Here is a 113,420-nt window from a genome sequence, read left to right on the forward strand (position 1 = left end):
CACTTCGGGCGATTTCGGCGCCAGCCCCGCCGCCTTGCGCAGCAGCGCCGTGGCACGCTTGACGTCGCCTTGCTGCAGGACGATCCAGCCCAGGGTGTCGAGCACGGCGGGATTATCGGGCGCCAGCTTGAACGCCTGCTCGGCCGTCGCTTGCGCGCGCGGATCTTTTTCCTGCTGATAGGCCCAGGCCAGGTCGTTCAGTGCCATCACATTGTTGCCGTCCTTGCCCGCGATGTACTGCAGGTGATCGATGGCGCCGCGGTATTGTCTGGCGGCCAGCATCGCGCCGGCCAGGTAGGTGCGCGTGCCCAGGTCTTCCGGGTGTTCCTTCAGCCATGCCGCCATGCGCGCCTCGGCTTCGCGCGCCTGTCCCGACGCCAGCAGGGCGCGGTACAGCTGCAGCTGCATGGGACCGATCTTGCTGATCTCGAAAGCACGCTCGTACAGCTTGACGGCTTGCTGCGGCAGTTTCTGTTCCATCAGCACGTCGCCCTCGAGCTTGTAGCCGGCCGCCAGCTTCGGGTGCTGTTCCTGCACCTGGCGCGCCACGGCCAGGGCCTCGCGCTGGCGATTCAGGCTCAGCAGCATGACCACTTCGATCACGCGCGCTTCCAGCAGGTTCGGGTCTAGTGCCTGCGCCCGCTTGACGGCCAGCAACGCCTGATGATGGTCGCCCAGCGTCATGTGCAGGCTGGCGATGCGCATCTGCAAGGGCGCCGAGCCGCTCTGGATGCTGGCCAGTTTGTTGTAGCTGTCGAGCGCCGCCTGCGCCTGGCCGGCGCCGTATTCCACCTGGGCGCGCAGGGCCAGGGCATCGGCGTCGCCCGGATGGCCCGTCTGCAGGGTGCGCGCCAGTTGCAGCGCCTTGTCGGGCGCGCCCGTTTTCAGGTAGAAGTTACTTAATAGCAGGGCTGGCGCGACGGCGTCGGGATTGTCGCGCTGGGCCCGTTCGAGCCAGCGCCGCGCCTCGTCCGTCTGGCCCTGCGAGGCGGCCAGCTTGGCCAGGGCGGCGCACAGGTCCGCATTTTTCGGCGCCTTTGCCAGTGCCCGCTCGAAACGCTGGCGCGCCTGCTCCGGTTTTTTCTCGGCCAGGTCGATCTGCGCCAGATTCTCCAGGGCGGGAACGTACACGGGGTTCATCGTCAGCGCCTGCTCGAAGCTGGCGCGCGCGGCCCGCACGTCGCGCAAGGCCAGGTAGACGCCGCCTTTCAGGTTCAACAGCAGGGGATTCGTGCCTTTCTGCTGTTGCTCCATCATCTGGACGCTGGCCAGGGCCTTGTCGTTCTGCTTGTTGCGCAGCAAGGTCATCACCAGCATGGTGCCCGCCTGCGGCGTGCTCTTGTCGAGCATGCTGGCGCGTTCCAGTTCATTGATGGCGCGGCTGTTCTCGCCCTGGCCCAGGCGGCTGATGCCCAGCGCCGTATGCAGCTTGGCCGTGTCCGGCGCCAGGGTGCTGGCCTTTTCGAAATACGCCGTCGCCTTGTCGTATTCGCGCGCGCGCAAGTGGGCTTCGCCGGCCATCGACAGCAATTCCACGTCTTCGGGGTAGGCGGCCAGCATGGGCAGCAGCAAGGCCAGGGCCGCATCGCTCTTGTTGCGCATCAATTCGATCGAGGCCATCATCTTGATCGCATACAAATGCCTGGGATACACGGCCAGGAAGCGCTGCAGATAGCTTTCCGCCAGTTGCGGCGAGCCGAGCGCCAGCTGCACGGCGCCGGCCAGCAGGATGGTCGGCATGTGGTCGGGCGCCACCTTGAGCACCAGTTGCAAGGCTTGCAAGGCCGCCTTGTTCTTGCCCTGGCGAAAATCGAGCAGCGCCTGGGCTTGCAACAGGCCCAGGCTGTTGGGCGCCGTCTTGCGGGCCGAGGCCAGTTGGGCCGCCGCTTCCGCGTAGCGGTTTTCCGCGATATCGAGGTTGGCCAGGTCGATATGCGCCTGGGTATTGTCCGGCTTGATCTTGAGGATCTGCATGTAGGCGAGCCGCGCCCCGGCACTCTTGCCTTGCAGGCGCAGCAGGTCGCCCTGCAGGCGCAAGGCGCGTCGAGGCTGGCGGGCGCGCTTTTCAGGGCTTGCGCCAGCAGCAGCTCGGTCGCCGCCACCTGCTGCTCCAGCGCCGCCAGGCGGGCCAGGCCCAGCAGGGCCTCGACCTGGCCCGGATGGGCTTCCAGCAGGCGCGTAAACAGGGCGCGCGCCTCGTCCTGGCGCCCCAGGGCCAGCAAGGCGTCGCCGCGCAGGCCCAGCACGTTTGCGGGCTGGGCCGCATCGTCGGGGATCTCGGCCAGTACCTTGTCGAACTGGCCCAGCATCAGCCAGGCCTTGGCCAGCAGCGGCATCACTTGCTGCGCCGACAGGCCCAGCGACTTTGCCCTGCGCAATTCTTTTTCGGCCGACAGCGATTCGCCCGTGTCGATATAGATGCTGCCCAGCACAAGCGCGCCGCCGCATTGTCCGGTTCCTTTTGCAGCAGGTTCTTCAACTGGATGATGGCGGCCCGCGCCTCGCCCTTCTGGCGGTACTGCTGCGCGTCGGCCAGCAGGGAGGCGCTGCTTTGCGTGCCGTTGCAAGCCGTCAGCAAGGGCAGCAGCAGGGTGCAGCACAGCGCGGCGGCAGGCAAGCCAGGAAAAGGGCGGGACAGGGAACGGGCCATGGAAGTCTCCGGTAGCGGCGTGCATGAGGGATGGGCATGGCCTAGCTTAAAAAGATGGCTGCCGCTCTCCTTGATTGCGCTCAACAAGCCGCCGATTCGCCCCGCGCCCGGCCGCCGTAGCCCTGCGTTCCTTGTTCCTGCTCAAGAATGGCCGGTCCGGCAACCGTAGAATTTCCTGGACGGCGTTGCTCAGGCCGCAACCATTGGGAGCACAGGCATATGGACAGCAAGGTGGATGGCAAGGCGGATGTGGTGGCGGTGGTGGGACTCGGCTATGTGGGCTTGCAGCTGGCCGTGGCGTTCGGCATGCGCCAGCGCACGATAGGCTTTGACTTGTCGGCACGCAAGGTGGAAAGTTACCGGCGCCATGTCGATCCCACGGGCGAGGTAAGCACGGAACAGCTGCGCGCGGCGCAATGGCTGAGCGTCGGCTGCGATCCGGCCGAACTGCAACTGGCCGATTTCATCGTCGTGGCCGTGCCCACGCCCGTCGACAGCGCGCACAATCCCGATTTCTCCGCCCTGGCCGGCGCCAGCGCGGCCGTCGGCCGCCACATGCGGCGCGGCGCCATCGTCATCTACGAGTCGACCGTGTATCCGGGCGCCACCGAAGAAATCTGCATCCCCATCCTGGAACAGCATTCGGGCCTGCGCTGGAAGGAGGATTTTCACGTGGGCTTTTCGCCCGAGCGCATCAACCCAGGCGACAGGGACCACACCCTGCACAGCATCCGCAAGGTGGTCTCGGGCGACGACGCGGCCACCCTGGAAAAGGTGGCGGCCCTGTACGAAGGCGTGGTCGAGGCCGGCGTGCACCGGGCGTCGAGCATCAAGGTGGCGGAGGCGGCCAAGGTCATCGAAAACACGCAGCGCGACCTGAACATCGCGCTGATGAACGAGCTGGCCATCATCTTCGACCGCATCGGCATCGACACCCTGGAAGTGCTGCAGGCGGCGGGCACGAAATGGAATTTTTTGCCGTTCCGCCCCGGCCTCGTGGGCGGCCACTGCATCGGCGTCGACCCGTATTATTTGACGCACAAGGCGGAAATGCTGGGCTACCACCCGCACGTGATCCTGGCCGGGCGCCGCATCAATGACGGCATGGCCAAGTTCGTGGCGGAAAAGACCATCAAGGAAATGGTGCGCGCCGGCTTCAAGCTGAAGGGGGCGCACGTCAACGTGCTGGGCCTGACCTTCAAGGAAAACTGCCCGGACTTGCGCAACTCGAAAGTGGTCGACATGATCCACGAACTGCAATCGTACGGCGTGCAGGTGCACGTGCACGACCCCGTCGCCGATGGCCGCGAAGCGCTGGAAGAGTACGGTTTAACCTTGGAAAGCTGGGAACAGCTGCCGCAGGCCGAGGCCATCATCAGCGCCGTCTCGCACCAGGCCTTGCTGGCCCGCCCGCTGGCCGACTTCCAGGCCAAGGTGCTGGAAAACGGCTGTTTCATCGACATCAAGTCGCATTTCGACCCCCGTCCGCTCGAGGATGGCGGCTTGCACGTGTGGCGGCTGTGATGGCGGCCGATACCTCGCATCCGGCTGCCGGCGCCAGCGCCTGCGCCCAGGCCTGCGCGCAGCTGGCGCAAACGCCGCGCCGCTGGCTGGTGACGGGCGTGGCCGGCTTCATCGGCTCGCACCTGCTGGAAACCTTGCTGAACCTGGGCCAGGAAGTGCGCGGCCTCGATAATTTCATGACGGGCCACCGCCACAACCTGGAGCAGGTGCGCGCCAGCGTGGGGGAATCGGCGTGGCGGCGCTTCACCTTCATCGAAGGCGACATCCGCGACCCGCAGGCCTGCGCGCGCGCCTGCGGCGGGACTGCGGCTGGCGTTGTCAATGTTGCCGATGTTGCCAATGTTGCCTATACCAGTGCCGATGGCGCTGCCGCCGGCAGCGGCAGCCTCGGCGCGGGCGCGGCTGCCGCTCCGGGCGGGCCCGGCGCCATCGATTATGTGCTGCATCAGGCGGCGCTCGGTTCCGTCTCGCGCTCGCTGGAAGATCCGCTGCTGTGCCACGCCGTCAATGTCAGCGGCTTCCTGAACATGCTGGCCGCCTCGCGCGACGCGGGCGTGCGGCGCTTCGTGTATGCCGCGTCAAGCGCCACGTATGGCGACCATCCGGCCTTGCCGAAAGTGGAACAGCACATCGGCGCGCCCCTGTCGCCATATGCCTTGAGCAAATATGTCAACGAACTGTATGCGCAGGTGTACGCGCGCTGCTACGCCACGCAGACGGTGGGCTTGCGCTATTTCAATGTCTTCGGTCCGCCAGGACCCGCTGGGCGCCTACGCGGCCGTCATTCCCCGCTGGATCGCCGCCATGCTGGACGGCCAGGCCGTGCACATCCATGGCGACGGCGCCACCAGCCGCGACTTCTGCTTCGTGCACAACGCCGTGCAAGCGAATATCCTCGCCGCCACGCGCGCCGACCCGGCAGCCGTCAACCAAGTCTACAACGTGGCCGTCAACGCCCGCACCAGCCTGACCCAATTGCACGCCACGATGCAGCAGATGCTGCTGGCCGCCCGACCGCAGCACGTGCCGCAGGCACCCCTGTATGGCGAGTTTCGCGCCGGCGACGTGCGCCATTCGCAGGCGGACATCGCCAAGGCGTCCCGCTTGCTGGGCTATGTGCCCACGCACGACCTGGCGCAAGGCTTGCGGCAGACCATTGCCTGGTATGTGGCAAACGCCCGAACATAGGTCGCCCCGATGTGACATAGCTAGGCAAAGTGTGTATGCGATGGCAATGGGCTGAACGAAGGTTATTGGTGGGCCTTTCGTCTATATCTATTAAGTCATGATCGTTGCGTGGACATTGGAGGGAAGGGAGCGTATTCGGTTCCCCTATCTACTTTGATGTGGATTTTGCATCCGCTGAGTGATCGCTCGATCAACTAAAGCCTGGACTGTTGAGTTAATATTTATCATTCGAATAGCCTGCATAAACTTCATTGGGCCTAAGCTAACAAATAACTTCCCAAAAACCTCATCGGCAAAGCTGCTTGAAACTACAGCGATTCCATTAAAGTCAACGACAATGGTTTGACCAGGGCATGCATTTATAATGTTTTCCAGTTTTGTAAATACTGGGCGCCCAGCCGGCCTAGATCTGTATGATATCGACTGCTCATTTAAGTTGAATGGAATCGAGGTTAGATCCTCTTTTTCATACTTTAGTTCGATGTAGTCAACAGGATTGTGTATTCTTCCTTCTATTGCAAGTGCACGCTCCAAAAGTGCAGGCTCGGAAAAATCAATGATTGCATCTACACTAGTGCCATTAAAAGGAACAGATTCATTTCTTGCTGTAACTACACCATCAACTGATCTTAATAAAAAACCATTTCCTGCATTTAACGAAAAACGCCCATTGCTCACTCTGCAAATTTCTAATGTGCCGTAAAGGCCATTGCCTTGAAAATCACTTGCATTTCTAGTGACGCCAGATTTCACTGCTTGCATTAATGCATCAGCGTCAGACTGTATTTCTGGCTTGGCTTGCCGAAGCGTCGCGGGCACCCCAATTCCAGCGTCGGCAATTGTAAACTCGACTTTATTTGCCGTCCTATCAAAAACATTTATTTGAAGAATTCCACCAATACATGATTGGCTATGGTTTATTACATTATCTGAAATTTCATTTAATGCCCATTCTACTGCGGCGAAGGTTGATCGATTTAAATTTGGGACTACCTCTAGTATTTTTTCCAATATATCATTAAGAAGTTCTTCTTGCTCTTCATGCGTTTTGTATTGCACGGCAGGATATTGTCTATTAAGTGTATTTCTACGAGGCGCATCAAATTGACGTGGGCACATAAAGTTTGCCCATCCTGCGTTTATGAATACACGTCTAACTCTATCATCGCTAGGAAGTATCACTGAAAAATCAATTCTATTGTGTCTTAAAGATAGAATGTGGGCGCATAAAGGCACCATTGCACTAGTTTGAGCATTCGAACACCTTGTAAAATCAAGTGAAATCTCTGTGTAACCACGAATATTAACTGTTTCGTGGAGTACGGCATATACCCTTCGAAGATCTTGGAGTGATATGGCTCCATCAAAGGTTATTCTGTCTCGTTCTCGTCCAATTGTTAGTGTAAGCGCCATTATTGAATTCTATGTTAAGTGTTAATTGGTGCATCAAATTAAAGATAGGTTAAATAATTTCTGAAAATTATTCCAATGTCATGAAAGTATTAAGGATTTTACAGGTGTAAAATCTTTGAATAGTCACACATTCTCACGTCTATTGCCAAGAAAATCCTACGTGATATAGGTGTGGGTGTCGATTGGTTGTTGGAGCTACATAAATTCCAAGCTCCCGACATAGAGCGTAAGCTGCACGATTGCTGCAATGTTATTTTCATGGAGCAGAAGTCTGCATGTCTGTTGAGTTCCCTGCTGAGAATCTTTATATTTTTAACGCCTTAAACTTTGCTATTTTCTTTGCATTATTGCAACTGGCATTCAATGGCGGCGCTCCACAGTACCTACAACCATTTGCCGTATCATCGGCCATTGCCCATAAAGGCAATGTAGCTAAGGTTTTGGAGGTCGGGCATGTATCAAGCGCACGGCTTTTACATGCTGCCGGGTTCTATATGGGAGGGTGGTGCGGCTGAGGCAGCGGGTGCAAAAGCAGCAGGCGGTTCCGATCAGCCGTCGGTCTTGCTGTGCAAAACCCGGGGCGTGCCCCTGAAATCGGCCGTATGCAGGGTGACGGGACGGCGCCAGATGCGGGCGATGTACGCCAGCACCTGTTCGGCCCGCTCCAGGTCGAGGCCGCGCCCATCGCGCTGGTGATCGTGGCGCAGCACCAGGCTGCCGTCGTCGTTGAGCAGGGTGACGGCGATGCATGGCGCGCCATAGTTGTATTTGGGCGCCAGGATGGCTTCGCGGATGGCCCGCAAGTCGCGGCTGGCCAGCCGGGTTTCGCCATCGCGGCGGCTCTCATGCACGAACAGGCCCAGGCGGTCGGCCAGTTCCCCGTCCAGATAATTGCGTATGAAACTGAAGTCGTCGTCGTCGCGGCAAATCTGGCGCGCCCGCGCCAATCCTTCGCGCTCGATGATGTGTTCCCACATGCAAAAGCCCAGATGATAGGGATTGACGGCCAGCGCCTGCTGATGCTCGCCCGCGTAAGGGCGCACTACGTCGGAATGCGACTTGAGGGCGGACAGGTACAGCGCCGGCGGCAGGAAGTCGGCTTCGCGCAGCAGCCGCGCATGCCAGTATGAGGCCCAGCCTTCGTTCATGATCTGGCAGGCGTACACGGGATAAAAATAGAACGACTCTTCGCGCACGGCCAGGAAAATGTCGCGCTCCCAGTCGGCCAGTTCCGGCCCGTGTTGTGCGATGAACCACAGCAAGTCGTACTCGGCTTGCGGCGGCACGAGGGGGCGCTGTGTCACGCGCGCGCGTGCCGCCTCGTGCGCCGCCAGCGCGGCCGCTTCGCCCGGCAGGCGCCGGTAGCGTCGGGCAAAGGGACCGTCCGCGCCGATGCCGTCCTGCTTGTCCGCCACGCCGGCTGGCGCGGAAAGCGCGGATGGTACGGCGTATGGCGGGCGGTGCAGCTCGGCGTGGATGTCCACATGCTGCTCCAGCGCCAGTGCCGCGTCGAGCACGGCTTCCACCTGCTCTTGGCCGTGGCGTTGCAGCGCCATTTCCAGACGCCGCGCCCGCGCCGCGCTTTGTTCCAGGATGCGCTGGCCCGCCATGGCGCCGAAGCGCAGGAACAGGCTGTTCCGGCTGGCAAAGTCGGCGTGGCCGAGCACGTGCGCCGTGACGAGGGTGTTTTCGGCCAGGGAATTGTGTTCGGCCATGTAGGCATGGCAAGGGTCGCCGGGGAACATGACTTCAAACATATGCGAGTTGCCCATCTTTTGATGGACGAGCTGGTGGATGTAGCGCACGCCGAACGACCAGTGGCGCATGCGCACGGGCAAGCCATAGATGGCGATCTCGTTCATGAAATTATCTGGCACCAGCTCGAACTCGACGGGGGCAAATCCCAGGCCCAGCTCGCGCGCCAGCGTTTCGATGCGCGCCGCGTAGCCGGCCAGCCCGGCCGTGTCTGCCGCGTCGCCATGGCGGTGAACGTCATGCCGCGTCATGCCGCGTCCTCCGTGTTGGCCGCCTCGTGCAGGAAAAAGGTGCGGATGGCTACCCACACATCGTCGGCTTTGCTGAGGATGCTGCTGTGCAAGGGCAAGCCCCGGCGTTCCTGCTCGGCGCACAAGCCGTGCATTTCCGTTTCCAGGCTGCGCGGCACGCCGGGCACGGTTTCCACATAGCCCATATAGTTGAGCATGGCGGCCAGTTCGCCCAAGGCCAGGCTGGCCGCCGCCCGGTCTTCGCTGAAATTTTCGCCATCGGAAGCATAGAACAGGTAGGCGTTGTAGCGGCCCGGCGCATAGTGCTCTTTCAGCAAGTCGCGGCTCAGAAGAAACGCCGTGGACGCCATGGTGCCGCCCATGCCATTGACCCGGAAGAACTCGGCTTCGGAAAACTCCCAGGCCCGTGTCGTATGGGCGATAAAGCGCGTTTCCACGCGTGCATACCTGCGGCGCAAGCCTTGCAGGGCAAAGAAAAAGAACGATTTTGCCAGCTTGCGCTCGGCCTGCGCCATGCTGGCCGATACGTCGAGCACGAAAAACACGACGGCATTCGCGCTGGGCCGGGGCTGCTGCAGCACTTGGCGGTAGCGCAAGTCCTCATTGGTGAAGGGCACGGGCTGCGCTTGCAGGGCGCGCCGCTTGATGGCTTCCTTGACGGTGCGCCGCCGGTCCAGGCGCGAACGGGCACCGTGCCGGTCCAGGCCGCTGCGCACCAGCCGCACTTCGTCGATGGCGCCCAGGTGGCGCGGCTTGAGGTGCGGCAGTTCGAAGGTGTCCCACAGCCAGTCGAGGATGTCGTCGATGGGGAATTCCAGCAGCAGGCGCACGGCGCCCTCGCCATCGCCGCCTTCGCCTTGCGTTCCGCTGCCGTCCGTGGCGGCGGGATGCGCCGGGCGCAGGATGTCGCCGGGCTGGCCGTCGCCCTGGCCAGCGCCCACGCTGTTGCGCGCGGGCGCCAGGCGGAAACGCGCGTGTTCGAGCAGGCGCATGGGCACTTGCACCGTGCGCTGCTGCGGCCCGCCGATCAGGTCGGGCGTGGCGATCAATTCGGGCAAGTGCGCCTGCACGGCTTCGCGCACTTTCTGGTTGTGGCGCAGCCAGTCGCGCGCGCCGCGCGAGAACAGCGCGTACCAGGGCCGGGGGCCAGGGCAGGCGCGGCCTCCGCCTGCGATGGCGCGCCGGCGGGGCGTGCCGGAGCGCCATCCCGGTTGCCGCTGCCTGGCGTGGTCGTGGCGGACATGGCTATTCCTGTGCCAGCAAGGTGGTCACGTAGTTGAGCGCTTCGCGCGCGCTGTGGGCGTCATAGCCGTATTCGTCGACCAGGCGCTGCTCGACGGCGGAAATCCTGGCCCGCACGTCGTCATCGGGGCGCTTGGCCGAGCCGACCAGGCGCAGCACGTCGCGCCGCTGCTCGAACAGATATTGCTGGATGGCATCGTGCAATTGCGCATGGCTGCCCAGGCCAAACGCTTCGCCCCGCTTGAAGGCGCTCATGGCCTTGCGCACCACTTCTTGGCGGAACGATTGCTTGCCCGAGTCGCTGATGTGGATTTTTTCTTCCACGGCGCGCAGGAAGCGCTCGTCGGGACGGCGCTCTTCGCTGGTGATGGGGTCGCGGATCTGGCGGTTGTCGAGCATGGCTTCGACTTCATCGAGATATTTGTTCAGCAAGTCTTGCGCTTCCTGCTCGAATGACACAAACAAGGCCTTGTGCACATCGGCCTTGACCCAGCGGTTATAGAAATCCTTGCGCGTGAGCACCAGGTAATCGACCCACTTGCGCTTGCGCCGCGGCTCGATGCGCGCATCGTTTTCGATGCCGTCCTTCAGGGCCAGCAGCACGTCCATGGTGGACAGGCTGTTGCGCTGGGCGGAAATGATGGCGTGCGACAGGGCGTTGATGACGAAACGGGGCGACACGCCCGACAGGCCCTCGTCGGGCGCCTTGTCGCGCTCGCGCATGCGGCGGATGTCGGCAGGCTGCAAGTCGTCCACGTCTTCGTTGGCGTAGATGCGCAGTTTCTTGACCAGTTCGGCTTCCTTGTCGTCGCCTTCGGGCAGGCGGCTGAGGATGGCAAACACGGCCGCCGCATGCAGAACGTGCGGATCGAGGTGCACGCGCGCGAAAGGCGGGCGCGGCCGCCAGGATCAGTTTGCGGTAGATGCGGGCTTCTTCGCGGTAATTGAGCGTGTACGGCACTTGCACGATGACCATGCGGTCGAGCAGCGCCTCGTTTTCGCTTTCTTGCAGGAATTTGCGAAATTCGGCCAGGTTCGTGTGCGCGAGGATGGTTTCGTCGAGGTAAATCAGGGGAAAGCGCGACACCTTGACATTCTTTTCCTGCGTCAAGGTCAGCAGCAGGTAGAGGAATTCCCGCTTGACCTTGAGGATTTCGATCATTTCCAGCATGCCGCGGCTGGCCGCATACACGGCGCCCGACCACGACCAGGCGCGCGGATCGCCTTCGTCGCCGTACTGCGCCACTTTCGACAGGTCGACGGAACCGACGAGGTCGGCCAGGTCGGCCGTCGTGGGATCATGCGGCGCATACGTGCCGATGCCGCAGCGGCCCGCCTCGGACAGGTGGATGCGCTCGACGGGCATGCGCAGGAAGTCGCCCCCGTACTGCTCTTCCAGGCGGGCGCGGCAGTGGGGGCACAATTCGCCATGCAGCTCGGCATCATAGCTGGCGCGAAAGTCGGCGCGCATGCTATGCGGCACCAGGTGCAGCGGCGATTCGTGCACGGGACAGCCGGCGATGCCGTACAGCGCGCCTTCGCTGCTGTGGCTGTATTCTTCCAGCCCCCGTTTGAGCAGGATCACCATGGTCGACTTGCCGCCCGACGGGGGACCCAGCAACAGCAGCATGCGCCGGCCCACTTCCGAGCCGGCGGCGGCCGCCTTGAAATAGGCGGCCACGCGGTCGATGGCTTCGTCGATGCCGAACAGTTCGTCGTCGAACAGGCGGCAGCGGAAGCGCCCGCTGTCATCGGTCTGGCCATTCCAGCGCATCATGTCCCACAGGTACTGGTGCGCGCTGCGCGTCAGCAGGGCCGCGCGGCCGGGCAGGATTTGCTCGATGAAGTCGGCAAAACTGCCGCGCCAGGGGCTGATGCGGTGTTTTTCTGCCCAGGCCGCCATGCCGTGCATGAAACCCGCATGCTGGCCAGCGCCAGCGGCCTGTTCGGCGCCGTCGCCCGCAGGCGCGTCGTCGTGGCTTGTCATCCCTGGACTCGTCATTGTTTCCCCATCCATACCGTTGCTGCCGTGACGCAGGCCCAGTTCCAGCCTGCCAGCCAAGTATACGGCGCGGCCACTGTCCACACGCCTGATCTGGCTCAACCTTGACGAGGGAACTATTTTTTTCCTCGCTGCCCCCATTAAGAAAGGGCAGCCATGCGCCAGTGCAGTTCAATCCAGATCAATACCGGCTGGCGCGGCCCGTCCACACTGGTGGCTTGCGGCGACCCACGAGGAGAATACGATGACAGGCATTGAGAACGGTTTCAGCGCCCCGCCGGGCAGCAGCGGCAGGGGCCAAAGCGCGGACGATGAAGAGGCCGTCGGCCAGTTTGCCGTCCCCGGCGAAGACGACAATATGATCGAGAGCGCCTCCGTCGCGGAGGTGCCCGACGCCCTGAGCGGCGTCAGCATGGAATTGCTGGAAATCAAGCGCAGCATCGAGGACGGCATGCGCCAGGGTATTTCACAGGCGGGCGGCGTGCGCGCGGCCGATGCCTTCAGCGACGGCGGCAATATCCAGGGCGTGTCCATCGGCCTGGGCGAGGGCGCCAGCGACAGCTCGTCCGGCGAGCCGGGCTTGCCTGCCTTGACCCTGTACGTGGCCGAACCCACCTCCGTCGACCGCGCCAAGGCGGCCATCGTGGGCGCCATGGGCGTGCGCGCCGTGGCCAGCGACAAGGTGCCCGTCAACATCGTCGTCACGGGCGTGATCGATGCGCAGCCGCACCGTTTCCGCCTGCGCCCGGCACCGGGCGGCGTGTCGGTCGGGCATTTCCGCATCACGGCCGGCACCATCGGCTGCCTGGCCGTGGGGCGCAGCGCGCCGCGCGACGGGCGCCTGATGATACTGAGCAATAATCACGTGCTGGCCAATTCCAACGGCGGCGTGTTCAACGATTGCATCGTGCAGCCCGGTCCCATCGACGGCGGCCGTTGCCCGCAAGACCAGGTGGCCGTGCTCGAACGCTTCGTGCCCATCAATTTCAGCGGCGGCGTCAATTATGTCGATTGCGCCACCGGCTGGGCCTGGCCAGACCGCGTGCGGCCCGAACTGGTCTACCTGAGCGGCGGCGTGCCCGCGTACTTCCGCATCAGCAATGCGCTGGTGGCGCCCGCGCTGGGCATGCTGGTCGGCAAGTCCGGCCGCACGACGCAATTGACGCAGGGCCGCATCACGGGCCTGGGCGCCACCATCAACGTCAATTACGGCAGCGGCAGGATCGCGCTGTTCCAGGACCAGATCGCCATCACGGGCCTGAGCGGGGCCTTCAGCGCGGGCGGCGATTCCGGCTCCTCCATCTGGACCTGGAACCAACAGCGCAATCCCGTCGGCCTGCTGTTTGCTGGCGGCAACAACATCACGTTTGCCAACCAGATGCGGCGCGTGGTGGTGGCGCTCGACATCAATTTATACACTTGAGTACGCCAACAGGCAGCGGTGCGGCCCCGCCGCGGCGCCTTGCCCAAGGCGGCTTTTTGTACGATGATGATCTTGTCAGGGGGCAGGAGTCGCGCATGATTGCGTCCGGCGAAGGGCGCCGCAGCACCGGGTGGCCGGGTGTATCATGGAGTGGATCAGGAGGGTGTGTCATGTCAAACAGTAAATTCGCACAATCGCCATATGCCGTCTTCGAGGACGCCGCCATGCCGTATTTGCCGGATGAGGCTCTTGCCCATGCCCCGCCGCCTGGCCGCCTGGAAGCGGCAAGGCGGCGCAACGAGCGGGCGCTGATGGCCATCGACGGCGTGGAAGGCGTCAGCCTGGGGCAGACGGCCGTGGGCGGGGAAGCCCTCGTCGTGTATCTGCGCGACTCGTCCGTCAAGCGGCGCGTGCCGTTGCAGGTCGACGGTTATCCCGTGGAAACGAGCATCACGGGCCAGATCGATATCCAGCGCTGGTATAGGCAGGCGGGCCGGGCGGCTGGCCTGCCTGCCGCCAGGTACTGCGGTGGAAAGCCTGTTGCCAGGCCTTCCATGCCGTCTTGCAGCCTGCCTTCGATCAGCCTGCCTTATTTGCTCAGGCGGCCTATCGCTTCGGCCACGCCCGCGCCATACGCGGGGTCGCACAGGGTGCAGTTGCCGATGTGGCGTTGCTTGACCTGCTCCGAGGCGCCCGAGATGGCGCGCGCCGTGTTATCGAACAAGGCTTGCTGCTGTGCCGGCGTCATCAGGCGGAACAGGGCGCGCGGCTGCGAATAGTAATCCTCGTCGACCCTGTGGTTCCAGTGGTCGGCCGCGCCCTCGATACTCAGCGGCGGCTCGCGGAAATCGGGCTGCTCGGCCCATTCCTGCGCGCTGTTCGGTTCATAGCCCAGGGTTCCCCCCTGGTTGCCGTCGACGCGCATCTGGCCGTCGCGGTGGTAGCTGTGGAACGGGCATTTCGGCGCGTTGACGGGAATGTGGCTGTGGTTGACGCCAAGGCGGTAGCGCTGCGCGTCGCCATACGAGAACAAGCGGCCCTGCAGCATCTTGTCCGGCGAAAAGCTGATGCCGGGCACGACGTTGGCCGGATTGAAGGCCGATTGTTCCACTTCCGCGAAATGGTTGTCGGCATTGCGGTTCAGTTCCAGCACGCCCACTTCGATCAGCGGGTAGTCGCCGTGCGGCCACACTTTCGACAGGTCGAAGGGATTGATGTGGTAGGTTCCCGCCTCTTTTTCCGGCATGATCTGCACGTACAGGGTCCAGCGGGGGAAATCCTTGTTTTCGATGCTGTCATACAGGTCGCGGTGCGAACTTTCGCGGTCCTTGCCCACCAGTTCCTCGGCCTCGGCATCCGTCAGGTTTTGTATCCCTTGCTGGGTTTTGAAGGTGAACTTGACCCAGAAACGCTCGTTTTGCGCATTCAGGAAGCTGAAGGTATGGCTGCCGAAGCCATGCATGTGGCGGAAGCTGCGCGGCAAGCCACGGTCGCTCATCACCACCGTTACCTGGTGCAGCGCTTCCGGCAGCGAGGTCCAGAAGTCCCAGTTGCTGTTGGCGCTGCGCAAGCCCGTGCGCGGGTCGCGCTTGATGGCGTGGTTCAGATCGGGGAATTTCAGCGGGTCGCGCATGAAAAACACGGGCGTATTGTTGCCGACCAGGTCCCAGTTGCCTTCTTCCGTATAAAACTTCAGGGCAAAGCCGCGGATGTCGCGTTCCGCATCGGCCGCGCCCCGTTCGCCGGCCACCGTGGAAAAGCGCGCGAACATCGGCGTTTGCTTGCCCACTGCGCCAAAGATTTTCGCCCGCGTGTAGCGCGTGATGTCGTGCGTGACGGTAAACGTGCCGTGCGCGCCCGATCCCTTGGCATGCATGCGGCGCTCGGGGATGACTTCGCGGTCGAAGTGGGCCAGCTTTTCCAGGAACCATACATCTTGCAGCAGGGCAGGGCCGCGCGGGCCGGCCGTCTGGATGTTCTGGTTGTCGACGACAGGCGCGCCAAAGGCGGTGGTCAGCTTTTTCATTGGACTCTTTCTTTATAGGGAGGTCAACGGACGAGCCAGGGCCTACCCAAACACTGGCTGGGCTGAGCGCATGTAACGTGCTCACCGAGGCTGGTCCAGAGTAACAAATTTCTAAAAAGCAAATTCAGTGTAATGCATTTTCGGGGCGCGCTGCTGCCCCGCCGTCTCCGGAGAGGCGGCTGGTTCATCATAGCCCGTCGGCAATGTCTAGCCCAACACGATTGACCTGGCGCAAAGGATGGCGTGATTTTTCCGCGTGTCAGCGGTAGTTGGCCCAATTGGCCCGCAGCCAGGTCAGCACGGCGCCATGGCCGCGTATGTCGGCCGGCAAGTGGCGCTGGATCAGGCGTTCGCATTTCAGGGCCGTGGCCAGGCTGCCGCCCGACCAGCTGTTGCAGCTGTACAGCACTTCATACCATTCGTGGCGGTTCAGCAAGACGCTGTCGGGGATGGCGCGTTGCGCCGGGTCATCGCCAGCCGCCGGGCCGTCCGGGTAGCTGAACTGCAAGTCGCTCTTTTTCATGGGGCCCAACCGGTGATCTGCCATGCTTGCCTCGCGATGAGATTGCGCACGGACACCTGTGCGTGCCAGGCAAGCTTATGCCACTGGCAAGCATTCCATTCAGCAATATGAGCCGGTCTTGATCTGGCTTAAAACTTGTTCCAGTTATTGTGCCGGTGCTCCGTCGCTTCCTTCATCAGGTGGCCCGCGCGCAGCGCGTCGTCCGCCTGCACCGTCATGGCCAGTTCCTGGAGCGCGGGCGGGTATTCGTGGTGGGCCGCCTCTTCCAGCAATTCACGGCCCTTGGCCAGGTTGCGCGGCACGCCGCGGCCTTCGCGGTAGGCGTTGTACAGCAGGAACATGGCGTGCGGATTGCCCAGTTCGCTGGACTTGGCCAGCCAGCGGGCCGCCTCCGCCTGGTCTTGCGGCACGCCTTCGCCGTTGGCCGCCAGCAAGCCCAGCATCAGGGCCGCCTTCGCATGGCCTTGCTGCGCCGCCTGGCTGTACCACAGCCAGGCCTGGTCCGGCGTGGCCGCGCGCAACATCTGGCCCAGCTCGAACGCCGCTTCCGTGTCGCCGGCGCGGGCCGCCTGTTCGAACAGGCTCAATGCCTCGGCGCGGCGTTCCGCGCGGGGCTGGTAAATCAGCGCCAGTTCGCGCTCGGCGACGGGCATGTCCTTGCCGGCCCAGCTGCGCACCTTGCGCTCGGCCTGGCGGTCGCCCGCCTGGCGCGCATGCATGGCGACGGCTTCGATTTCCGCCGCCGTGGGCGGTGGCGACGCCTGGCAGGCGGCCAGGGCGGTTGCCAGCACGAGGGCGGGGAGGGAAAGCGCTTGTTTCATCTGCATCACCTTCAATGTTGAGGGGCCGGAACTGCGGCAGTCCCGGCCCGTGGACCTTATTTGCTCAGGTCGATGCCGTACTTGGCAAAGCCGCTGGCGTCGAGCCCGCCTTCGGACGCCACGTTGGCGATGCCGCTGCTCTGCGCCAATGCCAGGTGGCCCGGCGCCGAGCGCAGGATCACGGGGCCGGCCGTGGCCGTCTTGACGAAGCTCCAGCTGCGCGCGCTGCCATTCGCCGCCAGGGTCACCTTGCCGCCCTTGGTGCTCAGCGAGGCCAGGTAGTTGCTGACCACGGCCTGGTTCGCGTCGGGCGACTTGATGATGGTCTTGCTGCCATCGATGCCCGGCACGGCGCCGCCGCCGCCGGCGCGGTAGTCGTTGGTGGCGACGATGAAATCATCGCCGTCGGCGACCGGTGCGCCCTTGTACGTGAGGTTGACGATGCGGCTGCCGACCTTTTTCGTCACGTCGATCTGGTACGTCAGCGCATTGTTTTCGGCGTAGAACACGTCATAGTTATAGATCGTGCCATACGACGGCACCAGGTCTTGCTCGGCAGTAATGGCCGGGTCGATCTGGTTGAATTGCCTGGCCGACGTTTCCAGCCACGCTTTCAAGTCCGCGCCCTTGATTTTGACGGCTTGCAGGTTGTTATTGCTATATAAATACAAATCGCCCGGATTGCGCACTTGCAAGCCGACCGGCGCGGCAGGCGAGGCGCCGGATGCCACGTCCGTGAAGTCCGACGGCCCGTTGCGGCCCGCCTTGAACGGCGCGCTGCACGAGATCACGGGAATGTTCTTGTAGCTGGACAAGGTCGCATCCGTGCTGGTGGCGATGAAATTCTTCACGTAGTCGAGCTGCGCCTGGTTCACCAGCTGGATGGCGCTGACGTCGCCCACCAGCGCAAAATAGGCGGACATCTCGAAATCCGTGCTGATGCCCAGCGGCTGCTTGGCATAGGCGATGGTGGCCGCGTGTTCGGTGGCCACCAGCGGCGCGATGGCCGGGTCGGCTTTCACGAGCGTCTTGCCATCCGTGTACTTGAAACCGCGCGATTCCACCGTCGTCTTGGCCGGCTGCACCACCCATTTCCCGCCCTGGTACGCCATCGTCAGCTTGATGATGCCCAAGCGGCGGCCCCAGCTTTGCGCCATGACGGTCGGCACGCCGTTGACAAAACCGTTGACGGCGTCGATCTTGGCGCTGGCCGGGAAGGCGGCAAACGAGGCGTCCAGCGCGGCTGCGCCTTCTTCCTTGCCTTTCGGGAAGATCAAGTGCGAGTGGCCGATCATCAGCGCGTCGATGCCCGTGCTGGTCAGATGATAGCTGCCGTTTTCCATCTTCGGGCTGTAGGTGCTCGTGTCCAGGCCGCCATGCGACAGAGCCACGACGAGGTCGGCGCCCTTGCTGCGCAATTCCGGCACGTATTGTTTCGCCGCTTCCTGCACGCCCGTCACGCTGACTTTGCCGGCGAGCACTTTTTGATCCCATTCGAGGATTTGCGGCGGCACAAAGCTCAGCACGCCCACATTGATCTTGACCGTCAGCTTGCTGCCATCGGGCGCCGTGGCGGCGAAATCGCGCGGCAGCACGGTATAGGGCTGAAAGATGGGCTTGCCGGTGGCTACGCCGACGACATTGCTCAGCACGGAAGGGAAGGCGGGCGCGCCGCAGGTGCCCGTCGGCTTGGCCACGCCGGGAATGCCGAAATCCGTGTTGGTGATCTGGCTCAGGTAACCGAGGCCATAGTTGAATTCATGGTTGCCCATGCCGCCCGCATCGTATTTCAGCGCATTCATGGCCTTGTGCACGGCCAAGGTGCTGCTGCAAGGCACGGGCGCGGCCACGGCCTGCAGGTCGGCAAGTAACGTGCCCTGGATGACGTCGCCATCGTCGAGCAGCACATTGTTCGGGTTTTCCGCGCGCGCCGCCTGGATCAGGGTGGACGTGCGCTCCAGGCCCAGACTCGTGTCTTCGGCCAGCGCGTAATAGTTGTAGCTCAAGACGTTCGAGTGGATATCGGTGGTTTCCAGCAATGCCACGGTGACCGTCGTGCCTTCGGGAATGGCCGGCGCCGCCGGCGTATTCGAACTGCCGTTGCAACCGACGAGACCCGCACTTGCCAGCGCCGCCAGCATGACCCAATTTGTTTTCATTACTGCCCTCGGAAAGATTCAAAGGACGCGACTGTAACGCCGCCATATGACGCGGCGATGACAGCCGTGCAGGGCGCATGGATGCAGGCGCCGCGCAGGTGGCAGCGGCCATGCCGCAGCGGCGCGCTCCAACTTCTGCGCGCGCCTGCTGCCGAGAGTTCACTCTCACAAAGTACGGCAAGTCATTGATTTTATGCATGAATATGTGAGGAGGATTGCTCGTCGCGGCACCGCTGCGAACAGCGGCAAGGCCGAGCGTGTGGCAGGGCAGGCAAAGATTGCCACACAAATGCAACTGAGCTGCATTATAATTAAAACGCAATTAACTTGCATTTAGTATGAGGCCGTCCATCGCCTCCCTCAATCGACTCCATCCGAAGGAACCCCATGCCCCAGCGCAAACTCCCCGTCACCGTCCTGTCCGGCTTTCTCGGCGCCGGCAAGACCACCTTGCTCAACCATATACTGCGCAACCGCGAAGGCAAGCGCGTGGCCGTCATCGTCAACGACATGAGCGAAGTCAACATCGACGCCGCGCTGGTGAAAGACAGCGCCGAAGCGGCCGGTGCAGCCCTGTCGCGCACGGAAGAAAAACTCGTGGAAATGTCGAACGGCTGCATCTGCTGCACCCTGCGCGATGATTTGCTGCAGGAAGTGCGGCGCCTGGCCTTGGAGGACCGCTTCGATTATCTGCTGATCGAATCGACGGGCGTGGGCGAGCCGATGCCCGTGGCCGCCACCTTCGACTTCGAGGACGAGCACGGCGACAGCCTGAACGACGTGGCGCGCATCGACTGCATGGTCACCGTCGTCGACTGCGCCAACCTGCTGGCGGATTTCCATAGCGAAGACAGCCTGGAGCAGCGGGGAGAAACGGCGGGCGAGGGCGACGACCGCCAACTGGCCAACTTGCTCACGGAACAGATCGAGTTTGCCAATGTCATCGTCCTCAACAAGGTCGACATGGTCGATGCGGCCGAGCGCCTGCGCGTGCTGGCCGTGTTAAAAGCCCTGAACCCGGGCGCGCGCATCATCGAAACCAACCAGTCCATCGTGCCGCTCGACGCCATCCTGGGCACGAACTTGTTCGACCTGGAGCAGGCGGCCGCCATGCCGGGCTGGGCCCAGGAGCTGGCGGGCAGTCATGCGCCGGAAACGGAAACGTATGGCATCGCCAGCTTCGTCTACCGGGCGAAGGAACCGTTCCACGCGCAGCGCCTGCACGACTATATTTCGCAACCGATACCGGGCGTGGTGCGCAGCAAGGGATACTTTTGGCTGGCCAGCCGCCCCGAGTGGGTGGCCAGCCTGTCCGGCGCGGGCAAGCTGATGAATATCGAACCCGTGGGCCTGTGGTGGGCGGCCGTGCCGCAGGAACGCTGGCCCACGGATGCGGCCTCGCTGGCGGAAGTCAAGGCGGGCTGGAGCGAAACGTATGGCGACCGCTACCAGGAGCTCGTCTTCATCGGCCAGGACATGGACCAGGCCGCCATCGAGGCGGACTTGAAGAAATGTCAACTTAACTATACGGAAACGCGCCAGGGCATGGCCGCCTGGCGCCAGCTGCCCGACCCGTTTCCACTATGGCAACGGATGGAAGAACTTGAAGATCAAGCTTGAACAGGAACGCGCCATGACAGAATTGATCCCCGTCACCATCATCACGGGTTTTCTCGGCAGCGGGAAAACGACCTTGCTCAAGCGCATATTGCAGGGCGATCACGGCGTGCGCATCGCCGTGATCGAAAATGAATTCGCCGCCGAAAGCATCGACCACGGCTTGCTGGTGCAGGACAGCGGCGAGCAGATCGTGGAAATGAACAATGGCTGCATCTGCTGCAGCGTGCGGGGCGACCTGATCCGCATCCTGGGCGAATTGCACGCCAGGCGCGCGGCGGGAAGCATCGCATTCGACCACGTCATCATCGAAACGACGGGCCTGGCCGCGCCGGTCCCGTGGCGCAAACCTTTTTTGCGGAGCCGTCCGTCAGCGAGTGCTACATGCTGGACGCCATTTTGACGGTGGTCGATGCGCGCCATGCGCAGCAGCAATTGACGGCACACCAGGAAGCGCAGGAGCAGGTGGGCTTTGCCGACCGCATCCTGCTGTCGAAGACGGACCTCGTCAGCAAGGATGAGCTGGCCGCGCTGCGCCAGCGCCTGGCCGCCATCAACGGCCGCGCCAGCATACAGAAAGTGCGCTTCGGCAATGTACCGCTGCGCGACATCCTGAACATCCGCGGCTTCAACCTGAACGCCATCGTCGAGCTGGAGCCGGATTTCCTCGGGGAACTGGGCCACCGCCATGGCGACGGCGTGCAATCGTTCGTCTACCACCAGGCCCAGCCCCTCGATCTGCTGCAGGTGGAAAACTTTCTTGATGCCGTGGTGCAACTATTCGGCAGCCAGCTGATGCGCTACAAAGGCATTTTATATGTTGCCGACCTGCCATGCCGCGCCGTGTTCCAGGGCGTGCACATGCTGATGGGCTCGGAACTGGGCGCGCCTTGGCGCGACGGGGAAGCGCGCGCCAGCAAGATCATTTTTATCGGCCGCGACTTGCCGCAGGATATGCTGACACGGGGCCTGGACCGCTGCGTGGCCAAGGTGGCGGCATGAGCGTGGAAGCGGGCTTGGCCATTCTCGCCATCCGCGTGCGTGCATGGAGAAAGGGCGTGGGTATAATGGGAAAAAACTCCCGAGTCCTCCCATGCCCGCACCCGATATCGTCATCCGCCTGTTGACGCCAGCCGACACCGCCGCCTTTCGCGCGCTGCGCCTGCGCGCCATCCTTGACTCGCCCAGCTCGTTTTCCTCGTCGCGCGAGGATGAACTGGCGCGCACGCCGGAAGAACATGCGCAGCGCATCGCCGGCGGCCCCCTGCACAGGGCTTTCGGCGCCTTCGATGGCGAACGCCTGGTCGGCTTTGCCGGCTTGCGGCGCGAACCCTTGCGCCAGCTGTGGCACAAGGCCGTGCTGTGGGGCGTGTTCGTCGATGCGCCTCAGCGGGGCCGTGGTGTGGCGCGGCGGCTCGTCAACGCCTGCATCGAACAGGCCGAGACGGACCCTGCCGTCATGCAGGTGCACCTGAGCGTGAATGCGGAAAACAATGCCGCCTTGCGGCTGTATGAATCGCTGGGATTTATCGCGTATGGGACGGAACCGCGCTCGATGCGCGTGGGCGAGCTGTTTTACGACGAGCATCACCTGGCGTTGCTGCTCAAGTGATACCTTCAGGTGATGTCTTTTTGAAAATTACTTGCAGCGCGGGCACAGGCCCTTGATCAGGTAATCGACTTCGCCGCCGCTGAAGCCTTCCGGCAAGAGCACGGGCGGCGGCAGCTTGACTTCATTGAAGCAGGTGACGTTGGCGCACTTGGTGCACTGGAAATGCGCATGTTCGTGCGCCTGATGGCCGGCACCGGCGCTGAAGCGCTGAAGCGCACACACCTGGTCGGCGCCCGCGATGCGGTGCACGAGTTCATTTTCCGTCAGCCATTCCAGCACCCGGTACAGGGTGACGGAATCGATATCGCTGTCCTGCGACAGCGCTTGCTGGATTTCATGGTGGGTCAGCGAACGGCTTTGCGCCATTAAAAAGTCGAGCACCTTCACGCGCGTCTTGGTGACGCGGGCGTTGGTGTTGCGGATCAGCGATTCGGCGTGCGGTGTAGAAGATGATGTCAACATGATAAGCCTGCTTGCGGGGGATCGGCTGGCGGCGTCATCGCCGTGCCCGTTGCCACCCTCTGGGCCATATCTTAGCATGTGTGCCCCTGTGCATGAAGCCGCGTTATGCTTCGAACGTCCAATCCGGCATGCCGGCGCCGCTGGCATGCCCGGGGCAGAGGGCAGTGCCGGCGGAGCGGGCCATGGCTCAGGGCATCGAACACTCGGCCTTGGCCATGCCGGCGATCCACGCGCTCAACATGGCGTTCGCTTCCGCGTGATTGGCGGCGCGTCCGATCACCGGCATCACCGATTCCGAATCCGTATGGCTGGTGCGGTACAGCAAGATGGAGGTTTCAGGCGAGCCCGGCACGATATCGTACTGATAAGGCAGTCCCGGGCCGCCATAGGCCAGCGGCTTCTTGCAGATGCCGCGCTTGATCGAGTCGATCAGCGGATTGGCTGTCTGGTTGAATCCAAGCAATAGTCCGCTTTGCTGGGCCTGGCCAGTGGTGGAATGACAGTGCGCGCAGTTTGCCTCCAGGTAGCCTTTGGCGCGGGCGTCCAGCGTTTGCGAGGCATCGCTCCAATCGGCCGCCTTGGGCGCGGCTGCGGCGCTGATATAGCCGCTCAGCATGCCAAGGTCGTTGAGATTGTCGAGCTGGTTCTTTGCCCCCGTGCCATACACATAAGTCTTGTTCAGATGATGTGCCTTGGTGCCTATCGGCAGCAGCTCGCCGCCGCCAGCCGAGGTGGTGGCGTGGCATTGCTGGCATTGCTGAGCGCTCGGTACTTGATAGCTGATTTTCTGGTGCGATCCATTGTCGCTGACCAGCTCCACGCGTTTGACGTCGCCGCCGATTTTCAGCGATGCGTCTTTCTGGTCGTCATCCCACACATAGGGCAGGCCCAGCCAGCGGCCATCGGCCTGCTTGACCAGCAGGCGGGTTTCGACCAGATGGTTCTTGCTCAAGTCGATGGAATTGCCCTGCACGGTTTGATGGCTGACTGCCTGGGCGCCGATGTAGCCGGCATCGCTGCCTGTCGCCTTCGGGTAATAGAAAGTTTTGACGATGACCGCGCCATTCGGAAAAACAAAGGGGTCGGCGCCATTGCCGTTATAGCTGATCTTGCCGCCCTTGGGGAGATAGATGGCGCGCAACTTGCTGGAGTAATCGGAAAACAGGGGGCTGTTCAAATCATACGCCACGGTAGCGGCATTGAGCCGCATCAACTTGCCATCGCTCTGCACCAAATTCCAGCTCGATAATTTGTCCGGTGCGGTGGTGCGTTCAAACAGCTTCACCTCGGCGGCAAAGCTGTCGCCGTCGGCGGTCTTGCCGCCGCCGCAGGCGCTGAGCAAGCTCATGGCGAGCATGAGGGGGAAAAGTGCGGCAAAAAAGGTCAATCTGGTCTTCATATCATGGACTCCTGGCGAGCAAGGATTGGATGGCGGGCACGCTGCGCCCTGTGGCGCGGGCACGCGCGGCCGCCCCGGTTTGCTTACTTAATGATCGGAAAGGCTGGAATGGCTGGCAGCGTCAATTCACAGTGCATGCGCGGCGCGAAAGGAAAGGCTGGCTGTAACAGCTCGGCGGGGATGCCCGCAATCGCTTCCGGCGGTGTTTCTCCGGCCGCGACCGACGCGCCCAGCTTCAGCCCGATCAGGTTGATATCCAGCGTCTCATAGGAAATCACGCCGTCGATGACGGGCGTATCGAGCGAGGTATTGTTCTTGATGCAAATGCGGCTGTCATCGCTGGCCACGCCACCGATGCCCAGGCCGCCCATGCCGGGCAAGGGGATCAGGCCGCTGCTTTTTGCCGGATCGAGTATGCCGTCCCAGACGCCGTACGGCAGCAGCGCCGGCAAGCCGCTCGACGCCAGCTGCGCGAACAGGCCATCGACCAGGGGTTTGAGCTCCGTCTTGAAGGCGCCGTCCGGCGCATGGCCCGATAGCGAGATGGTATTGCCGTAGGCATACAGGCCATGGATGAAGGGATTGTAGTCCGGGTCGTTGATGGCGAAACCGGTCGCCTGATAGCTGAGAGCCAGTATGCTGGTGGTCTTATGGTTCCTGATGACGTTATTCTTGATCTCGGTATTGTCCGCCGCCAGCACCATGATGCCGGTGCCGACCGGCACCGAGGTGACAAAGCCCGTGGCATTGTCGGCGACGGGCGTATTGTTGTCGTGGATATTGTTGTTTTGTATCAAAACCCCGTAACCTTTTTTGAAGCGATAGGTGCCGGGCAGGGAGAACACCAGCACGCCGCCCGTGTTGTCATGCAAATCATTGTTCTCCACGATGGCATTGAGCGAGTTTTCGATCTCCACGCCGGCCACGTTCAAATACACTTCATTGTTGCTGACGCGGATATTTTGCGATTGGCCGACATAGATGCCCGCATCTTCCGAGCCGATCACCTTGCTGTTTTTGACGATGATATTGTCGGAATTGACGGGATACAGGCCATACGCCATTTTGGACGTTTTGGTCGGATCGGTGGTCCACTCGGCGCGCAAGCCATCCATGGTGACATTGCTCGACGCTGAGACAAACACGGCATTGCCGGCCGCATCTTCCACCGCGAAATTTTTCAGCGTGATGGTCTTGACATTGCTGACCTGCAAGCCGTTGCGGCTGCTGGCGTCCTTGAAGGACAAAATGGTATCGCTCGCCGGATTGCTGCCGCTGCCCTTGCCGATAATCGTCACGCCGCTGGTGTTCATGATCAGGGGGCGGTCAAAGTGAAATTTGCCGGCCGGCAGCATGACGGTGGAGCCTTCCCTGAGACGAAACAGCAGATTGCTCATGTCGCTGTCATTCATTTGCGCCGCCGTGACGACGACGTCCAGTGCCGGCGGCGCCACGGCCTCGGCAACGGGTTCGCTGGAACTGCCGCCGCAACTGCCCAGCAGGAGCATGGTGCTTGCGTATGCAATGGTTAGACAGCGCTTGAGGCGCGGTAGTTTGTTCATGCTGTGTCTCCCTTGTTGTATGGTGATTTTTATCTTTTTATCCATATTTATGCGATGATTATAGTTCTGCCCTTGTATTTCATTAGTGACAGAAATGGCCTAAATATGTGCATTTCATGCCAAATTTCGGGAGATAAAATGTTGCATTGCATTATTTAATGAGCCACCGGAGCGCGACCATTTCGGTGGGGCTGGCGACCGATCTGCTGCAAGGACTCGATCCCGGTTCGGACCTGGTCAGGACCGTGCTGGCGCGCGCCAAGATCGCGCCCGAATCTCGATATTGCACTGCATCGTTTCGTCCGTTATTTCCGCTTGCTGCTCGATGACATGGGCTTCGATGTCACGCACGACGATCGGCTGACCCGCATTGCCCTGATTGAATATGTGCCGCCACAAGGGGAGCGGGTGCTCGTCCACGAGCTGATGCTGAAACTGGTGCATGGCCTCGCTTCCTGGATGATAGGGCGCGAGATACCGCTGGCGCGGGCCGATTTTGCGTTTCCCCGGCCGGCGCGGGTGGCGGAATACGTATATTTATTTCCTGGCCCCATATATTTCGAGCAAGCCCAGACCGCGCTGTACATCGGCTCCGGGTATCTGGGCGCGCCATTGCGCCAGGACAAGAGTGCGCTCAACCAGTTCTTGCGCAATGCGCCCGCCGATTGGCTATACGTGCCATTCAATGACAAGATCCTCACGCACCGGCTGCGCGACTACCTGGCTTCCCGCCTGGCCGATGTGATGACGATAGGTTCTTGTGCGAAGGCGCTGCATTTTTCCGTGCGCACGTTGTCGCGCCGGCTGGCGGAAGAAGGCAGCTCGTTCCAGACGGTAAAGGATGAGTTACGGCGCGACATGGCGATTTTGCAGCTGATCAAGAGCGATTTGACGATCGCGGCCATAGGGCAGAGCCTGGGCTTCGATGATCCCACCACGTTCAGCCGGGCATTCAAACTATGGACCGGCAGCGCCCCGGGGGTGTACCGCCGTCTCGGGGGCAGCGAAAAGTGCCATTGAACGGCCCGGCTCAGGGCTTGAACGTCCAGTAGCGGCCCGCCACCGTATCGACGGGGTCGAGAAAGCGCTGGTCGGCGCGCGCATTGTTGCGTATCAAATAAAACATGTCGGACAGGGCCGAGCGCTTTTCCGCAAAGTACGCGTGTTTCATGAAGCTCGTGTCGACCCCGGTGGCGTCGATGGTTTCCACGCCGGCCACGATCAGCATGCCGGCGCCGCTGTCGCCCGCGCGCGGGTAGCCGTGCACGGCTTTCGAGGCGGCCAGGGCCAGGTCTTGCGACGAGGCATATAAAGTGACGGGATTGCGCGCGCGGGCCAGTTGCGGCGCGAGATCGTGCCTGAAGATGGCGGCGTCGATGTCGGGCGCGGAGAGGATGATTTCCGTGATCTTTTGCGCCAGCTGCGGCTGCGCCGCCAGCAGGTCGGCCACGGCCCGCGCCAGGCCCCGGTTGCCCATGCTGTGGCCCACCAGATACACTTGCGCCGCCTCCGTGCTGGCGAGAAAGTCGGCCAGGAAGGCCGTGAGGTGGGGCGTGCTCCACTCGATATTGTTTTCATCGATGGTGTAGGCGGCCAGGTCGCCGCGCGACGGCCAGCTGTAGAACACGGGCGCGCCGTCGAAACCCAGGTCGTAGGCCATCTGCCCCGTGCGCCGCGCCGCATCCTCGAAACTCACGTTGTAGCCGTGCACGAAGACAAAGGCGCTCTTGCCGGCCGAGGCGCGGATCTGCGTTTTTAATGCTGCAAAGAAGTTGTCGCGGTCTTGCACGTCGGCGGACACAGCAGCACCACGTGCTTGGCCGGGTCGTCGCGAAATTCCAGCCGCCACAGCGACGGCGATTCCAGCTGGCCCATGCGGTGGTCGCGGGGGATGCTGATGTCGCAGCTGCCATAGCTGAGCGGGCCATCGCTGCCGCCATTGCCCCCCGTCATGCTGCGTTCGCCGCTGAAGCGCTGCGCCGGCGGCTTGCCCACGTCGCGCTGGCGATCCGTGGCGAAATACACTTTGACCACGGCATAGTTCGACACGACGGTGCTTTTATCGGCCGGGGCGGGCGCGGTTGCCACCTCTGGCAACGGGGAGGGCGGGCGCTGCAGCGCATCGAGCAAGCCTTGCGCGGCAAACAGGGTTTCCATGTCGTCCGGCACTTTCGCCGTGGACAGGGCAGCCGACAGGGCCAGTTGCAGCTGGGTATTGCCTGGTTCGGCCTCCAGCGCGCCGATGGCGGCCAGGATGGCGGCCGCGCCGTCGAACTTGGCGATGGCCAGCCTCAGGCGTTGATAGTGGCTGGCGACGGCTTCCGGCGCGTGGCCGGGCGCGCCATGTTCGATGGCCGCGACGACGGCGGAAGTGATCAAGTCCATGCGCCACCTGCCTCTCTGATCAATATGAATTAAATATCAACTCATATTGCCATAAAAGCACGCGGAAAGCGACTTGTCCAGCACTGCGCGCAACTGGTGCGCGACAGATCAATGTTGCTTGTCGTCGCTGAACTGCTGCGCCAAGGATTGCAGGGGCGCCACCGTCAGGCCGCCGCGGCTCACGTGCCCGGGGATGGCCACGCGCACGGGCTTGCTTTGCATGCTGGTGGACGACAGCACGTTCGCCGTGGTTTCCGGCGCCGCATTCCACACGGGATCGGCGATGCCTTCGAACACCTGCTTCAATTGCTCGCCCCAGGTGTCGCGGATCATGCGGAAATACTGGTTCTTTTCATCGATGGCGACGAAGCGCGTGACGGCCAGGCTGCCCGTCTCGTAGACGAGCAAGTCCAGGCAAGCCGACGGAAATGTTCGAGCGCAGGGTCGAATCCATGGAGATCAGCGCGCACTTGGCCGCCTCGTCGAGGCTGGTCGTCGGGTTGACGACGCGATCGATGATGGGCTTGCCATATTTCGCTTCGCCGATCTGGAAATACGTGTTTTCATCGTGCGATTCGATGAAGTTGCCGGCCGAATAGACCTGGAACAGCCGGCAGCGCTCGGCGCCTATCTGGCCGCCCACGATGATGCTGACGTTGAAGTCGATGCCGCAGTCGGCCAGGGCCTTCGCTTCGCGCTGGTGCACGGCGCGCACGGCGTCGCCCACGATGCGCGCCGCGTCATACATGCTGGCCACGTTCCAGATGCTGCGCCCGTCCGCATCGACGTGGTCTGAAACGAGCTGGCGGATGGCTTGCGAAATCGACAAGTTGCCGGCCGTCATCAGCACCAGCATGCGGTCGCCCGGGTTTTCGAACACGCTCATCTTGCGGAAGGTGCCCACCTGGTCCACGCCGGCATTCGTGCGGGAGTCGGACAGGAAGACCAGGCCTTCATTCAGGCGCATGCCTATGCAGTATGTCATTGTCGTAAATCAAATCAAAAGGGGGAACATTCTACACCAGCCGGGGCTGGACGATCCGCCGCAAGCCTCGCCCAGCCTCATTCCTGCCCATTTACACGGGCGCGATCTGCACGTCCACGTGCAAGGTTTCCGTGCCGCCGCCCTGGCGCACGCCGCGCACGGGCGCGGCCGAATCGTAGTCGCGCCCGATGGCCAGACGGCAATACGCATCCGTCATCAGCCGCGCATGCGTGACGTCGATGCTGACCCAGCCCGCGAAATCCGTGTCTTCCGTCCACGCGTCGACCCAGGCGTGGCTGGCTGCGTGGCCCGTCGTGCCCGGATCGATGTAGCCGGACACATAGCGGGCCGGGATGCCCCAGGCGTGGCAGCAGGCGAGGAACAGATGCGCGTGGTCCTGGCACACGCCGCGCCCCAGGGCCAGGGCGTCGCCGGCCGTGGTGGTGACCATGGTGGCGCCGCTTTCATACGCCACCTTGCCGACGATGTGCTCGGCCAGGCGCAGCAGATGGCCCGTGCCGGCCGTCACGCGGCGGTCCGGCAGGCTGGCGGCCGCCAGCTCCACGATGGCGGGATTGGCCTGGGTCAGCGGCGTCGGCATGGTAAACAGCAGCGGCGACAGGGTATCGACCAGGTTCAGCCGTCCCTTGTGCGGGTAGATGGTTTCCACCACGCCCTGGGCGACCAGGCTCAGCGACTGGTGGCTGCCATTGATCGTCAGCATGTGCGACAGATTGCCGTAGGCATCCGTGTAGGCGTGGCACTGGCCCGGCGTCGTGATTTGCCAGGACAGTGCCCGCTGCTGCGGCTCGACGCGCGGCGTCAGGTGCAACTGCTGTATCGTGTAGGCCAGCGGCGCACTGTAGGCGTAGCGGGTTTCGTGGCGGATGGTGAGCTGCATTAGGCCGCCAGGGGAACGAGGAAGTCGCGGCTGACCCGGTTGCCCAGGTCATAGATGTTTTCCAGAAACTCCGTCAGGGTATGGTGCAATCCGGCCTTCATGATGTCGTCGATATGGCCGAATTTCAGCTCCGCATGCAGCTTGCCGGCAAACCGTTCCGTATCGGCCGACACGTCGTTGCGGATATGTTTCAGATTTTCCACCACGTCATCCATGCAGGCAAGGAGCGACCTGGGCATGTCGCCGCGCAGCATCAGCAGTTCCGCCACCCGTGCCGGCGTGATGACGTCGCGGTAGACCTTGCGGTAGATCTCGAAGCCGGAAACGGAGCGCAGCAGGGCCGCCCAGTAGTAAAAATCGCGCTGGGCGACGTCTTTCGACGTGTCGCGCGCACCGTGGAACTTCACGTCGAGGATGCGCGCCGTGTTGTCGGCCCGCTCCAGGAAGGTGCCCAGGCGGATGAAGTGGACGGCTTCGTCCTTGAGCATGGTGCCCAATGTCACGCCGCGCGACAGGTGCGAGCGGTACTTGACCCATTCGAAGAAGGCGCTGGGATCCGTTTCCAGCAGATTGCTTTTCAAGCGCTTCTGCACGTCGAGCCAGGTGGCGTTCTGGATTTCCCACACTTCCGTCGTCAGGGTGCCCCGCACGGCGCGGGCGTTTTCGCGCGCGCCCGTCAGGCAGGCGAGGATCGACGACGGGTTGTTCGGGTCGCGCACCATGAAATCGAGCACGTCGCGCGTATGGAAGCGGCCATATTTGTGGTCGTACGCGCTTTGCAGCTCGGAAATACCCAGGGTGGCGCGCCAGCCTTGCTCCGCGTCCTGCCCGGACTGGGGCAGCATGGACGTCTGCATGTTGACGTCGAGCATGCGCGCCGTATTTTCCGCCCGCTCCGTGTAGCGGGCCATCCAGAACAAATGATCGGCAGTGCGGCTCAGCATGTTTTTTCTCCTGCAAAAGCTGCTTTTTCTTCTGATAATGTGGCTTCCAGTACCCAGGTATCCTTGGTGCCGCCCCCTTGCGAGGAATTGACCACCAGCGAGCCTTCACCGAGCGCCACGCGGGTCAGGCCACCGGGCACCATGGAAATCGTCTTGCCTGACAGCACGAACGGACGCAGGTCGATGTGGCGGGGCGCGATGCCGGCCTCGACATACGTGGGGCAGGCGGACAGGGCCAGGGTCGGCTGGGCGATATAGCCGCCCGGATTGGCCAGCAGGCGCTGGCGGAAGTCCTCGATCTGCGCGGCGCTCGACGCGGGCCCCACCAGCATGCCGTAGCCGCCCGCGCCATGCACTTCCTTGACAACGAGCTTCGCCAGGTTCGCCAGCACATAGGATAAATCGGCGCTCTTGCGGCACTGGTAGGTGGGCACGTTGTTCAAAATCGGCTCCTGCGACAGGTAAAACTTGATCATGTCGGGCACGAACGGATAGATCGACTTGTCGTCAGCCACGCCCGTGCCGATGGCGTTCGCCAGGGTGACTCTTCCCGCGCGATACACGGACAGCAGGCCCGGAACGCCCAGCGAGGAATCGGAGCGGAAAGCCAGCGGGTCGAGGAAATCGTCGTCGACCCTGCGGTAGATGACGTCCACGCGCTTGGGTCCGCGCGTGGTGCGCATGTAAACAGAGTTGTCGTTGACAAACAAATCCTTGCCCTCGACCAGTTCCACCCCCATTTGCTGGGCCAGGAAGGCGTGCTCGAAGTAGGCGGAGTTGTACATGCCCGGCGTCATGACGACGACCGTGGGGTCATCGATGCCCATCGGTGCGACGGAGCGCAGGTTGTCGAGCAGCATGTCCGGGTAATGGTCGACTGGGGCGATGCGGTTGCGGGCGAACAGTTCCGGGAACAGCCGCATCATCATCTTGCGGTCTTCCAGCATGTAGGACACGCCGGAGGGCACCCTTAAATTGTCTTCCAGTACATAGAATTCGCCCTGGCCCGCGCGCACGATGTCGACGCCGGCGATGTGGGCGTAAATGTCGGAAGCGACGGCGATGCCCTGCATTTCCGGGCGGTACTGGGCATTCTTGTAGATTTGCTCGGCGGGAATGATGCCTGCCTTGATGATGTTTTGCTCATGATAAATATCATGGATGAACATGTTCAAGGCTTGCACGCGCTGCACCAGGCCCGTCTGCATCTGCGCCCATTCGGCGGCGGGAATGATGCGGGGAATGGTGTCGAATGGAATCAGGCGTTCCGTGCCGGCATCGTCGCCGTAGACGGCAAACGTGATGCCGACGCGGCGGAACGTCAGGTCGGCTTCGGCCCGCTTGCGGGCGATGGTTTCCGGGGATTGCTGCGCCAGCCAGTTGTCGAATTCACGATAGTGTTCGCGTACCTTGCCGTCCGTCCCCACGTCATCTGCAGTCATTTCATTGAAAAAATTTGCCATGTTGTGATGTCCCTTGAGCCGTGTCTGTGTATAGCTCAGCAGGAAACGTGCCAACAGTGCGGACGGGAACAGGTGTAAAGATGACCACTTTTGTGGCGTCGCGCCAGCCTTTGCACCGTTTTGGTGCGCTAGCTGTCACTGTTGGGGACGCCAACTGGCGGGACGAACGGGCGGCAATCGACGGGCACGTCGAAGATGAAGCTGGTGCCCGTTTCCGGCGCGCTGTCGACGGCGATGCTGCCGCCGTGGCTTTCGGCCACGTTCTGCACGAAGGGCAGGCCGATGCCCCAGCCGGGTGCGGCGCTGTCGTTTTCGCGGCGCAGGTAGTCGAAGATGCGTTCCGCCTGGGCCGGCGCGATGGCGTGGCCGCCGTTGTGGACGGTGATGATCAGGCGTTCGTGGCACGCTTCCACGTGCACCTTGACGGGCGCGTCGTCGCCGTACTTGATGGCATTGCCGAGCAGGTTTTCCAGTGCGCGCCGCAGCGAGTTCTCGCACCACCAGCCGGTGACGGCTTGCCCGCTGACCTGGCATTTGCCGGGCCGCTGCAGGTTGACCTGGCCGGCCACGGCATGAACCAGGGGCAGCACGTCGAACTGGCTCAGGGCCAGCGGCAACCGCTGGCCCTGGTGGTAGCTGAGAGTGTCGAGCAATTCCTCGATCATGCTGTCGAGCCGTTTGCTGTGCTCGGCAATCTTGCGTGCCAGCAATACCACGCGTTCCGGCTCCGCTGGCCGCAGCAGCAGCTGGGCGCTGGTGCTGATCACGGCCAGCGGGTTGCGCATGTCGTGCGACAGGCCGGCCGCGATGCGGCGCCGGAAGCCTTCATGCATGCTGGTAAATTCGCGTATCGATTCGCGGATGCCCGAGTCGATCGACTCGTTGAGCACCTGCCAATCCTTGCGGCGCAAGGTGATATGGGCATCGTGGGCGGCGGCGGCGAAGCAGTCGCGGAAGATCTGGTATTCCTGGATCACCTGTTCCGGCCCGTAATTGGTCATGCGCGCCCGTTCATTGCCATGCACGGCGGGCACGTTGCTGTTGCTGGCCGCATTGTCGCGCGGATGGCCCGGCGTGAGGGCTTCGGCCAGGTTGTCGAAAAAGGCGGGCAGGGTATTGATGAGTATGGGCGTGAGCAAGCGGTCGGCGCCGCGCACCTTGGCGCGCACGCGCTGTTCCCAGGCGTTGAGGACGGCGTCGCGCATGGCAAAGATGCGCTGCGCGCGCTGCAGTGGCTGGCGCGCGCGAGCCTGGCGACCCGCATGATGATCCGTGGCAATATTCACCTGGACTCCCGGACAGGAATGACTATGCTCATCATAGTATGCGCCTGATTCGCCGCCAGGAAAACGCCTTATTGACCAGTATCGGCCTGCCGCAAGGCCGCATACAGGCGGGAAAGCGAGGCTGACCACTCGGCCAGGGAAAAGTTCTGTGGGTCGTCATGACCGTTCGCAAAGCCCGTATCGAGCACGGCGTGGAAGGCGGGGATCAGCCACGTGCCCTTGCGCACGCTGGCGGCGATGTAGAGCAGGGCCAGCCGCTCGTATTGGGCGGGCGTAAAGCCGGGATCGGGCGCCAGGCCGTCGTTGCCCTTGCCGCCGCCAGGCACGGAGTGGCGCGGTTGCACCAGTTCCACGTGCAGGAACAGGCCCGTCAGCGAAGGCTTGTCCTTTTCCAGCTTGCTGGCATAGCCGGCCGTGCCGAAGTCGCGCACGGCCAGGGAATCGCCGAGGCGGTTCACGTAGACGTGGCCTTTCGGACCGCCGCCCAGGGCCGGATTGCGCAGCGTAAAGTTGTTGAAATCCCAGCTGGCGTCGTTGATGTGCTCGGGAATGGTTTCTAGCAAGAAATTCGGGTAGCTGGTGTCGTGGATGACGAAATAGCGGGCCATCGGTGCCGCCAGCCGGCCCACGGCGCGCGACAGCGGTGCATCGACGGCGCCGCCCGCGTCCGCTTCGCTGATCGATTGCCGCGCCAGCCAGGCGCGCAGCCGGGCCGGGGCGACGTCCGTGCGCTGGCCGATGTGCTCGGCAAGAAAGTCCGGCAGCGGCGCGCTGTCGCCCAGCCGCGCATACAGTTTGACGGGACGCAACAAACACGTGGCTTGCGTCCGCGCATCGCCCTTGAAGCCGCTTTTCCAGGCGGCGTAGGGACAGGCGGCTTGCTTTTGGGCAGCGGCTGGCAGGGACAGGCAAAGCAAAAGCAGCAGGGCAGGGAGTCGTTTCATGCCGCATTGTCGCCGAAGCGCGGCTTGCGGCACAGGCGCGCACACATAAAAAAAGCTGCCCGAAGGCAGCTTTTCGTCGCGCGACAGGCGCGCGGTCTTTAAAACGCCACGCTGGCCGACACCACCACGGTGCGCGGCGCGGCCAGCACCAGCGAGCCGATATTGAAGGACGACACGGCCGACGACCAGTAATTGCGGTCCGTCACGTTGTCCACGCGGGCGCGCAAGGTCACGTCACGGCCCGCCACTTGCGTCAGGTAGCGCGCGCCGATGTCGAGGCGGGTCCACGATGGCAGTTGCCTGCTGTTGGCCAGGTCCGCGTATTGCGTCGAGGTGTAGATGGTGCGGGCGTTCAGGGTCAGGCCCGGCGCGCCGGGCACGTCCCATTCGCCGCCAACGCTCATCTGCGTTTCCGGTGCGCCGATGGGTTTCTTGCCATTGTTGGCGGCCACGCCGGTATTGCTGAGCTTTGCATCGAGCCAGGTCAAGCCGCCCAGCAGGCGCACGCCCTGCATCGGCGTGCCGAAGATCGACAATTCCAGGCCGCGGTTGCGCTGTTCGCCATCAAGTTCGGCCCGCTTGCCGACCACGGCCAGCAAAGGCTTGCTTGTCGTGAACAGGGCGGCGCTCATGCCCAGTTTGCCGCCGTCATACTTGACGCCGATTTCCTTCTGCTTCGATTTATACGGCGCAAACACCTCGCCCATGTTGTCGACATTGAGCTGCTGGCCGTTTTCCACGTAGGTTCCCGTGGCCGCCGGTCCCTTGACCAGCGCCTCGATGTAGTTGGCGTACAGCGACACGTCCTTGCTGGCCTTGAAGACGATGCCAGCCACGGGCGTCGTGGCGCTCTCGTCATAGGCCTTGCCTTGCGGCGCCGAGGTGTTGTAGTCGTAACCGGCATCCTTGATCTGCTGGCGGCGCAAACCCACGGTCAGCAGCAGCTGGTCGTCGAGGAAGGCCATGGTGTCGGCCAGGGCGTAGCTGTTGAGGATGGTTTTCTGGGTGATGCGCGGGTCGCTCATGATGCCGCCCGCGTATGGCGTCGGCGGCGCGGTCACGTCGACCGGTGCGTAAATGTTGGTGGCAAACTTGTCGCCGATCGCATACGCGTTCTTCGCTTCATTCCAGTGCCCGGACCAGCTGGCCACCAGGGTGTGCTTGACGGCGCCCGTAACGAGCTTGCCGCGAATGCCCAGTTCGCCCGTGCGGATTTCCTGCTTGCGCGCATTGTCGAAGCGTGACACCTCGGCGTCGCCATTGATCGAAGTCAACGTCGGCTCGGCCAGGCTGTTGGCCTCCCTGGTCGAGCGGGAGCCAAATGCGGCCCAGGCCACGACATCCTTGGCCAGATCCACTTCGGCGCGCGCCGTGCCGAACACGTCATGCTCCTTCGAATAGCTCCACGGCTGGGCAAAGTTCTTCGACGCATCGGGTGCGGATGGCAGCACGGCCACGCTGCCAATGCCGACGGACGGGCGCGGCGATGTCAGGTCGAAATTCTGGTAGCCGGCATCGGCCGACAGGCGGTAGCCGCGGCCGCGATAGTCGAGGCCGACGGAAAACATGCCCACGTCGTGGTCTTCGCGCTGGATGCCGGTCTCGCCCTGGCGCTTGGCGGCATTTACGCGCACGCCGAATTCCTGCTGCTCGCCAAAGCGGCGCGCCACGTCGATGGCCGCATAGGCGTGGCCGCCCGATTCCACGCCCAGCGTCAGTTCCGTCAGCGGCGCGTTGCCGGCGCGCTTGGGCATCAGGTTGATGGCGCCGCCGATGCCGCTGCCGCCCGGCGCCGCGCCGTTCAGGAAGGCGCTGGCGCCACGGAACACTTCCACTCTTTCCAGTAGTTCCGGCGAGACATATTGGCGGGGCAGGACGCCGTACAGGCCGTTGTACGCGACGTCATCGGAATCGAGGGCGAAGCCGCGGATCACATACACTTCCTGGAAATTGCCGTAGCCGCGCGACATGCGCACGGCCGGATCGCTTTGCAGCAAGTCGCCCCGCGCTGCGCGCTTGCTGGTCGGCAATGAATTGCTGCGTGTAACTGGTGCTGCCGAACGGCGAGTCCATCATGTCCACGGCACCGAGGATGCCCATGCGCCCGCCGCGCGCCACCTGGCCGCCCGCGTAGGCTTTCGACAAGCCTTCCGCCGAGGCGTCGGCCGAGGCGCTCACGACCACGGTCGGCATGGTTTGCGCGTCTTGCGCATGGGCGGCGGCGCTGGCCAGCAGGAAGGCGGCCAGGGCGAACGGGGTAGGGACGAGGCGGAAGGTGCGCATGGAGTTATCCGGATATTAATGAGAATGATTATCATTATATTCCAGTGAGGCGCCGCGCGTGGGAAAGTGTGAGAAAGCGGCAAAAAAAGTCGCCATCCGTGCCACACCGGGCGCCTAAAAGTGCCGGAATCTGGCGGGAAAAGGCGCGCCAGACGATACCTTGTGGATTTATTAATGACTACGGTCAAGTTTCGCTAAAATAGGCCATCGCGCCCGGCGCCCACAGGAAACCGCATGCCATTGCACCGCCAACTACCGTCCGCCTCCCTGCGCCTGCGCATACGGGGCGGCTTGAGCCTGAAAGGCGCGGCCGTCGCGCTGATCCTGGCCATGCACGTGCTGGGCCTGTATTTCCTGCTGCTGCCGGCGCGGCAATTGAAGCAATACACGGAAGTGGCGTTCATGACTTTGCTGCCGCCCCGGCCGCAGACGCAGGCGCCGCCGATGGCCTTGCCGCTGCCCATGCCGGCTCCCGTGCCGCGCGCGCGCAGCAGTGCGCCGCCGGCCGCGCCTCCCGCCATCCTCGCACCACCGGCCGTGGCTGCGGAAAGCATCACCGTGCCCGCCGAAGACTTGCCCGCCGCGCCGGCCGGCGCCGGCGCGACTTGCGCACGCGCGCCCGGCTGGCCGCTGGCGCCGCCGACAAGGCCTTGCGCGGCGAACTGAAACAAGACAAACCCTGGCTGGCCGCTGCCGACCTGAAAAGTGAAAGCGCCTTCCAGAAGCTGGTCGCCTCCGCCTGGCGCGGCGGCCCCGTCATCCGCGTGGAAGAATACCTGACGGCCGATGGCCGGCCCGCCACGCGCGTCGTCAGCGCCGGCGGTGCCACCTGCTATGGAATGGCCGAAAATCCTGGCTCCGGCGCCGACCCGTTCAAGACGGGGGGCAAGGTCAAGCGCGTGCCTTGCCCGGGCTAAAGTTTCCAAGCGGTACACGGTTTTCACGGTAATTACGGGCGCTCAGCCCCGGCTGGTTCCCAACTATGCTAAGTTGCGTCTGCAAATCTTGTCGACACGACCCAGGACGCCCATGCCACCCGAACTCCTCATCCTCGCCCCCAGTCCCTCGGCTGCCGTCAACGCGCAGCTGGAACAGCAATACACGTGCCACCACGCCTGGCAGGTGCCGGCGGACGAGCGCCACGCCTGGCTGGCCGAACGGGCACCCGGCATCCGCGCCGTCGTCACCACGGGCGCGCTGGGCTTGAACGCTGCCGACATGGCCTTGCTGCCGAAGCTGGAAATCGTCGCCGTCAATGGCGTGGGCCTCGACGGCGTGGCGCTCGACCAGGCCCGCGAACGGGGCATCGCCGTCACCACCACGCCGAACGTCCTGACGGATGACGTGGCCGACCTGGCGCTGGCCTTGCTGCTGGCCAGCGCGCGGCACGTCGTGGCGCTCGACCGCTTCGTGCGCGACGGCGGCTGGGGACGCCGCGAAGCCATCGCCCCAGCGTCCAGCCTGCGCGGCAAGACGGCCGGCATCTTCGGCTTCGGCCAGATCGGGCAAGCCATCGCGCTGCGCCTGGCCGCCTTCGGCGTCAACGTCCGCTACTTTCAGCCGCGCGCCATTCCCTGCGCGAGCGCGCCACGCGCCGCATCGCTGCTGGCCCTGGCGCAGGAAAGCGATTACCTGATCGTTTGCGCGCCGGGCTCGCCGGCCACGCGCAAGATCGTCGACCGCACGGTGCTCGACGCGCTCGGTCCGCAAGGCACCCTGATCAACATCGCCCGTGGCGCCCTGATCGACGAAGAGGCCCTGATCGCCGCCTTGCGGGAGGGCCGCCTGGGCGCGGCCGGCCTCGACGTGTTTGCCGACGAGCCGCGCGTACCAAACGCCCTGCGCGCCTTGCCGAACGTGGTGCTCACGCCCCACGTGGGCAGCCTGACCGTGGAAACGCGCCATGCGATGGGGCAACTGGTCGTCGATAACCTGGCCGCCCACTTCGCCGGCTTGCCGCTGCGCACGCCCGTGCCCTGACGCTGCCGCCGCGTCAAGGCCGCACTACCCAGCGCACGTCGTCGAGCGACAGCAGCAGTTGCTCGGGCGCGCCGTCCGTAAAGAAATTCAGACGGAAATCCATGGCCGCGCCGCCATCCGTGGTCGGCTGCTGCGTGTCATACCATTGCTGCACCTGGGCCACCAGCGCCATGGGCGCGGCGGGCGGCTGGGCCGCATCGATGGGCGCCAGCACGGCCGGCAGCAGGCTGACCGGCAGCGAGGTGCGGGGAAAGCCCGCCACGGCCGGCATCACGCTGTAGGAATAACAGCCATCCATGGCGATGCGCACGCTGCCCGAGGCGCCCGTGAAGAGGGCGTTGAAGAAGCCCCTCATGTAGGCCGCCACGTCGCTGCCGCCCACCGGTGCGACTTGCCGCAAATCATAGCCCTGCCAGCTCAGGCGCGGCAGGATGGGGTCGCTGAACTTGACGACCGGCGTCTGGTACAGGAAGGCGGGCATGGTCGACACCTGGGTCTGGCTGGGCGGGCACAGGTAGCGGTTGCGCTGCACGTACAGCGAGGCCTGGGCATTCTGGTACACCATCACGTTCAGCCCCGGCATGCGCACCTCGCGGCCGGTATTGGCCAGCGCGGCGGCAAACGACAGGTCGGGCGTGTCGGCGGCGATGGCCGCGTAGCGGTAGGCCAGCAGCGCATCGGGCGGCGTGGGCGTGGCCGGCGTGGCCCGGTACTGCTGCGCATCGATGCCGAGCACGGGCACGGGCACGCTGACGGCGCCGTTGCTCAGGGTGCCGGCCTGCGGGTCGTAGGTGGCGGGCGCGCCGCCGACGGTGACATTGAGCAGCGCATACCAGGCGTCGCCGTCGTGGTCTTCCAGGCGCGCGTCGAATTCCACGGCCACGCTGGCCTCGCCTTGCGCCGCCGCCAGCCGCGCCGCGCCGAAATGCTCGCCATAGCTGGCCGCCACCTGGGTCACCAGCTGCTGGAAGGCGGTGGTGGCCAATGTTGCCTTGGGGATACTATCGGCCGTGTCCTGCTTGCCGTCGAGGGGCGCGAGGAACGCGTCGAGGTCGGCCGAGATGAGCGGATAGTTGCTGACGAAGGCGGCCAGCGCCGTGAACAGGTCGGGACCGGCCGCCGCGGACAGCCTGGTCGCCTGCGGCGGCACGTTGAGCACGATGCTGACGTGCACGGCATCCTGCGCCGCCTGGCGATAGGTATAGCTGAAGCCGTAATCCCACTGGGCCAGCTGGGCCGGCTGCAAGCCATCGGCGGCCAGGCGCAGGCGGCCGGCCTGCGGCGCGGCGGACGCGGTGGCCGTTTGCCGGTTGACCGTGGGCGGCACGGGCAGGGCGCGGTTCAGCACGGGGATGTATTGTGTGCCATTGCCCAGCGGCACCTCGAACGGACCGGTGATGAACAGCAGCCACTGGGTTTGCGCGTAGTTTTCGATGCCGGGCACGAATTGCTGGTCGAATTCCATGTGCGTGATCTGATAGCGCAAGTCCAGCGGCACATAGGCCTGGCCTTCGACATTCTTCGAGATGAAGTTGAATGACAGCCGGCTCTGCTCCGGCACTGCCGCGCCCAGCAAAGGCAGCCGGGTCGGGAACAAGGTGTAGTTCTGGTTGTCGCCGCCGTCGGCTGCGCCCGCGCCGGCGGGCTGGCCGTACAGCGCGGGCGGCCCGGCCGCGTAGATGCCGTCCGCGCCCGTGACCTGGTCCACGCCGTACACCACCACGGCGCCGGCGGCAAAGGCCGGCCCCAGGGTGGTCAGCAGCTGCTGCCGCATGGTGGCGGCCGCGCTGGCGCGCGTCGCTTCGTCCGCCGCGCTGCTGCTGAGCACGGGGCTGACCGTGGCGCTGATGGCGTCGGCCAGCGTCTGCTTCGCCTTGAGTACGAGGCCCAGCTGGCCGCTCTGCAGCGGATCGGCGATGCCGTTGAGGCGATCGAGGATGTAGGCGGGCGGCGCATAGGTTGCCGAGAGGAACTTGTCGACGGCGTCGAGACAGCTTTGTAGCCACAGGTTCAGGTCGACGCTGTTGAACGTCAGCGCATGCGGCGCATTGCCTGGATAGGCGTCGATGCTGACCGTGCGGCTTTCCAGCGAGTTGGCGACGGGCAGCGGCGCGTAGTAGAGCTGGCTTGCTGGCCCAGGCGGAAATGGATGCCCTGGCCCGGCGTGTCGCTGAAACGCACGGCGAACAATTGCTGCGTCTGCTGGCCGGCGCTGCCCACGCGCGTCAGTCCCGCGCCCGCGCGCATCGACCATTGCGGCGTCTTCAGGCACGCTTCGAGCGCCTTGGCAAACGTGGTGTAGCTGGAAGCGCCGCCATCCGTGTCGGCCTGCGGCAGCACGGCGCTGACCACGCTGGCGCCGTCCGGCAGGGCCGCCAGCACGGGATCGAGCAAGATGGCCTGGCGCGTCAGCACCAGTGCCACGTCGAGCGCGATGCGGTTGGCGCCGGCCAGTTGCGCCAGCGGCACCGGCACCGACAGCGTGGCGGCGGGCGCCGTGGCGCTGCCGCCGCCGGCCAGGGCCTGCAGGTAAATGGCGCAGGCGGCGGCGAAGTCGCGCACCTGCCGCGCTTGGGCCTCGCCCAGCGGTTGCAGCGGCGTGGCCAGCAGGGAGTTGCTGAGCGAGATGCTCACCGCATTGCCGCTCAGTCCGGGCACGCCCAGGCCCGTATAGTCCTGGTGCAGCTGGAAGTACAGGCGCTGGTAGGTGGGCAAGTCTTGCATCGCATCGGCGGGCGTGGCGTAGGCCAGGCCATCCATGCGCAAGGTCAGCAGCAGCGCGGGCGCCCCGCCCGCATCCGTGCCATACAGGTAGCTGGCCTGGACTTTCGGCCAGGCGGACAGGCCCAGCAGGCGATCCGTGTAGCGCAGCGGGGCGGGGGCCTGGTCCAGCGCGCCCGTGTAGCCGGCCGGCGGCGCCTCGAACGGCGTGACGGTGGTGTTGCCGAACAGGTCTTGCCAGCGCAGGGCCAGCGACGCATGGCCGCCCACGCCCAGGTAGGGATTGTCGGCGGCGGGCGGCAGGCCGGCCGGCGGATTGGCCGGCGCCGCATTGAGCGTGGCGAACGGCCGTCCCTGGCTGTCGTTGCCCAGGTAGCCCAGCGCCTGGCGGTAGTCGTAATCGGCCAGGGCCGCGGCCGCATAGCGCCGGCGGTGCGCTTCGCCGGCGTCGCCGCCGTCGCCGTCGCCGTCGTTCGCATGGTCCTGCGGTCCGAAGGGCAGGCTGTAGGGACTGGGCAGGAAATACGGGTTGGCGCCCAGGCCGGCCGACAGCGTGTTGTACAGCGCGGACAGGGTCGCTTGCGCATAGTGCCGCCGTTGCTGCGGCGTGGGATCGGGCGGCAGCACGGGCACGCCGTCGTTGGGGCGCTCGAGCTGGAACGACAGGTTGCCAGGCGCCAAGGTCGCTTGCGCATCAAGGGCCAGGCTGTCGACGTCGAGCACGGCGCCATCGGCGTACAGGCCTTCGGTGGCGGCCGCGCCCATGGCCAGGGCATCCACCGACAGGCCATAGTAGGCGGCCAGGGCGGCGAAGGTATTGCCGGGACCGTCAGAGGCGGCGGGCACGCGATAGACGAGCGGCGGAATGCGCATGGTTGCGCCCAGCGCCACCGTCACGCCGGGATTGTAGGCGGCGATCTGCGCCGCGCTCAGCGGCGTGGCGCCGGCCGAGTAATACGCGGCCAGCCGCTCCAGCGCTTGCGCGGGCGCGGCCATGTCTTGCTGGTTCAGCTGGTGCAGGATGCCGGCCACGGGCACGCTGGCGCCGGCGCGCAGCGGCCGCGCGGCGTTTTGCTGCGCCAGTTGCCCCACGCCCATGCCGTACGTGGCGGCCAGGGCGGCCAGGGTGCTCGTGGCGGCGCGGGCCAGAGGCTGGGTCCTGGCCGGCTTGCTCTGCGATTCGAACACCAGCACGTCCTGCTGCGGATCGATCGCCTGCGTCGTCAGCAGGGCGTTGACGAAGTTCGGCACGGTGCCGGCGGCGCCGGCCTGGCGCGCCAGCGGCACCACCAGGGTCAGCGTGGCCGTGCCCGTGGCGTCGAAGACGGAGGGCGGCAGGCCGGCGCCCGACACCATGTCCTCGAAATACAGATAGTAGCCGCCGCCGCGCACCACCGATTGCTCCCACAGCAGCTTGATGAATTGCGAGGGGCTGTTGGCTATGCCGCGCGGCAAGGCCGTCCCCGCCGCGTCCAGCAGCATGCGGCTGGCCGGCGGATGGCTTTCCGTGGACAGATTGGTTTGCGTCAGGAAGCACAGGTAGTCGGCATCGGCCTGGCCCGTCAGCGCCACCTGGTCGCTGCCGCCTTCGCTGTACAGCAGGAACAGGCCGGCCACCAGGGTTTCGCCCACGGCGGCCATGCCGCTCAGCAAGTATTGCAGGCGCTGGGCATCGGCGGCCGACGGTCCCACCAGCTCGTAGACGTGGGCCAGGGTGGCCGCGCTGGCCAGCGCGGTGCCGCTGGCGTCGTTGGTAGCCACGGTGGCGGCCGGCATGCGCGTGATCTGGAAGTCCACGCGCGTGGCGTAGGCATAGCCGCTCACGTCCTGGAATACCGTGCTGCTGCTGTTGGGCGGCGTGTTGCCGATGCGGGGACGATAGGCGGGCATCAGGGCCAGCATGTCCGCGTATTGCGCCTCGGTGTACAGCGCCTGCAGCGTGTCCTGGCGCTGGGCGATGCTGGCCAGCATGGCGTCGGGCAATTGCCACAGATACGGCGCCGGCGTGGCCTGGCTGGCGGCGGCGCGCGCCCCCATAGCGTCGCCCGACGTCACGGCCGTCAGGCGCGCCAGGTCGGCGGTGATCCAGGCGGCGTAGCCAGCCGCAGGGAACTGCCGTGGCTGCAAGGAAGCCAGCGGCAGGATCTGCAGCCCTGGCGACGGCGCGAAGCTGCCCGCCTGCGCATACGCCAGCACGCCCGACAGCAAGCCATAGGCGGCGTCCAGGTCGATGGGCAGGCTGGTGCCGGGCGCGCCGGCGAAGGTGATGAAATCGAGGGCGACGCCATGCGACATGGCATTGCGCCCCAGGCCGATGCGGTAGCCGCCGGCGGCGCTGGCGGGCGTGGGGAATTGCTGGCCCGTCAGCTGGTACAGCGCGTAGTCGGTCTGCGTCTTGCTATACAGGAAGGACGGCGACAGGCTCAGGCCCGGCGCCACGGGCAGGCGCAAGCCATAGGTGACGAAGCGCGCGACCTGGCCGGCGGCCTGGGCCACGGCGCCGCTGGCCTGCACGCCGCTCCACAGCTGCTCCAGCGGCAAGGCGTCGAGGCGGGCGATGGCCAGCCGGCCCGGGGCCGCGGCGAACAGATTGGCGACGCCGGCATTGTCGCGCCCCAGCGTGGCGACCGTGGCGGCAAAGCGGCTGGCGATGCCGGCCAGGGTATCGCCGGCAACGGAAGCATAGGCCAGCGGCGGCACGGCGAGAATGGCCGTCGGCAGCAGCAGGTCGGCGCGCGCATACAGCGACGCCTGCTGCGCCAGGGCGGCCAGCGGCACGCCCAGCGCGGCGGCGATGGCGCCGAAGCTGTCGCCGGGCGCGGTGACGTGGCTGACGGCGCCGGCGCCGAAGTCGAAGACCAGCGTGACGCCCGTGCGCAGCGCGCGCGGCGCCGCATTCGCGCCGATCAGCTGGGCCGCGGTGGTTTGCCAGCGCCCGCCGGCGCCGGCCGGATCCGTGTAGCGGGCGGCGATGGCCGCCAGCGTATCGCCGGCCTGGATCACGGCGGACAGGCCGCCGACCTGCAGCGGCAGCGCGCCGTTCAGCGGATACGCGGCATTCGGCAGCGACACGTCGTCCGCGTCGATGGCGTTGCCGGCCCCGTTGAAGGCGGCGACGATGCCGGCGATGCTGTCGCCCGGCTGCAGCGCATAGCTGTAATTGTCGAAGGCATCGATGGCCGATTGCAGCAGCGCGCGGCCGATCAGGCTGAAGACGTCGACGAAGATGAAGGCCGCCATCGATTCGGGCTCAGCGTCATCCTGCGCCAGCAGCGCGGGCCTGGCGGGCGCCTTGCCCACCCTGGCGGCCACCTGGCGCAGCACGCCGGCCACCGTGCTGCGGTACTGCTCCGTCGCCGTCGCGTAGGTTTCGAGGTCGATCGCTTGCGTGCCGGCGGCGCCTTGCGGGTCGGGCACGTCCAGCCGCAGCCCGTCGAACAGGGGGAATAGCGTGGCGCCGTCCATATTGGCGCCCGGCGCGCTGATGTTCACGGTGAAGCTGTCGGCGAGGAAGTGCAGCAGGTCGCCCATGCCGAATGGCTGCATGGCGGGGTCGGCCAGCACCTGGATGCCCGCCACCAGCTGCGCCAGCGTGACGCTGGCGGCCGCGGCGGCAGCCAGGTCCAGCGCCGCGCCGTCGACCGGCGCCGCCGGCTGCAAGGCGTCGAGCAGCCACGGGAAATACGCGGTGCACAGCAGGTCGAACGAGGTCGTGCCCGTTCCCGCGCCGCCGGCGGCCGGGTCCGGCGCATCCATGGCGAACAGGCAGACGAACGCGCCTTGCTGCGCGCTACTGGCCGTGGCGCCCTGCGGCGCCAGCACCGTGAATTGCGGCGCCGTCACCAGTTGCAGCACCGGCTTGGCACCGGTGCGCAGCACGCGGCGCGGCTGGCGGCGCGGCCCGGCGCGCAGCATGGCGGCCTGCAGTTCCATCGGCAAGGTGCGCGCGCGGCCGCGCGCCAGGCTGTCCAGGCGCAGCGCGCCGCCGCCGTCCCACGGGGCGCGGCTGTCGCTGCCGATGCGGAATTGCGCGCTGACGGTGGCGGAAAAGCCCACGGAAATGGTGAAGCTGAAGATGCCCAGGTCGATCTTGACGCGCAGGCTGATGCGCACCGAGGCCGTCACGGACAGGGGGATGGCGCGGTAGGATTCGTAGCCGATCTGCACCGACACGGTGATATTGACGAGCAGCGAAGCGCTGATGATCTTCAAATCCACTTCGCCGTACAGCATGCCGATCACGCCGAACGTGCCCGTCAGCTTGAAGTAGCTGCTTTCCTGGACGCTGCCGGACGCGCCGGCGTTGGCCAGCGCGACGGCGTTGGCGCGGTCGTATGGATGGTAGGTGGCGATCACGCCTTCGATGATGCCGAACACGGTCAGCGCGAAGCCCGCTTTCAGCGGCCCCTTGACGAAGTTGTAGCCCAGGCCCAGCTGCAGGCCCAGGCCGAAGACGATGACGGGATTGAAATACCCGAGCTCGGTTTTCGGCACCTGCGTCGCCGTCGCGCTCGACAGTTTGCCGAAATACACGCCGCCCGAGCCCATCACCGGCACGCCGTAGACGATGGCGCTGAAGCTGAACGAGCGCGTAAAGTCCATATTGTAGGGAAAACCGATGTCGATCAGGAAATCGCCATTCGTGTATATCTTGATGCCGATCATCGGCAGCACCACGCTGACGGCGCCGAAGTTCAGGTTGCGTATGCTGTCGGGGAAGGTGAAGTCGATCTGGAACAGGCCCACGTCGTCGCTGATCTTCTTGTACAGGATATCGACCACCAGGCCGGCCAGGCCGCCCATCTTGGGGCTGCCCAGGGTCAGGCGCAGGCCGTACAGGTTGGGATCGTTGAAGACGATCTGCACGTCGACGGCCCACACGCCGGCGGTCTGCAGCACGCCGAAATGCGCGGCGATCAGCCAGTTGCTGTCCGGCTGGTAGTACGGCTGGCCCGGCACGCCGCTGCCCGGATTGACGGGATTGTTCTTGCCCGTGGTAGGCGGCACGCCGGCCAGCGCGTCGATGACGGCCTTGGTCGAGCTGAAGTCGGTCGCGCCGTTGATGGCCACGCGCTGGCCCAGCATCAGCAGGAAGACCTTGAAATAGCTGGAACCGGCGCCCGGCACGCTGGGCATCTCTTCCACGTCCTGGCCCTTGGCCGGGTCCAGCAAGTCGCCCATGCTGCCTTTGAGTAATGGCGGCACCGTGGCGTCCAGCGCCAGGGTCACCTTGCCGTCCGTATTGCGCTTGAAGACGATGCTGCGGATGACGATGAACCCGAGGTTGAGCGGTGAACTGAGCGTGTAGGTGGCGCTGAGGCGGTTCTTTTCGCCGCTTTTCAGCGACACGTTGATGGACAGGCCGTCCAGCGTGACCTGGTTCAGCAAGTCCCACGGCGACGGCAGCACGAAATACGGATCGCCCAGCGTGCGCACGAGCGCCTGGATCAGGCTGCCCAGCGACCAGCCCGCCAGGGTGAAGCTGAGCATCTCGTTGCCGCTGGTATAGGTTGCCGTGAAGCCTTCCCAGCTCACGTACAGCGTGTGGTTCGGCCCCTTGTCCGTCGGCTGGAACGCATAGCCGAAGCCCAGTTTCAGATTGATGGCGGTATAAATCCAGACGGCATCGGCCTTGCCCGAGAATTGCTGCGCGGCCGGCTTGGCGCCGTCATACTGCACCGACAGCGTGGCTTTCTGCAAGCCGATCTCTTGCTGGCCGAGCAGGAACAGCCAGGTGAAGGTGGTGTCGACCGTGTAGCTGGTGGCCAGGTCCGTGCTGGGCTTGCCGCTGGGAATGACCGCTTCGATGGCGAACGCGGAAATCTTCAGGTTGCCCGGCAAGAAGATGGGGAAATCATAGATGCCGCCGGCGGCAAAGAATTGCTTGATCATCTCGCCCACGTCGAGCTCCTGCGCGAGCGAGGCGGAGAGGGTCCAGCGGGGCGGCGTTTCCTGGCTGCTGTAGGCCACGCTGACGGCCGCCTGCAGGCTGGCGCCCACGCCCAGCAAGCCGGAAATGGAACCGGCCCAGGCCGTGCCGGCGCCCGCCTTGCCGGCCTCGACAAGGGCCAGCGCGCCTTCCTGCTTGTCCGCGGCCACCGTGGCGCTGATGCCCGACAGGCTGATCTGGCCTTCCGAAATGCTCAGGATGGGCGCGCCGCCCACCGTCAGGAAGGACAGGCTGATGGCGTAGTCGCTGGAAAACGCGAAGGACTGGGCCGCGCCGTCTATGCTCAGCACGATATTCGACACCTCGGCCTGGATGCTGTCGGGCAGGCTGACGAGGCCGTTCGAGACGACGGACAGGAAGTCCGACAGCGTGGCCTTGCCGGGAAAGCTGGCCTGGAACAGCTGCGCCGAGTTGAACTGCACCTCGAATTCGCCGCCCGGCGTGCCGTCAAGGTTGCGAAATACCGTGGGCAACAGCGTGAAGGTGGTGCCGAACAGGTATTCGTAGCGCGACTTGCCGCTGGCCTTGCTCGCCAGCGGCTGGTACGCCGTCCAGTCGAGGAAGAACGAGGTGACGGTAAAGCTCAGCTCCGGCGTGGGCGCCGGGATGGGTTGCCAGCTCAGATCGCGCACGCTGCGCAGCTGCAGCGTGACCTGGTCCACGGTGGGCGCCGCCTTGGGCGGGATGCTGCCGCTGATCGTCATGCCGCCGAGGCCGAACGACGTCAGGAACTCCTGCAGCACGGCCGGGGTGGCGCGGAAATAGCTGGCGCCCCCGCCAATCAGGCTGATGGCGGCGCCGGGACTGAGGGGCGGCCCGTCGCTGCCCGCTTCCAGGCTGACCGTGTAGTTGCCGTCGCCGTCGGCGTTCGATGGCTGCAGCAGCAGCGACAGCGTGTAGTCGGTGGCGCCCGCGCCTTCCACGCTGAGCGTGGCCATCAGGGCCAGCGTGGCGGCCTGGTCGCCGTCGGCCGCTTCCTCGTCGGCCAGTTCGCCTTCGCCGCGCAGCAGCAGCTGCATGCCGCCGTCGAGCAGCAGGGCGTCGGGCGGCGGCGCATCGACGGGCGGCGGGATCGTCACGGTCAGGCTGGGCGCGGCCACGCGCAGGTAGCCGGCGAACGTGCAGTCGAGCTCGCTGAGCGTGGCCGACAGCACGCCGCTGGGCATCAGGCCGCCCAGTTCGAACGTCTTGCCGTCGTACAACGCCATGTCCAGGTAGCCGCCGATCTGCAGCTTGCCCGGCGGCGCCGCCAGGTCGGAAAACAGTTCCAGAAACGGCGTCACGAAGGCGGGCAGGGCCACACTGGCGCTGAGGTTCTGCTTGGCGCCGCCCGTGACGGACAGCGCGCCGCCGCCCCATGGATAGACGCCGTCGGCGCTGGAAAACACCAGCAACGCGCCCGACAGCGGCAACTCGCTGAACGGCCAGCCGCCCATGAAGGGAAAGCTGCTGTCCCAGTTCCAGTCGGCGGGACTGGCGGCCGCCTGCACCACCAGCACGGCCGCGTCATCCCCGTCGTCATCCCCGTTGTCGCCCGGCGTACGCGCGGCGGCAGGCTGGGTGGAAAACACCAGCGTGGCCGGGGTTTGCAGCAGGCCGCCGATGAAGGGCAGGCTCGCCTTGCTGACCGTAAACACGCCGTCGCTGACGGCGCCCACGTCGGCTGGCGCGCAGCTGATCAGGAACTGCGCCGCGTCGATCTGGAATGCCTGGCCGATGATGGCGTCGAATTTTTCGGGCGGCGCGACGTCCGGGTCGGCCAGGCCCGCTTCCAGGAAGGCGGCATCGAGGGCGAACGGGCCGCCGCTGGCGGCGTTGACGATGGCTTGCTGCAGGTTTTCCAGCGCGGTATCGGTGGTGGCCATACGAACTTGCTCCTTGAATCAGTCGTGATGTCCGGGGCGGACGCTCGCACCCGCCCGGACGCTCTGTCTACAGCACGGCAAACAGCGCCAGGTGGTCGCTGGTGCTGCGCAGGTAGCCGTAATTGGCCCAGCCGTTCAGCGTGCGCGCCTCGCCCACGGCATACACGGCCGCCGGCGATTGCGGCCAGGCTATGCCGGCAGGCAAGTTCGTAAATTGCGCGGGCAGGGGGCGCGTGCCGGTGGGCACGCCAGGGGGCATGGCGCCCGCCAGCGCGAACGGCGTGCCCGAGACGGGATTCATCACCGTGAACTGGTAGTTATTCGCCGGCACCAGCGGGTTGACGAGCATATTGTCGATCGAGAAAAAGTTGCTCACCATATCGCTGCCGATGTAGTTATAGCCCGGATACGGCGACGCCAGCAGCGGGCCGCCGCCCGTATTGTCGGACCACAGGAAGCGCGATTGCTGCGTCAGCTGCTGCTTGGTGCGCTTGGGGCGGATGTGCGTGGCCAGGTAGCCCTGATACGCGTCCAGCGTCAGGTTGGCGGCCGCCGGCATGACGGGCGGCGGGTCCAGCAGCGGTATGTAGTTGATCGCGCGCAACTGGTCGTAGGCCGTGGTTCGTCCCCCGGCCGCGGGCGGTTGCGCGTAGATGGCGTTCAGGTTGAAGTCGCCGCAGATCAGCTTGATTTCATTGTGCGGCGCGCCGGCGGGCGCCGCCGCCACGTCGAGCACGCCGCGCAACAGGATATTGATGAAATTGGTGGCGCCGCCGTGGTTGGGCGGCGCATGCACGGCAAACAGGGTCAGGTTGCGCGTGATCGCGTTGGCCTGGTTGGTTTCCACGAAACTGACCATGAAGGGCTGGCGCAAGCCGTTGAAATTGACCAGGCCGCCAGCGATGGGCGGCGTGGCTGGCGCCAGCGCGGGCGCGAAGGCGATGCGCGCCGCCGCCATGCCCTCGGCCAGGCCGCCGTTGTACTGCGCGCCGGCCGGGATGGTGCGCGCCGGCTGGCCCGGCGGGTTGAGCAAATCCTGGATGTTGGACGCGCCGGCGCCCCCGGCCGGGTAGGCGGCGGGCACGGCGCCGGCCGCCACGGCCGACACGCCGCCGCCCGTCCACACGTTCGGCCCCGTGAAATAGCGCCGCACTTCCGTCGGCGTGCCAACCGTGCCCGATATGCCGCGGTACAGCACGGCGACCGATTCCGTGCGCCCGCCCGTGCCCACTTTCAGCGGCGGCACCATGCGCCAGGCAGCGCGGTTGGGGTCGGCGACGTCGTTGCGCAGCTGTTGCAGCAGGAAGATCGCGCCCTGCAGGCCGCCCGTATCGGGCGCCAGGTCGCCGGCGCCGGCCGCGCTGGCCGATACCTCGATCAGGACGAAGATATCGGGCTGCGTTGCGCGCAGGATGGTCAGGATGTGGTTGCAGCGCTGCTGCGCGGCCACGGCCGGCAGATTGCCGCCGCAGCGGCCGCCTTCGCCATAGCGGGGCCGCTTGCGGCTGGGATTGTTGACCTTGTTGATGCCGAAGTTCTCGATATTCCAGTACACGACGTTGGTCATGCTGCGCTCCCCAATGAGATGGCGGGCAATGCCAGCGCGGACAGTTCCGGCTCTTGCCGGGCGGCCGCATCGGCGATGTACGCGGCATACCAGCCCAGGCTGCCCGTATTCTTCGGGTCGCCAAACAGGAAGAACTGGATGTTCGCGTCGGGCGGCAGCTTGGCGATGCCGAGGAACTTGATGGCGATATTGTCGAGCCGCAGGCAATAATAGTAGGAGTCGCCATCGGGCACTTTTTGCCGCATCAGCCCGATATTGTCGATGGCCAGCTTGAAGATGCCTTGCAGGCTGATCAGCCTGGCGCCCGGCGCCGCCCCCGGCAGCGACAGGCCGACGAAGACGGCTTGCTCGTCGTCGCCGGCCGTGCTGGCGGGCGACCAGGCCAGCAGCAGGGTCGAATGGAAGCCGGCGGCCGAGACGAGCGCGCCCGGCCCGCCCATGGTGACGTCGTACACGACGCCGTGCCAGGGCCCGCCAAGCGTGCCCAGGTTCAGCGCCGTGCTGACGGGCAGGAAGCCGAAAATCGGCCGGCTTTTGCCCGTCGGCGGCGGCGATAAAGCCCGACAGTTCCAGGCCGAAGCCCCTGAACAGGCTGTCCGGCCTGGCCTGGCTGGCGTCGAGGTCGTAGGCCAGGCTGGCCGTCACCTCGTCGAAGCGCACGGCCGACGGCGTCGTCTGCGGATAGCGCATGTCGATCACCAGGTTGGAAAAGGCCAGGCCTTCGCCATCCGGCGGCAGGTCCGGCGCCAGCGCGCCGAACGACAGCAGGTCCAGCGCGGCGCCCGTGCGGTCGTCCAGGCTGGCGAAATCCAGCGTGCCCCACACGGAAAAACGGTTCAGCACGGTCGCGCCCGCGTCCGTGGTGCCCAGGCAGTTGAACTGGATGCGCTGGAACGCCACGTGGCGCAGCAGGTTGCTGTCGAGGCTGAATATCGACGGCGTGGCTTGCTCGAAGATGTAGATGCCGGTGCCATTCTGGTCGATATAGCTGCCGTCGAGGACCACGCCGTTGTTCGGCATCGCATTGCCGCCGAAGGTGGTGGCCGTCACGCGCGAGCCGAGCAGGCCGTTGACGGCCAGCTGCACGTAGCTCTTGAAGGTCTTGATGGCGGCATTGTCGAACAGCACCTGCAATTGCAGCACGCGGAACGCATAGTTGTCGGTGTCGGGCAGGGCGATCGGCGTATCGGGCGGCAAGCCGTTGCGCTGGCCGGCGGCGAAGGCCGGGTCCTGGTAGTCGACCAGGCCGAAGGTGCTGGAATTGCCGTCGAGGGTGATGCTGCCGTCGCCATGCACCGTCACGCGGCTGGCCGTGAAGCCGAAATGGTGGGCGACGAAGCGCGTCAGGTCGAGGCCGGCCGCGATGCCCTGCAGGCCAGCCGGCAGGCTGGACGGATCCAGGTCCGCCTGCAGCACCAGCACGCCCGTCCAGGCGGGATCGCTGACCAGTTCCAGGAAATGCTGGTACGGCGATTCGGGCTTGTCCGCCGCCAGCACCTCGGCCGCTTCGATGAGGTCCTGCAGCCACTGCGACAACCCCGTGTAGGCGATGCCCTGGACGCCGGGGCCGGCGCCGGCGGCCAGCGAAAAATCGGGCGCGCCCGACCAGGCGTTCGGATTGGCGACGCGGTCCCTGACACTGCCGCTGCAATACTTGAGCAGCATCACGTTGCGGTAGGACGTGGGCGTCACGCCGACGCCCACCTGGGCTTGCATGGTCCAGCCCGCGATGCCGACGGTATTGTCGAAGCGCGCGCCGCCGTCCGACAGGTGGGCCGCGTTGACGGCCACCAGGAACAGCTGGTTGGTCTGCAAGGCGTCCTGCAAGGTGGCGTCCGGGAAGCGGAAGCCGAACGGCAAGACCTGGCCGCCGGCGCCCAGGGTCTGGCCCAGGGTCACTGACAGGAAGGCGTCCTGGTCCTGCGCCTGGCTGGACACGGTGGCGACGGCGCCCTGCGGCGTGGTGCGGTAGTGCGGCGCTTCCGCCACAGCCTCGCCGGCGGCCAGCCCGCGCACGCGGCGGCTGGCGGCCGCGCGCGCGCGCCAGGTGGCGCCGGCGCCGCCGGAAATGACGGCCTTGCGCGTGGCGGCCACGATGCTGCTTTCAAAGCTCGACAGCAGGGCGGCGTCGATATCCAGCGGGCCGCCGCTGACGGCGCCGCCATACGGCAGCAGGGGAAAGGCGTGCGCGGCGCCCTGCGGCACGGGCAGCGCGGGCGGGGTCGAGGCGAGCACGGTATCGGCGGCCACGGCGCGCAGCAAGGCGGCCGCCCGGGCGGCCGGCGGCAGGCCGTACATGGGACTGCCCGCCGGCTCCGCATGGTATTGCGGCATGGCCGCGCTGCCCTTGAGCACGCTGGCCCAGCAACTGAGGTAATCGGCCGTCAGCGGCGTGGCCACGTTGCCGGAATCGGGCAAGTCCAGGGTCGCGGCCTGGAACGGGAAGACGGGCGCGAAGGCGGGCAAGGCGGGCACGAACAGCAGGCTGTCATTCTCCGGCGCGGTGCCGTCATAGGTGGTCATGCTCAGCTGTTCCGAGCCGAAGATGCCGCATAACAAGTTTATCTGCGTCCCCGCCGCCTGGCCGCTGGCGCTCAGGCCGAAGCGCCCGGCCGGCGTCACCAGGGCCTTGCTGGTCGCGGGCGCAGACGGTGAGCGCGCGGCGCAGCCAAAGGCGAGGGCGCCCGACTGCAGGCCGATCACGGGCGGCTGCCCGCTGGCTGCGCCCAGCGGCAGCAAGGCCGTCGCATGGCCCAGCGCCGTGCGGTAGGTGGACGGCAAGGCGGGCTGGCCGGCCGGCAGCAAGCCGCAGCGCAATACGCCTTCCAGCCTGGCCTGGGCGGACAGCTTCTGATTGTAGGGGTCGAGCGGGTCGACCGTGCCGACCCAGGCCAGGCTGGCGGGCAGCGCGGCGGGCGCGCTCAGCGCCGGGTAGAACAGCTGCTGCAGCTGGCCGCTGGCCGTGTCGCGCGCGCTCAGGGGGAAGCCGACGGCCAGGCCGCTTGGGCCGAAGGTGACGGCAGGGTTGACTGTGGCCGTAAACGTCAGGCAGCCCGCATTCGCGCCCTCCAGTGGCACGAAAGTGCGGATCGTATTGCCGCTGCCCGTGACGCGTATGCCGATGTCGCCGGCGTTGCGCTGGAAGGCCAGGGCCGGCGGCGTCGCCAGCGGCGCGGACAGCCGCAGGCTGCCGTTGGCGGCGTCGATGGACAGGCCGACGCCGGACAGCACGTTGAACAGCAGGTCCTGTCCCAGCCGGAAATTGACGTTGGTGCTGGTGGCAAAGCCCTTGGTCAGCGGGTTATAGCTGTAGCTGCAGCCGTAGTTCTTGAAGGGATCGGCCGGCGCCGCATCGGCGTCGCGCAGCCACAGCAGCGCGTTCAGGTTCAGTCCCGGTGCCGACGACTGCTGGTCGATATACGCGGCGAGGGCGGCGATGAAGGGGCCGGGCGCCGCGTCCAGCGCCGCCGGACGGGCGCTGGCAAACACGTAGCTGCCCATGCGCTGCGGCGACAGGCTGTCGGCATAGCTGATGCTTTCCGGGGGCGTGGCCGGCGGCGCGACGGGCGGCAGCAAATAGCCGGCCCAGGCATGGCCCGCCTGCGGCGGCGCTTCATACAGGCTGACCTTGCTGGCGGAATCGGTGGCGACGAAGCTGAAACCCATGACAACCTCCACTCAAGACGCGACTCGGGCTGCGATGCGGCGGCATGGCGCGCCGCGCGGCATCGCAATCGTTTACAACGGGTGGGCCCGGAAAGGGCGTCGGATGGCCAGGCTGGCTGCCTGGGTGCGGTGGCGGGCGGCCATCCAGGGCGCCCGCCCGCAGGCGGACGCGGAACTGCCGCTTACTGCGAGTTGGAGGTAAAGGTGGCCAGCACGAAGCCCGTGTAGGTGTACACGGTGCCGCTGTCGACGATGTCGCCGGAGAGCAGCACGTTATACAGCCCCGTGCTTTGCGGCGAGTAGGTGACCGTCAGGCCGGCTTTCCACGTGACGACGCCATTGCCCGTGTCGCTGGCCAGCTTGGCCGTGGTGAAACCGGTGCTGACGCTGGGATTCCAGTACGTGGTGCGGCCCTGGAACTGGAAGGCGATGCCGGTCTGGTTGTTGCTGTCGCTGCTGGCGATGGACAGCGCGAGGCTGTTCGGCGTGGTGTTGGTGGTGACGCTTTGGCCGGCGGCCAGCGTATGGTTGGTGACTTCGACGCGAGGTAAGTTAGACATGACATTCTCCATGAGGTGATATCGGCCTGCACTTGCGGTGGGCGCCCCGTGGCCGACAGGTTCGGGGCAGTTGGGTAAGTCGGTGGAAAACGGTATTGCAACGGCTTTGCGACCATGCCATAAAAATATGGCCGGACAATACGCAATTTCAAATAAAGACAAGACATTTGATATTCATCAATCCGCAATGGATGAATATATTTCTTATTTACTTATTCAAAAAAATAGTTTCCGGCTATTCGGAATATAAGCATGCCGGTTGATGCGCATCACGAGTAGCGATTCTATGCTTATTTTTTTGCGCGATTCTCTCAAATTGTCGCAAAGGCAAGAATCATGCGGCATCCGGTCGCGGCGGCAGGCAAGCCGGGGCCAAGCCGGCAGGGAATGGAATTGAATATAAACGGTTTATTGATTTAAATAGAGGGCATGCGGGGATTTACTGCGCATTTGTCGACCGTTTATGGCGCGGTTGGCGCGGGCAGGGCCGGACAGCGCTCAAAAACGGCCACCACCTTGCCAGTCAGCGTGTACTGCGTGCCGTCATCGAGGATGGGGCCATCGATGAGGATTTGATATTGCTGCGGACCGAGCGCCTGGAAACGCAGAGTCAGACCTTTCTGGAACGTCACGATGGTATCGCCGCGGTCGGCGTCCAGCTGCAGCAGGATGGTCGCCGTCGACAATAAAACCGTCCAGTACGCGGTGCCGTTGGCGCGCAGCGCCACCAGGGTGTTGTCATTGATATCGTTGCTGGCCGTGGCGACGGCGTCGCTGTTGACCGTCAGCGCCATGTTTTTGCGGCGCGCGGCATGCGGGGGCCGGTTCGGCCAGCTGGCGCGCCAGCGCCGGGGCGTCGCCACCGAGCGATAGCAGCAGCACGGCAGCCAGCCAGGGGCCGCGCCAATTCAGCTGATACATGGTGGAGGTGGTGTCCCGCGCATGCGGCCCATCGTAGCGAAATTCTGGCGGAAGAGCAAACGCATGGCGGCCGCGGCGCGTCGCCACTGCCGCCATCCCCATCTGCTATCATCGTGCCGTTTTGGCCGCGCCGCGGGCGCCGGCCCGGTATTTATGCAAGGAAAAAAATGAATAATCGCATTTCCCTGCTGCGCCAGCGCGGCGCGCAGGACAGCGGCAAGGTGGGCATGATCGAGCTGTTCTTCGACCTCGTGTTCGTGTTTGCGGTAACGCAACTGTCGCATGGCTTGCTGGCGCACCTGAGCGCCATGGGCTGGCTGCAGACGGGCCTGCTGCTGATGGCCGTCTGGTGGGTGTGGATTTTTACCTCGTGGATCACCAACTGGCTCGACCCCGAGCGCATTCCCGTACGCATCAGCCTGTTTGCGCTGATGCTGGGCGGCCTGATCATGTCGGCCTCGATTCCCGAAGCGTTCGGCACACGGGGCCTCGGTTTCGCGCTCGCCTATGTCGCCATGCAGGTGGGCCGGCCCCTGTTCGCCTGGTGGGCCGTGCGCCATGAAGAACTGTCGCGCCGCCGCAATTTCCAGCGCATCAGCCTGTGGGCCGTGTTGTCCGGCATCTTCTGGATCGCCGGCGGCATCGCCACGCCCGAACAGCGCATCTTCTGGTGGGGCGCGGCCCTGGCAATCGACCTGGCCGGCCCCTGGATGCGCTTCGGCGTGCCGGGCCTGGGCAGTTCGTCGACGGCCGACTGGGATGTCGATGGCAGCCACATGGCCGAACGCTGCGGCCTGTTCGTCATCATCGCCCTCGGCGAATCCTTGCTGGTAACGGGCGCGACCTTCGCGGGCCTGGAATGGACGGCCGGCAACTGGCTCGGTTTCTTGGCGGCACTGGCCGGCAGCATCGCCATGTGGTGGATTTATTTCGATACGGGCGCCGAGGCGGGCCACCACCGCATCGCCCACTCGAAGGACCCGGGCCGCATCGCGCGCAAGGCTTACACGTATATCCACGTGCTGATCGTGGGCGGCGTGATCGTTTCCGCCGTGGCCGATGAACTGGCGCTCGTGCATCCGGACGAAGCGAGCTTCGCCGGCATCAGCGCCTTGCTGGGCGGCCCGATCCTGTATCTGCTGGGCAATGCACTGTTCAAATGGGTCAGCAGCGAGCGCGCCGCGCCGCCGCTGTCGCATCTGCTGGGCATCCTGATCATCCTGGCGCTGATCCCGATGGCGTATGGACGGCTGTATTCGCCGTTGATCCTCGCCTGCATCACCAGCTGCGTCCTGGTCCTGGTGGCCGTGTGGGAACATATGGCGCTGCGCCGTCCGCCGCCGGAGATTGATCCTTGACGTTTGCCTGACCTTAGCCGGGCGGTGTAATGCCGTCCGGATCGCTGCGCGCATCGAGCTGCAGCTGCAAAAACGCCAGGTCCAGCCAGGTGCCGAACTTGGTGCCCACCTGGCGCATCAATCCCACTTCCTCGAAACCCAGCTGCTTGTGCAGGGCGATCGAACCGGCATTGCCCGCCTCGATGCCCGCCACCATCACGTGCTTGCCCAGGCCGCGCGCCCGCGCAATCAATTCCCCCATCAAGGCCTTGCCCACGCCGGCGCCACGGCGGTCGGCGCGCACATACACGGAATGCTCGACCGTGTGGCGGAAACCCTCGAACGGGCGCCAGTCGCCGAACGAGGCGTAGCCAGAGACCGTTCCTTCCGCATCGATGGCGACGAGCACGGGATAGCCGGCCCGCTGGCGGTCGGCCAGCCAGGCGGCGCGGTTGGCCGCATCGACCGTCCGTTCATTCCAGATGGCCAGGGTGTTGCTGACGGCATCGTTGTAGATGCCGTGATGGCCTCGATATCGCCCGCGTGGGCATCGCGTATGTGCATATTGCTCTCCTTGCTGGTCGTCTACTATAATGGACAAATCATAGATTGCCGCCCATTTCTTGTCCAATAAAATCAAATAGATGTCTACTAAACCAGACGAATTAAACCAGCGCATCGGCGCCAGGGTGCGCACCGAGCGGGAAAGCCTGGGCTGGTCGCTGACGCAGCTGGCGGCCCGTTCGGGCGTGTCGCGCGCGATGGTGCACAAGGTGGAGCGCGGCGATTGCAGCCCCACGGCCACCTTGCTGGCGCGCTTGTCGGGCGCCTTTGGCCTCAGCATGTCCGAACTGATCGCCCGCGCCGAGATGCGCGAGGGACGCTTGCTGCGCCAGGCAGAGCAGCCCGTGTGGGTGGACCCGCAGAGCGGTTATGTGCGGCGCCACGTGTCGCCGGCGTCCGGCATGCCGCTCGACCTCGTGCATATTACCTTGCCGCCCGGCGCCGTGGTGGCCATGCCGGCCGCCGCCTATGTGGCGCGGCGCCAGCTGATCTGGACGCTGACCGGCAGCCTCGTCTTCCTCGAAGGGGACACGCGCCACGTGCTGGACGAGGGCGACTGTCTGGAACTGGGGCCTCCGGCCGACTGCGTGTTCCGCAATGAAACGGCCGCCGCTTGCACCTACGCCGTGGCGGTATTGAAGAACTGAGGCTAAGCCAGCGCTACAGCGCGCAACTGGGCGATGAAGGCGCGCGCGGCGGGCGCCTGTTCGTGGCGGCGGAAGGCCACGGCGATTTCCGAGCTGATCTGCGGCCCTTGCAGCTCGCGGAACACCACGCCAGGCAATTGCACGCTGGCCATCACGGAATGGGGCACGATGGCGCAGCCCACGCCCAGCGACACTTCCGTCAGCACGGCCACCAGGCTGCCAGGGCGCGACACCACCTGCGCCGCAAAGCCGCCGCGCCGGCTCACCTCCAATGTGCCCAATTCCTGTTCCGGCACGATGAAGGCCTGCTGCGCCAGCGCGGCTGGCGCAGCTATTTCCGCCACTTCCAGCCGGGCCAGCGGGCTGTCGGCCTGCACGGCCAGCACGAAGCGGTCGCGCAGCAAGACCACGCTGTCCAGTCCGTCCGGCAGGTGCAGGGGCGGGCGCACGAAAGCCAGGTCGACGCGGCCCTGGTCCAGCAAGCCGGGCAGGGCATCCATCGCGTATTCGCGCGCACTGATGTGGATGCCGGGGTGGCTGGCGCGAAAGCGGGCAAACTGGTCCTGCAGCACGCCCGAGTATGCGGCCGAGGCCACGTAGCCGATTTCCAGGCGTCCCAGCTCACCCCGTCCCGCCCGGCGCGCCACTTCCTGCGCCTGCGCCAGCTGCCCCAGCGCGCGCGCCGCTTCCAGCACGAACAATTCGCCGGCGGCCGTCAGGGACACGGCGCGCTTGCTGCGCTGGAACAGCCGTGTGCCCAGCAAGTGTTCTGTTTCCTGCACCTGCTTGGTCAGCGCGGGCGGCGAGATGCCGAGTTCCGCCGCCGCCCGCGCGAAATGCAGGCTGTGCGCGACGGCCAGCACGCAGCGGAAGTGCCGCAATTCCATGTCTTTGTCTGTATTCACCATGAGTAAATTATAAGGCGCTTGTCTTATAACAGAAAATAATACAATCCTGCTTAAAATACAGGCATGAAAAATACCAACTGGACCCTCTATACGTGCTCGGGCGTGTGCGCGCTGATCATGCTCGACACCAACGTCGTCGCCGTCTCGCTGCCGTCCATCGCCCGCTCGCTGAACGCCAGCTTCGTCGACGTGGAATGGGTGGTCAGCGCCTACATGCTGGCGTTCGCCTCGTTTTTGTTGCCCGCCGGCAGCATCGCCGACCGCCTGGGACGGCGCAAGGTGATGCTGTCTGGCCTGGCCGTGTTCGCGCTGGCCTCGCTGCTGTGCGGCCTGGCATGGACGCCGTTCGTGCTCAACGTGGCGCGCGCCGTCAAGGGCCTCGGCGCCGCGCTGCTGCTGACCTCCGCGCTGGCCGTCATCGGCCACACCTTCCATACGGAAAAGGAGCGGGCGCGCGCCTGGTCCGTGTGGGGCGCGGCCATGGGCGTGGCCATGACGGTGGCGCCACTGCTCGGTGGCCTGGTCACGAGCGCCATCAACTGGCGCTGGATTTTCTACCTGAACCTGCCCGTCGTCGCCATTTTGATGTGGCTGGTGGGCAAGCACGTGGACGAGTCGAAGGACGCGTCCAACGCCAGTTTTGATCCATTGGGCGCGCTGCTGTTCTCCGCCGGCCTGTTCTGCATCATCTGGGGCTTGATCGACGCCAGCGTGGCGGGCTGGTCCAGCCGTGCCACCATGCTGCGCTTTGCGGCCGGCGCCGCGCTGCTGGCCGTCTTCGTGCTGGTGGAACGGCGCCAGCGCGCACCGATGGTCGATTTGAGCCTGTTTGGGAGGCGCGTGTTCGTCGGCGCCGTGCTGGGCATGTTCGGCTACGCCATCGCCGCGCAAGTGATGATGACGTTTTTGCCGCTGTACCTGCAGAACGGCTTCGGCTTTTCCGCCGTGCTGGCCGGCTGCGCCATGCTGCCGTTCGCCGTCGCCATGGTGGTGTTCTCAAGGCTGGCGCCGCGCGCCATGCGGGTGCTGGACGACCGCGGCATATTAGTGACGGGCTTGCTGATCGTCGCCGTGGGCAACGTCGCCACGGCCCTGGCCGCCGCCAGCCTGTCGTACGGGCTGGTGGCGGCCGGCATGGTCGTCACGGGCGCGGGGGCGGGATTGCTCAACGGCACGACGCAAAAGGCCATCCTCGCCTGCATTCCCCGCGAGCGCACGGGCATGGGCTCCGGCATCAGCACCACCACGCGCTTCGTCGGCATCGTGCTGGCCGTGGGCGCGCTGGGGGCCGTGCTGGCCATGCGCACGGCCGCTTCGTTCGAGCAACTGGCGTGGCTGCACGGCTTGAAGGCGTCGCCCGAGATGATCGGGCGCATCGTGGCAGGCAACGCGGCCGACGCCTTCGGCCAGCTGCCGCCCGCACTGCAAGCCGTGGCGCAGGAAGCGGCCCGCCACGCCTTCATCGACGGCTTTGCCAGCGTGCTGTACCTGGCTGGCGGGCTGGCGGCCGTGGTGGCGGCGCTGGTGTTCGTGCTGGCGCGGCCGCTGGAAAAAGTGTAACTCTTCAGTAATATGCGCGTGCGCCGCCCGCACTTGTAATATGATGCCATCGAGCAATACATGGCAATCATATAACACGATCAATCAAGAGCGCCGAACAGAACCGTAGCGAGCGGCAGTGAGTTGTGGCTGAGAAGCGGAGCTGTGCGAATGCACAGTGAGCATCGGAAGCCGCAAATCGCGACGCGCAGTAGGTTATGTTCGGTGCGGAGAATCGCATGCGCAGAAAACGCATTATCATCACGAGCGTGCTGGTCGCCGTCATCGGCGTGGCCGCGCCCCTGAGCCTGGCCTTCTATCTGTCGTCCGTGCGCGCCGAGCAGGGCGAGCAGGAACGCCTGCGCCTGCTGGCCGGCTACGCGCTCGAGCGCGCCCACCGTTCCATCGCCTCGGCCAGCGCCGCCCTGCGCAGCGCCGATGCGCTGGACCTGGCGCCGTGCTCGGAGGCGCATATCCAGCAATTGCGCCGCATCACCATCACCACGCGCAGCATCGACGATATCGGCTACGTGGAAAACGGTTTGCTCAAATGCACGTCCACGGGCATCGAAGAGGCGCGCATCGCCGTCACGCCCGCCGACTTCACGCTGGCCAACGGCATGGGCATCGATTTCAACCTGCGCCCCGTCGTCAGCGGCGGCAAGCGCATGGTGGGACTGTCCCACCGCGCCTATAAAGTGCTGATCGATCCCGTGCGCTTTTCCGACGTCATCGTCGACAGCGACATCCAGATGGCCATGGCCATCGGCAAGGAAGGCGTGCTCGACACCTTGCACCATCCCGATCCCGCGCTGGTGCAAAGCTTGCTCGCCGGGCTGCCGGCGAACGTAGACGCCGCGCACGACGGCCACATCCATGCGATGCTGTACCGCGATGGCTTGACGGCCGTCATGATCGAGCCGCGCAGCAAGCTCAACGACAGGCTGCGGCGCGAACAGCTGCTGCTCCTGCCCATGGGTTTGTTGATGGCCGCCTTTATCGTCGGCATCGTCGTGTGGCTGTCGCGCCGCCGGCTGTCGCTGCGCGGCGAACTGGAAACGGCAGTCGAACGGCGCGAATTCTTTGTCCATTATCAACCGATTATTGCGCTCGACACGGGCGTGTGCGTGGGCGCCGAGGCGTTGATACGCTGGCGCCGTCCCGACGGCAGCATGATACGGCCCGACCTGTTCATCCCCGTGGCCGAGGAAAGCGACCTCATCCTGCCCATCACGGACCAGGTGATCGCCTGCGTCATTGCCGACATGCGCGCCGCGCTGCTGGCCGACCGCGAACTGCACATCGCCATCAACCTGTGCGCCAGCGATATCGAAACGGGCAGGGTGCTCGACGTGCTCGAGCGCGCCCTGGACGGCACCGGCATCGAGGCGCAGCAAATCTGGCTGGAAGCGACGGAACGGGGCTTCATCAACGTGGAAGCGGCGCGCGCCACCATCGACAAGGCCAGGGCGCGGGGCCATGCGGTGGCCATCGACGACTTCGGCACCGGCTATTCCAGCCTGTCCAGCCTGCAAAACCTGCCGCTCGACGCCCTGAAAATCGACAAATCCTTCGTCGACACCATCGGCACGGACGCGGCCACCAGCAGCGTCACGCCGCACATCATCGCCATGGCCCGCACCCTGAACATGCTGATCGTGGCCGAAGGCATCGAAACGCGGCAGCAGGCCGATTATTTGCTGGAACGCAAGGTGGAATTCGGCCAGGGCTGGCTGTTTGCGAAAGCGCTGCCGGCCTTGGACTTCCTCGCCTTTTACGCAACCCGCCGCCTGCCATCGTCCACATGAAACAGCCGCGCTTTCCCTATCCATTGCAGCCGCTGCGCGTGCCGGGCGGCTGGCACCTCACCGTCAACACCCTGTTCGAGGTGGATCCCGGTGCCGATACCATGCAGTGGTTCAGCAGCGCATTGTTGCTGTGGGGTCATTGCCGCGACAGCGGCTACTGCTTCAATTCGCATTTCGAGCCGGAAGACGATCCGCAGGGCGAGTTCGTGCTGGAAATGGCCAAGGTGGCATACGACCGCCATGGCAAGATCGTCCCCGGCAGCGACGTCTTTCTGGGCGAATTCCGCACGCGCAGCAAGGCGGAATTTGTCGCCCGGGTCGAGCAATTCATGCAAGACCCGGGCGCTTGAGTTTTACTGCTTGCGCGGCAAGACGGCGTCCTGCCCGCCTTGCGTGAGCACGGCGCCGGCAATCTTGCCGGCCGGGTCGCGCGTAAACGCCAGGTCGGCCTCGATGGCGCGGAAGAAGAAAGCATCTTTTGCGCTGGCAAACAGGGGCGCCGAGCCGACGCCCGACCCGGCCGCTTCCAGGCCATGCTTGCCCAACGACACCGTCAACGTGAAATCCTCGCCCAGCGCATACTCGCCCACGTATTCGGCCAATGCTGCGCGCGGCAGCTCGATGGCCGCTTGCGGCTTTTTCAGCGGCGGCAAGGGCGTACCGGGCAGCAAGGCGGACAAGCCCAGCGCGTCGATGGTGCGCGCCGTGTTCGTCAACACCACCACGCCCCGCTTGCCGTCCGTCGTAAATGCCGCGTAGCTGGTGTAGCCGCCCGTCTGGCCGCTGTGCCAGGCGTAGCTTTGTCCCTGTCGCTGCTCCAGCAGCCAGGACAGGCCGATTTTCGTGTCGTCGCCAGACGCCACCGGACGCTGCGGCTGGATCGCCAGCGCATACGGGCGCAGCGGCTTGAACATGTACGCTTGCAGGTAGGCAACCATGTCGCGCGCGCTCGAATACACGCCGCCGGCCGGCGCCACCACGTTCAAATCCCAGGCGGGTGTCGGCTCCCCCGACAGCAAATGGCCGGGCGCCAGGCGCGCCAGCATGCCGTGCGAGGGCGTGTTCGAGGTGGAACGCATGCCCAGCGGCACGGCGATGCGCTTTTGCAGCAGCGCTTCATAACTGCTGCCCGAGCGCGCCGCCAGGGCCGTGCCCAGCACGGCATAGCCGATGTTCGAGTAGTCAAATTTGGTGCCTGGCGCGCGCGGCAGATGGTAGGCGGCGAGAAATTGCCGCTGCTTCGCTTCCGTGTAGTCCGCATACGGATTGGCGGGGTCTTTCGGCGCGAAGTTGTCGGGCAGGCGCGGCAGCGCAGAATAATGCGTGGCCAGGTCGAGCAGGCTGATCTGCCTGCCCTCGAAGGCCGGCACCGTGTAGCCCGGCAATACTGCCGCCACCGGCTCGTCGAGTTTGACCTTGCCTTCGACGACGGCGTCGGCCAGCAGCAGGGCCGTCATGGTCTTGGTGACGGAGCCGATCTGGTAGACGGTGTCGGCGCCCGGCTTGGTATTCTTGCCGGCATGCACGCTGCCAAAGCCGTAGACGGCGCTGTCCTTGCCATCGATCACGGCGATGACGATGCTGGCGTGCATGCCCGTGCTTGTCAATTCTTCCGCGCGCTGGCGCACGGCGTCGTCGAGGGTGGGGGCGGCCAATGCGGCGCCGCCGAGCAGGCAAAGGGGGAGGAGGGCGAAAGTGGGTGTCATGGGAAACCTTGTCCAGGGTGGGCCGTATGCGCGCCGGCCCCGCATATGGTGGCTGGCATGCATGGGGAAGGATACGGCGCCAACATGAAGGTTGCCTGAGTTTTATGTTTGCTGGTATGGCAACGCTTGTGCTTGCTCAATGTTCAGCCATCGGCGCTTCCAGCAAGCCCGCCAGCTGTGCGCGCATGCCGGCGGACATGCCTTGCAGCAATTCGCCGCGCCGGCGCGCATCGGCGCGTTTCTTCGAGGGCACGTCGGCCAGATCCGGCACGCGGTAGGCTGCGCAGGGCAAGTGATAATTGCCGTCGCGCATGCGCAAGGCGTGCAATTCCTGCCACGCCAGGTCGTAATCGGTGGCAATATGGCGTCTGCGCCGGGCATTGAGGGCGATGCGGTTGTCATTGCTGATCAAGAACAGGTTATTGCAGGCAAAAAAATCGCCGAAATCGCGGAGGGCCGTGACCATCAGGTTTTTCGGGCGGCAACCGTGCAGCGCGCGCGTGGCCGCCTTCACGGCCAGCTTGCCCGCCTCGGAACGCAAGCCTTGCAGCGCGCCCAGCTGCAGCGAGACTCCATCGGCGCGCGGCAGGAACAGAAAGCTGGCCAGATACAGCGGCTGGCCGTCGCGGGTCAGGCGCAGGCACAGTTCGCCTTCGCGGTAGCTGTCGTGAATGGCCGTCAGCTGCAAGCGGAACAGCGCCCCATCCTTGCCCTCGAACGCGGCCAGCACCAGGGGCTGGCGCGCGGCCCGCTCGACCAGCACGCGGGCGCCCGCTTGCCACAGGAAGCGGTAATGTCCTTCCAGCAAGGCCAGGCGGTCCGCGCAAGCGAGCTGGCGCGAGGCGTACGGGCGGTAGATCTTGAAGCGCAGGCAGGGGTGCAGCTGCGCCAGGGAAGTCAAGCCGGGCATGCTGTCCAGGAAAGCTTGCCAGCGCGTGCGCTGGCGGGGAAAGAACAGGGCGCCCAGCGCCGCTTTCAGGCGGTGCCCGCTGGCGGGGTGTGCCACGACAGGGCCGTGGCGCAAGGGTAATGCGATGTCATTCATGATTGAGCCGGTGAGGGCAGGCGCTGCACAGTGAGCGCCTTGCCAAGCTGAATGCTACGCGGGCCAGGTGAATTTCATATTAAGAAGCTATGCCCATGGGTATTTAGAGGATGGCAACTAAACAGTTGCCTTTTGGTAATGTTGACGCTTATTCTCCCTGCTCGCCAACCCGATGAACGACGCCTTTCATGAACCACCGCCAATTGCTTGTCCTTCCCTTGCTCGTTGCCGCACTGGCCGCCCAGGCGCAAGAGCGCACGGCCGATCCCCTGGCGCCGTTGGCGCAATGCATCAACCGCAGCGAGTTCCAGTTCCGCCAGCAGGACCGCTTGCCGCTCAGCGCGACGTCGCGCGTCATCATGATGAAGGCGGGAGAGCGCCGGGTATCGACGGCCGACGGCTATCGGCTGATGTTGTTTCACAAAAGCAGCTTGCCCTTCGTGAACCTGAAAATCGAACGCAGTGCCGCAGGCGGCTTTGCCGCCGACCGCCAGACCATCGTGGCGCAAATGCAGGAGATGTCGGCCAACAGCAAGCCGCCACAGCTGGTGCCGCTGGAAACGGACGCGCGCCAGGGCGTGGAAGTGCTAGGATTGAACAACCCGTACATCATGCATTCGTCAGGCGTGATCAGTTTATATACCTTGCTGCATGCGGCCAGCGGGACGGTCGCCACCGCTTATCTGCTCAATCAGCCGGCGGACAAGCGGGAATTCGCGACGGATGCGCAATACCTGGCCTTGCGCGACCAGTTCATTGCCGCACTGGCCGCCTGCATGGCCGATACGGGGCAGTGAGGCAAGCGCACAGGAAGGAGACGTGAGCCATGAAAAGAGCAGCAAGCGGCGCGCCGCCCGGGGATGAGGCGCCAAGCAGCGCGTCCGCCGCCAGCCAGATCGATGCGAAAATCGCTGCGCTGGCCGACTGGCGCGGCAAAACCCTGGCCGCCGTGCGGGCACTGATCCACGCGGCGGATCCGGACGTGGTCGAGGAAGTCAAATGGCGCGGCGTGCCCATCTGGTCGCACGCGGGCATGATTTGCACGGGCGAAACCTATCAACGGGTGGTGAAACTCACCTTTGCCAAGGGCGCCGCCTTGCCCGATCCGGCCGGTCTCTTCAATGCCAGCCTGGACGGCAACACGCGCCGGGCCATCGACCAGCACGAAGGCGCGCACCTCGATACCGCCGCGTTCAAGGCGCTGATACGCGCCGCCGTGGCGCTGAATACGGCGCCAAAACCAAAGCGGACCGCTACTTGAGACATTATCTGTATATCTGGCACGACCCGGCCGAGCGCATGCATGCTGGTCGCTTCCGGCATCGAATTCAAGGATGTGATGCACGCGCTGCTGGACGCGGACGGCATCGTGCTGCGCAAGGGCAGCGCCGGCACAATCAAAAAGCCTGCCGCCTGGCAGGCCTTGGCGCGGCAACAATTAGCGGCCCTGACCAGGGAAGACCTGTACGCCTGTGGCAGCCATGCCTGGGCCGATTACCGGGGCGCGCCGCCGGCCCCCGGCGATGCGGACGTGTCCGCGCTGCTCGGCCACCGTGGCGCGCTCATCCCACTGCCCGCCTTGCGCGGCCGCTTTCTTGCCTTTGCCCACGACGACGGCTGGTATCTGAAACTGTTTTACGGGGAATGGGACGACGCGGCGGCCTTGCTCGCCGGCGCCATCGCGCCAGCGCTGGGCGCGCTCGACATGGATGCACTGCAGCAGGGAGGCGACGGCTACTGGCTGCAGGACGGCGTGGTCGACCTTGAACTGGCAACCCACGATATCGACAGCGTGCTGAACCGGCGCCTGTAAGCATGGCTTCGGATGCGGCCCCCGGCCTGTCCGGGACCATCATATAGATCCCGCACCATGCAGACGGGCTCAAACATCGCGCTTCCCCTTGTTGTGCAGCGCCAGGCGCGCGGCCATCCCGGCATTGTCGCGCAGCAAGGCATCGCGTTCCAGCGCCAGCGCTTCGGCGCGCTGCTGCGTTGCCTGCGTATTCTCCGCCAGCATGTCGAGCTGGCGGTCTTGGGCGGCCAGCGCCACCTTGGCGTCGTTCAGCGCCAGCAGGGCCGTGTCCAGCTTGGCCAGAAGGGCGTCGGCAGAGGCGGCCGCCTGCAAGTATTGAAACTCGAACTGGTCGCGCTCGGGGCGCACGGTGGCCAGCGCCTCGCGGTCGGCCGCTGCTTCGCTGGCCAGGCGCGTTTGCTCCGCCTGCAGTTGCGCCAGGCGCATGTCTTGCTGCACCAGGGTCGCTTGCTGGCCCTGCAGGCGCTGCTGCAATTGCGCATTGTCCTGTTCCAGGCGGCTGATCTGTTGCTGCGCCTGCGCCCGTTCCTCGCTGCGCTGCGCGGCTGATGCCTCCTGGTAATGATCGAACTGCGAGCGCACCTGCGCCAGCTGACGGTTCAGGGCGGCGATTTCTTCGCCGCGGTCGGCCAGACGCTGCGTCAGGCCCGCGTTGTCGCTGTGCAGGGTCGCCAGGGTGACGGCCCGGAAATGGTGTTCTTCCTTCAATTGCGCCAGCGCGTGCTGGGTGGCGCGCAATTCCTGGGTGAGGGCGGCGCGCGCCTCCGTCAGTTTTAAACGCTCCGTTTCCGTCTTCTTCAGTGTTTCCAGCGCCGCGTCGCGTTCCGCGCGGTGTTGCAGCATGCCCGTTTCCAGCTGCTGCGCCACGTCGCGCTGCTGTTTTTCATAGACACCGCGCATCGCTTCCATCAGCTCGGCCGGCAAGCCTGCCTCCGTTTTCACGGCGCCCGCGCCCTGAAACTCTTCCTTCCAGCGCTTGAGCAGGGGCGCGATGGTGCTCTTGCTGCCCGTGCTGCCCAGCGCTTCGCGCACGCTGTCGACCGTGGGATTGCGCCCATCGGCAGCAACGATTTGGGCTGCTTTCATAACATCAGAGTACAAAATGCCGGTGCGGGCCATGAAATCACCTATGAGCGAAATTTAGTAACGTATTACATGATACGTAATATCGAATAATATTACGATATAAATTTTAATGATTCTTGAAAAATATAAGCTGCGATAAGATCGCTTATCGCGTGTTATGGGGGTGTCTGGCATGCTATTCTGCGTATCCCTTAGTACAAAACCGCGATTTCGCTGCCGCCATGCCCGATTTGCCCCTGACTAAACGCCGCCTTGCCGTGCCGAAAAGCGCCACCCTGGCTCCTGTGCCTTTACACGGCGCCCTGGTCGATGCGGAGCTGGCCGCGCGCCACCAGGCGTTTCTGGCCGCCGCCACGTCCGACAACACGCGCCGCACCTACCGTTCCGCCATCCGCCACTTCCAGGCCTGGGGCGGGGCGCTACCTGCCGACGAGTCGACCGTCATCCGCTATTTGATGGCGTATGCGGACAGCCTGAATGCGCGCACGCTGGCCCTGCGCCTGACGGCCCTGTCGCAGTGGCATGTGTACCAGGGCTTTGCGGACCCCGCGTCCACGCCCACCGTGCGCAAGACCCTGGCCGGCATCGCCCGCTTGCACGGCAAGCCGAAAAAGAAGGCGAGGGCGCTGCCGCTGGAAGACCTGGAACTGATCGTCGCCAGGCTGGGCGCTTTGGGCACGAACAAGGCCCTGCGCGACAACGCCTTGCTGCAGCTGGGCTTTTTTGGCGGTTTCCGGCGCAGCGAACTGGTGGGTTTGAAGCTGGAAGACGTGAGCTGGGAGCCACAAGGCCTGGTGATCACCTTGCCCCGCTCGAAAACGGACCAGTCGGGCGAAGGCATCGTCAAGGCGATCCCGTTCGGCGACGGCGTCTGCTGCCCGGCCACGGCCCTGCGCGCCTGGCTGGGCGTGGCCGCCATCGCCAGCGGCCCGCTCTTGCGCACCGTCAACCAGTGGGGCCATGTGGGAGGGACGGGGTTGCACGCGAGCAGCATCAACACGATATTGGAAGGCTGCGCCCGGCTGGCCGGCCTCGATTACGTGCCGGAACTATCGAGCCACAGCCTGCGCCGCGGCATGGCCACCAGCGCGCACCGGGCCGGCGCCGATTTCCAGGCCATCAAGCGCCAGGGCGGCTGGCGCCACGACGGCACCGTGCACGGCTATATAGAAGAGGCGGGGCGCTTCGAGGACAATGCGGCGGGGAGTTTGTTGAAGGGGAAGAAGAAGGCGGCGGGCTGAGGCTGCGCGGCAGCAGCTTGCGGCGGCGCGCCGGCAAGGGTTTGAACAGTGGGTTGCGTTGACCATTCAACTGATGGCATATCCCAGCAGATACAGGAGAACGGTAAGGACTGTCAGCAGCAAGAGTCTGCGCAGTTTTTTAGATGCGGTAACGCCGGGCCGTGCGCTAAGCCATCCCGTCACCGTAAAAATGAACGATGGGCCAAGAAGATAGGCTGCCAGCGCGGCAATGACCCACCAGGGCACCGAACACGGCCCAATTTCGTAGCAAGCTCCCGCGTCACGGTGCAGCAGCTTGAAATGAAACCTGAACGACATGTGACTGCCAGCGACCAATGCAGCCCAGGTTGTCAATAGTCCGGCAATGAGAAAGCCGAGCGACAAGCCTATGCGTTTCACTCGACCTCCTCAAACAGGATGCGCCTCACCTTGCTCAAGTCCGGGCAGCCAATCGAGGAGCAGGGAACATGAACGCTTGATACGCCAATTCTTTTGCCCGTCAGCGAGAAAAAAAGCATCCTGGTGCCTGTCTAGTGAAAAGCTTGAAAATCATGGGTGTTGCTGCTTGTAGAGAAACCAGGTCAATACTGCCATGACAAGCAGGGAGAATAGCGCACTGGTGAACAATATGCGTATTGCATGAGGCTTTCCTGTCACTACGCCCAAAAGCCCGCCCCACATTATCGGCAAGGCCGCATAGATGACGACTGACACGACTTTCAGCAAGCTGGAGCATGATTCGCGACAAACGCTGGTCTTTGCAAGGATCTCAAACGCATGCGGCAGCATGGCGAAGGCGATGCCGGCCAGGAATCCGAGTGCCATAAACACTACCCTGTTAAGCATCCTTGCGCGCGATGCCGGCGGCGGCGCTGGCGCGGGCCAGGCTTGAGCGCGCGCCAGCCACGGCGCGCAGGCGTTCTTCCAGGTAGGCGCTTACGCGCGGATGCTGGCTGAAGGCGACGTTGAAGCGGATGTGCCGGTCGGGCGTGTCGTTGGCCGAGAACGCGGCGCCGCGCATCAGCAGGATCTTGTTGCGGTAGGCGTCCTGCACCAGCAAGTCCACATCCAGCCCTGCGGGCATGCTGCCCCACAGGAAAATGCCTGCGTCGCCGGGCTGCTCGAACAGCACGCCGGCCGCGCTCAGTTGCCGCGTGCTGGCGTTGCGCGCCACCATGATCTTGCGTTGCAGCCGCTCCAGGTGCTTGCGCAGGTTGCCGGCCTTGAGCACTTCCAGCAGCACGTATTCGTTCAGTGCCGGCAAAGTCATGATGGAGTGGATCTTGGTGCGCATCAGCAGCTTGAGCAGGGCGGGCGCCGCGGCCAGGTAGCCCATGCGCAGGGCCGGGCTCAGCGCCTTGCACAGGCTGGAGTAATAGATCACGCCGTCCAGTCCGGACAGCGACGCCAGCCGCGTGCTGTGGCCCGGCTGGAAATGGCCGTGCACGTCGTCTTCGGCGATCAGGAAACCGTACTGCTGCGCCAGGATCAGCACCTTGTGCAAGTTGGCGGCGCTGCTGCTCCACCCGGTGGGATTGTGCAAGGCCGTCTGCATGAACAGCAGGCGCGGACGGTGCGCGCGGCAGGCCGCTTCCAGCTCGTCCAGGTCGAGGCCGTCGGGGCGGCGCTTAATCGGCACCAGGCGCACGCCGTCCTGGCGCGCCGGCCGAACATCAGGAAGTATCCGGGGTCTTCCACCAGCACCGTATCGCCGGGCTGCAGGAAGGTGCGGCAGATCAGATCGATGGCATGGGTGCCGCCGAACGTGGTGAGGATGTGGCCGGCGTCCGCGGCGATGCCGATGCGCGCGCAGCAGCAGCGCGATCTGCTCGCGCAGTTCGGCCAGCCCTTGCGGCGGGCAGCGCGAAGCCATGCCGGCCGCGCTGCGCGCCAGGCCACGTTGCACGGCGGCGGCCGGCAGCGCATCCTGCAGCCAGGTGGGCGGCAGGGCGCCGCTGCTGGCCAGCAGCACGCCCGGCCGCTGGTCGTTCACTTGCTGGCTCAGCCAGACCGGCTCCTGCTCCTGTCCCGCTTCCAGCGCCACCTCGTCGGGAATGGCGCGGCTGGCGTCAGCCGGCGCGCAGACGAAGAAGCCCGTCGTGCCGTGCGTATCGATGACGCCGGCGGCCACCAGCCTGTCATACGCCACCACCACGGTGTTGGTGCTGACCGCGAGCTGCGTGGCAAGCTGGCGGATCGACGGCAGCCTGGTCCCGCCAGGCAGGACCCGTTGCGCGATCTGCTGGCGCAAGGCGGCCTCGATCTGTTTAAAGAGGGCGATAGGCGAGGAGCGGTCGATGGCGAACATGGTGCCAGTCTAGCGTAAAAACGTCACGGCGAGGACCAGCAGCACGGCGCCCATCGCCAGATTGAAGATGCGCTGGTTGCGCGGCGCTTTCAGCACGCTGCGGATCGAGACGCCGAACAGCGCCCACATGGCGTTGCACGGTGTACCCACCACGGTGCCGGTCACGGACACCAGCAGCGCGCTGGCGAGCATGTTGCCCTGCGCCGGCATGAAGACCGACGCCATGGTGATCGCCTTGAGCCAGCTCTTCGGGTTCAGCGCCTGGAACAGCGCCGCCTGCGCGAACGACACGGCCTTCGGCGCGCTGCCTCCCGCCACCGAGGCGCCGGCCAGCTTCCAGGCCAGGAACATCAGGGTACAGCGCGCCCGCGATGCGCAGCAGCTGCTGCGCCATCGGGTACGCGACGAACACGCTGCCCAGTCCCACGCACATGAGCATGGTCTGCACGAAGATGCCGGCCTGGATGCCGAGGATGACCGGCAGCGCGCCGCGATAGCCGAAATTGGCGCCGGTGGTGGCCAGCATGACGTTGTTGGGCCCGGGCGTGGCGGACATCACAAAGCAATAACTCATCAGGGGCAGAAGTTCGGTCATGGCAGGCAGTCGCAGCGTGGAGAAGGCCCCAGTCTAGAAGCGCGGCGCGGCAGCGACAAGACACAAGGCGCCGCGTACACGCACATGCTGTATCAGCCGGACGACTGCTACAGCGGCGAAATTGAAGCCCCGTATTTCACCAAGCCAGGCAGGAGTGAACACCGTGTCCGTCAGCCCGGGGAACTGATGCGCTTGTCCAGCGGCCTCGCGTTGAGCGCATCGGCGGCCCGGTCCACGAATTGCCTGACGTCTCCCACCTCGGCAAACAAGCCGGCATAGGCCGCCCGTATCAGCACCGTGCACTGCTCGAATTTCTCCAGCTGCGACAAGCCTTCATCGGTGGGCATCAATATCCGTCGCCGGGCATCATGGTCGTCGTTCCGATACCGGATGAGGCCCAGGCGTAGCAGCTTTGGTATCTTTTGCATGACCAGTTGGTGCGAATGTCCGAGTTCGCGCGCCAGATCCGAGGCGGAGGCCGAGCCGAGCGTTGCCAGAACAGTCATCAGCGAACAGGAGCGAACCGGGATGACGATCCCCATCGTATCGAAGACCGTCTTGGATTGCTCGGCGATCAGGACGCTCAGCCGTTCGACGGCGCGGCCGAGGAACACCGCGTCATCGATCTCGGCCGGGTGAAGTGTCTGTTTAGTCAAGGCGCTTGTACCTCTGGATGCTGCCATCCTTGTTCACGCGTTCCAGCTCCGTCACTTTCCCGCTTGAAACATTCAAGCGGTATCGAAAATCTGACACGCCTTCCACCGCGAACAGGTCGGGGCCGATCGGCTCAAGCGCGACCCGAAGCCGTTCGCGCCAGAGATAATAGAGCGTGCCATTGTCCAGAATGATCTGGCGGCCTTCATATTTTCCGGCCGCTTTCGCCAGCATCCGGACATCGGCGTGCGGGCGCTCGATCGCTGCCGTCAAGCTCGGGAGCAGCCAGGCCAGTTCGGTTCGCCTGGCCTCATCGTTCTTCGCCAGATTTTCAAGCGCCAGCTTGTGCGCCAGCGGCAGCGCGCGAATCGAGGGGCTGGCGATATCGGGTTGCACGCCGGTTCCTTCGAAATCGCCATGGTCCACGGGATCCTGGATCTGGCCGATCGGCACTTGCACGAAAAAATCGTCGTTGAGCGGCTTGCGCGCGACCGGATGCGCACCGCCGGCTGTCCGCTCCCCGATCAGGGTTGCGCGCCCAAGCTTCTTCATCGCATAGGAAAACCATTCTGCGGAGGAAAACGACGTGGAGCCGGTCAGGATATAGACGGGCTTGTCCACCATGCGCTTGCCCGGCAAGCCCGGCAGCACCCATTGCCCGCGCTGGATACGCTTGCCATCCTCATTATAATAATAGTCGAAGAGCAGCTGGTCTCTCTCGCTGGAAAAGAAATAGCTCGCCAGGAATTGCGCCATTTCCAGATGTCCGCCATTGTTATAGCGCAAATCGATGATAACGGCATCCGTATTGCCGACGAAGCGCATAACAGACGCGGCCGTATCATAGGCAAGCTCGGGATCGGCAAAATAGCTGAATCGTATATAACCGATATTTCCCTTCAGGCGGGCGACCTCGTCGAAACCGAAATTGGTTTCCTCCAGCCTGCGCGATTCTTCTTTTCGTATACTGGCCTTGAGCGCCGGATCGGCCTTCGCCTTGAATTCGGCGATCCACTTCGCGTCGGCACCGACGAAAAAATGCAGGTCTCCGCTGACTTTGACGAGATCGTCGGTCAGCTTGCTCGCAAACTCAGCCTTCGTGGCCGCCGCGTCATAGTCTCCCTTTTTCAGACGCTCCTGAAGCACCGGCGCAATTTTTCTTGCGATGTCCGGAAACGGGTAGTTCGCATTCAGGGCGCTATCGAGGGAGGCGATGACCGCGCCCTTTTCGTCTCGCGAGATGCCCGGTGCCTCGGCAAAAGCGCTTGATGCGCAGACGATGGACAGTGCCGACAGCGTTTGAAGCAGACATAAGTGATAGCGCATTCTAATGTTCCCCCCCACGGTGAAAGCCGATCATACAATATATTGCGCAATATGTTGTATAAAATATGCGAGGTGCGCCCGGGGCAGGCTGGTGTTCGTCAAGCTCAGCTTCCGGCGGCTTGTGCCCATTGCTGCCGCCCGCAGTTAAGTTGACAGTGAAATTTGCTGTAACTTTGCTTCGATCTGATTCAACGCATTGAGCTTTTCTTCGCGATGAGACCAGTTCCCGGCGGCCAGCGCCCGGGCTCTTTGCTGCCCAATACAGTCCAATGCCAGTTGTCGCGCCTGCTGGTCGCATGCCGCTCTTAGCTTGATATCGGCAAATGCGAGAGCAATCGACGCTTCGCAGCGCACATCATAGTCCATGGCGTTGATGTCGGAGTATCCCCACTGTCTTGCCAGTTTCTCAAGGAATCGAATTGGCATGACGTCCTTGTGCGTCTTGCGCCAATCGCGATAGCTCTCCAGAAGATCGGCTCCAGTATCATTGCCGTTCGGCGAGAAATCATCCGCGCAACTCCAAAAAAATGGATCATCGAGAATTTCGCGTGCTTTGGGATGAAAGTCCTCCCAATCAATTCCCAACGCCTCCCAGGGTGACATTGCATCACGCTGGGCTTGTGCTGCTGCCTCCAGCCCCGATGCAAGGAGTTGCAGAGCTTCCCCCGAATGCGGGACGCGTTTCTTGGCGGCTTCACAGTGCTCTAGAAATCGCTCCAGGCTGAAATCATCGGTGCGCTTCAATCGCGTTCGCAATAGCCCGAGTGCATGGATGACTTCATCAACACCTGCCTTAAAAAGTGGCAAGGACAATGTTGGAGAGCGCGTCCAGTCCCGACCTTCCATCAATTCGCTGGCGATATCGATCTCGACCTTGCCCTTTGCTCTTCGATAAGTGATCTTAGGTAGCGTTGAGCGGAAACTATTGTGCGTCTCCAGGAGCGATTCCAAGGTCTTCTTTGCCGGACCAGAGTCTCCAAAGTGAAGCGTGACTGCAATTTCCTTAATCGCGTCGCCAAAACTGCCCCCTCCCGCCAGAAGAAAATCCCCAATCGGAGACAACGTCGTGTGACCGCCGTAGCAATTATAGGATTTAGCGCTTACATGGAAATCCATTCGATGGTGCCTTTCATGCAAAATTCCAATCTTTCTGAATGTCGATACAGCTGAAAACTGCACAAACTAATGCCGGGCCGTATCATGCGGCCGCTTGTTCCCGGGGCCGGATGATCATGCAGGTGGCCGTCGCGTGCGCGTAGACTTTACCCGCTTCGTCGCGGATCGTGCCTTCGGAAATGACCAGGTTGCGTCCCGCATTGATGACTTTGCCTTCCGCAAAGACCGTCACGTTGAAGGGCAGGGGACGGCACATCTTGATGTTCAGGTCCGTCGTGCCATAGCTTTCGCCGGCCGGCAAGACAGTGTGCGTGGCGCAGCCCGTGACCGTGTCGAGCACGGTGGCAGCGAAACCGCCATGCACGCCGCCCATGGGATTCGTGTGGTTTTCATTCGCCGTGGCCGTGAAGATCACGCGGCCGTGCTCGATCGTATGCGCATCCATGGGCATGGTCTTGGAAATGCCGGGCCGGGGGAACAGGCCTTGCGCGAAAGCTTGCATCAGTTGCAAGCCGGTCATGTCGTTGGGGTGCATGGTAACTCCTGTGGGTGAGAAAAAAGGGTATGAAAATGCTTAACCCAAGGGCAATGACCGGGGTCAGACCCTCAGGGTCTGACCCCAGCTTTTGTCTGTGGGGTGGCTTGATCTTGCGCAAAACGCAGGCGCGAGGCGTGCAGCAGGAAGCGGGCGACGATGGCCAGTTCTTCCTCGCTGAAACCCGCTTTCAGTTGTTCATTCAGGCTGTCGAGCAGGGGCAGGGCGGCGGCCAGCACCTCGCCGCCCCTGGCCGACATGTGCAGGGTGCCGGCGCGCGCATCAAGCGCCGACTGGCCGCGCACGATCAGGCCGTTTTCTTCCATGCGCGCCACCAGGCCCGTGACGGCCGAGTTTTTCAGCTGCAGCGCCCGCCCCAAATCCTTCAATTGGCAGCCTTCCTCGCCCTTCAGGGCAAACAGGGCGACAACTTGCGTGCCGGAAAATCCCAGTTCGCTGGTAAACACGGCATCGGCCGAGCGGAACAGGTTCTGGCGCGCCAGGTTGAGCAGGTTGAACAGGCGCGGCGAACGCTCGCCCAGCGGGCAGGCAGCGGCATCGGTGCGGTCGGATTGGGGAGAGGTATTGGTACGCATGCGGAGTATACTACTACGTATGCGTAATAAATCAAGCGACTATTTTAATCGCGCAGATGGCGCCCGATGTAGCGTGCGCGCGGACGGATCAGGGCCGCGCTGTCCGCTTGCTCGGCGGCATGCGCGATCCAGCCGGCCGACCGGGCCAGCGCAAACACCACCATGCCCGCGCCCTCGGGCCAACCGAACGCCAGTTCCATCGCCGCCAGCGCCAGGTCGGCATTCGGGCGCGCATCGCGCAACTGGCCCGCCGCCGCGCAAACGGCCAGGATGGCGGCCAGTTCCGGTTTCTCGTGCGCCATTCTCGACAGGATTTTCAGCAGATACGCTGCGCGGGGGTCGCCGCCTGGATACAGCGGGTGGCCAAATCCGGCGAATTCCGGCGCGACGGCCTGGTAACAGGCGACGATGGCGGCCCCGGCATCCGGTGCGGCCAGCGCCTGCGTCAACATGCGCCGGGCCGCCGCGCTGCCGCCGCCGTGCTTGTCGCCGGACAAGGCCGCCAGGCCGGCCATCAGCGCGGCGGGCAGGCTGGCGCCCGTCGAGGCGACGCAGCGCACGGCAAAGGTCGATGCATTCAATTCATGGTCGGCCAGCAACACGAGCGCGGCGCGGATCAATTCTGTTTGCTCCGCATCGGCTTGCCACGCCCGGGCCAGCTGCAGGTGCAGCGGCAGGATGGACGGCGCCGTCCGGAGCAGGGCGGCGGCCAGGATGCGCATCAGGGCGGGGCCGGATGGCAGCGAGTGCGCCATGTCCGCTGTCGCCAACATGGCCAGGGCCAGCATGGCGCGCGCCAGCGGGGGCCCGTCCGGCGCGCCGGCCAGCCCTGGCGGCAGGGCTGGCGCGTCCTGCTGAAAATAGTCGCTCGCGTTGTCGTCCCACAGCAGGCCGGCGGCAGCCTCCAGCGTCGCGGATTCGGCCAATGCCGTCGCATCGCAGCCCCGGTACAGCAACCGTCCATCGAGTATATGGGAAATCCGCGTCTCCAGCACGGGCAAGCCCCAGTTTATGGCCGCCATGGCCGTCTGGCCACCGCGTTTGGCATCGTTCTTGCGCGCCGCCAGGCGCAGCACGTCTTCCCGCGGATAGCGCTTGCGGCGCGATGCCCCATTGCTGACGGAAGCGAGCAAACCCCGGCTCACGTAGGAATACAGGGTGGGCAGGCTGACGTTCAAGAGGCGCGCAGCCTCGGCAGCGGACAGATCGTTGTTCATGGCGGCCATTGTAGCGGCTGTCGCTTTATATTGATTGATGGAATCAAGATTGACGGGCCGGGCGGCGCGTCACTAGACTCATGCCTTTCCAGGAGTCTCCATGAGCATATTTACCATTCGCACCCTGCGCCCCGGCGATGCCGCGCCCTTGCTGGCTTTCGAGCAAGCCAACCGGGCCTGGTTCGAGCGCCATATCGACCGGCGCCCCGATGATTTTTACAGCCTCGACGGCATTCATGCCCACGTCGCGCAATTTCTGGACGAGCACGCACAGGGCCGCATGCATCCCTGCGTCATCGTGGCTGAACACGGACAATTGATCGGGCGCGCCAACCTCAAGGACATTGACCGGGAGCAAGGCCTGGCCGAAGTCGGCTACCGCATCGGCGAGCAGCAGGCGGGCAAGGGCCTGGCAACGGCCGCGCTGCGCCATCTGATTGATCTGGCGCAAGACGAATGGCGGCTGGCCAGTCTGTGTGCCTACGCCATCGATGGCAATGCGGCGTCGATCCGCGTGCTGGAGCGCTGCGGTTTCGTGCAGGGAATGGCCGTGCCCGATATCGCCATGGTGGAAGGCAATGTTGTCGATGGCCATGCCTATGCGCTGGATTTGCGGGCGGCTGGGGTAGACTCTATCCTGTGAGAAATAAACAATTATCAGAGATGAATCAGGAAAGCCTCAAACGTCCAGCACGCATCGTCGTCATCGGCGCCGGCATCGTCGGCGCGTCGCTCGCCTACCACCTGGCCAGCAAGGGCGCACAAGTCACCGTGGTCGAGGCGGGCGGCGTCGCGTCCGGCGTGACGGGCACCTCGTTTGCCTGGATTAACACGTCCTGCGCGGGGATTGACCCCATCGCGGCCCTGCGCGGCGGCGCCATCGCGGCCTGGCGCCAACTGGAAACGCAGGTGCCGGGCCTGACGGTGCGCTGGCACGGCGCCTTGTCGTATGGCACGCAGGATGGGCGCGTGTCTTCGTCATCCATCGTGCTGGACCGCTCGCGCATCGCCCGGCTTGAACCACGTCTGCGGCAGCCGCCGGAACAAGCGCTGTACGAGCCGGAGCAGGGCGCGCTCGACGCCGTTGCCGCCACGCATACCTTGCTGGCGGCAGCCCAGGCGCTCGGCGCGACGGTCCGCACGCACACGCCCGTGCTGGGTTTTACCGTCCGGGACGCGCGGGTGACGGGCGTGGAGACGGCCGCGGGCCGCATCGGGACCGATATGGTCGTGCTGGCGGCGGGGACGGGCACGGCCAGCCTGGCCGCGCAGCTGGGAGTAGACTTGCCGATTCACGCCTCGCCCGCCATCTTCCTGCGCTACCAGGCGCCGCCGGGCCTCGTGCGCGCGATTATTTCCAATCATGCAATGGAAGTGCGGCAAGCCGAGGACGGGACCATGCTGGCAGCGGAAGATTACCTGGACGACGCGCCGGAAAACCAGCCGGCCGCCATCGCGCTACGCACGGCCAGCGCGATCCGGGACGAACTGGAGGGGGCGGAGGCCATCGCGCCGGAATTGGCCTGCATCGGCCTGCGCCCCATGCCGCTTGACGGCGTGCCCGTCATCGGCTATCTGCCGCAGGTGGGCGGCGTGTACGTGTGCGCCATGCATCCGGGCGTCGTGCTGGCGGCCATCGTGGGCCAGCTGGCCAGCGGGGAAATCGTCGATGGCCAGCCGGCGCTAGCCCTGGAGGCTTGCCGGCCAGCACGCTTTCTGGCGTGCTGATTCCTACGGCACTGGCACCACGAAGACGGGCAGGACGAACGGCACTTGCTCATCGCCGTCCTCCGACGGGGCCTGCATATAGTGCTCGTTGCGCCAGTCCCCGTTCACCACGCGCTCGGCGATCAGAGATAAATCCTGCGTTTCGCGCAGCGCGCAACGAAACGGCAGCCGGCCATGCGAGCGCGACACCAGGCTGTAGCGCAACTGCCGGCATTGCGCATCGTGCCAGCAATAGAACAGCATGTCCTCGCCCTGGAGCGCGCTGCGGCGGGCCGCGATCACCTGGCCGATGAAGGCAACGATATCGGCCGCATGAATCTGCGGCGTTTCCTCGTCCGTGGGCGAAAAGCTCCACATATTGGTTCGGGCTTCGTAATTGATATCGTCGGGATCAATTTCCACGGGATCGTCTTTTGCCATGGCGAGCCAGCTGCTTACGACGGTTGAGTGCATCATGTAACGCTTTCAGTGCTTATCAATATTTTTTATTTACGCATCACCGGCTTGATTATGTCGGCGCATCCATTCATCCGCGACATCGCCCATGTTTTTGACGGCGCCATCGCCGATCCAGGCCATGAATTCACGGTCAAGCTTGAACTTTGGCCCGCACTGGGCAAGCAGGAAGCGCCTGACGTTTTGGGTGTTCCTGTAGTTGGCGTCAATGACCGTGTGCCGGGTGATGGTACTGCCATGCCAATCGAAATCCATGCTGCAATCCTTCCTGACATATGAAGCCTGGGTAGAGAACGACCTGCAGGTGAGCTTGCTCTTGAACTCAGGCCTCGAAAATACATCAATGCTCAGTTCAGCCTCATCCGACTGCAGATTCCGCATATACTATTCTAAAACCATGATGCTGAGATTGTAGTTTAATACATAATCCTTGATGAAAATTCTCCTGAGTCAAGTCATTCACAATGCAATATAAGTCAAATCCTGGTGGCCGAACGATCAATGTCAGTTGATAACTTAGAATTTCTTCATTTTTCTCGGAATAATATGTCTTCATTGCTGTGTTTTTTACATATACTCCGGATTTTCTCAAGGCCTCATTAATCAGATATATTATATTATCATCGAGCGTCACATCTAAATTGTCATGGCCATTATATTCGCATAGTATTGAAATCGGAAACTCCACCGCAATTTCAACTTCTCTTGCATAGTCGCAGCTTATCTTCATAATTTCATGCCTTGCTGGTAATTTGATTTTAAATGAGATATCAATCGTTCGAATGAAGTTCTACAATTCAAAGGCTGGCGCCGACTTTCCATGCCAGCATCTTGGTGGAGCTTTCGCCGCTGGCGTCGTCAAGCTCCGCCATGGCCACTATTCACCCCCGCGGCCCATCCGCCAGCAACTCCGCCAGCCTGTTCGTCAACCACAAACTCGTCTCGCTGAGCTTTTTCCCATGAATCGACAGCCGCCGCACCGGCAGCCTGGATAAAGCCAGCGCAGGGCAGGGTACTTCCTGCAGATAGCCCTTGTAGTTGTCGTAATTGGCGATATTGAGCGGCAGGATCGCCCAGCCCAGCTCGTCGGCGACCATTTCCGCGATACTGTAAAAACTGTCGGAAAACCACACGGCGGGGCTGAACGCGTGTTCGCGGTTGAGCTCGGAATCCATGATCAGCTGGCGGTAACGGGTCAGCTCGTTGCGGCTCACTTCCTGGCCATGCGCCATCGGATGGCCTTTGGCCACGAACACGCCTTGCGCCACGCTGCCGATGTGCTGCTGTTCCAGCACGGGAGAAATCGGCCCGCGGTCGAAGTGGAAGGCCACGTCGGCTTGCTGCTGCTCCACGTATTGCGCCACTTCGGACGCCGTGGCGTTGAGCATCACCAGTTCCAGCGCCGGGTAGCGCGCCGCCAGCTCTTTTACCAAAGTGCCGATGGCCAGGTAGGGCAGGGCTTCGTCCAGCGCCAGGGTCAGCTGGGCTTCGGGCGCCTCGCTCAGCAACTGGGCGCGCAGCTGCAAGCGCTCGGCCTGGCGCAGCAGTTCGCACGCTTCCAGATGCATCACCTTGCCCGCTTCCGTCAGCACGGCGCTGCGGCGCGAGCGGTCGAACAGTTCCAAGCCGAACTCCGCTTCCAGCAGGCCGATCGAGGTGCTGACCACCGATTGCGCGCGGCCCAGCCGGCGCGCCGCGCCCGAGAAAGAACCGGCCGCGACAGCTGCTTCAAAGTAACGCATTTGTTCCAAAGTCCATTGCATGGCATCCACCTATCTGTTTTACAGATGGATTTTAACTTGAATGCCATTCAGGGGCGACATAAAATGCTTTTACTACTTCAATAACACGAGATCCGCCATGCAAAACGCCCAAGTCCATACCCCCGCCATCAGCTTCAGCTGGTGTCACGACGCCACCGCCGAAGATGCGCTGTGCAAGCTCTACCTTGATAACGTCAGCGCCGACTATATCTCCCATTCGGAGCTGCAGGGCGAACGCGCCGACGCGCCCGGCAACTGGCGCGCGGACTTGCCTGAAGTCATACGCGGCGAAATCCGCGCCGCCCTGTCGCACGACTGGACGCATGGCGATTCGACCCTGCTGGCCGTCGCCACCGCAGGCGACGCATCATCGTCGGCATGGCCTTGGTGTCCATCGATACGCGCCAGCGCGCCTCGAAATCGTTCGCCGCGCTGGATGACCTGGTCTTGTTGCCTTCCGTGCGCGGCAGCGGCATCGGCAGCTTGCTGGTGGAGTGGGTGGCCGACGAGCTACGCAGCCACGGCATCGCCCGCTTGTTCCTCGAATGCGGCGCACACAACCTGACGGCGCAACAATTCTTCCAGGGCCGCGGCTTCAAGCAGGTTTCCGTCGTCATGCTGCGCGAACTCGATGCGCCGGAAGTGACGGCCGCCGTGGATGACAAGGATGGCGACCGTGGCTGACGCCCGCCGCCCCCGACAAGGCCAGGCCCGTGGCAGCCTGGAACGTAAATATTTGCGCAGCACCCGCTTTATCCAAACCGATAGTTGTTAAAAGTTACACTAAAATCCATGAGTTGTTTATGCATCCAATGAAAAAATGGCTGACGCTGGCCATCGTCTCCAGCGCCCTGTTCCTGATCGTGGTCGACATGACCGTGCTCTACACCGCCTTGCCCGCGCTGACGCGCGACTTGCAGGCCACTTCCTCGCAAAAACTGTGGATCATCAACGTCTACGCGCTGGTCGTCTCCGGTCTGCTGCCCGGCCTCGGCACCCTCGGTGACCGTCTGAGCCACAAACCCGTTTTCCTCGCCGGCCTGGCCGTGTTCGGCATCGCCTCGCTGTGCGCCGCGTTTTCGCCCGCGCCTGAATGGCTGATCTTTGCCCGCGTGCTGCTGGCAATCGGCGCCGCCTTGATGATGCCGGCCACCTTGTCCATCATCCGCCTGACGTTTACCGATAACCGCGAGCGCTCGTTCGCCATCGGCGTGTGGGCGGCGATTGCCTCCGGCGGCGCCGCGTTCGGCCCCGTGCTCGGTGGTTTCCTGATGGAACATTACTGGTGGGGTTCCGTGTTCCTGATCAACGTGCCCATCGTGCTGCTGACCCTGGTGCTGGCCGCCGTCGTCCTGCCGAAACGGGCCGGTAACCGCGACAAGCCGTGGGACTTGAAGGGCTCGCTGCAAATCATGATGGGTCTGCTTGGTGGCGTGTATGCGATCAAGGAACTGGGCAAGCCGCAGCCGTCGTATGCGCTGGCCGCCACTTCGTTCGCCGTGGGCGCCTTCTTCATGCTCAAATTTGTGCGCCGCCAGAAGCGGCAAGCCAGGCCGCTGATCGACTTCGCCCTGTTCCGCGAACTGCCGTTTTCCAGCGCCGTGGCCGCCGCCATGGTGGCGTCCGCCGCCCTGATCGGCATGGAACTGGCGCTGAGCCAGCACATGCAGCTGGTGCGGGAATTGTCGCCGCTGGAAGCGGGCTTGCTGCTGTTGCCGCTGCCGCTGGCGTCCGTGTTTGCCGGTCCGTTGACGGGTTTCATGCTGCCGCGCGCCGACAAGGCCAAGGTCCTGTGGGGTTCGCTGCTGCTGTCCGGTATAGGCATGGCGTCGTATCTGCTGCTGCATGACGCCGCCGTCTCGGCGCGCAGGTGGCCAGCCTGGTGATCCTGGGCCTGGGCCTGGGCGCCGTCATGACGGCCGCATCGAGCGCCGTGATGCTCAACGTTGCTCCCCAGCAAGCCGGCATGGCCGCCTCGATCGAGGAAGTGTCATACGAGCTGGGCGCCGTGATCGGCGTGACGGTGCTGGGCACCATCATGTCGGCCGTCTACAGCGCCACCCTGGTGATCCCGGAAAGCGCGGGCCTGTTGCCGAACGCGCACGACACCCTCGACGCGGCGCTGCTGGCCGCCGAGCAATTGCCGGCCGAACTGGGCCTGCAAGTATCGGAACTGGCCCGCTCGGCCTTCGACAAGGCATTTATTGTCGTGCTGGCCACGGCTTCCGCCATCCTGATGGCAGCCGCCGCCACCATCCGCCACCTGCATCTGCGGGCACGCCGCGCGGTTTAAGTGCTCAACGACCGAGCAGCGGCGCCACCTGGTCGCGCAAGACCGTCCATTGGGCGTCCAGCACGGCCTGGTTGGGGTCGTGCCCGGCCCGTTTCACCACCGTAAAACCCTTGGCCGGCGCCGTGATGCTGTCGAAGTACTTGCGCGCGATGGCGGGCGAGGTCAGCAGGTCCGCTTCGCCCATGATGAAGAACACGGGCAAGTCGAAGCGCGTGCCCAGCGCGGGCAGGTCGACCTTGGCAAACATGCCGTCGCCGCGCAGGCCGATGAACTGGATGTACGAGTAATCATCGGCCGCCTCGGCATCGGCCAGCGCTTGCGGCGTGGCATAGAACGGCGCCGGCTGCCACCAGTGCTTCGGAGGCGCATCCGTTGCCAATCCCTCATATTTGCGGTCGAAGCGGCGCAGGATGCCGAAGTTGCGCGGATCGGTCCAGGGCGGCGCACCGAGCGCCGTCAGTTTATTCACCGTGGCGCCATCGCCGGCTGCTTGCGCCAGCGCAAGCACTTCCCGGTACATGCCGCTCTCGTTGTCGCGCGCATTGACCACTTGCGCCGTGCCGATGTACGCGTGGAACAGGTCCGGCTGCGCCTTGGCCATGTGCACGCCCAGGATCGATCCCCAGGAACTGCCCATCAAAATGACTTTATCCTTGCCCAGGTGCTGCTGCAGATAGCGGGCCACGGCGATGCCGTCGTCGCGCATCTGTGCCACCGTCAGCGGCACGTCTTCCGTGGGCCGCTGTTTCGCATATGTCATGCCCGCGCCGCGCTGGTCCCATTGCACCAGCGTGTAGTGGCGCTCCCAGCCCGCATAGATGGCGTCCGCAAACGGACTCAAGGCATTGCCGGGGCCGCCATGGATGAAGAGGATCACGGGATTGCCGCAAGCGGCGCCCGTGACGGTGATCCATTGCCCGATGCCATTGATCGGCACATAGCCCTGTTCGCGCACGGCTTGCGCAGGCGAGGCGCAGATGGACGGCGAGGCGGGCGCCGCCTGTGCCGTGCCGAAACAAGTTAACAGCAGCAATGCCAGGCCTGTGATGCGCATATCGTCCTCTTCTATATAGTGTGGGGGAACTACAGCGTGCAATCCTGTGCCTGCTTGCCGGCAATAAAGCGGGCGCTGGCTTGTTCGAAACAGGCGGGCGCCGTCCACAGGATGAAATGCGGGGCGTTGTGCACGGTGGACAGCGACACCTTGCCCGCCTTGCGCTGCGTCAAGGCCTGCACTTGCGCCTGCGCGCCCGCGTATGGCGTCTTCGGATCCAGCGTGCCCTGCAGCACCAAAGTTGGCGGCACTTTCGCCGGCAAGGCGCCGAAATAGGCGTCGCGCGGGTAGGTGGGCAAGCCGCCGCCCAGCAGGATGCGGGGCAGGGGACTGGTCAACAGCAAGTCCGCCTCCTCACGGTCGAGGTCGGCAGCCGTCCAGTTGGGGCGCAAGGAGGGCTGCAGAGTGTTTTCCGAATTGCTGATGATGCTGACCAGCGGAATCGACAGCGGCGACTGGGGATAGCTGCCCAGCCCGGCCGCCGCGTCCGTCAACGTGGCGCGCACGGCCGCCAGTTCCGTCTCGCCGCCCTGGTCCAGGTCGCGCAGCAGATACGGGATGCGGGCGCGGGCGGCCGGCACGTCGAGCATGCCGCCGAGGAAGTTTTTCAGGTTCTTGCCGGGAATCTGCGCCAGCAGGGCGGGATCGGCTTGCATTCGCTCCAGCACGCGCCGGTACAAGGTGGCAGCCGGCTCGCCCAGTGCCGCATGGCAAGCCGCATCCGCGTCGCAGCGGGCCAGCACCTGCATGCCGACCTGGTTGACCACGTGCGAGCGCTGGCTCAAGTCCCAGCGCGCATCCGCTTGCGGCGGCACCAGCGAATCAAAAATGACGCCCTGGACGGGCAGCGGCCCCAGCTGCAAGGTGCGCAAGACCAGCTGCGTACCATACGACACACTGTATACATACACGGGCGGCCGCTTGCGCTTGCTCCGTTCGCCCTCGATCAAGGCTTGCAAGTCGCGCGCGGCCGTGGTGATGGAAAACTGCGCCGCGTATTCGGGCATCAGATTGATGCCCTTGAAGCAGCTGGCCCATTCGGCGCCGGCCAGCGCGCGTCCGCCCGGGCTTTGTTCCGATTCCTCCACCTTGCACAGGCGCGACGAATGGCCCGTGCCGCGATGGTCGGGGATCAGGAATTCGAAACCGGGAAAGCTGCGGCGCAAGGTGGGCAGCAGGCTGTAGAACGAGGCGCCCGATTCGCCGGGGCCGCCCGCCACCAGCCACAGCGTGCCCTTGGCGGGTTTGCCGGCAGGCACGTCGGCGGCAAACTTGCGCACGAAGACGTGCATGGCATCCGCCTCGCCGACGGCGCGGCCCTGCGCATCGTAGCTGCCTGGCACGTTCAAGCCCGAGCACAGGCTGCCGGGGGCGGCCGTATCGGAGCAGGGCGTGAAAAACATCGGTTCGGCGTGCAGGGAAACGCCTGCCAGCAGCATGGCCAGCAGGGTCAGGCGGGGTAGTAAGGTCATCGGCTACTTTGGCGAAGGTGGAGGTCAAGCGCCAAAGTAGCTTTTTTACAGCAATTGTCCAGATTGAAATATTTCTGACAGGATTTAGTTGCTCTTGCTGCCACGCAACAAACGCAGTCCATTCGCCACCACCAGCAGGCTGGCGCCCACGTCGGCGAACACGGCCATCCACAAGGTCGCCGTACCGGCCAGGGCCAGGCCAAAGAACACGGCCTTGATGCCGATGGCAAAGCTGATGTTTTGCACGAGGATGCTGCGCGTGCGCTGGCTCAGGCTGATGAATTCAGGCAATTTCCCCAGTTCATCGTCCATCAGGGCCACGTCTGATGTTTCGATGGCCGTATCGCTGCCGGCCGCGCCCATGGCAAAGCCGATGTCCGCCTGCGCCAGCGCCGGGGCGTCGTTGACGCCGTCGCCCAGCATGGCGACCACGCCGAACTGCTGCTGCAAGGCCTTGATTTCATCGAGCTTGTTTTCTGGCAGCAATTCCGCCTTGACCAGGCTGACACCGACTTCATCACCGATGCGCTGCGCCGTCAGTAAATTGTGTCTCCCGTCAGCATCACTGTCGTCACGCCCAGCGCATTCAGGCGGGCAATGGCGGACGCTGCCGTCGGACGCAGCACGTCGGCCACGGCGATCACGCCCAGCGCACCGGCTGAGGTGGCCAGCACCATGGCCGTGTAGGCTTGCTGTTCCAGCCGCGCCAAAATCGCTTGCAGTGCCGGCGTCAAGAGCTTCAATTCCGTCATCAGGCGCGCATTGCCCAGATAATATGTCTGGCCATCGATATTGCCTTGCACGCCGCGTCCATGCAGGGCGGCAAACTGGGTGACGGGCAAGTGGCTGCCGGCGGGCGGACCCGCCTTGACGATGGCGGCGGCCAGCGGATGGGCCGAATTGGCGTCCAGGCTGGCGGCCAGCAGCAGGATGGCGTCGCGGTCGCTGCCTTCCAGGGCCACCACGTCCGTGACGGCCGGCTTGCCCATGGTCAAGGTGCCCGTCTTGTCGACGGCGATGGCCTTGATGCGGTAGCCCGTTTCAGGAATTGCCCGCCTTTCACTAAAATGCCGCGCCGCGCGGCCGCCGTCAGGCCGCTGACCACCGTGACGGGCGTGGAAATGACGAGCGCGCACGGGCAGGCGATCACCAGCATGACCAAGGCCTTGTAGATCCAGGCCATGAAGGGCTGGCCCAGCAGCAAAGGCGGCAACACGGCCACGAGGATGGCGAACACGACCACGGCGGGCGTGTAGTAGCGGGCGAAATTGTCGACAAAGCGCTGCGTGGGCGCCTGTTTTCCCTGGGTTTCCTCGATCACCTTGACGATTTTCGCCAGAGTGCTGTTGCCGCTGTTGGCCGTTACGGTGACGTCGAGCAAGCCCCGTTCATTGATGGTGCCCGCATACACTACATCGCCCACGGTCTTGTCCACCGGCATGCTTTCACCGGTGATCGGCGCCTGGTTGACGGACGACTCGCCGCTTTGCACGATGCCGTCGAGGGCGATGCGCTCGCCCGGCTTCACGCGCATCACCGTGCCGATGGCCACCGTGGCGACGTTCACCTGGCTCCAGGCGCCGCTGGCGTCGGCAACGGTCGCCGTGTCGGGCGCCAGCTGCATCAGGCTTTGCACGGCGTTGCGCGCGCGGTTCAGCGACAAGCCCTCGATCAGCTCGGCGATGGCGAACAGGAAGATGACCATGGCCGCTTCCGGCCACTGGCCGATGGCGATGGCGCCGAAGACCGCCAGGCTCATCAGGAAATTGATGTTCAGGGTGAACGTCTTCAGGGCGATCCAGCCCTTTTTCAGGGTCGGCCAGCCGCCCGTGGCGATCGACAGCAGGGCCAGGGCGATGACGAGGGGCGAACTGTCTGCGTGCGTGGTCCTCGCCAGCGCCTCGGCGCCCGCCGCGGCCAGGCCGGAGACCACCAGCAAGCCTTTTTGCATGCCTGACAGATTGCCTTCGTTCGGGTCGCGCGCGACGACGGCGTCCGCTTCCATGGGAATCGCCTGCATGCCGATGCCGTGCAAGGCCGCTTCCACTGTGGCCAGCGAGGCCAGGGTGTGATGCACGTCGAGCACGCGGTTCATCAGGTTGAAATCGAGGCCCACGACGCCCGCCATATTGGCCAGCTTGTTGCGGATCAAGCGTTCTTCCGTGGGGCAATCCATGTTGGCGATACGGTATTTGGCCGTGTTGGCGCCCGCGATGGGAGCGCTGGGCAGGGCTGGCGCGGCATTGGCCGCAGGCGTGGATGAGCACGCATGCTGGCTGGAACAGCAACTGGCCGCCTTGGGTGCATGCTTATGCTCATGGTCGTGCTTGTGCTCGTGCTCGTGGGTATGATCGTGGCTATCGTGCGGCATCGCATTCGTCCTTCCGGTTTCGTGTATGCTTCCATTAGAAACCCTGTAGCCGCTACAGGGTCAAGAGAATTTGCAAGAAAGAATGAAAAGGGGATGCCATGCGTATCGGAGAACTGGCCAAACGGACAGATTGTGACGTGGAAACCGTGCGTTACTATGAAAAGGCGGGCTTGCTGCAGGAACCGGGGCGCAACAGCGCCGGCTACCGCGAATACCGCGAAGAACACCAGGAACGGCTGCAATTCATCCGCCATTGCCGCTCCTTGCAGATCGGCTTGACCGATATCCGCGCCTTGCTGGAATTTAAGAACAATCCCGCCGAAGGCTGCCAGAGCGTCAACGAATTACTCGACCACCATATCCTGCGCATCGCCGAGCAGATGGCGAATTTGCAAACCTTGCAGCAGCAACTGGTGACCCTGCGCCACCAGTGCGACCAGCCGCAGCCGTCGCAAGACTGCGCCATTTTGCAAAACCTGTCCGAGGCGGCCAGCGGCCACGACTGCGCCTGCCATACCGAACTCCATTGAACCGATTGCTGCATGCTGAAACTGTTACCTAAAAAAACTTTACTCACCTTGTCCCTGCTGTCGCCGCTGAGCCATGCGGCCGATGTTCCTGCCGCCGCCGGCCATTACCTGACCTTGTACGCCGCACCCGGCGTGCCGCAAAACGATGACCCGTACACCTGGAGCACGGTGGGCGGCAAGCAACTGACAAAAGGCGTGACCAAGGCGGACGGCCGCGCCTATCTCAAAGGGGAAGAGGGCGAAGAAAACTATATCTTGAAAACCGTCAGCATGCGCTGGCAGCTGAAGGTGCCGGCCCGGTGCTGGCAGGGCTCGCCCGAGGCTTTCCTCGATTGCGTCAAGCTGGCCAAGACCACCAGCCGCTACGATGAGGAGCAAGAGGCGCTCAAGCTGGCGGAACAGCAGAAAGAATTGAAAATGCAGGCCAGAATCGCCGCCTATGCGGTGGAAGCCCAGGCCAACGACGATGCACTGGCCTGGCTGGGCCGCTTGCCTTCGAGCTGGACCCTGGAAGGCTATGGCAAGCGCCTGCTGGGCATCGGCGACAAGATCTCCAGGTACATCGCCGACGAAGTGCCGCAGGACGGGCCCGACGCGCGCCAGTTCGTCTGCCGCGCGCCGGCCTTCTATGGCCCCGTGCCGGACCAGGCAGCCGTCGAGGCCTGGCTGGGATCGCCTGATGAAGTGGGCAAGGTACGCACCGGCCCCGCCTGGAATGCGCTGGTGGCGGCAGGCGAAAAGGGCAACTGGATGGCCCGTCTGGAACTGTATTACGCCTTGTCCGGCGCCAATGTCAGCGAACTGAGCCTGCTGGAACAGTACCGCATCGTGCAATTGATGGAATGGCTGCACAAGAAGAAGATTAGCGGCCTGTACAGTTATTTCATCGGCGCCATGCCGGTCGCTCCCGGCAGCAACTACAGTGCCGTCTGGCGCAGGCGGGATCAGGTTTTTCTGTATTCTGCGCAACTCGGTGATTACCATCAACAATTCCGCATGGGCAATGTTTTGCGGCGGGAAACCGACCCCGCGCTGGTCGAGACAGGCAAGGCCATGCAAGCCTGTTCCCGGGCCGCCATGCCGCACCGGCGCTAACGCGGCAGCAGCGGCGGGCCACCGTCGCCCAGGCGGAAGGCGTCGACCACGCGCAATAGATCATGCGCCTGGTCCTGCATGCTTTGCGCGGCGGCCGCCGATTGCTCGACGAGGGCGGCATTGCGCTGGGTCAATTCATCCATTTCCGTGATGGCATTGTTGACTTCCTCGATGCCCTTGCTCTGGCGCTGGCTGGCCGCCGTGATGTCGTTCATGATTTCCGTCACCTGCTGCACGGAGGCGACAATATCTCCCATGGTGCGCCCGGCGCTGTCGGCCAGCTCGCTGCCTGTTTCTATGCGGGCCACGGAATCCTCGATCAGTTGCTTGATTTCGCGCGCCGCCGTGGCCGAGCGCTGCGCCAGGCCCCGCACTTCCGTGGCGACGACGGCAAAGCCGCGTCCCTGTTCGCCCGCGCGCGCCGCCTCCACGGCCGCGTTCAGGGCGAGGATATTCGTCTGAAACGCGATGCCGTCGATGACGGCGATGATGTCGACGATGCGCCCGGAGCTGGCCTTGATCGAGCCCATCGTCTCGACCACCTGGCCCACGACGCGCCCGCCTTCCAGCGCCACGTTCGAGGTCGACAGCACCATCTGGTTGGCCTGGTGCGCATGGCTGGCGTTTTCCTTCACGGTATCGGTCAGGGCATGCATGGACGAGGCTGTTTCCTGCAAGGAATGGGCTTGCGACTCGGTGCGGGCCGACAAGTCTGCATTGCCGAGCGCGATTTCGCTCGCTTCCACCGTGATGGTGGAGCCGGCCTGGCGTATGTCGCCCAATAAGGTGTTCCAGTTTTTCAATACGGTGGCCAGGGCGCGCGACAGCTTGCCCACCTCGTCATTGCCCTGCGCCTCGATGCGCATGGTCAGGTCGCCGGCGGCCAGCGACTCGGCGGCGCGGCAAGCTTCATCGATGGGGCGCACGACGGAACGGGCCACCCAGGTGGCGATCAGGGCCAGCAAGGCAAAGCCGATGGCCATGGTGCCCAGCGACAGCCAGCCGGCGCGCTGGCCCGCATTTTTTGTCTCCTGCAGCGCGTCGACGGTGCGGTGGTCGAGATTCTGCAGCACCTGGCGCAGCTGGCCCCGCACTTGCTGGTAGTGCGTGGCGGCATTTTGCATCGCCGCCACGCCCGTATTCGGGTCCATCGACGCCAGGTCCAGCGCCTGCGCCACGCTGGCGCGGTAGCGCTCAAGGCCTGGCAGGGCCTGGGCCGCTTCCGTGGCGGCACCAGAGAATTTCTGCAGTTCCTTCAATCCTTGCGCAATGGCATTGAGCTGGCCATCCGTTTGCGTGCCGAATTGCTTGAACTGTTCGTCCGACAGGCTGGCGGCGATGGCGATCTTCGCATACACGTCGGCGTGGACTTGGCCGATGGCAATGGCTTGTTGGTTGGCAAGCCGCTCGGCCGTCAGGGTGACGTCTTTCAGGTCGCGCATGCGGCTTTCGTTTTGCTGCATGGCGAAGTAGGACAAGGCCCCCATGGCCAGCAGGCAAGCCAGCGCAACCACCGGGACGATCAACATCTTCTGTGCGATTTCATCGGAACCCATATCGTCAAGAGAGCGGAAAACCATCCCGGCGCTGGCGGCGCGGCGGCTGGCTACAGGTAAATGCCGCCGCAGACGACGGTGTCGGCCAGTTTTTCGCAGTACATGGCCTTCGGTTCGATCTTCTTGTTTTCCGGATTCGTGAATTTGTATTCCTGCCAGAACGTGCCCTTGCTCTTGGCCAGGTCGACTCTTTCCTTGACGAAGGCCTTGCCGTCGATATCCTTGAGTTCGATCAAGTTCTTGCCCACCATTTTCGGGTTGGCGCCATGCGCGACGACCGTGCCGTCGAGTTTATACACGACCAGGTACAGGTCGTGCAGGATGAATTGCGGCGCCTTGGCCGTGATCTCGCCATATGCCTTGGCGTCGCCAGCGCTCTTGATGTAGGACACGCCTTTCTTGACCATGGCTTCGGCGTCGGCGCGCGTGGCGCCGCCTTCGGCAGCGCTGGCCGTGCTGGCGGCAACGATAAGGGCCAGGCAAAGGGGGGGGTGAACTTGGGCATGAGTGTCTCCTTCAAATTGCGGCAAGGGATGCCGGCAGGGAACCGGCGCGGTGGGGGAGTGCCGACGGTTCATGGTAGCGCGATGCCAGCGGGCATGCGCTGGTGCAACAAATTTTTTTTCAGTGGGGCGTTTTCGCAACATCGCGTGCACGTTGCCGAAATGGATCTTTCATAGGGGAAAGGCCACTACCGGCTATCGATACGCTAGTGTGGCATCCGCACCGCACTACCAGGTGGATTGGTCTTCCGCCGCCGCGCGCGCCAGGTCGTCGCGCCAGTCCTGCTGCACCAGCCGGTAGATATCGGCAAAAAAGGCGCGCGGATCGGCCATTTCATCCCACATGGCGGGCAGGGCGTGCGTGCTTTCGGGGTCATGTTCGAGGATGGCCTGGAAGTCGTAGGCGGGGTCTTGCAGCGCCTGCGCCAGCACGGCCACCAGCGCGTGGCGGTGGCGGTAGCTGAGTTCCTTGTATTGCGAGGTGATGTCGCGCCGTATCAGGGCCGCGCGCTGGACCGGGTCGTTCATGTCCCAGGTGTCCAGCTCCACACCCATGGTTTCTTCGCGGTCATACACATCGAAAGGGCCGAGGAAATAGTGGAGCGTGGGAAGATAGGGAGCGTCGCTCCAGGGGCCTCGCAGCATGGGAGTCTTTCGTTCGATTGCTAAATGTTTACGCGCATTCGGGCAAGGTCCAGCCTTCGTCGCCCATGTCCGTCGGGTAGATGGCGCGGGTCTGGTTCTGGCCCCAGCGCGCATGGTCGAGAATGCCGTCTTCATGCATGTCCAGCACCCATTCGGTGCTTTCCAGCAAGGTGCCATCCTTGTGATAGACGCGGAAGAAGGTGGAAGTGCTGAGGGCGCGCACGATGTTCTGCGGCACGCCGTCGCCATAGTGGGGCACATAGGTCTTGATCACGCACGTGCCCTGGTCATTCCATTCCTGGGCATACACGCTGGCATTGCGCGCCGCGCTCACCTTGATGAATAGCCAGGCTGCCAGCAAAATGGCGAACAGGAGGGCGGCGGCGATCAGGCCGGTTTTCTTGAGTAGCTGCATGAGGTCATGGCGGGGCCAGAAACTGAGTTGCCGCATTGTATGTCAAGTGCGGAAATACTTGCCGTACAGCACGTACGGCAAGCATTTATGCGTTTATTGCCGGGTATGGCCGTCTATTTCGCCAGGGACGCGTGCAGCGCGTTGGCCATTTCCAGATGATGTTGCAACGCTGGCAATGTTTTCGCGGCAAAGGCCTTGATGTCGGGATCGCTGGCCTTCTGGCTGGCGTCCGTGAACAGTTTCACGGCTTCCTTGTGCGCCGCCACCCCGATGCTGGCCGCATATTCCTTGTCGAACTGCGCGCCTTCCAGGCGGCCCAGCTTGTCGAGCTGCGCCTGGTGCTTCTTGCCGGGCTGGTCGCTGACCTCGATCTGCTTGCTGCTGGCCAGCTGTTTCAGCTCGTCCGCCACTTTCGTGTGATCCGTGACCATGGCATCGGCGAATTTCTTCACTTCCCCATTGCTGCTTTTACTTTGCGCCACTTTGCTGGCGGCAATTTCCGTGCTGCCCGCGTCGGCCGCCTTGCTGAGGAATTGCTTGTCGTACGCACCGGGCGCGGCGGCGGCGATGCTGTTGATGGCGATGCCGCTCAGCAGCGCCACGGCGGCGCCGATGGCGACGCTTTTCAGGGAGGGCGCGCGGGAACTGGTGGTGGGGATAGGCATGGGAACTCCTTTCGGGTGTGGTTTTTTCTGCAAGCTGATGACAATGTTAAGCCAGCAGTCCGCGCACACCTATAGGACACTGTCGAAGCTCCCAGTAGGACTAGTCCTGTTCGTTAGCGCACAGTTCGACTTGTTTCAGGGCAAACAAGGCGGCGATGCCCGCATCGCGGCGCCAGGCGGGCATGCCGATATCGAGCCATTCCGCCATCGCGTCCAGGTGCGATGGCTCCGAAACGCTGTGTTCGATTTCATCGAGCACCGTGTCGCGGTCAATGTACAGGCTGTCCAGCCAGGCGTCGAACGACGGGGCCAGTTCCATCAGGCCGTGGGCGCGCTTGCCCGTCCAGTCCGGCAACTCCTGCACATAGGCCAGCACGCGGCCGCCGCCTTCGTCCGTCAAGTCCAGGTAAAGCATGGAATTGCCGCCATCGCGGGCGAAGGGCAGGATTTTCACGGGCATGTCCGCATGCTGGCGCGCCGCGCGGATTTCGCCGACCAAGGTTTCATCGCAGAAATCGCCTTCGTCGGCGCTGAAAAAGGTATTGAAACCCATTTTCTCCACGCCGCCATTGCCGTCCGGCACGTCCGTGGTGTAGTCGAACCAGGCGCCGTTGGCCGCTTGCAGGAAAGCCAGGAAGGCGGGCGGCAACGGTGCTTCCAGCAAGGTTTCGATGGCGGCGATCTGCTGCGCCGTGGGGGCAGGCTTGGCGCCCTCGAGCGCCAGGTGGCGATACTGCGTGTAATAGGTCATCGATTATCCTTGTAATTTTCTTGCGGCCGCCACGCCATCGTCGCAGCCCGTCTCCACCTTCGCCAGCGCATCGACGAGGCCGGCCCGCAGCACGGCCATCGAGCGGGCCTTGTCGTCGATCTGCGCGATTTTCGTTTCCAGCATGGCCCGTTTGGTTTGCGCATCGAGCGCATTTTCCTGCCATACAGCAATGACTTCGGCGATTTCCTTCAAGGTAAAGCCCAAGGCCTTGGCGTGGCCGATCAGCTCGATGCGCCGCAAGGCCTGCGCCGAGTATTCCTTGTAGTTGTTCGTCATGCCCGGTTGCGGGGCTTCATCCAGCAGCCCCTGGCGCTCGTAGAAACGCACCGTGTCCTTGCTGACGCCCGTCAGGCGGGTGATTTCTCCGATACGCATGGTTTTTCTATTGACCGTGGACTAAAGACCACAGTTTACAGTAAAAACACTTTCAACTACGACACTTTTGCCATGACCGCCTTCAACTACACCAAGCAGACCGTGCTGATCACGGGCGCCTCGTCCGGCATCGGCCGCGTCTTTGCGGAAACCCTGGCCGCGCGCGGCGCGCATTTGCTGCTGCTGGCCCGCTCCGGCGCCGTGCTCGAGACGCTGGCCGCCGAGCTTGCCAAGCGCCACGGCATCCGCGCCCACGCGCTGGTGGCGGACCTGAGCCTTCCTGGCGCCGCCCAGAACGCCCATGCGCAGGCCTGCGCGCTGGGCATGCCGCCCGACGTGCTGATCAATAATGCGGGTTTTGCCACGCATGGCAGGTTCGAGACCATCCCTCTCGCGCGACAGGCGGCCGAAGTGACTGTCAATTGCACGGCCCTGATGGAACTGACGCACTGCGCCTTGCCGCACATGCTGGCGCAAAAGCGGGGCGCCGTCATCAATGTGGCGTCCACGGCGGCCCTGCAGCCCGATCCCTACATGGCGGTCTACGGCGCCAGCAAGGCTTTCGTGCTGTCGTTTTCGGAAGCGTTGTGGGCGGAAAACCGCAGCCGCGGCGTGCGCGTGCTGGCCCTGTGCCCGGGCGCCACGGAAACGGCCTTCTTCGACGTGGTGGCCGCGCCCGAAGCGGCCGTGGGCAAGCGCATGGATCCTCAAACGGTCGTCGATGAGGCGCTGCGCGCGCTGGACCGTGGCCGCAGCAGCCACGTGGCGGGCCGTCCCAACCGCCTGCTGGCATGGCTGCCGCGCTTGCTGCCGCGCCAGACCGTGCTGGGCATCGTGGAAGGCATGCTCAAGCCACGGACTTGATGCGCATCAAAACGCCATCGTGGCGAACATGGCCAGCACGGCCGTCGCCATGACGCTGGTCGCCAGCCAGCCCAGCGCCCGCAGGCGGCGCGAAATGGTCAAGGTGCCCATGATGGCGGGGCGCGAGGCCATCACCATCATCAGCACCATGATGGGCACGGAAATGACGCCGTTGATGACGGCGCTCCAGTACAGGGCCTTGATGGGGTCGAGCGGCGAAAAGCACAGGGCGGCGCCCAGCATGGTGGCGCCGATGATGATGGCGTAGAACTTCTTGGCGGCCCGGGGCGCCAGTTCCAGGCTGTTTTTCCAGTGAAAGGCGCCCGCCATGGCGTAGGCGGCCGAGCCGGCCAGCACGGGAATGGCCAGCAAACCCGTGCCGATGATGCCCAGGCTGAACAGGGCGAAGGCGAATTCGCCGGCAATCGGGCGCAGGGCGGACGCGGCCTGGGCGGAGGTGTCGATGTGCGTGATGCCTTGCGCGCCCAGGGTCACGGCCGTCGTCAGCATGATGAAGAAGGCCACCAGATTGGAAAAACCCATGCCGATGGCCGTGTCCATCTTGATGCGCTGGAATTGCCGTGGCGCCTGTTCCGGCGCGCGGCGCAAGGCTTGTGCGCTGGCATCGGCCTGCAAGTCTTCCACTTCCTGCGAGGCTTGCCAAAAGAATAAATAGGGACTGATCGTGGTGCCGAACACGGCCACGATCATGGTGACCGACGCGGCCGACCAGGCGAATTGCGGCCAGACCGTGCGCAGCGCCACTTCGCTCCAGGGTATGTGCACGGTCAGCACGGTCGCCACATAGGCCAGCAAGCCCAGGGTCAGCCATTTCAGGATGCGCACGTATTGTTGATAGGGAATGAAGACTTGCAGCAACAGCGACAGTAAACCAAAGCCGACGGCGTACAGGTGCGCGGGGCCGCCGATGATCAGGGTCAGGGCATCGCCCATGGCGGCCACGTCGGCGGCGATATTGATGACATTGGCCAGCAGCAGCAAGCCGACAATGGCGTACAGCAAGGATTTCGGGTAGTGGCGGCGGATATTCGTCGCCAGTCCATGGCCGCTGACCCGGCCGATCTTGGCGCTGATGACCTGGATGCCTAGCATTAGCGGAAACGTCAGGCACACCGTCCACAGCATGCCGAAGCCGAACTGGGCGCCCGCCTGCGCATACGTGGCGATGCCGCTGGGATCATCATCGGCCGCGCCCGTGATCAGGCCGGGGCCCAGCTTGCCCAGCCAGTGTGTCGGATGGGTCGGCCCGGCCGCTGTCGGTCTGCATGCGTCGCTCCTGCGTGATGGAGCAAGCAGCGTATCACAGGCGGGCGGCGGCCAGAAGGGGCACCGCCCGGGAAATTCACGCCTCAGTAGCGCGCATCCTTGGGCTTGCCGCCCTTGGGCCAATCCTTGACCTTGTCGGGGAAGTCCGGACGGGGCATGTGGGTAAAATATTCGGCCACGTCGACGGCGTCCTGGTCGGACAGGTTGCCTTGTCCCAGCGGGAATTTCTGGCCGTGGCCCATCACCATGTTCGCCTTGACGAAGCCGGCCGCCGTGTAGGTGCGGGCCATGCCGGCGCCGATATTGAACGAGCGCTCGCCCCACAGCGGCGGGAAGGCGACGACACCATTGGCGCCACGGATGCCTTCGCCATTCGCGCCATGGCAGACGGCGCATTGCTCGGCGTACACTTTTTTGCCATGCACGGGATCGGGCAGCAGAGCCCGGTCGATCTTCGCCACGCCGCGTCCCGTCCCACCTTGTCGCCCGCCTGCGTGGCGCCCTTCATCCAGTCGATGTAGGCGACCATCGCCTGCAGGTCGGGGCCATCCACGGGCAGCGGCTTGCCGTGCATGGAGCGGCGGAAGCAGCCGTTGATGCGCTCTCCCAGGCTGATGACCTTGCCGGCGCGCGGCGCTTCCGACGGGAAGAAGGCGGAAATGCCGAGGAAGGGCGAACCGCCGGCCACCGTGCCGCCATTCAGGTGGCAGCTGCTGCAATTGAGGTCGTTGCCCACGTTTTGCGGCAGCCGGGCCCGCGTTTCCGTCATCAGCTGCATGCCGTGGATCAATTGACTGGCGTTCGGATCGGCCGTCAGGGCGGCGAAGCGGGGCGTGACGAAGCCGCCCGCGTCCGGCGCCTTGAGCTTGAGCTCCTTGCGCACCCTGGCGATCTGCGCGGGCGTCACGGGCGCGCCGTGGTTGCCCCACTTGCCGCGCACAAAGGTGAGGATTTCCGCCAGTTCCGTGTCGGCCAGGCGGTCATACGCTGGCATGCCGAAGGAGCGCGGCGAGTGCTGTGTGACGGCCGACTGCCAGCCCGTCAGGGCGATGTGGATGACGGAGGTGGCGTCTTTCGACTGCACCGAGTCGTTCTGCGCCAGCGGCGGGAAGATGTTGTCCACGCCACGGCCGTCGCGGCGGTGGCAGGTGGCGCAGAACTGCAGGTAGCCGAGGCCGCCCCGCGTGTTGTACAGCGCATCGTTGCTGGCCGCCAGGACGGGCGCCGTTTTCTTCGGCGGCGCGGCCACGCCATCCTTGGCGGGCAAGCCGTGCAGGTAGTGCGCCAGCGCGTCGAGGTCGGCATCCGTGAAGTATTGCGTGCTGTGCGTGATGACTTCCGTCATGCTGCCGGCCGCCGTGCCGAAGCTGTTGCGGCCCGTTTTCAGCAATTGCACGATGTCGCCCGGCGTCCACAGATTGCGCAGGTTCACCGCATGCCAGCCGTCAAACGTAAAACCGGACAGGTAGAGCTTGCCGCTGCCGCCGTCCTGGCCCATGGTTTTTTCTTGGAAAGCCACGCCGCGCGGCGTGTGGCAGGAGCCGCAATGGCCGAGCCCTTGCGCCAGGTAGCTGCCCCGGTTCCACTGGGCCGACTTGGCGCTGTCGGGCTTGAACGGCGCGTCGTCGAGGAAGACGGCATTCCACAGCGACAAGCCCCAGCGCATGCTGAACGGCCATTTCATGTCCGTTTCGCGGTTTTGCTGCGCCACGGGCGCCACGCCCCGCTGCAGGTAGGCGTACAGCGCCTGCATGTCGTCGGGCGTGATCTTCGCGTAGGAAGGGTAGGGCATGGCCGGATACAGGTTGTGGCCATCGGCCGCCACGCCCTTGCGCATGGCGCGGTCGAATTGCGCGAAGGTGTACGTGCCCAGGCCGGTCTTCGCGTCGGGCGTGATATTCGTGCTGTAGATGGTGCCGAACGGCGTTTTGAGTTCCAGGCCGCCGGCCATGGCGGCGCCGTTCGGACTCGTGTGGCAAGCCACGCAGTCGCCCAGGCGGGCGACGTATTCGCCGCGCTTGATCAGCTCGGCCGAGGCCGTGGGCATGTTGGCGGTCGCGGCGGTGGCGCCGGCACTGAAGGCCAGCATGCCCAGCAGCATTGCCGCCAGCCAGGCAGTGATCGAAAAGGAAGAAGCGGGAGGGCGGCGCGAACCGCGGTGCAGGATGGAAATGACGTTCATGGTGACCCTTTATTATTACGCGCAAGCTTACGCAGTCGTCACCACGGCGAACATTGGGAATTTCTTTCGAACAACTAGGTAATCTTCCCTAGTGTTTTACGCTTTAAAATCGTGTAAGGGCGCCTGCAAGCTGGCCAGGATGCGCTCGCGCAGCCAGCGGTGCGCCGGGTCCAGATGCATGCGCTCGTGCCAGACCATGGCCATTTCGTAGTCGGGCAGGGCGACGGGCGGCTCCCACGTGCGCAGCGCGCCCAGCGCATTCTTCAGCAGGCGCGACGCAGCAAGGCCACCATGTCGGACGCTTCCAGCAAAGGCGGCACGATCAGGAAATGCGGCACGGACAGCACCACCTTGCGCGTGCGCCCCAGCTTTTCCAGTGCCGTATCGACGTTGCTGCGGAAGCCGCCGCCGTTGGGCGAGACGACGATGAATTCCAGTGCGCAGAACTGGTCGAGGTCGGGCGGCGATTGCAGCAGCGGGTGGCCGTGGCGGCCCGCCAGCACGTAGTGCTCGGTAAACAAGGTGCGGTGGCGCAAGCCGGGCGGCGCTTCTTCCTGCGCCAGGAAACCCAGGTCGACCTGGCCCATTTCCAGGTTATGCGCCATGCGCGCCGGCACGGCTTCGAACACGGCCATGCGCGACAACGGCGCTTGCGCGCGCAGGGCGGGCAGCATGGGCAGCAGGATCGCATACTCGGCGGCGTCGGCCGCAGCCAGGTTCCAGCGCACCTGGGCCGTGGCCGGATCGAAGGCCACTTCCGGCTGCAAGACTTGCTCCAGCTGAGCCAGCACGGCTTGCAACGGTGCCAGCAGGGCCAGCGCCCGCGCCGTGGGCAGCATGCCGCGCGGGCCGGGCAACAATAGCGGATCGTCGAAGGCCGCGCGCAGCTTGCCCAGCTGCACGCTGACGGAAGGCTGGCTCAGGTGCAGCCGCGCGGCCGCCCGCGTGACGTTGCGTTCGATCAACAGGGCATTCAGTGTCAGCAGCAGATTCAGGTCCAGCTTGCGTAAATTGTCCATGACTATACCTTGTATATCAACTATTCATTTCCGCTATGATAGCGCAAGCCCTACAGTTGTTCCTGTGACTTCTATTCTTCACCTTTTACAGGAACTAACTGATGCAACTCCATGAATATACAAGCTTTGATGGCTTAGGATTGGCCCAGCTGCTGCGCGAGGGCGCCGTTTCCGCTACCGAATTGCAGGACGCGGCTCAGCGCGCCTGCGCCGCCGTCAACCCGCAGATCAATGCCGTGGTCGAGCTGTGGCCGGCCGATTTGACTGCCATCGACCACGCGGCACCATTCGCCGGCGTGCCATTCCTGATCAAGGATGTGGCCGTCACGATGGCGGGCCGGCGCAGCGAAGCGGGCAGCCGCCTGGGCGCCGGCCATGTCGCCCCGTTTGATTCGCACCTGATGACGCAGTTCCGCGCAGCCGGCCTGGCGACGTTCGGCCGCACCAGCACGCCGGAAATGGCGTTTGCCACCACCACCGAACCGTTCTTATATGGCGCCACGCGCAATCCCTGGAACGTCAACCTGAGCGCGGGCGGCTCCAGCGGCGGCGCGGCGGCGGCCGTGGCGGCCGGCATCGTGCCGCTGGCCCATGCGACGGATGCGGCCGGCTCCATCCGCGTGCCGGCCGCCTCGACGGGCCTGTTCGGCCTGAAACCGAGCCGTGGCCGGGTGTCGAACGGCCCCGCCATGGACGAAATCTTCAGCGGCCTGGGCGTGCAGCTGGGCGTGAGCCGCAGCGTGCGCGACAGCGCCGCCTTGCTCGACTCGACTGCGTGCAGGGAATAATGCCGGGCGAACCCTATGTGACCTCTGCGCCCGGCCACAGCTGGCTGTCGCAGGTCAGCCAGGAACCGGGACGGCTGCGCATCGCCGTGCAGCGCGTGGCCAGCAATGGCGCCCAACCCGTGCCTGCCGTCGATGCCGCGCTGCAAGACACCGTGCGCCTGCTGGAAGGCCTGGGCCACCATGTGGAAGAAGTGGCGCCCGCGCTGGGCGTGTCGTGGCAAGCATTTGTCCACGCCAATGCCGGCATCTGGTGCGCCAATCTGGTGCCGTGGATAGCCGGCCTGGCGCAGGAAAGCGGGCGCGCCGTGTCGCCCGATACGCTGGAACCGGCGACCCTGGCCTGCTACCGGTACGGGCAGACGGTGTCGGCCGTCGATTTCGTGGCCGCGCTCGATGTGCGCAACACGGTCACGCGCCAGGCCGGCGCCCTGTTCGGCCGGTACGACGTGCTGCTCACGCCCACCATGCCGGATGTGCCGTGGCCGCTGGGGCGCTATGGAGAACAGCAGGAACAGCTCGATGGGTTGGGCTGGACGGCGCGCCTGTTCGAGCATTCGCCGTACACGCCGCTGGCCAACGTGGCGGGCTTGCCGGCCATGTCCGTGCCGCTGGGCATGTCCAATGATGGCTTGCCGATCGGCATGCAGTTCATGGCCGGGTATGCAAACGATGGAACCTTGCTGCGCCTGGCCGGCCAGCTGGAGCGGGCGGCGCCGTGGGGGCAAAGGCGGCCGCCTGTGTGGGCGGGTAATTAAGAAGGGCGATTACAGCGCCGCGAGCCGCGCCGCGCCCCGGCCTTCCATGCGGAAACGAAATCGTTCCCACAGCCGGTCATGGAAGGGCAGCACGATCACGTTGCAGATCGGCTCGACCACGGCCAGCAGGCCGCCGAAAGCCAAGGAACTCGTGGCCCAGTACATGACGCCGAAGGCCACGCCCATGTGCATGGCCGTCTGGCTCAGTTTTTCGCCAGCCAGGGCGGCAAAGCCCAGGCGGCTGGCCGCATAGCGGCGGCGGATCGCGTGCCAGGCTTTTTCATGCATGGGCAGCAAGCCCACGTTGATGACGGGTTCGATGATCGCGGCCAGGCCACCGAGTGCCAGCGAGCCCGTCAGCAAATAGGCGAGGCCGAAGGCGATCGACATGTGCGTGCAAACCTGGCTGAATGTTTTGATGGCGGTGAACAAGGGATGCTCCTTTCTGTTGAATTCGCTTATCCTTGATTTAGATAGTAACGATTCTCATTTACAAAAGGAAGCAAAATATTTCAACCGCATCCATAGTTTAAAACTATAAGAAAGGGAGATTCATTTGCAATGATGAAAGCGCCCGTTCAGGCAACCGCCGTCGCCTGCGACCAGACGGCTTGCCAGCGCCCATCGCGCCATTCGTAGCTATCCATATGCCAGTAGCGGGCGCGCGGCACGGCGTGTCCGCCGAAGACGATTTCCAGCTGCGCCTGGTAACGCAGACGGCGGCCGTGCCGTACAGGCGCACGCTGATCGCTTCCGGTTCCCAGCTCAGATAGCGCATGTGGCCGGAGGCGATGGCGCCCAGGTAGTGTTCCCGCGACAGCATGCTGCCGATGGGCGTGATCAGCTGGAAGTCGTCGGCGTGCAGGGCGCGCGCCGCTTCCGTATCGGCGGCCACGAGGGCGCGCAAACGGCAGCGTTCCGTGTGGCGCAGCAGGTCCATCTGTTGTTCTTCAGTCGGTGCGGCATTGAATTCTTGCATGGCAGTCCTGTTCGGGTAGGTGATTGACACTTTGACGGTTTTTGTCCAAAAGTCATGTTGACACTATATGACCATAGTGTCAACATGGCCGCATGACAACCGATACCCCTAAAAGCCAGCAGATCCTCGATGCGGCGCTGGCCGTGTTTTGCCGCTACGGCTACCGCAAGACGTCCATGCTCGATATCGCGCAGGCGGCCGGCATGTCGCGCGCCGCGCTGTATTTGCACTTCAAGAAAAGGAAGACGTGTTCCGCGCCGGCTCCGAACGGGCCCATGCGACCGTGATGGCGCACGTGGTGGCGGCACTGGCCGAGCCCCGTCCCGTTCTTGCGCGCATCGAAACGGCGCTGCTGGCATTCCAGCAAGGCTTGATGGCGGAAATTTCGGCCAGTGCCCACGGACAGGAGTTGTTCGACGCCAACATGACCCTGGCCGCCGGCATCACCTTGACGGCGCGGGCAACCTTGGTGGCGTCGCTGGCCGGCGCGCTGGAACAGGCCGAAGCGGCGGGCGATATCGCGCTGCGCCGGGTGGACGCGACTGCCGCGCAAGTGGCCGCCTTGCTGGTGGCCGCCATGGATGGCATCAAGCACACGCAAGGGGGAGGGGAGGCGTTGCGCCAGTGCATTGCGCTGCAGATGCGCGTGCTGGGCGCGGCGCTGCTGCGCATGTGAGCGGCAAAGCCCGCATGCGCAGTCGGGCAATGCCGCTTACGGCAAGGTTTTCAGGACATTCTTCGTCGGCACGGAGAAGTTATAGCCGTCGTGGCGGTCCCAGTTGATCGACCACGTCATCACGCCGCGGAAGTCCGGATACGCCTGCAACGGCTTGATGGTGCCGCAGTTGAGCAGGCGCGTCAGGCAATTCAGGGCATTGCTGACGTCGGCATTCGTCGTGAAGCCGGAGCCGGCCGAGCTGCGTCCCGACGGCACGCCGAAGCCCACCTGGTCCGGACGCAAGCCGGCGAAGGTATTGCCGCCATAGTTAAAACCCTCGATCAGCATGCGCGCCGTGGCCACCAGCTGGTCGGCCGAACCCGCCTTGATGGCGCCCGTGGCGTACGGCGTGTAGATGTCGCCATTGTTGTAGTACTGCGGGTGCAGCACCGTCAGCTCGCTGCGCAAGGCATTGATGATGGGAATGTAGGCGCCCCAGATGCTGCCGTAGCTCGTGTAGCCCCCCTCCACGTACACCCATTCCGGCGCCATCGACAAATAAAAGCTGCTGCCGACCTTGGTTTTCAGGTTTTTCACGGCGATCGGCAGATAGGTCTGGATGGCCGCGCCTTGCGCCACGCCGTTTTCCAGGTCCAGGTCGATGCCGTCAAAACCGTATTTGGTGATGATGGCGTACAGGCTGTTGGTGAAATTCGTTGCTTCGGCCGTGTTGCCGACGGAAACGGAACCGTTTTGCCCGCCCAGCGACAGGATGACTTTCTTTCCCTTGGCCCGCTTGGCCGCCACGTCGGCGATGAATTGCGCTTCCGTGCCCGCGCCCGGATCGATGGTCAGGCTGACATTGCCGCCGCCCGCGTTGTCGCCGAACGAGACGACGATCACGTCCCAGTCGTCGCTGACCTGGCTGATCGGATACGTGGCGCCGCTGGGGTTGGTGAAGTTGTGCCAGTAGCCGATCAGCGCGTGCTTCGCCAGGCCGGTGGGCGTCGGCGTCGGTGTTGGCGTCGGCGTCGGGGTAGGAGTTGGCGTGGGTGTCGGAGTTGGTGTGGGTGTCGGAGTTGGTGTCGGTGTCGGCGTAGGAGTCGGCGTAGGAGTCGGCGTAGGCGTTGGGGTGGGAGTCGGTGTCGGTGTGCCGCAGTCTCCCACCACCGTCCATGGCTGGCCGCTGCCGGCGCCGCCGCTGCTGGTCGATGGGTTATTGCCTTGCGTCCACCAGTTGGCCGTGTAATTGACGTTGTTGTAGCTGGCCTTGCCGCCGCCGTTGTAGGCTGTGCCGCTGTTCCATGGCGTGTAGCAGGCCACCGCTTCGGCGGCGCCGGCCAGCAGCTGGCTCGCGCCCCCGCTGGATCCGTCGCCGCTGCCGCCGCCGCAAGCGGCCAGGGTGCCGCCGAAGAGGGTAAGGATGAGGGTATTCATGACTGTCCGGTTCATTGCATCTCCTTGTGTATTTTTTCATGGCCGAGCCGGTTTATCACCGTCCGATTTTTCAGAGTGCAAGCATTGCAAGTGGTAGTCAACTGGTTTTATTCTTTGCGCAAGATCACAATACCAGTCGAAGTCTTTCCCCATAGGATGGGCGATGCGGGCCATACCAGTGCCTGTTTTCGAGTGCGCTGGTATGGTGTACGCAAGTGCGCCGGGAGCAGGGCGGGGAAGGGAGGAGGACGCCGGGCAAGCTCTTGCGGCTGCTACGGCGCTGTTTCCTTGCGTAAATCGGCATACGGCACGCGCGACAGGTCCAGCAGCATCTGCGTCAAGGCCACGGTTTCGCGCTGCATCAGCCGGTAATCCGTCTGGGTCACCGTGCCGATGCCATAGCTGAACTGGTAGGTCGGCGCCTTGACGTAACTCATCATAGGTATGCCTTGCGCAGCCCGCAACGTCCGGCCTGCATCGAGCCAGGCGGCACCCTTCGCACAGCCATCGCCGCCGGCATTGGCTGGCGGCAGCACGAACGCGGGTGCCACATTGGCGCGCCTGAGCATGGCGGATGCTGCATCCATCAGGGCCGGTGTGCGCGGCGAAAACAGGGCGGCCGGCTCGGACCTGCCCGTGAGATGCAGGTAGCCGTCGCTGTCGGGCAGCACTTCCATCGCCCCCAGTTGCCCGATGGTGAGCATCGCGGCCATGCGCTGCGTCAAGCCGTCGTCCTTGTGCCGGTCCATGAACTGCCCGATGCCCGCGCCGCCCGCGAGATGACCGCCCGTCAGCAGCAGCATGACGCTGCGCGGCAAGCTGTCCTGCGGCAGGCGCGTCAGGTACTGGGCCATGTCGACGATGGCGTTCGGCCCATTGGTTTCCAGCCCGTTCGTGCCATCCGTATAGCTGTTGAGTACCATCAATTCCTCGGACTTGCCGGGGATGATGCCGATCAAATTGCGCGTCTGCACCTGCCGCACGGTGGCCGCCATGGTCAGCCGCAGGACAGGCGCCGTGCCCGCCAGCACGCGGTCGCGCAGGCGCTGACCACGGCCACGGTCGATAAACACGCCCGGCAGCTGGCGCACCACGCCGTCACACGGCGCATACAGGCCGTCCGCCGACAGGGAAGGCGTATCCAGAATCACGATCACGCCCGCCGCGCCGGCCGCCTGCAGGCTGTCCAGCAGCGAAATGAACGGCCCCAGCATCTGGAACGGGCGCGCATATGGCGTGTCCGGCTCCATGACATGCTCCGGGTCGTGGACGTGCATGGCCGCCTGGTGGAAAACCTGGCCCGTCCACGCCGCTTTGGGCATCTCGACGAGCACCAGCTTGCCCGCCAGGCTGGCATCCGGCTTGCTATCTGGCGCCAGGTAGACGATGCGTCCCGCAATGCCGGACGGCGGCGTGACGCCCGAATACGGAATGTAGCCAGCCGAAGGCAGCACGCCGGGCCGCTCGCCATCGAGCACTTCCAGGCCCCAGTGTTCCGCCTCCACCGACCATTGCCGCAAGTTCACCGGTTCAAAGCGCAGTTGTTTGACACCGGCGCGCAGCAGACGTTCATGCAGCGCGTCGATATAGGCTTCATGCCGGGGCGATCCCGTGGCGCGCAAGTTGCGCTCGTCGAGGTCGTATTGCCAGTCCACCAGCTGTTTCCTGGACAGCAATTGCGCGGCGTCGACCGTCACGGCAGCCGATGCAGGCAGGGCGCGCGCAGGCCATGGACCAGGCTTGCTGGCACAGGCGGACAAAGCTGCCGTGACAGCCAGCGCGGCGCCCACGCGCAGCAGACAGCGTGAAAGTTGGCAGGACGACAGCAAGGCGCGACGTGCCTGCGCCACGGAAATATCTTGAGACTTTACTTTCGTATTTACCTGTAAAAACTTGATTTCATTGTCATGTTTAGTTGCGAAAGTCATCGAGGAAGTCAAGGCATGCCCGGCAGAGAGATAAGGCGGGCAATCTTACACGAGCAAGTCCCGGCACGCAGATTCTGCTGGAGCCGCAAACATTGCGCTGTGCCGTCGACGCACCGCATCCGCCGTGCCATGCCTGGCCGAGTCCATCGACATGATCCACATGGACAGGCTGGCCACGGCGCCATCCAAATACGCCGGCGCACGGCAGCCGTGGCAGATCGCGGCCGAAGTTGCGCGGCCACACAAACACGCCAGACCTGCGGCCAGGCACGACGCAAACCAGCGCTGCAACCTGGCAGGCCAGCGCGCAGACAGAACCGGCGGCATTACACCGGTAGACGGGTGCGAAGCGCGCGGCAGCACACGCCAGGAATCCTGCACGCCAGCCGGGAGCTGGCCAGCGTATCGAAGCGCAAAGGGACTGCGCGAAACCATGGGAAAAAAGTCCCGGCGCCAGGGGATGCGCAAAGGGCTAAAATCGCATTTGCGATTGTACAAGTTGCAAAAAGGGGCATTTGACGAATTCGTCCATAACTTCGCATAATTTATATTATGTAAAATAACTAAAAGAGTGCAGAATCAAAGCAGTACATGCAGTTCCTCGAAAAAGTCTAGCTTTTTACGAAATTATGTAAAACGCCAAACACCCCTCTATTCCCCGCATTGCAGCCCCGAGGCGCCGGGGATTATATCCGAATGAAAAAGACAACAACCCGCCGCAAGCCGAAGCCGCCAGCAGCTTATTTTTCCTACCAGCTACGCCAGCCAGCAATCGACCTCTTCGGAGAGATTGTCGTCATTGAGGACGATTTGTATGACTGGGTGGCATCCGTCGCGCCGCTACACCTCAGCCCACGAGCCTTCGCCAACTACGTGCGCGGCTACGATGTGGCCGCCAAGGTGCGCCATGCGAAGTTGCATGGCCTGTTCGACGCAATCAAGGATCGCCCGTCCCGCCCATGGCATGCCCGCCTGGCCATGCACGCCATCATGTAAAAAGGCCCGCGATCTGCGGGCCCTTTTCTATGCTCGACGGACAATAGCTTGATTTATCGCTTCGACCACCTCGCTCACGAACGGCTTTACCTTGCTTTTCAAGGCCCGATGCTCCCCGGACGCGCTGGCAAGCGTGACCGTATAGTGCGTTCGTTGAAAGCACATCCAAATTAGCCCTGGAAGCAAGATAATGGCCCAGTGCCAGATAGACAGAGTTGCCAAGTTCTTGCCACTTGTGAGCGCCAATAATTCAAAAATTATGAGCGCCGCTGGCAATATCCTATTCGGCTTTTTCACCTCAAGCTTGACCGATGTAATGCCACTTATTGCATGCGTTTCGCCATCGACCATGAAACGGGCATTTGTGACGGTTACCCTGTCATTCGTGTAATACGTGGTTTCTGCTGCGCCGCTCATTGTTTCCCCTAAGAAATGAGATTCAATGTTAGCAAGAATTCTCGATTCGACCTAGCTCTTGTACGCCATCGGATAACGATCGTTCAGCACGTTGGCCGCCTTGTGCTGCTGGTACATGAAGTACGCGGCCACGGCGGCGGACAGGATCAGCATGTGTTTCTGGCTTAGCCCGCATCCTACGAGGTAATTCAGGACGTTACCAGACACCGAGGCCATGCGGCTACTTCCTGGCAGAACCAGAACCGAGTCGCGTTCCGTCAGGCGCGCTTGTGTAAAACCGATAGGATCACCATCGACCAGGACTGGTACGTGACTATGAACAGCGCATTGACGTGTCAGAGAACATGATTTACATGGCCATGGGCTCGTTGCTTTTCCGTCGACTAAATTTTCTTTAGGTTATTAAACCGTCTCTCGGCTAATTGCATGCAACTCGGACCATTCATGCCTCGGGGGTAACACCGTTGAGTGTGGCGGGACCGATCAGCGTGTAGCGATCTCTGCTTGTAAAATCACCTGGCGATATCTTTAAGGTTGAACGACAGCGGCGCCACAAATGATGCCCCGGAGAAAACCAAACAATCCCCCACGGCAGCCCAAGCCATCGGCACGCCGGCGTGTCATTTGGTAAAATACAAAACGTAATGATTCTCATTTATAGTATAGTGCGCACAGTTTTTCTTCTTATAACCTTGCGCCCATGCCATCGATGCCGACCTTACGCCCCGCTCCAGCCTTTGCCCACCATCCCCTCGCCGCCCGCCTGATCCTTGCCGGCCTGCTGCTTGCCAGCGTCCCTCCGTGCGCGCTGGCGCAAACGCTTGCCGGCACGCCGAACGCGCTGGCCACCGTGGTCGTCACGGGCCAGGCCGAGGCCAATGCGGGCGGACAGATCGCCAAGAGCGCGCGGGCCGGCATGCTGGGCGAAAAGGACTTGCTTGATACGCCCTTCAGCGTCAACAGCTACACCAGCCAGCGCATGCTGGACCAGCAGGCGCTGACCCTGGCCGAGGTGCTGGGCGGCGACCCGTCCACGCGCTTCACGGGCCAGATCGGCGGCGTCACGGATTCCTTCTTCATCCGCGGCTTTCCCCTGAACGAAGGCAATTTGAGCGAAGTGGCGTTCGACGGCGTGTATGGCGTGTCGCCCAATTACCATCTATTTACGGAATACCTGCAAAGCGTCGAGGTGCTCAAGGGGCCGGCTGCCTTGCTCTACGGCATGTCGCCGAATGGCGGCGTGGGCGGCGTCGTCAACGCCGTGCCGAAACGTTCGCTGCCGCGCGACCTGACGCGATTGACCTTCGATTACGGTTCCAGCGCGCAGCTGGGCGCCGGCATCGACGTCAGCCGCCGCTTCGGCGAGGAGCGGCGCTTCGGCATCCGCTTCAACGGCTTGCACCGCCAGGGCAAGACGCCGCTCGACCACCAAAGCTCGCGCGCGGAAGTGGCGGCCGTCGCGCTCGATTACCAGGGCCAGCGGCTGCGCGCCTCGCTTGACGTGATCGAGCAATACCAGTGGATCGACGCACCCACGCGCCCCTTCCTGGTTAGCGCGCGCCTGCCCGTGCCGGCAGCGCCCGATGGCCGGCGCAATATCGCCCAGTCCTGGGGCTGGTGGAAGTCCAACGACCTGGCCACCTTGGGCAAGGTCGAGTACGACCTGAACGACAACCTTGCCGTCTTCGCCGACGTGGGCGGCACGCGCTCCGACGTGTCGCGCTATTCGGACCAGACGCCGACCATCACCAGCGCGGCGGGCGACATGACGGTCACGCCCATGAACTGGAAATTCCGCGTGCGGCGCGCCAGCGGAGACACGGGCGTGCGCGCGCGCTTTCGCACGGGCGGCGTCGAGCATGCGCTGGTCGTGATGGGCAATGTCTACCGCGACGAATTTGGCAGCGTGAGCAATTCCGGCAAGCTCATCACCTCAAATATCTACCATCCCGTGGCCGTGGCCGACACCGGCGTTCCCGCGCCGGCCCGCGCGCCGAAGCTATCCGCCTCCACCCTTTCCAGCCTGGCCGTGGCCGACACGCTGGACATGCTGGACCGGCGCGTCCAGCTGACCCTGGGCGTGCGCCGCCAGCTGGTCGAATCGAAGAACTACCACGCCGCCAGCGGCGCCCTCACCACGCATTACAAGCAAGGTGCGCTGACGCCGCTGGCCGGCATCGTCGTCAAGCCGTTGCGCCACGTGTCGCTGTACGCGAACTATATCGAGGGCTTGAGCAAGGGCGATATCGCGCCGAACATCGCCGACAACGCGGGCCAGGTCTTCGCGCCCTACAAGAGCAAGCAGTATGAGGTGGGCACGAAGACCGATTTCGGCGTGGTGCTGGCGACCCTGGCCGTGTTCCAGGTGAGCAAACCCAGCGGCCAGCTGTATGGCAAGGTGTACAGCATGGATAGCGAACAGCGCAACCGGGGCCTGGAGCTGAACCTGTCCGGCGCCGCCAGCAAGGCCGTGCGCCTGCTTGCCGGCGTGACCCTGCTCGACGGACGGCTCGTCAAAACCAACAGCGCCGCCACCATGGGCAAGCGCCCCGTGGGCGTGCCGACGTCCATGGCCAACCTGGGCGGTGAATGGGATTTGCCGTACTGGCCGGGCCTGACGGCCACGGGCGCCGTCAGCTACACGAGTAAACAGTTTGTCGACCAGACGAATCTGCAATCGGTGCCGTCGTGGACCAAGGTGGACCTGGGCCTGCGCTACCGCACGGCCATCGCCGGCAAGGCGACGACCTTGCGCGGCGGGCTGATGAACGCATTCGACCGCCACTACTGGGCCGGCGTGGCTTCGTACGGCACGGTGTCGCAATCGGCGCCCCGCACGGTGCAACTGTCGGCCGCCGTGGATTTCTGACGCGGCGGGCAGCCTGGCCGGCCGCCGTCTTTAATTCTTGGCAACAATGCCCATGCTTTCCATGACCCTCGCCGCATTATCCTTGCAGTCGAGATCCTCGGGTTTGGCATCGATCAAATGAATCAGCGACAACAGATGCGCCTTGTTCTGCGCCAGGCGCACTTCCAGCGATTCGATATCGGCGATCTTCTTTTTCAGCGCCACCATCAGCTCATCATGTTTCCATGATGAAATATCCTCCGGCAAGACTTGCTTGATTTCGTCGAGCGTAAAGCCCGCCTGCTGGGCGTCGGTGATGATGGACAGTACCGCCACCGCTTCCAGCGGATAGTCGCGGTAGCCGTTCGATTGCCGGTCCACGGCTTTCAGCAAGCCCTTGGCTTCGTAGAAGCGTATCGTGGACGCCGCCAGGCCGCTGCGCTTGGCCAGTTCGCCTATTTTCATCGTTGTATTCCTGCTCATTTATCGTGGCTTGCCATCGCGGCCTGATCTATAGGCCGTGCATCACTATAAGCTTGAAGCCAGCTTGAATGTCAAGCGGCGGATGGCGGCATGTGCGCGAACCCGTGTCGCGAACGGGACACAGGCAAAAAAAAATCGCATTTCAGGGCTTGACCTTCAAGTTAGCTTAAAGCTTATCGTGAGCGTATCGCAACCCTGGAGATCAGCATGAAACCCTTTACCGCACTGACATTGCCCAATGGCGCAATCATACCAAACCGCCTTGCCAAGGCCGCCATGGAAGAAAACATGGCCGACAACGATCACGCGCCCTCAAAGGAACTGATCCGCCTGTACCAATCGTGGGCCGATGGCGGCGTTGGCCTGATGATCACTGGAAACGTGATGATCGACCGGCGCGCCATGACGGGACCGGGCGGCGTCGTGCTCGATTCCGGGCAATCTGGCGCCCGCTTCGAGCAGTGGTCGCGCACCGCCCGTTCACGCGGGGCGCACATCTGGATGCAGATCAACCACCCGGGACGCCAGATGCCGGCCGCCATGGGACAGGAAACCATGGCGCCATCGGCCGTGCCCATGGAGCTGGGCAATTTTTCCAAGCAGTTTGCCGCGCCACGCGAGATGACGGAAGCCGATATTGCCGATGTGAAACAACGCTTTGTCGCCAGCGCCCGGCTGGCGGAACGGTTCGGTTTTACGGGCGTGCAAATCCATGCGGCGCACGGCTACCTGCTCAGCCAGTTCCTCTCCCCTCTGACGAATAGACGCACGGACCGCTGGGGCGGCTCGCTCGAGAACCGGGCACGGCTGCTGGTCGACGTCGTCAACGGGGTGCGGCAGGCCGTGGGCAAGGGCTTTGCCGTCGCCGTCAAGCTCAACTCGGCGGATTTCCAGAAAGGCGGCTTCACGCAGGAGGACGCCAGGCAGGTGGTTTCCATGCTCAACAGCCTGGGCGTGGACCTGATTGAGTTGTCTGGCGGCAGCTATGAAGCCCC

94 protein-coding genes and 12 pseudogenes (2 of these 106 only partly in view) are annotated in these 113,420 nt (G+C 64.1%); 36 read left to right on the forward strand and 70 right to left on the reverse strand.

Annotated features, from left to right (window positions below):
• The 3 genes and pseudogenes from prsT to ACQVLG_RS23120 all read right to left on the reverse strand — a co-directional run.
• On the reverse strand, window positions 1–2,037 hold the 5' portion of the coding sequence (gene prsT, locus ACQVLG_RS23110) for an XrtA/PEP-CTERM system TPR-repeat protein PrsT (protein WP_474291156.1). The gene continues 135 nt to the left of window position 1, outside the view; only the first 2,037 of its 2,172 coding nucleotides appear in the window; its start codon is at window positions 2,035–2,037; its stop codon lies off the left edge, out of view.
• A gap of 137 nt (window positions 2,038–2,174) precedes the next feature.
• A pseudogene (locus ACQVLG_RS23115) lies at window positions 2,175–2,336 on the reverse strand (hypothetical protein); the annotation flags it as partial.
• Window positions 2,336–2,650, reverse strand: coding sequence for a hypothetical protein (locus tag ACQVLG_RS23120; RefSeq protein ID WP_474291157.1), 315 nt, complete (start codon window positions 2,648–2,650; stop codon window positions 2,336–2,338). The gene ACQVLG_RS23120 and the pseudogene ACQVLG_RS23115, both read right to left, overlap by 1 nt.
• 219 nt (window positions 2,651–2,869) lie before the next feature.
• On the opposite strand from ACQVLG_RS23120, the gene ACQVLG_RS23125 reads away from it, so the two are divergent.
• Both ACQVLG_RS23125 and ACQVLG_RS23130 read left to right on the forward strand, forming a co-directional pair.
• Complete coding sequence (locus ACQVLG_RS23125) at window positions 2,870–4,174, forward strand: nucleotide sugar dehydrogenase (RefSeq protein WP_474291158.1); 1,305 nt, start codon at window positions 2,870–2,872, stop codon at window positions 4,172–4,174.
• Window positions 4,174–5,362: pseudogene (locus ACQVLG_RS23130) on the forward strand (SDR family oxidoreductase). The gene ACQVLG_RS23125 and the pseudogene ACQVLG_RS23130 overlap by 1 nt, the downstream one beginning before the upstream one ends.
• 144 nt (window positions 5,363–5,506) lie before the next feature.
• Here the strand turns inward: ACQVLG_RS23130 and ACQVLG_RS23135 are convergent.
• Window positions 5,507–6,421 carry an STAS-like domain-containing protein gene (locus ACQVLG_RS23135; RefSeq protein WP_474291159.1) on the reverse strand — a complete coding sequence of 305 codons (915 nt, stop codon included), beginning with the start codon at window positions 6,419–6,421 and terminating at the stop codon, window positions 5,507–5,509.
• A gap of 629 nt (window positions 6,422–7,050) precedes the next feature.
• Between ACQVLG_RS23135 and ACQVLG_RS23140 the strand changes: the two genes are divergently transcribed.
• A complete protein-coding gene (locus ACQVLG_RS23140; RefSeq protein ID WP_474291160.1) occupies window positions 7,051–7,290 on the forward strand; it encodes a hypothetical protein in 240 nt (79 codons plus the stop codon).
• Window positions 7,291–7,323: 33 nt separating this feature from the next.
• On the opposite strand, the gene ACQVLG_RS23145 is transcribed toward ACQVLG_RS23140, so the two are convergent.
• The 4 genes and pseudogenes from ACQVLG_RS23145 to ACQVLG_RS23160 form a co-directional block, all read right to left on the reverse strand.
• The gene (locus ACQVLG_RS23145) at window positions 7,324–8,781 is read right to left on the reverse strand and encodes a SpoVR family protein (protein ID WP_474291161.1); all 1,458 of its coding nucleotides are present in this window, start codon (window positions 8,779–8,781) and stop codon (window positions 7,324–7,326) included.
• A complete protein-coding gene (locus ACQVLG_RS23150; protein WP_474295771.1) occupies window positions 8,778–9,956 on the reverse strand; it encodes a DUF444 family protein in 1,179 nt (392 codons plus the stop codon). The genes ACQVLG_RS23145 and ACQVLG_RS23150 overlap by 4 nt, the downstream gene beginning before the upstream one ends.
• A 70-nt stretch (window positions 9,957–10,026) precedes the next feature.
• Window positions 10,027–10,902, reverse strand: a complete 876-nt coding sequence (locus ACQVLG_RS23155; RefSeq protein WP_474291162.1) for a hypothetical protein — start codon at window positions 10,900–10,902, stop codon at window positions 10,027–10,029.
• Between the two features lie 79 nt (window positions 10,903–10,981).
• Window positions 10,982–12,166 (reverse strand): annotated as a pseudogene (locus tag ACQVLG_RS23160) (hypothetical protein); the annotation flags it as partial.
• Window positions 12,167–12,269: 103 nt separating this feature from the next.
• On the opposite strand from ACQVLG_RS23160, the gene ACQVLG_RS23165 reads away from it, so the two are divergent.
• Window positions 12,270–13,448, forward strand: a complete 1,179-nt coding sequence (locus ACQVLG_RS23165) for a chymotrypsin family serine protease (RefSeq protein ID WP_474291163.1) — start codon at window positions 12,270–12,272, stop codon at window positions 13,446–13,448.
• Between the two features lie 589 nt (window positions 13,449–14,037).
• On the opposite strand, the gene ACQVLG_RS23170 is transcribed toward ACQVLG_RS23165, so the two are convergent.
• The 4 genes from ACQVLG_RS23170 to ACQVLG_RS23185 all read right to left on the reverse strand — a co-directional run bounded on the left by ACQVLG_RS23170 (window position 14,038) and on the right by ACQVLG_RS23185 (window position 18,977).
• Window positions 14,038–15,474 carry a catalase gene (locus ACQVLG_RS23170; RefSeq protein WP_474291164.1) on the reverse strand — a complete coding sequence of 479 codons (1,437 nt, stop codon included), beginning with the start codon at window positions 15,472–15,474 and terminating at the stop codon, window positions 14,038–14,040.
• Window positions 15,475–15,733: 259 nt separating this feature from the next.
• The gene (locus tag ACQVLG_RS23175; RefSeq protein WP_474291165.1) at window positions 15,734–15,997 is read right to left on the reverse strand and encodes a hypothetical protein; all 264 of its coding nucleotides are present in this window, start codon (window positions 15,995–15,997) and stop codon (window positions 15,734–15,736) included.
• A 128-nt stretch (window positions 15,998–16,125) separates the two neighbouring features.
• Window positions 16,126–16,818, reverse strand: a complete 693-nt coding sequence (locus ACQVLG_RS23180; RefSeq protein WP_474291166.1) for a tetratricopeptide repeat protein — start codon at window positions 16,816–16,818, stop codon at window positions 16,126–16,128.
• A 56-nt stretch (window positions 16,819–16,874) separates the two neighbouring features.
• Window positions 16,875–18,977 (reverse strand): bifunctional 2',3'-cyclic-nucleotide 2'-phosphodiesterase/3'-nucleotidase, encoded by a 2,103-nt coding sequence (locus tag ACQVLG_RS23185; protein ID WP_474291167.1) that lies wholly within the window; start codon window positions 18,975–18,977, stop codon window positions 16,875–16,877.
• Window positions 18,978–19,364: 387 nt separating this feature from the next.
• Between ACQVLG_RS23185 and zigA the strand changes: the two genes are divergently transcribed.
• From zigA to ACQVLG_RS23200, 3 genes and pseudogenes are all read left to right on the forward strand, one after another.
• Entirely contained in the window at window positions 19,365–20,597 is a 1,233-nt protein-coding gene (gene zigA, locus ACQVLG_RS23190; protein ID WP_230538028.1) for a zinc metallochaperone GTPase ZigA, read from the forward strand.
• 13 nt (window positions 20,598–20,610) lie between these two features.
• Window positions 20,611–21,596 (forward strand): annotated as a pseudogene (locus ACQVLG_RS23195) (CobW family GTP-binding protein).
• A gap of 91 nt (window positions 21,597–21,687) precedes the next feature.
• Window positions 21,688–22,206 carry an N-acetyltransferase family protein gene (locus tag ACQVLG_RS23200; protein ID WP_474291168.1) on the forward strand — a complete coding sequence of 173 codons (519 nt, stop codon included), beginning with the start codon at window positions 21,688–21,690 and terminating at the stop codon, window positions 22,204–22,206.
• 27 nt (window positions 22,207–22,233) lie between these two features.
• Here the strand turns inward: ACQVLG_RS23200 and ACQVLG_RS23205 are convergent, their stop codons facing one another.
• The 3 genes from ACQVLG_RS23205 to ACQVLG_RS23215 all read right to left on the reverse strand — a co-directional run bounded on the left by ACQVLG_RS23205 (window position 22,234) and on the right by ACQVLG_RS23215 (window position 25,629).
• Entirely contained in the window at window positions 22,234–22,668 is a 435-nt protein-coding gene (locus tag ACQVLG_RS23205; protein ID WP_474291169.1) for a Fur family transcriptional regulator, read from the reverse strand.
• A gap of 187 nt (window positions 22,669–22,855) precedes the next feature.
• Entirely contained in the window at window positions 22,856–24,067 is a 1,212-nt protein-coding gene (locus ACQVLG_RS23210) for an SO2930 family diheme c-type cytochrome (RefSeq protein ID WP_474291170.1), read from the reverse strand.
• 83 nt (window positions 24,068–24,150) lie between these two features.
• Window positions 24,151–25,629, reverse strand: a complete 1,479-nt coding sequence (locus ACQVLG_RS23215) for a parallel beta-helix domain-containing protein (protein ID WP_474291171.1) — start codon at window positions 25,627–25,629, stop codon at window positions 24,151–24,153.
• Between the two features lie 158 nt (window positions 25,630–25,787).
• On the opposite strand from ACQVLG_RS23215, the gene ACQVLG_RS23220 reads away from it, so the two are divergent.
• Window positions 25,788–25,958: a hypothetical protein gene (locus tag ACQVLG_RS23220; RefSeq protein ID WP_474291172.1), complete on the forward strand. Its 171-nt coding sequence runs from the start codon at window positions 25,788–25,790 to the stop codon at window positions 25,956–25,958.
• Window positions 25,918–26,649 carry a helix-turn-helix domain-containing protein gene (locus ACQVLG_RS23225; protein ID WP_474295773.1) on the forward strand — a complete coding sequence of 244 codons (732 nt, stop codon included), beginning with the start codon at window positions 25,918–25,920 and terminating at the stop codon, window positions 26,647–26,649. The genes ACQVLG_RS23220 and ACQVLG_RS23225 overlap by 41 nt, the downstream gene beginning before the upstream one ends.
• Before the next feature lie 10 nt (window positions 26,650–26,659).
• On the opposite strand, the gene ACQVLG_RS23230 is transcribed toward ACQVLG_RS23225, so the two are convergent.
• From ACQVLG_RS23230 to ACQVLG_RS23275, 10 genes and pseudogenes are all read right to left on the reverse strand, one after another.
• Window positions 26,660–27,430: an alpha/beta hydrolase gene (locus ACQVLG_RS23230; protein ID WP_474291173.1), complete on the reverse strand. Its 771-nt coding sequence runs from the start codon at window positions 27,428–27,430 to the stop codon at window positions 26,660–26,662.
• A complete protein-coding gene (locus ACQVLG_RS23235; RefSeq protein WP_474291174.1) occupies window positions 27,385–28,014 on the reverse strand; it encodes a hypothetical protein in 630 nt (209 codons plus the stop codon). Before ACQVLG_RS23235 ends, ACQVLG_RS23230 begins: the two co-directional genes overlap by 46 nt.
• A 108-nt stretch (window positions 28,015–28,122) precedes the next feature.
• A pseudogene (locus tag ACQVLG_RS23240) lies at window positions 28,123–28,999 on the reverse strand (proteasome-type protease).
• Between the two features lie 91 nt (window positions 29,000–29,090).
• Window positions 29,091–29,900: a transglutaminase family protein gene (locus ACQVLG_RS23245; protein WP_230538020.1), complete on the reverse strand. Its 810-nt coding sequence runs from the start codon at window positions 29,898–29,900 to the stop codon at window positions 29,091–29,093.
• Window positions 29,900–30,844 (reverse strand): alpha-E domain-containing protein, encoded by a 945-nt coding sequence (locus ACQVLG_RS23250; RefSeq protein ID WP_474291175.1) that lies wholly within the window; start codon window positions 30,842–30,844, stop codon window positions 29,900–29,902. Before ACQVLG_RS23250 ends, ACQVLG_RS23245 begins: the two co-directional genes overlap by 1 nt.
• Window positions 30,838–32,307, reverse strand: coding sequence for a circularly permuted type 2 ATP-grasp protein (locus ACQVLG_RS23255; RefSeq protein WP_474291176.1), 1,470 nt, complete (start codon window positions 32,305–32,307; stop codon window positions 30,838–30,840). The genes ACQVLG_RS23250 and ACQVLG_RS23255 overlap by 7 nt, the downstream gene beginning before the upstream one ends.
• Window positions 32,308–32,435: 128 nt before the next feature.
• On the reverse strand, window positions 32,436–33,593 hold the full coding sequence (locus ACQVLG_RS23260) for a sensor histidine kinase (protein ID WP_474291177.1): 1,158 nt from the start codon (window positions 33,591–33,593) through the stop codon (window positions 32,436–32,438).
• A gap of 68 nt (window positions 33,594–33,661) precedes the next feature.
• Window positions 33,662–34,537, reverse strand: a complete 876-nt coding sequence (locus tag ACQVLG_RS23265; RefSeq protein ID WP_474291178.1) for a hypothetical protein — start codon at window positions 34,535–34,537, stop codon at window positions 33,662–33,664.
• A gap of 98 nt (window positions 34,538–34,635) precedes the next feature.
• Window positions 34,636–36,534 carry a TonB-dependent receptor gene (locus tag ACQVLG_RS23270; protein ID WP_474291179.1) on the reverse strand — a complete coding sequence of 633 codons (1,899 nt, stop codon included), beginning with the start codon at window positions 36,532–36,534 and terminating at the stop codon, window positions 34,636–34,638.
• A complete protein-coding gene (locus tag ACQVLG_RS23275; protein ID WP_474291180.1) occupies window positions 36,440–36,820 on the reverse strand; it encodes a hypothetical protein in 381 nt (126 codons plus the stop codon). The genes ACQVLG_RS23270 and ACQVLG_RS23275 overlap by 95 nt, the downstream gene beginning before the upstream one ends.
• Window positions 36,821–37,054: 234 nt before the next feature.
• Between ACQVLG_RS23275 and ACQVLG_RS23280 the strand changes: the two genes are divergently transcribed.
• The 3 genes from ACQVLG_RS23280 (at window position 37,055) to ACQVLG_RS23290 (ending at window position 38,800) form a co-directional block, all read left to right on the forward strand.
• On the forward strand, window positions 37,055–37,486 hold the full coding sequence (locus tag ACQVLG_RS23280; protein ID WP_474291181.1) for a hypothetical protein: 432 nt from the start codon (window positions 37,055–37,057) through the stop codon (window positions 37,484–37,486).
• Complete coding sequence (locus ACQVLG_RS23285) at window positions 37,426–37,737, forward strand: hypothetical protein (RefSeq protein ID WP_474291182.1); 312 nt, start codon at window positions 37,426–37,428, stop codon at window positions 37,735–37,737. Before ACQVLG_RS23280 ends, ACQVLG_RS23285 begins: the two co-directional genes overlap by 61 nt.
• Before the next feature lie 112 nt (window positions 37,738–37,849).
• On the forward strand, window positions 37,850–38,800 hold the full coding sequence (locus ACQVLG_RS23290; RefSeq protein ID WP_474291183.1) for a 2-hydroxyacid dehydrogenase: 951 nt from the start codon (window positions 37,850–37,852) through the stop codon (window positions 38,798–38,800).
• Between the two features lie 2,031 nt (window positions 38,801–40,831).
• On the opposite strand, the gene ACQVLG_RS23295 is transcribed toward ACQVLG_RS23290, so the two are convergent.
• From ACQVLG_RS23295 to ACQVLG_RS23315, 5 genes are all read right to left on the reverse strand, one after another.
• Window positions 40,832–49,336, reverse strand: a complete 8,505-nt coding sequence (locus ACQVLG_RS23295) for a LysM peptidoglycan-binding domain-containing protein (RefSeq protein ID WP_474291184.1) — start codon at window positions 49,334–49,336, stop codon at window positions 40,832–40,834.
• Between the two features lie 67 nt (window positions 49,337–49,403).
• A complete protein-coding gene (locus ACQVLG_RS23300; RefSeq protein ID WP_474291185.1) occupies window positions 49,404–54,569 on the reverse strand; it encodes a hypothetical protein in 5,166 nt (1,721 codons plus the stop codon).
• A gap of 182 nt (window positions 54,570–54,751) precedes the next feature.
• Window positions 54,752–55,129 (reverse strand): hypothetical protein, encoded by a 378-nt coding sequence (locus tag ACQVLG_RS23305; protein WP_230538010.1) that lies wholly within the window; start codon window positions 55,127–55,129, stop codon window positions 54,752–54,754.
• Between the two features lie 461 nt (window positions 55,130–55,590).
• On the reverse strand, window positions 55,591–55,923 hold the full coding sequence (locus tag ACQVLG_RS23310) for a hypothetical protein (protein ID WP_474291186.1): 333 nt from the start codon (window positions 55,921–55,923) through the stop codon (window positions 55,591–55,593).
• Complete coding sequence (locus ACQVLG_RS23315; protein ID WP_474291187.1) at window positions 55,868–56,050, reverse strand: hypothetical protein; 183 nt, start codon at window positions 56,048–56,050, stop codon at window positions 55,868–55,870. The genes ACQVLG_RS23310 and ACQVLG_RS23315 overlap by 56 nt, the downstream gene beginning before the upstream one ends.
• A 167-nt stretch (window positions 56,051–56,217) precedes the next feature.
• Here ACQVLG_RS23315 and ACQVLG_RS23320 point away from each other — a divergent pair, with 167 nt between their 5' ends.
• The gene (locus tag ACQVLG_RS23320) at window positions 56,218–57,408 is read left to right on the forward strand and encodes a low temperature requirement protein A (protein WP_474291188.1); all 1,191 of its coding nucleotides are present in this window, start codon (window positions 56,218–56,220) and stop codon (window positions 57,406–57,408) included.
• Between the two features lie 13 nt (window positions 57,409–57,421).
• Here ACQVLG_RS23320 and ACQVLG_RS23325 read toward each other — a convergent pair.
• Window positions 57,422–57,951: pseudogene (locus ACQVLG_RS23325) on the reverse strand (N-acetyltransferase family protein).
• 80 nt (window positions 57,952–58,031) lie between these two features.
• Between ACQVLG_RS23325 and ACQVLG_RS23330 the strand changes: the two are divergent.
• Window positions 58,032–58,598: a helix-turn-helix domain-containing protein gene (locus ACQVLG_RS23330; protein ID WP_474291189.1), complete on the forward strand. Its 567-nt coding sequence runs from the start codon at window positions 58,032–58,034 to the stop codon at window positions 58,596–58,598.
• A gap of 2 nt (window positions 58,599–58,600) precedes the next feature.
• Here ACQVLG_RS23330 and ACQVLG_RS23335 read toward each other — a convergent pair whose 3' ends face one another.
• Window positions 58,601–59,506, reverse strand: coding sequence for a LysR family transcriptional regulator (locus ACQVLG_RS23335; RefSeq protein ID WP_474291190.1), 906 nt, complete (start codon window positions 59,504–59,506; stop codon window positions 58,601–58,603).
• Window positions 59,507–59,569: 63 nt separating this feature from the next.
• On the opposite strand from ACQVLG_RS23335, the gene ACQVLG_RS23340 reads away from it, so the two are divergent.
• From ACQVLG_RS23340 to ACQVLG_RS23350, 3 genes are all read left to right on the forward strand, one after another.
• The gene (locus ACQVLG_RS23340) at window positions 59,570–61,066 is read left to right on the forward strand and encodes an MFS transporter (protein ID WP_474291191.1); all 1,497 of its coding nucleotides are present in this window, start codon (window positions 59,570–59,572) and stop codon (window positions 61,064–61,066) included.
• 218 nt (window positions 61,067–61,284) lie between these two features.
• A complete protein-coding gene (locus ACQVLG_RS23345) occupies window positions 61,285–62,853 on the forward strand; it encodes an EAL domain-containing protein (protein ID WP_474291192.1) in 1,569 nt (522 codons plus the stop codon).
• Window positions 62,850–63,203, forward strand: a complete 354-nt coding sequence (locus ACQVLG_RS23350) for a hypothetical protein (RefSeq protein ID WP_474291193.1) — start codon at window positions 62,850–62,852, stop codon at window positions 63,201–63,203. Before ACQVLG_RS23345 ends, ACQVLG_RS23350 begins: the two co-directional genes overlap by 4 nt.
• A gap of 3 nt (window positions 63,204–63,206) precedes the next feature.
• Here ACQVLG_RS23350 and ACQVLG_RS23355 read toward each other — a convergent pair whose 3' ends face one another.
• Both ACQVLG_RS23355 and ACQVLG_RS23360 read right to left on the reverse strand, forming a co-directional pair.
• Window positions 63,207–64,559, reverse strand: a complete 1,353-nt coding sequence (locus ACQVLG_RS23355) for a serine hydrolase domain-containing protein (protein ID WP_474291194.1) — start codon at window positions 64,557–64,559, stop codon at window positions 63,207–63,209.
• 136 nt (window positions 64,560–64,695) lie between these two features.
• Window positions 64,696–65,604: a VirK/YbjX family protein gene (locus ACQVLG_RS23360; RefSeq protein ID WP_474291195.1), complete on the reverse strand. Its 909-nt coding sequence runs from the start codon at window positions 65,602–65,604 to the stop codon at window positions 64,696–64,698.
• Between the two features lie 188 nt (window positions 65,605–65,792).
• Here ACQVLG_RS23360 and ACQVLG_RS23365 point away from each other — a divergent pair, with 188 nt between their 5' ends.
• From ACQVLG_RS23365 to ACQVLG_RS23375, 3 genes are read left to right on the forward strand one after another with little or no spacing between them, the layout of a single operon-like run.
• Window positions 65,793–66,401: a hypothetical protein gene (locus tag ACQVLG_RS23365; RefSeq protein WP_474291196.1), complete on the forward strand. Its 609-nt coding sequence runs from the start codon at window positions 65,793–65,795 to the stop codon at window positions 66,399–66,401.
• Window positions 66,402–66,430: 29 nt separating this feature from the next.
• Complete coding sequence (locus ACQVLG_RS23370; protein ID WP_474291197.1) at window positions 66,431–66,865, forward strand: DUF1801 domain-containing protein; 435 nt, start codon at window positions 66,431–66,433, stop codon at window positions 66,863–66,865.
• Window positions 66,866–66,907: 42 nt separating this feature from the next.
• Window positions 66,908–67,417 carry a hypothetical protein gene (locus ACQVLG_RS23375; protein ID WP_474291198.1) on the forward strand — a complete coding sequence of 170 codons (510 nt, stop codon included), beginning with the start codon at window positions 66,908–66,910 and terminating at the stop codon, window positions 67,415–67,417.
• A gap of 69 nt (window positions 67,418–67,486) precedes the next feature.
• On the opposite strand, the gene ACQVLG_RS23380 is transcribed toward ACQVLG_RS23375, so the two are convergent.
• On the reverse strand, window positions 67,487–68,503 hold the full coding sequence (locus ACQVLG_RS23380) for a DNA-binding protein (protein ID WP_474291199.1): 1,017 nt from the start codon (window positions 68,501–68,503) through the stop codon (window positions 67,487–67,489).
• Between the two features lie 221 nt (window positions 68,504–68,724).
• Here ACQVLG_RS23380 and ACQVLG_RS23385 point away from each other — a divergent pair, with 221 nt between their 5' ends.
• Window positions 68,725–69,744 carry a site-specific integrase gene (locus ACQVLG_RS23385; RefSeq protein WP_474291200.1) on the forward strand — a complete coding sequence of 340 codons (1,020 nt, stop codon included), beginning with the start codon at window positions 68,725–68,727 and terminating at the stop codon, window positions 69,742–69,744.
• A 66-nt stretch (window positions 69,745–69,810) separates the two neighbouring features.
• Here the strand turns inward: ACQVLG_RS23385 and ACQVLG_RS23390 are convergent, their stop codons facing one another.
• From ACQVLG_RS23390 to ACQVLG_RS23440, 11 genes and pseudogenes are all read right to left on the reverse strand, one after another.
• Window positions 69,811–70,143, reverse strand: a complete 333-nt coding sequence (locus ACQVLG_RS23390) for a hypothetical protein (RefSeq protein WP_474291201.1) — start codon at window positions 70,141–70,143, stop codon at window positions 69,811–69,813.
• Window positions 70,144–70,293: 150 nt separating this feature from the next.
• The gene (locus ACQVLG_RS23395) at window positions 70,294–70,569 is read right to left on the reverse strand and encodes a hypothetical protein (RefSeq protein WP_474291202.1); all 276 of its coding nucleotides are present in this window, start codon (window positions 70,567–70,569) and stop codon (window positions 70,294–70,296) included.
• Window positions 70,570–70,582: 13 nt separating this feature from the next.
• Window positions 70,583–72,052 (reverse strand): aminotransferase-like domain-containing protein, encoded by a 1,470-nt coding sequence (locus ACQVLG_RS23400; RefSeq protein ID WP_474291203.1) that lies wholly within the window; start codon window positions 72,050–72,052, stop codon window positions 70,583–70,585.
• 9 nt (window positions 72,053–72,061) lie between these two features.
• The gene (locus ACQVLG_RS23405; protein WP_474291204.1) at window positions 72,062–72,403 is read right to left on the reverse strand and encodes a LysE family translocator; all 342 of its coding nucleotides are present in this window, start codon (window positions 72,401–72,403) and stop codon (window positions 72,062–72,064) included.
• 64 nt (window positions 72,404–72,467) lie between these two features.
• Window positions 72,468–72,647: pseudogene (locus tag ACQVLG_RS23410) on the reverse strand (LysE family translocator); the annotation flags it as partial.
• Window positions 72,648–72,817: 170 nt separating this feature from the next.
• Window positions 72,818–73,303, reverse strand: coding sequence for a MarR family winged helix-turn-helix transcriptional regulator (locus ACQVLG_RS23415; protein WP_474291205.1), 486 nt, complete (start codon window positions 73,301–73,303; stop codon window positions 72,818–72,820).
• Window positions 73,296–74,627 (reverse strand): S41 family peptidase, encoded by a 1,332-nt coding sequence (locus ACQVLG_RS23420; protein WP_474291206.1) that lies wholly within the window; start codon window positions 74,625–74,627, stop codon window positions 73,296–73,298. The genes ACQVLG_RS23415 and ACQVLG_RS23420 overlap by 8 nt, the downstream gene beginning before the upstream one ends.
• Window positions 74,628–74,771: 144 nt before the next feature.
• Window positions 74,772–75,743, reverse strand: coding sequence for a hypothetical protein (locus tag ACQVLG_RS23425; RefSeq protein ID WP_474291207.1), 972 nt, complete (start codon window positions 75,741–75,743; stop codon window positions 74,772–74,774).
• Between the two features lie 82 nt (window positions 75,744–75,825).
• Window positions 75,826–76,278 carry a PaaI family thioesterase gene (locus ACQVLG_RS23430; protein WP_070288367.1) on the reverse strand — a complete coding sequence of 151 codons (453 nt, stop codon included), beginning with the start codon at window positions 76,276–76,278 and terminating at the stop codon, window positions 75,826–75,828.
• 71 nt (window positions 76,279–76,349) lie between these two features.
• Window positions 76,350–76,874 carry a MarR family winged helix-turn-helix transcriptional regulator gene (locus tag ACQVLG_RS23435; RefSeq protein ID WP_474291208.1) on the reverse strand — a complete coding sequence of 175 codons (525 nt, stop codon included), beginning with the start codon at window positions 76,872–76,874 and terminating at the stop codon, window positions 76,350–76,352.
• Between the two features lie 44 nt (window positions 76,875–76,918).
• Complete coding sequence (locus tag ACQVLG_RS23440) at window positions 76,919–78,091, reverse strand: citrate synthase family protein (RefSeq protein ID WP_474291209.1); 1,173 nt, start codon at window positions 78,089–78,091, stop codon at window positions 76,919–76,921.
• Window positions 78,092–78,191: 100 nt separating this feature from the next.
• Here ACQVLG_RS23440 and ACQVLG_RS23445 point away from each other — a divergent pair, with 100 nt between their 5' ends.
• Together ACQVLG_RS23445 and ACQVLG_RS23450 are read left to right on the forward strand one after the other, a co-directional pair.
• On the forward strand, window positions 78,192–78,734 hold the full coding sequence (locus ACQVLG_RS23445; protein ID WP_474291210.1) for a GNAT family N-acetyltransferase: 543 nt from the start codon (window positions 78,192–78,194) through the stop codon (window positions 78,732–78,734).
• 20 nt (window positions 78,735–78,754) lie between these two features.
• Entirely contained in the window at window positions 78,755–79,819 is a 1,065-nt protein-coding gene (locus ACQVLG_RS23450; RefSeq protein ID WP_474291211.1) for an NAD(P)/FAD-dependent oxidoreductase, read from the forward strand.
• Between the two features lie 3 nt (window positions 79,820–79,822).
• Here ACQVLG_RS23450 and ACQVLG_RS23455 read toward each other — a convergent pair whose 3' ends face one another.
• The 5 genes from ACQVLG_RS23455 to ACQVLG_RS23475 all read right to left on the reverse strand — a co-directional run bounded on the left by ACQVLG_RS23455 (window position 79,823) and on the right by ACQVLG_RS23475 (window position 82,363).
• The gene (locus tag ACQVLG_RS23455) at window positions 79,823–80,239 is read right to left on the reverse strand and encodes a hypothetical protein (RefSeq protein WP_474291213.1); all 417 of its coding nucleotides are present in this window, start codon (window positions 80,237–80,239) and stop codon (window positions 79,823–79,825) included.
• Between the two features lie 69 nt (window positions 80,240–80,308).
• Window positions 80,309–80,656: a DUF6434 domain-containing protein gene (locus ACQVLG_RS23460; protein ID WP_474291214.1), complete on the reverse strand. Its 348-nt coding sequence runs from the start codon at window positions 80,654–80,656 to the stop codon at window positions 80,309–80,311.
• Entirely contained in the window at window positions 80,634–81,005 is a 372-nt protein-coding gene (locus ACQVLG_RS23465; protein ID WP_474295899.1) for a hypothetical protein, read from the reverse strand. The genes ACQVLG_RS23460 and ACQVLG_RS23465 overlap by 23 nt, the downstream gene beginning before the upstream one ends.
• Before the next feature lie 151 nt (window positions 81,006–81,156).
• Window positions 81,157–82,038 (reverse strand): LysR family transcriptional regulator, encoded by an 882-nt coding sequence (locus tag ACQVLG_RS23470; RefSeq protein WP_474291215.1) that lies wholly within the window; start codon window positions 82,036–82,038, stop codon window positions 81,157–81,159.
• A gap of 31 nt (window positions 82,039–82,069) precedes the next feature.
• Entirely contained in the window at window positions 82,070–82,363 is a 294-nt protein-coding gene (locus ACQVLG_RS23475) for a hypothetical protein (RefSeq protein ID WP_474291216.1), read from the reverse strand.
• 44 nt (window positions 82,364–82,407) lie between these two features.
• On the opposite strand from ACQVLG_RS23475, the gene ACQVLG_RS23480 reads away from it, so the two are divergent.
• Entirely contained in the window at window positions 82,408–82,722 is a 315-nt protein-coding gene (locus ACQVLG_RS23480; protein WP_474295775.1) for a GNAT family N-acetyltransferase, read from the forward strand.
• 119 nt (window positions 82,723–82,841) lie between these two features.
• Window positions 82,842–84,331, forward strand: a pseudogene (locus tag ACQVLG_RS23485) (MFS transporter).
• Between the two features lie 4 nt (window positions 84,332–84,335).
• Here ACQVLG_RS23485 and ACQVLG_RS23490 read toward each other — a convergent pair.
• The 3 genes and pseudogenes from ACQVLG_RS23490 to ACQVLG_RS23500 form a co-directional block, all read right to left on the reverse strand.
• Window positions 84,336–85,385, reverse strand: a complete 1,050-nt coding sequence (locus ACQVLG_RS23490) for an alpha/beta hydrolase (RefSeq protein WP_474291217.1) — start codon at window positions 85,383–85,385, stop codon at window positions 84,336–84,338.
• 29 nt (window positions 85,386–85,414) lie between these two features.
• A complete protein-coding gene (locus ACQVLG_RS23495) occupies window positions 85,415–86,857 on the reverse strand; it encodes an alpha/beta fold hydrolase (RefSeq protein WP_474291218.1) in 1,443 nt (480 codons plus the stop codon).
• Window positions 86,858–86,941: 84 nt separating this feature from the next.
• Window positions 86,942–89,228, reverse strand: a pseudogene (locus ACQVLG_RS23500) (heavy metal translocating P-type ATPase).
• Window positions 89,229–89,326: 98 nt separating this feature from the next.
• Between ACQVLG_RS23500 and cadR the strand changes: the two are divergent.
• Window positions 89,327–89,758 carry a Cd(II)/Pb(II)-responsive transcriptional regulator gene (gene cadR / locus ACQVLG_RS23505; protein ID WP_034787498.1) on the forward strand — a complete coding sequence of 144 codons (432 nt, stop codon included), beginning with the start codon at window positions 89,327–89,329 and terminating at the stop codon, window positions 89,756–89,758.
• Between the two features lie 12 nt (window positions 89,759–89,770).
• Window positions 89,771–90,853, forward strand: a complete 1,083-nt coding sequence (locus tag ACQVLG_RS23510) for a hypothetical protein (RefSeq protein ID WP_474291219.1) — start codon at window positions 89,771–89,773, stop codon at window positions 90,851–90,853.
• On the opposite strand, the gene ACQVLG_RS23515 is transcribed toward ACQVLG_RS23510, so the two are convergent.
• The 7 genes from ACQVLG_RS23515 to ACQVLG_RS23545 form a co-directional block, all read right to left on the reverse strand.
• Window positions 90,850–92,382, reverse strand: a complete 1,533-nt coding sequence (locus ACQVLG_RS23515) for a methyl-accepting chemotaxis protein (RefSeq protein WP_474291220.1) — start codon at window positions 92,380–92,382, stop codon at window positions 90,850–90,852. The two genes, ACQVLG_RS23510 and ACQVLG_RS23515, sit on opposite strands and share 4 nt — an antisense overlap.
• A gap of 77 nt (window positions 92,383–92,459) precedes the next feature.
• Complete coding sequence (locus ACQVLG_RS23520) at window positions 92,460–92,939, reverse strand: cache domain-containing protein (RefSeq protein ID WP_474291221.1); 480 nt, start codon at window positions 92,937–92,939, stop codon at window positions 92,460–92,462.
• A gap of 201 nt (window positions 92,940–93,140) precedes the next feature.
• Entirely contained in the window at window positions 93,141–93,557 is a 417-nt protein-coding gene (locus ACQVLG_RS23525) for a hypothetical protein (protein WP_474291222.1), read from the reverse strand.
• Window positions 93,558–93,585: 28 nt separating this feature from the next.
• Complete coding sequence (locus ACQVLG_RS23530; protein WP_474291223.1) at window positions 93,586–93,972, reverse strand: hypothetical protein; 387 nt, start codon at window positions 93,970–93,972, stop codon at window positions 93,586–93,588.
• Between the two features lie 113 nt (window positions 93,973–94,085).
• A complete protein-coding gene (locus ACQVLG_RS23535) occupies window positions 94,086–94,637 on the reverse strand; it encodes a DUF4142 domain-containing protein (RefSeq protein WP_474291224.1) in 552 nt (183 codons plus the stop codon).
• A gap of 100 nt (window positions 94,638–94,737) precedes the next feature.
• A complete protein-coding gene (locus tag ACQVLG_RS23540) occupies window positions 94,738–95,388 on the reverse strand; it encodes an SMI1/KNR4 family protein (protein ID WP_230537832.1) in 651 nt (216 codons plus the stop codon).
• A gap of 3 nt (window positions 95,389–95,391) precedes the next feature.
• On the reverse strand, window positions 95,392–95,784 hold the full coding sequence (locus ACQVLG_RS23545; protein ID WP_077404457.1) for a MerR family transcriptional regulator: 393 nt from the start codon (window positions 95,782–95,784) through the stop codon (window positions 95,392–95,394).
• 72 nt (window positions 95,785–95,856) lie between these two features.
• Between ACQVLG_RS23545 and ACQVLG_RS23550 the strand changes: the two genes are divergently transcribed.
• On the forward strand, window positions 95,857–96,648 hold the full coding sequence (locus tag ACQVLG_RS23550; RefSeq protein ID WP_474291225.1) for an SDR family NAD(P)-dependent oxidoreductase: 792 nt from the start codon (window positions 95,857–95,859) through the stop codon (window positions 96,646–96,648).
• A 6-nt stretch (window positions 96,649–96,654) separates the two neighbouring features.
• On the opposite strand, the gene ACQVLG_RS23555 is transcribed toward ACQVLG_RS23550, so the two are convergent.
• The 3 genes and pseudogenes from ACQVLG_RS23555 to ACQVLG_RS23565 all read right to left on the reverse strand — a co-directional run bounded on the left by ACQVLG_RS23555 (window position 96,655) and on the right by ACQVLG_RS23565 (window position 101,136).
• Window positions 96,655–97,884: an NRAMP family divalent metal transporter gene (locus ACQVLG_RS23555; protein WP_474295777.1), complete on the reverse strand. Its 1,230-nt coding sequence runs from the start codon at window positions 97,882–97,884 to the stop codon at window positions 96,655–96,657.
• A 134-nt stretch (window positions 97,885–98,018) separates the two neighbouring features.
• Window positions 98,019–100,036 (reverse strand): annotated as a pseudogene (locus tag ACQVLG_RS23560) (c-type cytochrome).
• A gap of 177 nt (window positions 100,037–100,213) precedes the next feature.
• Window positions 100,214–101,136: pseudogene (locus ACQVLG_RS23565) on the reverse strand (LysR family transcriptional regulator).
• Between the two features lie 101 nt (window positions 101,137–101,237).
• On the opposite strand from ACQVLG_RS23565, the gene ACQVLG_RS23570 reads away from it, so the two are divergent.
• Complete coding sequence (locus ACQVLG_RS23570; RefSeq protein WP_474291226.1) at window positions 101,238–101,924, forward strand: amidase family protein; 687 nt, start codon at window positions 101,238–101,240, stop codon at window positions 101,922–101,924.
• On the forward strand, window positions 101,924–102,679 hold the full coding sequence (locus ACQVLG_RS23575; RefSeq protein ID WP_474291227.1) for an amidase: 756 nt from the start codon (window positions 101,924–101,926) through the stop codon (window positions 102,677–102,679). The genes ACQVLG_RS23570 and ACQVLG_RS23575 overlap by 1 nt, the downstream gene beginning before the upstream one ends.
• A 9-nt stretch (window positions 102,680–102,688) precedes the next feature.
• Here the strand turns inward: ACQVLG_RS23575 and ACQVLG_RS23580 are convergent, their stop codons facing one another.
• A complete protein-coding gene (locus ACQVLG_RS23580) occupies window positions 102,689–103,111 on the reverse strand; it encodes a DUF2061 domain-containing protein (protein ID WP_474291228.1) in 423 nt (140 codons plus the stop codon).
• A gap of 103 nt (window positions 103,112–103,214) precedes the next feature.
• Window positions 103,215–103,658, reverse strand: a complete 444-nt coding sequence (locus ACQVLG_RS23585; RefSeq protein ID WP_474291229.1) for a nuclear transport factor 2 family protein — start codon at window positions 103,656–103,658, stop codon at window positions 103,215–103,217.
• Window positions 103,659–103,750: 92 nt separating this feature from the next.
• Between ACQVLG_RS23585 and ACQVLG_RS23590 the strand changes: the two genes are divergently transcribed.
• Complete coding sequence (locus ACQVLG_RS23590; RefSeq protein WP_474291230.1) at window positions 103,751–103,945, forward strand: TetR/AcrR family transcriptional regulator; 195 nt, start codon at window positions 103,751–103,753, stop codon at window positions 103,943–103,945.
• Window positions 103,906–104,334 (forward strand): hypothetical protein, encoded by a 429-nt coding sequence (locus ACQVLG_RS23595; RefSeq protein ID WP_474291231.1) that lies wholly within the window; start codon window positions 103,906–103,908, stop codon window positions 104,332–104,334. Before ACQVLG_RS23590 ends, ACQVLG_RS23595 begins: the two co-directional genes overlap by 40 nt.
• A gap of 36 nt (window positions 104,335–104,370) precedes the next feature.
• Here the strand turns inward: ACQVLG_RS23595 and ACQVLG_RS23600 are convergent, their stop codons facing one another.
• Window positions 104,371–105,753: a chitinase gene (locus ACQVLG_RS23600; RefSeq protein WP_474291233.1), complete on the reverse strand. Its 1,383-nt coding sequence runs from the start codon at window positions 105,751–105,753 to the stop codon at window positions 104,371–104,373.
• A 272-nt stretch (window positions 105,754–106,025) separates the two neighbouring features.
• Window positions 106,026–107,603 (reverse strand): PA domain-containing protein, encoded by a 1,578-nt coding sequence (locus tag ACQVLG_RS23605; RefSeq protein WP_474291234.1) that lies wholly within the window; start codon window positions 107,601–107,603, stop codon window positions 106,026–106,028.
• Between the two features lie 774 nt (window positions 107,604–108,377).
• Between ACQVLG_RS23605 and ACQVLG_RS23610 the strand changes: the two genes are divergently transcribed.
• Window positions 108,378–108,677, forward strand: coding sequence for a hypothetical protein (locus ACQVLG_RS23610; RefSeq protein WP_474291235.1), 300 nt, complete (start codon window positions 108,378–108,380; stop codon window positions 108,675–108,677).
• A 27-nt stretch (window positions 108,678–108,704) separates the two neighbouring features.
• Here the strand turns inward: ACQVLG_RS23610 and ACQVLG_RS23615 are convergent, their stop codons facing one another.
• Window positions 108,705–109,094: a DUF6232 family protein gene (locus ACQVLG_RS23615; RefSeq protein ID WP_251348731.1), complete on the reverse strand. Its 390-nt coding sequence runs from the start codon at window positions 109,092–109,094 to the stop codon at window positions 108,705–108,707.
• A 302-nt stretch (window positions 109,095–109,396) separates the two neighbouring features.
• Between ACQVLG_RS23615 and ACQVLG_RS23620 the strand changes: the two are divergent.
• Both ACQVLG_RS23620 and ACQVLG_RS23625 read left to right on the forward strand, forming a co-directional pair.
• Window positions 109,397–109,492, forward strand: a pseudogene (locus ACQVLG_RS23620) (IS5/IS1182 family transposase); the annotation flags it as partial.
• Between the two features lie 311 nt (window positions 109,493–109,803).
• Entirely contained in the window at window positions 109,804–111,963 is a 2,160-nt protein-coding gene (locus ACQVLG_RS23625) for a TonB-dependent receptor (protein ID WP_474291236.1), read from the forward strand.
• 30 nt (window positions 111,964–111,993) lie between these two features.
• Here ACQVLG_RS23625 and ACQVLG_RS23630 read toward each other — a convergent pair whose 3' ends face one another.
• Window positions 111,994–112,407, reverse strand: a complete 414-nt coding sequence (locus ACQVLG_RS23630) for a MerR family transcriptional regulator (RefSeq protein WP_474291237.1) — start codon at window positions 112,405–112,407, stop codon at window positions 111,994–111,996.
• 225 nt (window positions 112,408–112,632) lie between these two features.
• Between ACQVLG_RS23630 and ACQVLG_RS23635 the strand changes: the two genes are divergently transcribed.
• Window positions 112,633–113,420 carry the 5' portion of an NADH:flavin oxidoreductase/NADH oxidase family protein gene (locus ACQVLG_RS23635; RefSeq protein WP_474291238.1) on the forward strand. Its footprint extends 463 nt past the window's final position, so 788 of the gene's 1,251 nt are visible here — the first part of the coding sequence; the start codon lies at window positions 112,633–112,635; the stop codon falls past the right edge of the window.

The organism is Janthinobacterium sp. TPC_1 (genome assembly GCF_056037845.1).

What these genes read in the sequence shown, in the direction of transcription:
- ACQVLG_RS23120 (WP_474291157.1), bottom strand. Translation starts at nt 2,650, where the DNA reads ATGGCCCGTTCCCTGTCCCGCCCTTTTCCTGGCTTGCCTGCCGCCGCG.
- ACQVLG_RS23125 (WP_474291158.1), top strand. Translation starts at nt 2,870, where the DNA reads ATGGACAGCAAGGTGGATGGCAAGGCGGATGTGGTGGCGGTGGTGGGA.
- ACQVLG_RS23140 (WP_474291160.1), top strand. Translation starts at nt 7,051, where the DNA reads ATGTCTGTTGAGTTCCCTGCTGAGAATCTTTATATTTTTAACGCCTTA.
- ACQVLG_RS23145 (WP_474291161.1), bottom strand. Translation starts at nt 8,781, where the DNA reads ATGACGCGGCATGACGTTCACCGCCATGGCGACGCGGCAGACACGGCC.
- ACQVLG_RS23165 (WP_474291163.1), top strand. Translation starts at nt 12,270, where the DNA reads ATGACAGGCATTGAGAACGGTTTCAGCGCCCCGCCGGGCAGCAGCGGC.
- ACQVLG_RS23170 (WP_474291164.1), bottom strand. Translation starts at nt 15,474, where the DNA reads ATGAAAAAGCTGACCACCGCCTTTGGCGCGCCTGTCGTCGACAACCAG.
- ACQVLG_RS23175 (WP_474291165.1), bottom strand. Translation starts at nt 15,997, where the DNA reads ATGAAAAAGAGCGACTTGCAGTTCAGCTACCCGGACGGCCCGGCGGCT.
- ACQVLG_RS23180 (WP_474291166.1), bottom strand. Translation starts at nt 16,818, where the DNA reads ATGAAACAAGCGCTTTCCCTCCCCGCCCTCGTGCTGGCAACCGCCCTG.
- ACQVLG_RS23185 (WP_474291167.1), bottom strand. Translation starts at nt 18,977, where the DNA reads ATGAAAACAAATTGGGTCATGCTGGCGGCGCTGGCAAGTGCGGGTCTC.
- zigA (WP_230538028.1), top strand. Translation starts at nt 19,365, where the DNA reads ATGCCCCAGCGCAAACTCCCCGTCACCGTCCTGTCCGGCTTTCTCGGC.
- ACQVLG_RS23200 (WP_474291168.1), top strand. Translation starts at nt 21,688, where the DNA reads ATGCCCGCACCCGATATCGTCATCCGCCTGTTGACGCCAGCCGACACC.
- ACQVLG_RS23205 (WP_474291169.1), bottom strand. Translation starts at nt 22,668, where the DNA reads ATGTTGACATCATCTTCTACACCGCACGCCGAATCGCTGATCCGCAAC.
- ACQVLG_RS23210 (WP_474291170.1), bottom strand. Translation starts at nt 24,067, where the DNA reads ATGAAGACCAGATTGACCTTTTTTGCCGCACTTTTCCCCCTCATGCTC.
- ACQVLG_RS23215 (WP_474291171.1), bottom strand. Translation starts at nt 25,629, where the DNA reads ATGAACAAACTACCGCGCCTCAAGCGCTGTCTAACCATTGCATACGCA.
- ACQVLG_RS23220 (WP_474291172.1), top strand. Translation starts at nt 25,788, where the DNA reads ATGAGCCACCGGAGCGCGACCATTTCGGTGGGGCTGGCGACCGATCTG.
- ACQVLG_RS23235 (WP_474291174.1), bottom strand. Translation starts at nt 28,014, where the DNA reads ATGGACTTGATCACTTCCGCCGTCGTCGCGGCCATCGAACATGGCGCG.
- ACQVLG_RS23245 (WP_230538020.1), bottom strand. Translation starts at nt 29,900, where the DNA reads ATGCAGCTCACCATCCGCCACGAAACCCGCTACGCCTACAGTGCGCCG.
- ACQVLG_RS23250 (WP_474291175.1), bottom strand. Translation starts at nt 30,844, where the DNA reads ATGCTGAGCCGCACTGCCGATCATTTGTTCTGGATGGCCCGCTACACG.
- ACQVLG_RS23255 (WP_474291176.1), bottom strand. Translation starts at nt 32,307, where the DNA reads ATGGCAAATTTTTTCAATGAAATGACTGCAGATGACGTGGGGACGGAC.
- ACQVLG_RS23265 (WP_474291178.1), bottom strand. Translation starts at nt 34,537, where the DNA reads ATGAAACGACTCCCTGCCCTGCTGCTTTTGCTTTGCCTGTCCCTGCCA.
- ACQVLG_RS23275 (WP_474291180.1), bottom strand. Translation starts at nt 36,820, where the DNA reads ATGCGCACCTTCCGCCTCGTCCCTACCCCGTTCGCCCTGGCCGCCTTC.
- ACQVLG_RS23280 (WP_474291181.1), top strand. Translation starts at nt 37,055, where the DNA reads ATGCCATTGCACCGCCAACTACCGTCCGCCTCCCTGCGCCTGCGCATA.
- ACQVLG_RS23290 (WP_474291183.1), top strand. Translation starts at nt 37,850, where the DNA reads ATGCCACCCGAACTCCTCATCCTCGCCCCCAGTCCCTCGGCTGCCGTC.
- ACQVLG_RS23295 (WP_474291184.1), bottom strand. Translation starts at nt 49,336, where the DNA reads ATGGCCACCACCGATACCGCGCTGGAAAACCTGCAGCAAGCCATCGTC.
- ACQVLG_RS23300 (WP_474291185.1), bottom strand. Translation starts at nt 54,569, where the DNA reads ATGGGTTTCAGCTTCGTCGCCACCGATTCCGCCAGCAAGGTCAGCCTG.
- ACQVLG_RS23305 (WP_230538010.1), bottom strand. Translation starts at nt 55,129, where the DNA reads ATGTCTAACTTACCTCGCGTCGAAGTCACCAACCATACGCTGGCCGCC.
- ACQVLG_RS23310 (WP_474291186.1), bottom strand. Translation starts at nt 55,923, where the DNA reads ATGGCGCTGACGGTCAACAGCGACGCCGTCGCCACGGCCAGCAACGAT.
- ACQVLG_RS23315 (WP_474291187.1), bottom strand. Translation starts at nt 56,050, where the DNA reads ATGTATCAGCTGAATTGGCGCGGCCCCTGGCTGGCTGCCGTGCTGCTG.
- ACQVLG_RS23320 (WP_474291188.1), top strand. Translation starts at nt 56,218, where the DNA reads ATGAATAATCGCATTTCCCTGCTGCGCCAGCGCGGCGCGCAGGACAGC.
- ACQVLG_RS23330 (WP_474291189.1), top strand. Translation starts at nt 58,032, where the DNA reads ATGTCTACTAAACCAGACGAATTAAACCAGCGCATCGGCGCCAGGGTG.
- ACQVLG_RS23335 (WP_474291190.1), bottom strand. Translation starts at nt 59,506, where the DNA reads ATGGTGAATACAGACAAAGACATGGAATTGCGGCACTTCCGCTGCGTG.
- ACQVLG_RS23340 (WP_474291191.1), top strand. Translation starts at nt 59,570, where the DNA reads ATGAAAAATACCAACTGGACCCTCTATACGTGCTCGGGCGTGTGCGCG.
- ACQVLG_RS23345 (WP_474291192.1), top strand. Translation starts at nt 61,285, where the DNA reads ATGCGCAGAAAACGCATTATCATCACGAGCGTGCTGGTCGCCGTCATC.
- ACQVLG_RS23350 (WP_474291193.1), top strand. Translation starts at nt 62,850, where the DNA reads ATGAAACAGCCGCGCTTTCCCTATCCATTGCAGCCGCTGCGCGTGCCG.
- ACQVLG_RS23355 (WP_474291194.1), bottom strand. Translation starts at nt 64,559, where the DNA reads ATGACACCCACTTTCGCCCTCCTCCCCCTTTGCCTGCTCGGCGGCGCC.
- ACQVLG_RS23360 (WP_474291195.1), bottom strand. Translation starts at nt 65,604, where the DNA reads ATGAATGACATCGCATTACCCTTGCGCCACGGCCCTGTCGTGGCACAC.
- ACQVLG_RS23365 (WP_474291196.1), top strand. Translation starts at nt 65,793, where the DNA reads ATGAACCACCGCCAATTGCTTGTCCTTCCCTTGCTCGTTGCCGCACTG.
- ACQVLG_RS23370 (WP_474291197.1), top strand. Translation starts at nt 66,431, where the DNA reads ATGAAAAGAGCAGCAAGCGGCGCGCCGCCCGGGGATGAGGCGCCAAGC.
- ACQVLG_RS23375 (WP_474291198.1), top strand. Translation starts at nt 66,908, where the DNA reads ATGCTGGTCGCTTCCGGCATCGAATTCAAGGATGTGATGCACGCGCTG.
- ACQVLG_RS23380 (WP_474291199.1), bottom strand. Translation starts at nt 68,503, where the DNA reads ATGAAAGCAGCCCAAATCGTTGCTGCCGATGGGCGCAATCCCACGGTC.
- ACQVLG_RS23385 (WP_474291200.1), top strand. Translation starts at nt 68,725, where the DNA reads ATGCCCGATTTGCCCCTGACTAAACGCCGCCTTGCCGTGCCGAAAAGC.
- ACQVLG_RS23395 (WP_474291202.1), bottom strand. Translation starts at nt 70,569, where the DNA reads ATGGCACTCGGATTCCTGGCCGGCATCGCCTTCGCCATGCTGCCGCAT.
- ACQVLG_RS23400 (WP_474291203.1), bottom strand. Translation starts at nt 72,052, where the DNA reads ATGTTCGCCATCGACCGCTCCTCGCCTATCGCCCTCTTTAAACAGATC.
- ACQVLG_RS23405 (WP_474291204.1), bottom strand. Translation starts at nt 72,403, where the DNA reads ATGTTCCTGGCCTGGAAGCTGGCCGGCGCCTCGGTGGCGGGAGGCAGC.
- ACQVLG_RS23420 (WP_474291206.1), bottom strand. Translation starts at nt 74,627, where the DNA reads ATGCGCTATCACTTATGTCTGCTTCAAACGCTGTCGGCACTGTCCATC.
- ACQVLG_RS23425 (WP_474291207.1), bottom strand. Translation starts at nt 75,743, where the DNA reads ATGGATTTCCATGTAAGCGCTAAATCCTATAATTGCTACGGCGGTCAC.
- ACQVLG_RS23430 (WP_070288367.1), bottom strand. Translation starts at nt 76,278, where the DNA reads ATGCACCCCAACGACATGACCGGCTTGCAACTGATGCAAGCTTTCGCG.
- ACQVLG_RS23435 (WP_474291208.1), bottom strand. Translation starts at nt 76,874, where the DNA reads ATGCGTACCAATACCTCTCCCCAATCCGACCGCACCGATGCCGCTGCC.
- ACQVLG_RS23440 (WP_474291209.1), bottom strand. Translation starts at nt 78,091, where the DNA reads ATGAACAACGATCTGTCCGCTGCCGAGGCTGCGCGCCTCTTGAACGTC.
- ACQVLG_RS23445 (WP_474291210.1), top strand. Translation starts at nt 78,192, where the DNA reads ATGAGCATATTTACCATTCGCACCCTGCGCCCCGGCGATGCCGCGCCC.
- ACQVLG_RS23450 (WP_474291211.1), top strand. Translation starts at nt 78,755, where the DNA reads ATGAATCAGGAAAGCCTCAAACGTCCAGCACGCATCGTCGTCATCGGC.
- ACQVLG_RS23455 (WP_474291213.1), bottom strand. Translation starts at nt 80,239, where the DNA reads ATGGCAAAAGACGATCCCGTGGAAATTGATCCCGACGATATCAATTAC.
- ACQVLG_RS23460 (WP_474291214.1), bottom strand. Translation starts at nt 80,656, where the DNA reads ATGCGGAATCTGCAGTCGGATGAGGCTGAACTGAGCATTGATGTATTT.
- ACQVLG_RS23465 (WP_474295899.1), bottom strand. Translation starts at nt 81,005, where the DNA reads ATGAAGATAAGCTGCGACTATGCAAGAGAAGTTGAAATTGCGGTGGAG.
- ACQVLG_RS23470 (WP_474291215.1), bottom strand. Translation starts at nt 82,038, where the DNA reads ATGCAATGGACTTTGGAACAAATGCGTTACTTTGAAGCAGCTGTCGCG.
- ACQVLG_RS23475 (WP_474291216.1), bottom strand. Translation starts at nt 82,363, where the DNA reads ATGCGTCCAGTCGTGCGACAGGGCGGCGCGGATTTCGCCGCGTATGAC.
- ACQVLG_RS23490 (WP_474291217.1), bottom strand. Translation starts at nt 85,385, where the DNA reads ATGCGCATCACAGGCCTGGCATTGCTGCTGTTAACTTGTTTCGGCACG.
- ACQVLG_RS23495 (WP_474291218.1), bottom strand. Translation starts at nt 86,857, where the DNA reads ATGACCTTACTACCCCGCCTGACCCTGCTGGCCATGCTGCTGGCAGGC.
- cadR (WP_034787498.1), top strand. Translation starts at nt 89,327, where the DNA reads ATGCGTATCGGAGAACTGGCCAAACGGACAGATTGTGACGTGGAAACC.
- ACQVLG_RS23510 (WP_474291219.1), top strand. Translation starts at nt 89,771, where the DNA reads ATGCTGAAACTGTTACCTAAAAAAACTTTACTCACCTTGTCCCTGCTG.
- ACQVLG_RS23515 (WP_474291220.1), bottom strand. Translation starts at nt 92,382, where the DNA reads ATGTTGATCGTCCCGGTGGTTGCGCTGGCTTGCCTGCTGGCCATGGGG.
- ACQVLG_RS23525 (WP_474291222.1), bottom strand. Translation starts at nt 93,557, where the DNA reads ATGCTGCGAGGCCCCTGGAGCGACGCTCCCTATCTTCCCACGCTCCAC.
- ACQVLG_RS23530 (WP_474291223.1), bottom strand. Translation starts at nt 93,972, where the DNA reads ATGCAGCTACTCAAGAAAACCGGCCTGATCGCCGCCGCCCTCCTGTTC.
- ACQVLG_RS23535 (WP_474291224.1), bottom strand. Translation starts at nt 94,637, where the DNA reads ATGCCTATCCCCACCACCAGTTCCCGCGCGCCCTCCCTGAAAAGCGTC.
- ACQVLG_RS23540 (WP_230537832.1), bottom strand. Translation starts at nt 95,388, where the DNA reads ATGACCTATTACACGCAGTATCGCCACCTGGCGCTCGAGGGCGCCAAG.
- ACQVLG_RS23545 (WP_077404457.1), bottom strand. Translation starts at nt 95,784, where the DNA reads ATGCGTATCGGAGAAATCACCCGCCTGACGGGCGTCAGCAAGGACACG.
- ACQVLG_RS23550 (WP_474291225.1), top strand. Translation starts at nt 95,857, where the DNA reads ATGACCGCCTTCAACTACACCAAGCAGACCGTGCTGATCACGGGCGCC.
- ACQVLG_RS23570 (WP_474291226.1), top strand. Translation starts at nt 101,238, where the DNA reads ATGCAACTCCATGAATATACAAGCTTTGATGGCTTAGGATTGGCCCAG.
- ACQVLG_RS23575 (WP_474291227.1), top strand. Translation starts at nt 101,924, where the DNA reads ATGCCGGGCGAACCCTATGTGACCTCTGCGCCCGGCCACAGCTGGCTG.
- ACQVLG_RS23585 (WP_474291229.1), bottom strand. Translation starts at nt 103,658, where the DNA reads ATGCAAGAATTCAATGCCGCACCGACTGAAGAACAACAGATGGACCTG.
- ACQVLG_RS23590 (WP_474291230.1), top strand. Translation starts at nt 103,751, where the DNA reads ATGACAACCGATACCCCTAAAAGCCAGCAGATCCTCGATGCGGCGCTG.
- ACQVLG_RS23600 (WP_474291233.1), bottom strand. Translation starts at nt 105,753, where the DNA reads ATGAATACCCTCATCCTTACCCTCTTCGGCGGCACCCTGGCCGCTTGC.
- ACQVLG_RS23610 (WP_474291235.1), top strand. Translation starts at nt 108,378, where the DNA reads ATGAAAAAGACAACAACCCGCCGCAAGCCGAAGCCGCCAGCAGCTTAT.
- ACQVLG_RS23615 (WP_251348731.1), bottom strand. Translation starts at nt 109,094, where the DNA reads ATGAGCGGCGCAGCAGAAACCACGTATTACACGAATGACAGGGTAACC.
- ACQVLG_RS23625 (WP_474291236.1), top strand. Translation starts at nt 109,804, where the DNA reads ATGCCGACCTTACGCCCCGCTCCAGCCTTTGCCCACCATCCCCTCGCC.
- ACQVLG_RS23630 (WP_474291237.1), bottom strand. Translation starts at nt 112,407, where the DNA reads ATGAAAATAGGCGAACTGGCCAAGCGCAGCGGCCTGGCGGCGTCCACG.